The organism is Campylobacter sp. 110 (genome assembly GCF_002383965.1).
GTDB classification, from domain to species: Bacteria; Campylobacterota; Campylobacteria; order Campylobacterales; family Campylobacteraceae; genus Campylobacter_D; species Campylobacter_D coli.
This window is the reverse complement of record NZ_NXBD01000017.1, coordinates 1-99,134: the sequence shown is the minus strand read 5'-3', so window position 1 is coordinate 99,134 and position 99,134 is coordinate 1. Positions and strand designations below refer to the sequence as shown.

At 31.4% G+C, this 99,134-nt stretch carries 95 protein-coding genes, 1 tRNA gene and 6 pseudogenes; 67 read left to right on the top strand and 35 right to left on the bottom strand.

Annotated features, from left to right (window positions below):
- Positions 1 to 386 (top strand): tRNA 2-selenouridine synthase (locus BGS43_RS01935; protein WP_180753334.1); only part of this gene is annotated, 386 nt, incomplete at its 5' end.
- Positions 387 to 485: 99 nt separating this feature from the next.
- On the opposite strand, the gene BGS43_RS01930 is transcribed toward BGS43_RS01935, so the two are convergent.
- From BGS43_RS01930 to BGS43_RS01895, 8 genes are read right to left on the bottom strand one after another with little or no spacing between them, the layout of a single operon-like run.
- Positions 486 to 1,436 (bottom strand): SAM-dependent methyltransferase, encoded by a 951-nt coding sequence (locus BGS43_RS01930; RefSeq protein WP_002825250.1) that lies wholly within the window; start codon positions 1,434 to 1,436, stop codon positions 486 to 488.
- Entirely contained in the window at positions 1,433 to 2,254 is an 822-nt protein-coding gene (locus tag BGS43_RS01925; protein ID WP_096568588.1) for a M23 family metallopeptidase, read from the bottom strand. Before BGS43_RS01925 ends, BGS43_RS01930 begins: the two co-directional genes overlap by 4 nt.
- Positions 2,251 to 4,245, bottom strand: coding sequence for a glycine--tRNA ligase subunit beta (gene glyS / locus BGS43_RS01920; RefSeq protein ID WP_096568584.1), 1,995 nt, complete (start codon positions 4,243 to 4,245; stop codon positions 2,251 to 2,253). The genes BGS43_RS01925 and glyS overlap by 4 nt, the downstream gene beginning before the upstream one ends.
- Positions 4,246 to 4,298: 53 nt before the next feature.
- Positions 4,299 to 4,919, bottom strand: a complete 621-nt coding sequence (locus tag BGS43_RS01915; protein ID WP_025399114.1) for an HAD family hydrolase — start codon at positions 4,917 to 4,919, stop codon at positions 4,299 to 4,301.
- On the bottom strand, positions 4,912 to 5,244 hold the full coding sequence (locus BGS43_RS01910) for a hypothetical protein (RefSeq protein ID WP_002825254.1): 333 nt from the start codon (positions 5,242 to 5,244) through the stop codon (positions 4,912 to 4,914). Before BGS43_RS01910 ends, BGS43_RS01915 begins: the two co-directional genes overlap by 8 nt.
- A gap of 9 nt (positions 5,245 to 5,253) precedes the next feature.
- Complete coding sequence (locus BGS43_RS01905) at positions 5,254 to 6,876, bottom strand: cation:proton antiporter (protein WP_057040561.1); 1,623 nt, start codon at positions 6,874 to 6,876, stop codon at positions 5,254 to 5,256.
- A complete protein-coding gene (locus tag BGS43_RS01900) occupies positions 6,877 to 7,251 on the bottom strand; it encodes a heat shock protein transcriptional repressor HspR (RefSeq protein ID WP_002825256.1) in 375 nt (124 codons plus the stop codon).
- A gap of 16 nt (positions 7,252 to 7,267) precedes the next feature.
- Complete coding sequence (locus BGS43_RS01895; protein WP_002825257.1) at positions 7,268 to 8,167, bottom strand: DnaJ family protein; 900 nt, start codon at positions 8,165 to 8,167, stop codon at positions 7,268 to 7,270.
- Positions 8,168 to 8,372: 205 nt separating this feature from the next.
- Between BGS43_RS01895 and htrA the strand changes: the two genes are divergently transcribed.
- From htrA to BGS43_RS01855, 10 genes and pseudogenes are all read left to right on the top strand, one after another.
- A complete protein-coding gene (htrA, locus tag BGS43_RS01890) occupies positions 8,373 to 9,791 on the top strand; it encodes a serine protease HtrA (RefSeq protein WP_061474825.1) in 1,419 nt (472 codons plus the stop codon).
- A 75-nt stretch (positions 9,792 to 9,866) separates the two neighbouring features.
- Positions 9,867 to 10,541, top strand: a complete 675-nt coding sequence (locus BGS43_RS01885; protein ID WP_002777451.1) for a response regulator transcription factor — start codon at positions 9,867 to 9,869, stop codon at positions 10,539 to 10,541.
- Positions 10,538 to 11,788, top strand: coding sequence for an ArsS family sensor histidine kinase (locus tag BGS43_RS01880; protein ID WP_002825259.1), 1,251 nt, complete (start codon positions 10,538 to 10,540; stop codon positions 11,786 to 11,788). Before BGS43_RS01885 ends, BGS43_RS01880 begins: the two co-directional genes overlap by 4 nt.
- A 79-nt stretch (positions 11,789 to 11,867) precedes the next feature.
- Positions 11,868 to 11,942 (top strand) — tRNA-Asn (locus tag BGS43_RS01875).
- A 465-nt stretch (positions 11,943 to 12,407) separates the two neighbouring features.
- Positions 12,408 to 13,956, top strand: a pseudogene (locus tag BGS43_RS10015) (two-partner secretion domain-containing protein); the annotation flags it as partial.
- Between the two features lie 9 nt (positions 13,957 to 13,965).
- Complete coding sequence (locus tag BGS43_RS10185; RefSeq protein WP_042966506.1) at positions 13,966 to 15,645, top strand: hypothetical protein; 1,680 nt, start codon at positions 13,966 to 13,968, stop codon at positions 15,643 to 15,645.
- Between the two features lie 87 nt (positions 15,646 to 15,732).
- Entirely contained in the window at positions 15,733 to 17,328 is a 1,596-nt protein-coding gene (locus BGS43_RS10010; RefSeq protein ID WP_227562110.1) for a hypothetical protein, read from the top strand.
- Positions 17,325 to 18,305: a hypothetical protein gene (locus BGS43_RS10005; RefSeq protein ID WP_223207176.1), complete on the top strand. Its 981-nt coding sequence runs from the start codon at positions 17,325 to 17,327 to the stop codon at positions 18,303 to 18,305. Before BGS43_RS10010 ends, BGS43_RS10005 begins: the two co-directional genes overlap by 4 nt.
- Before the next feature lie 44 nt (positions 18,306 to 18,349).
- A complete protein-coding gene (locus BGS43_RS01860) occupies positions 18,350 to 18,682 on the top strand; it encodes a c-type cytochrome (RefSeq protein ID WP_025399111.1) in 333 nt (110 codons plus the stop codon).
- A gap of 22 nt (positions 18,683 to 18,704) precedes the next feature.
- Positions 18,705 to 20,467 (top strand): annotated as a pseudogene (locus tag BGS43_RS01855) (ShlB/FhaC/HecB family hemolysin secretion/activation protein).
- Positions 20,468 to 20,533: 66 nt separating this feature from the next.
- Here BGS43_RS01855 and BGS43_RS01850 read toward each other — a convergent pair.
- Together BGS43_RS01850 and BGS43_RS01845 are read right to left on the bottom strand one after the other, a co-directional pair.
- A complete protein-coding gene (locus BGS43_RS01850) occupies positions 20,534 to 20,749 on the bottom strand; it encodes a ribbon-helix-helix domain-containing protein (RefSeq protein WP_002825265.1) in 216 nt (71 codons plus the stop codon).
- Between the two features lie 46 nt (positions 20,750 to 20,795).
- Positions 20,796 to 21,394, bottom strand: a pseudogene (locus tag BGS43_RS01845) (bacteriohemerythrin).
- 134 nt (positions 21,395 to 21,528) lie between these two features.
- On the opposite strand from BGS43_RS01845, the gene dccR reads away from it, so the two are divergent.
- A complete protein-coding gene (gene dccR / locus BGS43_RS01840) occupies positions 21,529 to 22,194 on the top strand; it encodes a two-component system response regulator DccR (protein WP_002825268.1) in 666 nt (221 codons plus the stop codon).
- Complete coding sequence (gene dccS, locus BGS43_RS01835; RefSeq protein ID WP_002825269.1) at positions 22,187 to 23,392, top strand: two-component system sensor histidine kinase DccS; 1,206 nt, start codon at positions 22,187 to 22,189, stop codon at positions 23,390 to 23,392. Before dccR ends, dccS begins: the two co-directional genes overlap by 8 nt.
- 92 nt (positions 23,393 to 23,484) lie before the next feature.
- On the opposite strand, the gene groL is transcribed toward dccS, so the two are convergent.
- Together groL and groES are read right to left on the bottom strand one after the other, a co-directional pair.
- Positions 23,485 to 25,122 carry a chaperonin GroEL gene (gene groL / locus BGS43_RS01830; protein WP_002859291.1) on the bottom strand — a complete coding sequence of 546 codons (1,638 nt, stop codon included), beginning with the start codon at positions 25,120 to 25,122 and terminating at the stop codon, positions 23,485 to 23,487.
- 20 nt (positions 25,123 to 25,142) lie between these two features.
- Positions 25,143 to 25,403: a co-chaperone GroES gene (groES, locus tag BGS43_RS01825; protein ID WP_002825273.1), complete on the bottom strand. Its 261-nt coding sequence runs from the start codon at positions 25,401 to 25,403 to the stop codon at positions 25,143 to 25,145.
- A gap of 163 nt (positions 25,404 to 25,566) precedes the next feature.
- Between groES and BGS43_RS01820 the strand changes: the two genes are divergently transcribed.
- Genes BGS43_RS01820 through BGS43_RS01805 form a run of 4 tightly spaced genes read left to right on the top strand, consistent with a single transcriptional unit; the run spans position 25,567 to position 29,582 of the window.
- Positions 25,567 to 28,107 (top strand): hypothetical protein, encoded by a 2,541-nt coding sequence (locus tag BGS43_RS01820; RefSeq protein WP_096568581.1) that lies wholly within the window; start codon positions 25,567 to 25,569, stop codon positions 28,105 to 28,107.
- Positions 28,108 to 28,116: 9 nt separating this feature from the next.
- Positions 28,117 to 28,728, top strand: coding sequence for a riboflavin synthase (gene ribE, locus BGS43_RS01815; protein WP_096568578.1), 612 nt, complete (start codon positions 28,117 to 28,119; stop codon positions 28,726 to 28,728).
- Positions 28,692 to 29,372, top strand: coding sequence for a polyphenol oxidase family protein (locus BGS43_RS01810; RefSeq protein ID WP_096568575.1), 681 nt, complete (start codon positions 28,692 to 28,694; stop codon positions 29,370 to 29,372). Before ribE ends, BGS43_RS01810 begins: the two co-directional genes overlap by 37 nt.
- Before the next feature lie 3 nt (positions 29,373 to 29,375).
- Positions 29,376 to 29,582, top strand: a complete 207-nt coding sequence (locus BGS43_RS01805; RefSeq protein ID WP_002777395.1) for a hypothetical protein — start codon at positions 29,376 to 29,378, stop codon at positions 29,580 to 29,582.
- Here the strand turns inward: BGS43_RS01805 and BGS43_RS01800 are convergent.
- Complete coding sequence (locus BGS43_RS01800) at positions 29,579 to 30,739, bottom strand: M23 family metallopeptidase (RefSeq protein WP_025399106.1); 1,161 nt, start codon at positions 30,737 to 30,739, stop codon at positions 29,579 to 29,581. The two genes, BGS43_RS01805 and BGS43_RS01800, sit on opposite strands and share 4 nt — an antisense overlap.
- Positions 30,740 to 30,898: 159 nt before the next feature.
- On the opposite strand from BGS43_RS01800, the gene BGS43_RS01795 reads away from it, so the two are divergent.
- The 3 genes from BGS43_RS01795 to BGS43_RS01785 are packed head-to-tail and all read left to right on the top strand — an operon-like array spanning position 30,899 to position 33,788.
- Positions 30,899 to 31,591: a plasminogen-binding N-terminal domain-containing protein gene (locus BGS43_RS01795; RefSeq protein ID WP_096568590.1), complete on the top strand. Its 693-nt coding sequence runs from the start codon at positions 30,899 to 30,901 to the stop codon at positions 31,589 to 31,591.
- Entirely contained in the window at positions 31,588 to 32,970 is a 1,383-nt protein-coding gene (locus BGS43_RS01790; RefSeq protein WP_002794472.1) for an FAD-linked oxidase C-terminal domain-containing protein, read from the top strand. Before BGS43_RS01795 ends, BGS43_RS01790 begins: the two co-directional genes overlap by 4 nt.
- Before the next feature lie 11 nt (positions 32,971 to 32,981).
- Positions 32,982 to 33,788 (top strand): YihY/virulence factor BrkB family protein, encoded by an 807-nt coding sequence (locus tag BGS43_RS01785; protein WP_002794474.1) that lies wholly within the window; start codon positions 32,982 to 32,984, stop codon positions 33,786 to 33,788.
- Here the strand turns inward: BGS43_RS01785 and BGS43_RS01780 are convergent.
- The 4 genes from BGS43_RS01780 to BGS43_RS01765 are packed head-to-tail and all read right to left on the bottom strand — an operon-like array spanning position 33,732 to position 37,659.
- On the bottom strand, positions 33,732 to 34,991 hold the full coding sequence (locus tag BGS43_RS01780) for a ComEC/Rec2 family competence protein (protein WP_025399104.1): 1,260 nt from the start codon (positions 34,989 to 34,991) through the stop codon (positions 33,732 to 33,734). The two genes, BGS43_RS01785 and BGS43_RS01780, sit on opposite strands and share 57 nt — an antisense overlap.
- Positions 34,991 to 35,548, bottom strand: a complete 558-nt coding sequence (locus BGS43_RS01775) for a DedA family protein (protein ID WP_002781270.1) — start codon at positions 35,546 to 35,548, stop codon at positions 34,991 to 34,993. Before BGS43_RS01775 ends, BGS43_RS01780 begins: the two co-directional genes overlap by 1 nt.
- Positions 35,549 to 35,558: 10 nt before the next feature.
- Positions 35,559 to 37,112 (bottom strand): ribonuclease Y, encoded by a 1,554-nt coding sequence (gene rny / locus BGS43_RS01770; RefSeq protein WP_052784966.1) that lies wholly within the window; start codon positions 37,110 to 37,112, stop codon positions 35,559 to 35,561.
- Entirely contained in the window at positions 37,033 to 37,659 is a 627-nt protein-coding gene (locus BGS43_RS01765; protein WP_002825279.1) for a 5-formyltetrahydrofolate cyclo-ligase, read from the bottom strand. Before BGS43_RS01765 ends, rny begins: the two co-directional genes overlap by 80 nt.
- 81 nt (positions 37,660 to 37,740) lie before the next feature.
- Between BGS43_RS01765 and BGS43_RS01760 the strand changes: the two genes are divergently transcribed.
- Together BGS43_RS01760 and ftsY are read left to right on the top strand one after the other, a co-directional pair.
- A complete protein-coding gene (locus tag BGS43_RS01760; RefSeq protein WP_002825280.1) occupies positions 37,741 to 38,298 on the top strand; it encodes a TlpA family protein disulfide reductase in 558 nt (185 codons plus the stop codon).
- Complete coding sequence (gene ftsY, locus BGS43_RS01755) at positions 38,298 to 39,164, top strand: signal recognition particle-docking protein FtsY (RefSeq protein WP_025399103.1); 867 nt, start codon at positions 38,298 to 38,300, stop codon at positions 39,162 to 39,164. Before BGS43_RS01760 ends, ftsY begins: the two co-directional genes overlap by 1 nt.
- Here the strand turns inward: ftsY and BGS43_RS01750 are convergent.
- The 4 genes and pseudogenes from BGS43_RS01750 to BGS43_RS01735 form a co-directional block, all read right to left on the bottom strand.
- Positions 39,161 to 40,105 (bottom strand): annotated as a pseudogene (locus tag BGS43_RS01750) (CobW family GTP-binding protein). The gene ftsY and the pseudogene BGS43_RS01750 overlap by 4 nt on opposite strands.
- Positions 40,098 to 40,433: a hypothetical protein gene (locus tag BGS43_RS01745; RefSeq protein ID WP_002777373.1), complete on the bottom strand. Its 336-nt coding sequence runs from the start codon at positions 40,431 to 40,433 to the stop codon at positions 40,098 to 40,100. The pseudogene BGS43_RS01750 and the gene BGS43_RS01745 overlap by 8 nt, the downstream one beginning before the upstream one ends.
- Before the next feature lie 41 nt (positions 40,434 to 40,474).
- Positions 40,475 to 41,356 (bottom strand): annotated as a pseudogene (locus BGS43_RS01740) (polysaccharide deacetylase family protein).
- 2 nt (positions 41,357 to 41,358) lie between these two features.
- Positions 41,359 to 42,209 (bottom strand): annotated as a pseudogene (locus tag BGS43_RS01735) (carbon-nitrogen hydrolase family protein).
- Between the two features lie 135 nt (positions 42,210 to 42,344).
- On the opposite strand from BGS43_RS01735, the gene radA reads away from it, so the two are divergent.
- The 3 genes from radA to BGS43_RS01720 all read left to right on the top strand — a co-directional run bounded on the left by radA (position 42,345) and on the right by BGS43_RS01720 (position 44,714).
- Positions 42,345 to 43,685 (top strand): DNA repair protein RadA, encoded by a 1,341-nt coding sequence (radA, locus tag BGS43_RS01730; protein ID WP_002799208.1) that lies wholly within the window; start codon positions 42,345 to 42,347, stop codon positions 43,683 to 43,685.
- A gap of 151 nt (positions 43,686 to 43,836) precedes the next feature.
- Entirely contained in the window at positions 43,837 to 44,517 is a 681-nt protein-coding gene (locus tag BGS43_RS01725) for a F0F1 ATP synthase subunit A (protein ID WP_002777368.1), read from the top strand.
- Positions 44,514 to 44,714, top strand: a complete 201-nt coding sequence (locus BGS43_RS01720) for a hypothetical protein (RefSeq protein WP_002777366.1) — start codon at positions 44,514 to 44,516, stop codon at positions 44,712 to 44,714. The genes BGS43_RS01725 and BGS43_RS01720 overlap by 4 nt, the downstream gene beginning before the upstream one ends.
- 9 nt (positions 44,715 to 44,723) lie before the next feature.
- Here the strand turns inward: BGS43_RS01720 and metF are convergent, their stop codons facing one another.
- From metF to luxS, 5 genes are all read right to left on the bottom strand, one after another.
- Positions 44,724 to 45,572 carry a methylenetetrahydrofolate reductase [NAD(P)H] gene (gene metF, locus BGS43_RS01715; protein ID WP_096568572.1) on the bottom strand — a complete coding sequence of 283 codons (849 nt, stop codon included), beginning with the start codon at positions 45,570 to 45,572 and terminating at the stop codon, positions 44,724 to 44,726.
- Positions 45,573 to 45,581: 9 nt separating this feature from the next.
- Positions 45,582 to 47,846: a 5-methyltetrahydropteroyltriglutamate--homocysteine S-methyltransferase gene (gene metE / locus BGS43_RS01710; RefSeq protein ID WP_025399101.1), complete on the bottom strand. Its 2,265-nt coding sequence runs from the start codon at positions 47,844 to 47,846 to the stop codon at positions 45,582 to 45,584.
- Between the two features lie 22 nt (positions 47,847 to 47,868).
- Positions 47,869 to 48,639, bottom strand: a complete 771-nt coding sequence (locus tag BGS43_RS01705; protein ID WP_002801060.1) for a MetQ/NlpA family ABC transporter substrate-binding protein — start codon at positions 48,637 to 48,639, stop codon at positions 47,869 to 47,871.
- A 13-nt stretch (positions 48,640 to 48,652) separates the two neighbouring features.
- The gene (locus BGS43_RS01700; protein ID WP_052784131.1) at positions 48,653 to 49,645 is read right to left on the bottom strand and encodes an isopenicillin N synthase family dioxygenase; all 993 of its coding nucleotides are present in this window, start codon (positions 49,643 to 49,645) and stop codon (positions 48,653 to 48,655) included.
- 315 nt (positions 49,646 to 49,960) lie between these two features.
- Complete coding sequence (gene luxS, locus BGS43_RS01690) at positions 49,961 to 50,455, bottom strand: S-ribosylhomocysteine lyase (protein WP_002825290.1); 495 nt, start codon at positions 50,453 to 50,455, stop codon at positions 49,961 to 49,963.
- 114 nt (positions 50,456 to 50,569) lie between these two features.
- Between luxS and gatB the strand changes: the two genes are divergently transcribed.
- From gatB to BGS43_RS01675, 3 genes are read left to right on the top strand one after another with little or no spacing between them, the layout of a single operon-like run.
- Positions 50,570 to 51,988 carry an Asp-tRNA(Asn)/Glu-tRNA(Gln) amidotransferase subunit GatB gene (gene gatB / locus BGS43_RS01685; RefSeq protein ID WP_002825291.1) on the top strand — a complete coding sequence of 473 codons (1,419 nt, stop codon included), beginning with the start codon at positions 50,570 to 50,572 and terminating at the stop codon, positions 51,986 to 51,988.
- A complete protein-coding gene (locus BGS43_RS01680) occupies positions 51,988 to 52,887 on the top strand; it encodes an NAD(P)H-dependent glycerol-3-phosphate dehydrogenase (RefSeq protein WP_025399098.1) in 900 nt (299 codons plus the stop codon). The genes gatB and BGS43_RS01680 overlap by 1 nt, the downstream gene beginning before the upstream one ends.
- An 8-nt stretch (positions 52,888 to 52,895) precedes the next feature.
- Positions 52,896 to 54,077 carry a metal-dependent hydrolase gene (locus BGS43_RS01675; protein WP_057032403.1) on the top strand — a complete coding sequence of 394 codons (1,182 nt, stop codon included), beginning with the start codon at positions 52,896 to 52,898 and terminating at the stop codon, positions 54,075 to 54,077.
- Between the two features lie 2 nt (positions 54,078 to 54,079).
- Here the strand turns inward: BGS43_RS01675 and BGS43_RS01670 are convergent, their stop codons facing one another.
- Positions 54,080 to 55,606: an inorganic phosphate transporter gene (locus tag BGS43_RS01670; RefSeq protein WP_002825297.1), complete on the bottom strand. Its 1,527-nt coding sequence runs from the start codon at positions 55,604 to 55,606 to the stop codon at positions 54,080 to 54,082.
- A 147-nt stretch (positions 55,607 to 55,753) separates the two neighbouring features.
- Between BGS43_RS01670 and BGS43_RS01665 the strand changes: the two genes are divergently transcribed.
- A complete protein-coding gene (locus BGS43_RS01665; protein WP_002825301.1) occupies positions 55,754 to 56,557 on the top strand; it encodes an inverse autotransporter beta domain-containing protein in 804 nt (267 codons plus the stop codon).
- Here the strand turns inward: BGS43_RS01665 and BGS43_RS01660 are convergent.
- Positions 56,554 to 57,930, bottom strand: coding sequence for a cation:dicarboxylate symporter family transporter (locus BGS43_RS01660; protein ID WP_002825303.1), 1,377 nt, complete (start codon positions 57,928 to 57,930; stop codon positions 56,554 to 56,556). The genes BGS43_RS01665 and BGS43_RS01660 overlap by 4 nt on opposite strands.
- Before the next feature lie 268 nt (positions 57,931 to 58,198).
- On the opposite strand from BGS43_RS01660, the gene cetC reads away from it, so the two are divergent.
- From cetC to argS, 17 genes are all read left to right on the top strand, one after another.
- Positions 58,199 to 58,693, top strand: a complete 495-nt coding sequence (cetC, locus tag BGS43_RS01655) for an energy taxis response protein CetC (RefSeq protein ID WP_002825304.1) — start codon at positions 58,199 to 58,201, stop codon at positions 58,691 to 58,693.
- Between the two features lie 119 nt (positions 58,694 to 58,812).
- On the top strand, positions 58,813 to 60,192 hold the full coding sequence (gene cetA / locus BGS43_RS01650; protein WP_096568565.1) for a bipartate energy taxis response protein CetA: 1,380 nt from the start codon (positions 58,813 to 58,815) through the stop codon (positions 60,190 to 60,192).
- A gap of 17 nt (positions 60,193 to 60,209) precedes the next feature.
- On the top strand, positions 60,210 to 60,707 hold the full coding sequence (cetB, locus tag BGS43_RS01645; RefSeq protein ID WP_002834696.1) for a bipartate energy taxis response protein CetB: 498 nt from the start codon (positions 60,210 to 60,212) through the stop codon (positions 60,705 to 60,707).
- Between the two features lie 87 nt (positions 60,708 to 60,794).
- Complete coding sequence (gene mnmG / locus BGS43_RS01640) at positions 60,795 to 62,654, top strand: tRNA uridine-5-carboxymethylaminomethyl(34) synthesis enzyme MnmG (RefSeq protein ID WP_042963042.1); 1,860 nt, start codon at positions 60,795 to 60,797, stop codon at positions 62,652 to 62,654.
- A complete protein-coding gene (locus BGS43_RS01635; RefSeq protein WP_096568562.1) occupies positions 62,655 to 63,923 on the top strand; it encodes an arsenic transporter in 1,269 nt (422 codons plus the stop codon).
- A gap of 87 nt (positions 63,924 to 64,010) precedes the next feature.
- Positions 64,011 to 64,514, top strand: coding sequence for a ubiquinol-cytochrome c reductase iron-sulfur subunit (gene petA, locus BGS43_RS01630; RefSeq protein WP_002780564.1), 504 nt, complete (start codon positions 64,011 to 64,013; stop codon positions 64,512 to 64,514).
- A gap of 1 nt (position 64,515) precedes the next feature.
- On the top strand, positions 64,516 to 65,766 hold the full coding sequence (locus BGS43_RS01625) for a cytochrome b (protein ID WP_002800995.1): 1,251 nt from the start codon (positions 64,516 to 64,518) through the stop codon (positions 65,764 to 65,766).
- Positions 65,763 to 66,887 carry a c-type cytochrome gene (locus tag BGS43_RS01620; protein WP_044600691.1) on the top strand — a complete coding sequence of 375 codons (1,125 nt, stop codon included), beginning with the start codon at positions 65,763 to 65,765 and terminating at the stop codon, positions 66,885 to 66,887. The genes BGS43_RS01625 and BGS43_RS01620 overlap by 4 nt, the downstream gene beginning before the upstream one ends.
- A gap of 126 nt (positions 66,888 to 67,013) precedes the next feature.
- On the top strand, positions 67,014 to 68,177 hold the full coding sequence (locus BGS43_RS01615; RefSeq protein WP_002825313.1) for an SAM-dependent methyltransferase: 1,164 nt from the start codon (positions 67,014 to 67,016) through the stop codon (positions 68,175 to 68,177).
- 116 nt (positions 68,178 to 68,293) lie between these two features.
- Complete coding sequence (gene rpsB, locus BGS43_RS01610) at positions 68,294 to 69,085, top strand: 30S ribosomal protein S2 (RefSeq protein ID WP_042963598.1); 792 nt, start codon at positions 68,294 to 68,296, stop codon at positions 69,083 to 69,085.
- Positions 69,085 to 70,158 (top strand): translation elongation factor Ts, encoded by a 1,074-nt coding sequence (tsf, locus tag BGS43_RS01605; protein ID WP_042963599.1) that lies wholly within the window; start codon positions 69,085 to 69,087, stop codon positions 70,156 to 70,158. The genes rpsB and tsf overlap by 1 nt, the downstream gene beginning before the upstream one ends.
- A gap of 9 nt (positions 70,159 to 70,167) precedes the next feature.
- Positions 70,168 to 70,803 carry an ABC transporter ATP-binding protein gene (locus BGS43_RS01600; protein WP_002825316.1) on the top strand — a complete coding sequence of 212 codons (636 nt, stop codon included), beginning with the start codon at positions 70,168 to 70,170 and terminating at the stop codon, positions 70,801 to 70,803.
- On the top strand, positions 70,790 to 71,557 hold the full coding sequence (gene fliR / locus BGS43_RS01595; RefSeq protein WP_002825317.1) for a flagellar biosynthetic protein FliR: 768 nt from the start codon (positions 70,790 to 70,792) through the stop codon (positions 71,555 to 71,557). The genes BGS43_RS01600 and fliR overlap by 14 nt, the downstream gene beginning before the upstream one ends.
- A 55-nt stretch (positions 71,558 to 71,612) precedes the next feature.
- On the top strand, positions 71,613 to 73,169 hold the full coding sequence (locus BGS43_RS01590; protein WP_002825319.1) for a hypothetical protein: 1,557 nt from the start codon (positions 71,613 to 71,615) through the stop codon (positions 73,167 to 73,169).
- Positions 73,166 to 73,783, top strand: a complete 618-nt coding sequence (gene gmk, locus BGS43_RS01585) for a guanylate kinase (protein ID WP_002825320.1) — start codon at positions 73,166 to 73,168, stop codon at positions 73,781 to 73,783. The genes BGS43_RS01590 and gmk overlap by 4 nt, the downstream gene beginning before the upstream one ends.
- A 1-nt stretch (position 73,784) precedes the next feature.
- Positions 73,785 to 74,024 carry a Sec-independent protein translocase subunit TatA/TatB gene (locus BGS43_RS01580; RefSeq protein ID WP_002777313.1) on the top strand — a complete coding sequence of 80 codons (240 nt, stop codon included), beginning with the start codon at positions 73,785 to 73,787 and terminating at the stop codon, positions 74,022 to 74,024.
- Between the two features lie 10 nt (positions 74,025 to 74,034).
- A complete protein-coding gene (gene argS / locus BGS43_RS01575) occupies positions 74,035 to 75,627 on the top strand; it encodes an arginine--tRNA ligase (protein WP_042963601.1) in 1,593 nt (530 codons plus the stop codon).
- Between the two features lie 17 nt (positions 75,628 to 75,644).
- Here argS and BGS43_RS01570 read toward each other — a convergent pair whose 3' ends face one another.
- Both BGS43_RS01570 and BGS43_RS01565 read right to left on the bottom strand, forming a co-directional pair.
- Complete coding sequence (locus BGS43_RS01570; protein WP_002780599.1) at positions 75,645 to 75,953, bottom strand: DMT family transporter; 309 nt, start codon at positions 75,951 to 75,953, stop codon at positions 75,645 to 75,647.
- Entirely contained in the window at positions 75,953 to 76,327 is a 375-nt protein-coding gene (locus BGS43_RS01565) for a DMT family transporter (RefSeq protein ID WP_072212077.1), read from the bottom strand. Before BGS43_RS01565 ends, BGS43_RS01570 begins: the two co-directional genes overlap by 1 nt.
- Before the next feature lie 73 nt (positions 76,328 to 76,400).
- Between BGS43_RS01565 and BGS43_RS01560 the strand changes: the two genes are divergently transcribed.
- The 5 genes from BGS43_RS01560 to BGS43_RS01540 all read left to right on the top strand — a co-directional run bounded on the left by BGS43_RS01560 (position 76,401) and on the right by BGS43_RS01540 (position 80,139).
- Entirely contained in the window at positions 76,401 to 77,108 is a 708-nt protein-coding gene (locus BGS43_RS01560; protein WP_002780603.1) for a YebC/PmpR family DNA-binding transcriptional regulator, read from the top strand.
- 9 nt (positions 77,109 to 77,117) lie between these two features.
- Complete coding sequence (locus tag BGS43_RS01555) at positions 77,118 to 77,600, top strand: peptidylprolyl isomerase (RefSeq protein WP_002825322.1); 483 nt, start codon at positions 77,118 to 77,120, stop codon at positions 77,598 to 77,600.
- Positions 77,601 to 77,763: 163 nt separating this feature from the next.
- On the top strand, positions 77,764 to 79,215 hold the full coding sequence (omp50, locus tag BGS43_RS01550) for an outer membrane tyrosine kinase (RefSeq protein ID WP_042963602.1): 1,452 nt from the start codon (positions 77,764 to 77,766) through the stop codon (positions 79,213 to 79,215).
- A 10-nt stretch (positions 79,216 to 79,225) separates the two neighbouring features.
- The gene (locus BGS43_RS01545) at positions 79,226 to 79,453 is read left to right on the top strand and encodes a hypothetical protein (RefSeq protein ID WP_002822505.1); all 228 of its coding nucleotides are present in this window, start codon (positions 79,226 to 79,228) and stop codon (positions 79,451 to 79,453) included.
- Between the two features lie 80 nt (positions 79,454 to 79,533).
- Positions 79,534 to 80,139, top strand: a complete 606-nt coding sequence (locus BGS43_RS01540) for a DedA family protein (RefSeq protein WP_042963604.1) — start codon at positions 79,534 to 79,536, stop codon at positions 80,137 to 80,139.
- Here the strand turns inward: BGS43_RS01540 and BGS43_RS01535 are convergent.
- Complete coding sequence (locus BGS43_RS01535) at positions 80,136 to 81,059, bottom strand: lactate/malate family dehydrogenase (protein WP_096568559.1); 924 nt, start codon at positions 81,057 to 81,059, stop codon at positions 80,136 to 80,138. The two genes, BGS43_RS01540 and BGS43_RS01535, sit on opposite strands and share 4 nt — an antisense overlap.
- A 65-nt stretch (positions 81,060 to 81,124) precedes the next feature.
- Here BGS43_RS01535 and BGS43_RS01530 point away from each other — a divergent pair, with 65 nt between their 5' ends.
- The 6 genes from BGS43_RS01530 (at position 81,125) to BGS43_RS01505 (ending at position 86,052) form a co-directional block, all read left to right on the top strand.
- Positions 81,125 to 81,901: a threonine/serine exporter family protein gene (locus BGS43_RS01530; protein ID WP_002822510.1), complete on the top strand. Its 777-nt coding sequence runs from the start codon at positions 81,125 to 81,127 to the stop codon at positions 81,899 to 81,901.
- Complete coding sequence (locus BGS43_RS01525) at positions 81,898 to 82,392, top strand: threonine/serine exporter family protein (RefSeq protein WP_002780608.1); 495 nt, start codon at positions 81,898 to 81,900, stop codon at positions 82,390 to 82,392. The genes BGS43_RS01530 and BGS43_RS01525 overlap by 4 nt, the downstream gene beginning before the upstream one ends.
- Positions 82,393 to 82,450: 58 nt before the next feature.
- A complete protein-coding gene (locus BGS43_RS01520; protein WP_002777256.1) occupies positions 82,451 to 82,720 on the top strand; it encodes a TFIIB-type zinc ribbon-containing protein in 270 nt (89 codons plus the stop codon).
- A 74-nt stretch (positions 82,721 to 82,794) separates the two neighbouring features.
- Positions 82,795 to 83,736: a CDF family cation-efflux transporter CzcD gene (gene czcD / locus BGS43_RS01515; RefSeq protein WP_002783007.1), complete on the top strand. Its 942-nt coding sequence runs from the start codon at positions 82,795 to 82,797 to the stop codon at positions 83,734 to 83,736.
- Positions 83,726 to 83,929, top strand: coding sequence for a heavy-metal-associated domain-containing protein (locus tag BGS43_RS01510; protein ID WP_002777252.1), 204 nt, complete (start codon positions 83,726 to 83,728; stop codon positions 83,927 to 83,929). Before czcD ends, BGS43_RS01510 begins: the two co-directional genes overlap by 11 nt.
- Positions 83,929 to 86,052, top strand: a complete 2,124-nt coding sequence (locus BGS43_RS01505; RefSeq protein ID WP_025399088.1) for a heavy metal translocating P-type ATPase — start codon at positions 83,929 to 83,931, stop codon at positions 86,050 to 86,052. Before BGS43_RS01510 ends, BGS43_RS01505 begins: the two co-directional genes overlap by 1 nt.
- Before the next feature lie 11 nt (positions 86,053 to 86,063).
- Here the strand turns inward: BGS43_RS01505 and BGS43_RS01500 are convergent, their stop codons facing one another.
- Both BGS43_RS01500 and rho read right to left on the bottom strand, forming a co-directional pair.
- Complete coding sequence (locus BGS43_RS01500; RefSeq protein WP_044600823.1) at positions 86,064 to 87,620, bottom strand: DNA polymerase III subunit gamma/tau; 1,557 nt, start codon at positions 87,618 to 87,620, stop codon at positions 86,064 to 86,066.
- Positions 87,621 to 87,622: 2 nt separating this feature from the next.
- Positions 87,623 to 88,921 carry a transcription termination factor Rho gene (gene rho / locus BGS43_RS01495; RefSeq protein ID WP_002780613.1) on the bottom strand — a complete coding sequence of 433 codons (1,299 nt, stop codon included), beginning with the start codon at positions 88,919 to 88,921 and terminating at the stop codon, positions 87,623 to 87,625.
- Positions 88,922 to 89,033: 112 nt separating this feature from the next.
- Here rho and BGS43_RS01490 point away from each other — a divergent pair, with 112 nt between their 5' ends.
- Together BGS43_RS01490 and BGS43_RS01485 are read left to right on the top strand one after the other, a co-directional pair.
- On the top strand, positions 89,034 to 91,397 hold the full coding sequence (locus BGS43_RS01490; RefSeq protein ID WP_096568556.1) for a heavy metal translocating P-type ATPase: 2,364 nt from the start codon (positions 89,034 to 89,036) through the stop codon (positions 91,395 to 91,397).
- Positions 91,390 to 91,590 (top strand): cbb3-type cytochrome oxidase assembly protein, encoded by a 201-nt coding sequence (locus BGS43_RS01485; RefSeq protein WP_002777240.1) that lies wholly within the window; start codon positions 91,390 to 91,392, stop codon positions 91,588 to 91,590. Before BGS43_RS01490 ends, BGS43_RS01485 begins: the two co-directional genes overlap by 8 nt.
- Before the next feature lie 29 nt (positions 91,591 to 91,619).
- Here BGS43_RS01485 and BGS43_RS01480 read toward each other — a convergent pair whose 3' ends face one another.
- A complete protein-coding gene (locus BGS43_RS01480; protein WP_002777238.1) occupies positions 91,620 to 91,919 on the bottom strand; it encodes a c-type cytochrome in 300 nt (99 codons plus the stop codon).
- A 76-nt stretch (positions 91,920 to 91,995) separates the two neighbouring features.
- On the opposite strand from BGS43_RS01480, the gene BGS43_RS01475 reads away from it, so the two are divergent.
- The 5 genes from BGS43_RS01475 to BGS43_RS01455 are packed head-to-tail and all read left to right on the top strand — an operon-like array spanning position 91,996 to position 96,209.
- Entirely contained in the window at positions 91,996 to 92,556 is a 561-nt protein-coding gene (locus BGS43_RS01475) for a D-glycero-alpha-D-manno-heptose-1,7-bisphosphate 7-phosphatase (protein WP_058001366.1), read from the top strand.
- Positions 92,557 to 93,510 (top strand): ADP-glyceromanno-heptose 6-epimerase, encoded by a 954-nt coding sequence (rfaD, locus tag BGS43_RS01470; protein ID WP_044600825.1) that lies wholly within the window; start codon positions 92,557 to 92,559, stop codon positions 93,508 to 93,510.
- Positions 93,503 to 94,888, top strand: a complete 1,386-nt coding sequence (gene rfaE1, locus BGS43_RS01465) for a D-glycero-beta-D-manno-heptose-7-phosphate kinase (protein ID WP_096568554.1) — start codon at positions 93,503 to 93,505, stop codon at positions 94,886 to 94,888. Before rfaD ends, rfaE1 begins: the two co-directional genes overlap by 8 nt.
- Positions 94,885 to 95,445, top strand: a complete 561-nt coding sequence (gmhA, locus tag BGS43_RS01460; RefSeq protein WP_096568551.1) for a D-sedoheptulose 7-phosphate isomerase — start codon at positions 94,885 to 94,887, stop codon at positions 95,443 to 95,445. Before rfaE1 ends, gmhA begins: the two co-directional genes overlap by 4 nt.
- Positions 95,445 to 96,209, top strand: a complete 765-nt coding sequence (locus BGS43_RS01455) for a glycosyltransferase family 25 protein (protein WP_002825331.1) — start codon at positions 95,445 to 95,447, stop codon at positions 96,207 to 96,209. Before gmhA ends, BGS43_RS01455 begins: the two co-directional genes overlap by 1 nt.
- On the opposite strand, the gene waaF is transcribed toward BGS43_RS01455, so the two are convergent.
- The gene (waaF, locus tag BGS43_RS01450; protein ID WP_002825333.1) at positions 96,195 to 97,145 is read right to left on the bottom strand and encodes a lipopolysaccharide heptosyltransferase II; all 951 of its coding nucleotides are present in this window, start codon (positions 97,143 to 97,145) and stop codon (positions 96,195 to 96,197) included. The two genes, BGS43_RS01455 and waaF, sit on opposite strands and share 15 nt — an antisense overlap.
- Before the next feature lie 58 nt (positions 97,146 to 97,203).
- On the opposite strand from waaF, the gene BGS43_RS01445 reads away from it, so the two are divergent.
- The 3 genes from BGS43_RS01445 to BGS43_RS01435 all read left to right on the top strand — a co-directional run.
- Positions 97,204 to 98,013, top strand: coding sequence for a glycosyltransferase family 2 protein (locus tag BGS43_RS01445; protein WP_002825334.1), 810 nt, complete (start codon positions 97,204 to 97,206; stop codon positions 98,011 to 98,013).
- A 53-nt stretch (positions 98,014 to 98,066) separates the two neighbouring features.
- Complete coding sequence (locus tag BGS43_RS01440; RefSeq protein WP_096568548.1) at positions 98,067 to 98,957, top strand: glycosyltransferase; 891 nt, start codon at positions 98,067 to 98,069, stop codon at positions 98,955 to 98,957.
- Positions 98,950 to 99,134, top strand: a 185-nt coding sequence (locus tag BGS43_RS01435) for a glycosyltransferase family 2 protein (protein WP_141085289.1), incomplete at its 3' end; no start/stop codon positions are given. The genes BGS43_RS01440 and BGS43_RS01435, both read left to right, overlap by 8 nt.

Below are 99,134 nucleotides of genomic sequence, written 5' to 3'. Positions count from 1 at the left end.
TCCTTTCTAATGGTTGTAAATATTATCGTAATGATTATAATTATGATGTAAAAGACCCAGATTATGATTTTAACTTCGATGATAAACCCGAATTTGCATACTATGAAGATCAATTTAAAGCATATATGGGTGAAGAAAACTATAAAAAATTAAGACCTTATTTAGGTATGACAACTTATTATGTGTGTGAGGGTAAAAAATATCCTGTTGTTTTTGCTACCATGATAGATTATAAAGTAAAAAATTATGGATTATTTGGAGATGAAGGAAGAGGATTTAGCTTTTCAAGCATAAGTCGTAAAAGTGCAGGTGGAGGATCTTTTCATTATTTTACCAATGGTAAATTTATAAAAAGTGATGAAAAATATACAGGACAAAGTTACTGATGAATCCTAAAGAACTTATCTCTCAAATCAAAGACTATGCTAATATAGTAGATGCTAGTTATGCTATGCTTGATTTGAAAAATAAAGAAAACAATCGTACTAGAATTTAGCAAATTCAAAGAAGTGAAATTTTTCATCAAAATTAAAAAATAAAATTTTACTTTGTGAAAGAAAATTTTCATAAGTCTTAAGATTTTTATCTTTGGTGTATTTTAATAATTCTTCAAAACCAAAATCAATCAAGGCTTGGTTTTGTTTTTTTAGAGCTAAGAGTTTAAAATCATGTTTTTTTATAAGCTGTTGAATTTGAGTAAAATTAACATTATAAGTTAAATCGCTTTTACCAAAAAAATCTTTTAAAGTGATTTCAAAAGGATTAAAAACTTCATGTTTTTGATAAATTCTAATGCTAAATTGTTTGGGATTAAACACGCCATAATCAAAACTTGCAAAGATAAATTTTTTAGAAGCTTTATCCAAATCTTTAAAAAATTCTTCCAATTCTAGACTTAATTCACCTTTTTTTAAATTTAAAATTTCGCATTTTTCTTTTAATTTAGCCTCCATGGGTTCAAAAACAAGTTTAAAATCTTGCACAAAGGCCATTTTATCATCATCTATCAATTCACAAGCAAAACTATCAAAAAGCTCATTGCAAAAGAAAAAGGCATTTTCAAAATGACATTCTTTTAAGCTTCTCTTATGTGTAAATTCCACGCCTTCTAAGGTCTTTTTTTGCAAATTTCTTAATTTTTCATGAGGCTCTATGACGAAAAAAGAAATGTGAGAAAAAATTTCAGGTCTTAATTCAAGCAAAGCGGCTAAAAAATCACGACTTAAATATCCTTCATTAGCGCCTATTTCTACAAGTTCTAAAGGGAGTTGTAAAATTTTTTTATCTATTAAATTTAAAAAATGCTTGGCTAAAAGTGTGCCAAAAAGATTTCCCACGCTTACTGCGGTAAAAAAATCTCCATTTTTGCCTATACTAACAGCGTTTTTATAATAACTTTCATGCAGCCAAGTATGAAAAAATTCACTGAATTTCATTGAAAAAGTGTATTGAATTTAGAGATAAAATCCAAAGGATCTACTTGCTTGCCTCCAGCTAAAATACCAAAATGCAAGTGTGGTCCACTAACCCTTCCTGTAGCCCCACTCAGTCCTAAAAAATCACCTTTTTTAATTCTTTGCCCTACCTTGACTTCGATTTTAGAAAGATGATAATACTGCGAGTAAATTCCAAAACCATGATCAATGACTACGGATTTTCCTGCAAAATAACGATCTTTTGCTATTTTTACTATGCCTGAATTAGCCGCATAGATAGGAGTTCCCACAGCAGCTCTAAAGTCTGTTCCGCTGTGATAGCTTGCAACTTTTTCATTAAAGGTTCTTGCTTTGCCAAAATCACTTGTGATAAAAGAATCTAAAGGAGTATTAAAAGAGCCATCAAATAAAGCTTTTGGAGTGTAAGAGCTATAAATTGCATTAGCTTCTTTAAATTCTTTAGCAATGTGTTCTTTAACGGCTTTAGGTGGAAAAATTTTTTTATTTTCTACGCTTAATTTTTCACTTTTATAGTTGCCTTCTAAAGTTTTTATAAAAATTTCTTCTTTTTTGTTTTTATAAAGAGCGGTAAGCTTAGTATTTTGAGGAGGATTTTTATAAGACAGTGAAAATATAGCTAAAATTTTTTCTTGATTTTTAGGATGAGGAAAGGTGGCTAAAATTTTATCCTCATTTTTTAAAGAAATAAAATCTTTTTTATCCAGTTCCAAAAATAAAGCTTGTCCTTTGATAAGCTCGAAATTTTGAGCTCCAAAAAGCCAAAGAGCAAGGCTTAGAAAAAGCCAAAAAGCTTTCATAGGCTTAACTCTTTAAGATCAGCAATTTTTAGGAATTCTTCGTAAATTTCATAGATAAGTGCTTGGCGATTATTTTTAAGTTTTTCATCTTCAGCATTGATCATTACTTTATCGAAAAATTCATCTATAAAAGGTTTAAGCGAAAAGAGATTTTCAAGTTTTTCTTGTAAAGAGTGTGCTTGAATTTTTTCCTTAAAGGCTTTATAAAGTTTATTTTCTGCTTCTTCAACAAAGAGGTTTTCATCGACTTTGTGTGAAGTTTTATTAGCGATATTGGCCAGTCTTTTAAAGGTAGTGAAATTTTCTTGAAAATTAGCTTTTTTGCTTAATTCTATAAGGGCTTTTACACTTTGATTGATGTGGATAAGATCTGTATTTTTAGAACTTAAAACCGCTTTGATAAAAGAAGCATTAACGCTATAAAAGGTATAAAGTCTTTCAAAAATAAAATCTTTTAAAATTTGCATATCAAAGTTTTTATAATGGCTTGCTAGTTTTTCTAGTAGTGCTTGAATGTCAAATTCTTTGTTTAAATTTAGGGCAATTTTGATTATCCCATTAGCAGCACGCCTTAAGGCGTAAGGATCTTTTGTGCCACTTGGAATTTTACCTATGCTAAAGAGTCCTATGAGAGTATCAAGCTTGTTTGCAAGGGCGACTATGCTTGAAAATTCAGTGCTTGGAAGTGGAGCTTGTTCGGAATTTGGCAGGTATTGCTCCTTTATAGCAAGACAAATTTCATAATCTAGACCCATTTTTTGTGCATAATAGCTTCCCATAATCCCTTGCAAATCTGTAAATTCATAAACCATTTGCGTTGCTAAGTCAGCTTTTGCGTATTTGATCGCAGTGCTTATGTTTGCGATTTTATCATTGTTTAGTATTTGGCATAAAACTTCAGCGATTTTTATCTCTCTTAGACTTTTATCTTGCATTGTTCCTAAGCCTTCAAGATAAGTCATTTTAGCGAGTTTTTCAGGATTTAAGCCGCTTTGTAAATCGTTTTGATAGAAAAACATTGCATCACTAAGCCTTGCGCGCAAAACCCTTTCATTGCCATGAATGATTTTTGAGTAATCATCACACACCGCATTGCTTACCACGATAAAATGATTACTTAGGCCTTTTTCATTAAAGACTGCAAAATAGCGTTGATTTTCTCTCATGGAAGTAATGATAACTTCGCTAGGAATTTGAAGATATTCTTCTTCAAAACTTCCTAAAAGTGCATTAGGATATTCTGTGATAGCAATAACTTCAGCCAAAAGCTCTTCATCTTCGCCTATTTGGATATTGTTTTGGCTTTCTAGGAGTTTAAATTGCTTGAGTATTCTTTCTTTTCTTTGGAGCGGATCTAAGATGATATGATTTTTCTCTAAAAGGCTAAAATACTCTTTTGCGTTATTAAATTCTTGCAAGTCATAGCTTACACTTCTATGTACAAAAGTCTTTTTAGCACTCTTAACGCCATAGCTTTCAAATTTGACTAAATTATCATCTAGAATACAAACTATAGAGCGGATTGCACGGATAAATTCAAAAGAATTAGCACCCCAGCGCATACTTTTGCCAAAGTTAAGGTTTTTTAAGAATTGATGAATCATCTCTCCTAAAACTTCTTGACTTTGCAAACCTTTAATGGCTTTTTGATGATATAAGACTTCTTTACCCTTAATCTCTTTAAAAGAAAGCTCACTTTCGCTAATACCTGCTTTTTGTAAAAAGCTTTGCCCTGCGGCTGATAATTGCCCCTCTTTATAAGCGACATTTTTAGGTGCACCTATAAATTCAGCAAAGCTATCTTCTTGTTTGCTTGCGAAATTTTCATGAAAAATCACTAAACGACGCGGAGTGTAGTAAAATTTAAAATCACTCACCAAGCGATAATCTTCTAAAACATCTTTCCATTTTTTTTCTATATTGGCTAATTCTTTTAGTAAAGGAATAGCAGGTAGCTCTTCTGTTCCGATTTCTATTAATAATTCACTCATATATTACTCTTTTAAAAATTTATTTTATTTTAACTCAATTTTCATTAAAAAACTTATAAATATCTCTCTAAAAAGTTTTTAAGTTCGCTTGCATTGCTAAATTCATTTTCTTGTAAATCCTTTTGATACCATTTCGCATGAAAATAAGGTATATTCGCATTTTTTGCACATTCTCTATCTTTTTGACTATCGCCTATAAAAATACTTGTTTTATGGGGTGCTTCAGACTTTAAAAGATCTAGCATCATAGGATGGGGTTTGGGTTCTATACCAAGACTTACACCTAAAATTTTATCAAAATAAGGAATGATTTCATGTTTTTTAAGTATGCTAGAAAGCGAGCTTTGAGGCGCATTAGTGGCAATAGCTAAAAAACAATTTTGCTCTTTTAAAAATTCCAATATTTCTTTAACCCCTTCAAATAAAACCACGCTTTGCTCATAGTGTTTGATGAAATATTTTTCAAAACCATCTTTAAAGCTAGAATGATGGAAATTATCGATACTATAAAGCTCTTTCGCCCAGTCTACATTTGGGGTATTGATGGTTTGCATAATTTTTTCCCTAGAAAGTGGGCTTAAATTTAGTTCATTTCTTATCTCATTGACAGCGCAAGATATAGCATTTGCGCTGTCGATTAAGGTGCCATCCATATCAAAAAATACATTAATCATAATAATCCTTCAAATAAGTTTTATGTTTTTCTTTCTTTTCACCTTTTTTAAGTTTATCTAAAGCGTTTGCAAGGCTTAGAAGTTCTTCTTTTTGTTTTGAAAAATCAAGGCAATGATTTACAAAATTTTCTAAGCTTTTATTATAGCTTGAATTTAAATTTACCGCCTCGCATTTTTTAACTATTTTTTTATTTTTTTCCATTCTTTCTTGAAATTTCTCTTTATCAAAATTTTCTTTTTTTAAAGCCGAAATAGCTGCATTTGCAAATTTTTCCAAGGCTCTTAAATATTTAACCCTTAGAGTTTTTTCATCTATTTTTGCCAATACCATCCTTTAAGTATTTTTGTGAATTCTGCATTCTAGAGCCTCTTGGACTAAATTTCTTGCGATGACTTTTTCAGATCTTACAATGCGTATGTTTTCATCGATACTTGAAAAAAGCATCTTTTCAAGACTACCATTAACATGGATAATTGTATCAATAGGCTTTGGATAAGAAGCTAAGACTTGACAAATCATTTCGAGTTTAGCTTCGTTGGTTATGGTTACGATTGCTACTGCACATTCTGTTATGTTGGCTATTTTGAGTGTTTCTTCTTGAGCAGCATTAGCAAAAACGACATTTTCGCCCCGACTTATACCAAGCTCTACCAAATTTAAATCACTTTCTAAAACCAAATAAGGAACACCGGTATTTTTGATTTTTTGCACTATCTCTTGCCCTAAGCGTCCATATCCAAAGATTACAAGATGATTTTTTAGAGTGCTGTGAGTGCTTTGCTGAACGACATTGGTATTTAAAGTCATATCTTCTACTACATTGGCTATTTTTCTTATATTGTTTAATACAAAAGGAGTGATAATCATAGTTATAATAGAAACGACAATCAAAATTTGAGCAGTTTCAACATCTAACATGCTTTTTGCTTGCAAGAGCGAAAAGATCGCTAAGGCAAATTCTCCAACTTGGGCAATGGAAAAGGCAGTTTTTAATGCCACTCTTTTTTTGGTATATAAAAATAAAAAACCACACACTATGCCGAATTTTAAACCCATTATGAGCAGAGTTAAAACACAGATAATAAACCAATTTTGCGCTACGATGCTAGGTTGAATTTGCATTCCTACGGTTATAAAAAATAAACCTAAAAGCAAGTCTCTAAAAGGGATTAAATCTGCTTCGATTTTGTGTTTGTATTTAGTTTCTGCTATCAAGGCTCCTGCAGTAAACGCCCCTAAAGAATAAGAAAAACCAAAATAATGCGCCAAAAAGCTTGCCCCAATCACCATAAAAAGTATAGTGCTGATAAAAATTTCTTGTGAGGAGGCGCGTATGATGAGCCTAAATATCATATCGACTAAGTATTTACCTATAAAGAAAAGTAAAGCGATTAAAATAACTGCTGAAAGAAGAGTTGTAAGGAGTAATTGTCCTATGTTTTGATTATTTGAAGAGAAAATATCTACAAGCAATAACAAAGGAATCACAGCTATGTCTTGAAAAAGTAAAATCCCTAAGGCTTTTCTTCCGTATTGCTCATTAATATCGCCATTATCATTTAAAATTTTAAGCACCACTGCAGTTGAAGAAAGAGCTAGAGCAAAACCTACTATGGTTGCGCTTTTATCACCAAGTCCTAAAATTCCTATAGCTAGCAACATAAAAACAAAGCCGCAAGTAAGCATTTGTAAAGAGCCATTTAAAAATACCTCTTGTTTCATGGCTATTAAATGCTTAAAAGAAAATTCAAGCCCTATGGTAAACATTAAAAATACTATACCAAATTCAGCAATATGTGTAATCTCACCCTTGCCACTTAGATGATAAATTTCAGAAATAATCTCTCCTGCAGCAATGTAACCGATAATAGTAGGAATTTCAAATTTCTTGAAAATAACATTAAGAACGATAGCTAGAGCAGCTGTAATTAAAAAAATTTCTAAAAAATTATCCATCTATTTTTTTTCATAAAAAATTAAATCAAAACTATTTTTATGTTTGACAACTGCTTTTGAGCTTGCATTTGGATTTTGTTGTTTGCTAAGCTCTAAGCGTAGCTCATCGATTAAATTTTCAAATTCATGAAGTTGATTTTTAAGCTTTAAAATCACATCTACTCCTGCCAAATTTACCCCCATATCGCGCGTTAAACGCAAGATAAGCTTGATACGATCGATATCCCTTTGAGAATAGAGCCTTATTTTTCCATCAGTTCTACTAGGTTCTATCAAACCTTCTCTTTCATATTGTCTTAGGGTTTGTGGATGTATGCTTAATACTTTTGCTACGACACTTATTAAATATACGGGTTCATCATAATGGTGTTCCATGACTTTACTCCTTTTTTTATGATAGTTTTTCTTTTAGCATTTCGATTAATTTCTCATCTAAGGTTTCAGTGTTTGGTAAAACAACATTTAATACCAAATACATATCTCCATAGATGTCACTTTTGCGATTTTGCACCCCATAGCCTTTAAGGCGAATTTTTTGTCCGTTTTTAGAATTTGCAGGTATGGTTATGGTGGCTTCTTTTTTGTTTTCCTTAAGAGTATTAATGGTGACTTTTCCACCAAATAGGGCAGTTTTTAAAGAGATATCAACTTTTTGATATAAATCATCATCTTCTCTTTGATATATTTCACTTTCTCCTAATTTAACTTTAACAATCAAATCCCCGCGTGTTCCATTGCGGCCATTTTTACCCTTGTTACGAATTCTAAGTTTTTCTCCTTGTTTGATCCCATGTGGAATCTTAAATTTGATCGTTTCTCCTTGAAGATTAAAGCTATATTCTCCACCTACCACTGCTTTTTCAAAAGGAATGCTAAGTTCTATAGTAGAATCCAAATCCTCTTCTTCAAATCCGCCAAAACCTCCAAAGCCGGTGTTAAAGCCTTTTGATGAAAAACCATTAAAACGACTTCCTCTAGAAGAGCCTCCACCAAAGCCTCCACCAAAGAGATCTTTTAAGATATCATCTAAATTGACCCCACCTGTATTTTTTGAGAAATCGTGAAAACTTTGTCCTCCAAACATGGAGTCTCCGTATTGATCGTATTGTGCGCGTTTTTTTTCATCACTTAAAATTTCATAAGCGGCATTGATTTCTTTAAATTTTTCTTCAGCGCCTTTTTCTTTATTGATATCAGGATGATATTGTCTTGCTAAACGACGATAGGCTTTTTTTATTTCATCTGCACTCGCATTTTTAGATACTCCAAGTGTTTCATATAAGCTATTCATGTTATTCCTTAAAAAATATATAATTGTTTTATTTAATAGAAATTATATCAAAAACTTTAGCCTAAGTCAATCAAGTTTTATAAATTTTTATCACTCAAGCTTTCATTTACAATTTTGTAAATTTTCGGTTTTATACTTATGAAATGCGTAAAATATTTTACAAATTATATGTTTTAAGAATAATATAAATAAAAAAGGAAGCAAAATGAAAAAGCTTATTTTATCATTGAGTTTAGCAAGTGCTTTATTTGCTGCAAATATCAATTTTAATGAAACAAGTATAACAAGCAATCGTGTCAATCCTGCGGCTGGAGATGTAGTTCTTTCTTATCATAATTCGATAAAAGATGCTAAAAAATCTGTTGTAAATATCTCTACTTCAAAAACCATTACAAGAGTCAATCGTCCAAGTCCTTTAGATGATTTTTTTAACGACCCTTATTTTAAACAATTTTTTGATTTTGATTTTCCTCAAAGAAAAGGAAAAAATGATAAAGAAGTGGTGAGTTCTTTGGGATCAGGGGTGATTATTTCAAAAGATGGTTATATAGTAACAAATAATCACGTTGTAGATGATGCTGATACGATTACAGTGAATTTACCAGGAAGCGACATAGAATATAAAGCCAAGCTTATAGGTAAAGATCCAAAAACAGATTTGGCTGTTATAAAAATAGAGGCTAATAATCTTTGGGCTATTACTTTTACAAATTCAGATGATTTAATGGAAGGAGATGTTGTTTTTGCCTTAGGAAATCCTTTTGGTGTTGGTTTTAGTGTTACAAGCGGGATAATTTCTGCTTTAAATAAAGACAATATAGGCTTAAACCAATATGAAAATTTCATCCAAACAGATGCTTCTATCAATCCTGGAAATTCAGGCGGTGCTTTAGTTGATAGTCGCGGATTTTTAGTAGGAATAAATTCAGCCATTCTTTCTCGTGGGGGTGGAAATAACGGCATAGGTTTTGCCATACCTTCAAATATGGTTAAAGATATAGCTAAAAAACTTATTGAAAAAGGCAAGATTGATAGAGGATTTTTAGGTGTGACTATTTTAGCTTTGCAAGGTGATACTAAAAAAGCTTACAAAAATCAAGAAGGAGCTTTAATCACTGATGTTCAAAAAGGTTCAAGTGCTGATGAAGCAGGGCTTAAGCGTGGAGATTTAGTTACTAAAGTTAATGATAAGGTTATAAAAAGTCCTATTGATCTTAAAAATTATATAGGAACTTTAGAGATTGGTCAAAAAATTTCATTAAGTTACGAAAGAGATGGAGAAAATAAGCAAACAAGTTTTATTCTTAAAGGTGAAAAAGAAAATCCTAAAGGCGTACAAAGCGATTTGATTGATGGTTTGAGTTTGAGAAATTTAGATTCAAGACTTAAGGATCGTTTGCAAATTCCAAAAGATGTAAATGGGGTTTTTGTAGAAAGTGTTAAAGATAAGAGTAGGGCTAAGGATTCAGGATTTAAAGAGGGTGATATCATTATAGGCGTAGGACAAAGTGAAATTAAAAATTTAAAAGATTTAGAACAAGCCTTAAGACAAGTAAAGAAAAAAGAATTTACTAAAATTTGGGTTTATCGCAATGGTTTTGCAACTTTGCTTGTGCTTAAATAAAAATAACGGAAGGATTTTCCTTTCGTTATAAATTTTAGTTTAAAATTAAAATTAAGTTTAAAATAAAGGAAAACTATGACAAATATTCTTATGATAGAAGATGATTTAGAATTAGCAGAAATTACAGCTGAATATTTGGAAAAATTTGATATGAAAGTTGATATCGCACATGAGCCTTATATAGGTCTTTCTAAGCTAGCCTTAAAAGAATATCAGCTTATCATTTTAGACCTTTCTTTGCCAGGACTTGATGGGCTTGAAGTATGTGAAGAAATTCGTAAAAAGTATGATACGCCTATTATTATCTCAAGTGCTAGACATGATATTACAGATAAGGTTAATGCTTTAGAATTGGGCGCGGATGATTATTTGCCAAAGCCTTATAATCCTAAAGAACTTCAAGCGCGCATCAAAAGTCACTTAAGACGCATTTCAAATACAAAAAGTGCCATAGCAAAAAGCGTTAAAGATCTTGTTTATGATCAATACAAGCACATTATCACAATGAAGGGTCAAGAGCTTACTTTAACCAATGCAGAATTTGACATTTTAAGCTATTTGATCAAAAAAGAAGGCGGTGTTGTCAGTCGTGAAGAGCTTGTTTATAATTGTTCTTCAATCAGTGAAGATTCGAGCAATAAAAGTATCGATGTAATCATTAGCCGCATTCGTCAAAAAATGGGTGATGATCCAAAAACTCCAAAATATATCCATTCTATCAGAGGTATAGGCTATAAGCTTACTCAATGAATCGTTCATCTATTTTTTATACCATAACTTTTATTTTTATTTTTGCTGGCGTTAGTGTTATTCTTGGCTTTTTATGGCTCATAGAATATGATCAGCAAAATTACACTAGAGAATTAAACACCAAGTATTCTTTAATAGCTAACGCAAGGCTTTTAAATTTCGCAGGGATAATTAGCGAAAAAGAATTTGAAGAGCAAACAAAAAACTATAACAAAATGGAGTCTGTTGTAGAGGTTAGGCAAATTCGTAGAATTCTTTTTGGCGGGGAAGTGTTAGCTAGAGTCGAGGTCAATAATGGCTTGATTGAAATCATCTCTTATGATAGACAAGTGTATTTAAATATTATTTTTGATGGCAAGGTAAATCTTTATAAAGATCAAGATTATCAAACTTATAGATATTTTATCATTAAAGCTATAGCCGTAGCTGTTATTTGTATACTTGTATTGCTTTATATTTATATATTTAAAAAATTAAAACCTTTAAAAGCTTTAAAGAGGCAAATTGATAAATTTGCTCAAGGAAAACTTAATGATATAGAAGACGTAAGCACGGGAGTGGATGAAATTTCTCAAGTAAGTGAAGCTTTTTATCAAGCAATCGTTCAAATTCGTAAGCTCAATCAATCGCGTCAATTTTTCTTAAGAAATATTATGCACGAGCTTAAAACCCCGATTACTAAAGGACTTATCACTCTTGAAATGTTAGAGGATAACAAATACAAAGAAAGATTAGGAAGCATATTTAATCGTCTTGAAATTCTCATCAATGAATTTGCAGCCATAGAACAAATTACTTCCGGAGCAGCATTTATCAACCGCAAAAAATATAATATTTTAGATGTTTTAGATGAGGCCAAAGAAATCGCTATGCGAGATGATAATAACATACGCATTTTTATGGATGAGAGCTTTTTTGTAAATGTAGATTTCAAGCTTTTTACCACTGCGATTAAAAATATGATTGATAATGGTATTAAGCATTCTGAAAATGGCTTTATACAAATTGATATAATGGATGATTATATTTGTTTTAAAAATAGAGGTCCTGAATTAAACAATACTTTAGAGTATTACACTCAAGCTTTTACTCAAGGAGGCTCAAAGCAAAAATCAAGCTTTGGACTTGGACTTTATATAGTTAATACCATTTTAGAATCTCATGGAATGAAGCTTGATTATGATTATGAAGAGGGTGTGAATTTGTTTTATTTTAGAAATTTAAAAAGTATTATTGTTAAAGAATGAATTTTTTTGCATTTTTTTGAAAAAATACTTGACAAAGTTTTAAAAATCAAATATAATTACATTTTACTTTTTAAGATATTCCGGATTAGCTCAGCGGTAGAGTAGTCGGCTGTTAACCGATTGGTCGTAGGTTCGAATCCTACATCCGGAGCCACTTCTAACTCTCTATAAAATCATATTTTATTTTTTAATAAATCCAAATATTAAGTTATGGAATTAAGTATATTTTATCATACCAAAACCCAATGTTATAATCATATCAGTTTTTTAATTTATTTTTTATCTTTTAAATAGCAAATTTTGATATAAATTCTTAGTATTTGAAATATGAAATTTATTTATTTTATGTTTGTATTTTCATTATGGAGCATGGTGTAAATTTTTGCGTGTGATGCTTGAATTATAAGTATTATAAAATACTTAAATTTTAAGATATTATAGAATTTTAAATATAAAGATATTATTTAGGAGTAATTTTGTATTAAAATTTCACTCAGAACATCTCATTTTTATTTTTTTTAATAAAACAATAAGTATAATCCGAACCATAAAAAAGAAGGGGAATATAATGTTAAAAAGTCTTGATCGTATATTGTGTATTAAAAAAAACGGGGGGGGGATGAACATAACTAATCTTTCAAACATGAAACATTTTTTAAATACTTCATTATACTTTACTAATCATCTTAGCAAATCTTTAAGAGTTATTGTAAATATTTCTGTAATTATAAGCTTGGTTTTAGCTCAAAGCTTAACAGCATCAAATTTACCTAGCGGAGGTAAGTTTATCAATGGAACTGGAAGTATTGCTACAAATGGCAATATAATGAATATCACAGGAGATAAAACACACAATGTGATTGCTTGGGGCGGTGGATTTAATATCGGAAAAGACAATACTGTTAATTTCACTACAAATAGCAAAAACTATTTAAATCTAGATTATATTAACAAAGCTTCTCAAATTCTAGGAACTTTAAATGGTGGAACTAATAATGTTTATATTGTAAATCCTAGTGGGGTATTAGTAGGCGAAGGAGCTACAATCAATGCCAATAAATTTGGAGTTTCTACAACTCCAATGGGTATAGATGCAATCAATACTTTTTCAGTCGATGGTTCTTTTTCTCCAGTTTTTAATGCCAATAAAGGCGATGTGGTTAATATGGGAACTATCAAAGCCAATGAAATTGTTTTAGTAGGAAACAAGGTAGAAAATATAAAAGGAACACTTCAAGCAGATAAAGTAGATATCAAGGAGATAAGGTTTATTTAGAAGATTTTGGAATCAACTCTACTCATTTAAAAGCAGAAATTGGGAGTGAAGGCTTTTTTAAATATGAGGTAAAAGATGTATATGATGCCTATAAAGATGATTCAAATTTAGTTGATAATTATGAATTTACTGGTACTGCTACTACTAATGGAAATTTTAAAGAATACCTTTACATTGGATCTCAAAGTGCAAGCAATGAAGAGATGATTAATTCTTGGAAAGGATTTGCAAAATTAGTTAATGAGGGGATATTTGGAGAATTAAAATTTAAAGATGTATATTTAAGCAAAGATATTGATTTTGCAGGTGCTGGCGTAATTGATCCTGTGGGGTTTAGTAATGGTTTTGTAGGTAATTTTACGGTAGTAATTATACGCTTTCTAATATACAAATTGATGTTGCTGATAAAACTTATGTAGGATTATTTGGTTATATTAAGAGTGGGAGTGTGCAAAATTTAACTATTGATGGATTGCAATTTCCCAAATATGCCTTTTCTTATAAATACCTAGGAGGACTTGCAGGGTATATAGAAAATGGAACTTTTTCTAATATTACTCTAAGAGATATAAAAGGAGAAAATTATTCTTCAAATATTGTTGGTGCGGGTGGTTTCGCAGGAGAGATAAATTCTGGAACTTTTAATAATATCAGTTTAAAAAATCTAGGCAACATTGGAGTTGCGAAATATGCAGGTGGCTTTGCTGGTCAAATTAACGGTGGAGATTTTTCAAGTATTATTTTAAGTAATATAGAAAGTATTTATGGTAAGAATAATGGTGGGGGTTTTGTAGGATATACAACGGGCAATACAACTTTTGATGGCATCAGTTTAAAAGATATAAGATTTATTAAATCTGGGGCTTTTACAGGTGGTTTTGCGGGAATGACACAAGGCAATGTGATATTTGAGAATATTGTTCTAAATGATTTAGAAGAGATTAGTGGTAGTCATGCAGGTGGCTTTGTGGGAGGTGTTCTTAATAATGAGAATGGTATAGCGAGCTTATCAAATATCGTTTTAAACAATATTGAAAGTATTAAAGGTATTGGTTTTACAGGTGGCTTTACAGGATATGCAGGCGCTGGAACTTATAAAAATATTATTTTAAATAACATAGGAGAAATTAGCGCCAATGGTACCGCTAGTCTGGATGAAAAATCTATTTATGCAGGTGGATTTGCGGGGAGAATAAAAAGTGATGGTATAAATTTTTCAAATATTGTTTTAAACGACATAGATAAAATTAGTGCTAGTATTGCTGCAGGTGGATTTGTTGGAAATATAGAGAATGGTAGTAACATTGCCAATTCTAATATTTACTTCTATGGGTTATTAAATTCATCGTCGAACAAGAATTATATTACCCACAATGAAAATATCCTAAATCTATCAAATACAACTGATTTTCAAACTCTTATTAATCAAAGCAAAATTGCAGGTTTGGAGTATCTTACAAATACTTCCACTAGCAACTCCCATCTTCATATGATAAATGGTGGTAAAATAGGAAATGAGAAATCCAAAATCACCTTCGATAAGGATAATTTTACTTACAATACTCCAAAAATATCAGAGGTAGATCCCGACAGATCAGGATCAAGCTCTTCACCTACAGCTCCAAACGAAGGAGAGCTTTCAAGTATTACTCTTGAACAGAGTGATTTTGAAGATGAAATTTTAAAAACCATCATCGATGAAATTTTAAATGAGGATTATGTGTTAAATATAGATTCTATCGATTTTAACAAATTCAATGAAGGTGATGTGGCTATTCTTTTATATCTATTAAAAAATACAAGCGATAAAAAGCTAAAAGAATCTTTAAAACAATCCTTAGAATTCTATACTGAATTTAACAAAGGAGGATTAAAAACAGAATTTGAAAAATGGTATGGAAGTGATGAAAGTACTTACAAAACCTCTATGGGTAAATACAATTATATCATTGAGAGTCTTGCCAATCTAAAAGAGTATGTAAACACTACTTTAAAACCTGAATTAGAAAGTATTAAAAACAATCTCAATCGATTGGAATTTTTAAAAGCTGAAATAAAAAGATTAGAAAGAGTCTATCAAGAAGCTATGCAAAATGATTTACTTCCTTATGATCAGTTAGAAGTTGTCTATAAAAACACACAAGAAAAAATCGATGCTTACTATGCTGAAGCACAGGGTTTATTGGATATTCTTAAAAACAAAAATAAACCTTTTTTAGACGATTTAATTACTAAAGAATATTCATTTGAAGATAAATATACTGATATTCAAGGGACATTTGCTATCGCAGGAAGTAGTATTGATGCTAATGCCATCGAAAATTTGGCAGATAAACCTATTTTATCTCTTCCAGAAAATGAGAATTCAGGAGATAGCCAAACTACAAACAACACAGATAGCACAGATATAGTTAATACTTTTTCTAAACAAGTAAAACTTACCTCTACAGAGTCTATTCTTATTCTTCCTGCAGAAGAAACACAAAGTCATATCAAAGAAGACGAAAGAGAACGAGGAAGAGTTTGCATCACAAGTGACAATGCAAAAACTAATAATCCTTGTATAGCAATCACATTTTAATCACAAAGAAAGTAAAAGCTTTCTTTGTGAGATAAATAAGATTTTAATCAAATATAATTTCAATTTATTAAGTTGAGGGGGAAAATAATGCAGGTGAAATTTTTTCTAAAAAATAGAATATTTTTAGCTTTGATATTTAATAGTGTATCGTATGCAGCAAGTCAAGCTATATCTATAGGCGATAAAAGATTTCAAACTCCAAGGCATAGTTTTTCTAATGAGGAGGTTTGGGATTTTGATGACAAAACCTTTAAGCAAATCAATGGCACTAATTATTATGGTGTATTTAAACAAGGACTTGTAAGCGACATCACTTTAGAAGTTTTTAACCCTAAGCAGTCTTTACAAGGCGCTAAGCTTGAAATTTTAACTCCTAATCATTCCTCAGAAGAAATCTTGGAAGTGCAAAGTATGCATGCTGCTAACCCTATGGATAAAAACTTGCATCCTATAAAAATCCTTCCTTTTTTAGTGGCTGGGAGTTCTCTAAAGGGAGATTCTATCAACAATAAACTTCTTATTAAAGAGGCAGAATTAAGCTCTGCGGTTTTTCTAGAGCCAAGCAACACAAAAACAAAAAATCCTCCAAAAAAAGAAGAGAAAGATAAAATAAATTATGTTATTAGTGGTGGGCTTGCTAGAGAAGGAAATGTGAAAAATAATACCTTAGAACTTCTTGATGGAAGTTATATAAATATGGGAGTAGAAAATATTTATAATCTTAAATTAAACGGAGCTGCTTATGCTATAGGAGGGCTTGCTATCTTTGGTGATGCGATAGGAAATTCTTTGCTTGCCCAAAAAGGCTCTAAAGTAGATATTCACACTGCCTCTTTTTATAGAGATATGGTAGGGGAAATTATTCTTGATGAAAGGATAACCCATCTTGTTGGAGGATTAGCCTATAATGGAAAGGTTGAAAAAAATAAACTTAATCTTAATGGGGTGGAATTCAACATCCATGCTCCAAGCGGTTTGTATTCTTCTTTTGCTCCTGTTCATATCGCGGGAGCTTTTGTTGATGGGAATGGTAAAAAAGCTTATGATGCAACCAAAAACACCCTTGTTATAGATAATTTTCTTTTAAATTTAAAAGCGGATGGAAAAACTCCCATTTTTTATAACGCTATTTTTTTAGCAAATTTCTTTGGAGGAAAGACAAATAAAGGGGATGCAAATGCAAACTCCATTGTCTTAAAAGATGTTCCTGCGCTAAAAAGAATAAGTAAAAAAGTGAAAGTACAAGGGATTTATGATTTCTTTAGCGGATACACACTTGATGGGGAGGCTAATTTTAATACCTTAGATATCGAGTTAAAGTCCCCTTTACAAGTGAGTAATTCTTATTTGAGACACAGCGGTTTTGGGTTTTATGGTGCTTTTGCAAGCAAGGGTGCAAGCAATAATACCATTAAGATTAGAAATAACCTCACAGTAATCAATGGCACACAAAATCCTAGTGATAGGATCAATATCATTGCAGGAAGAACTTTAGCAGGAGAGGCTAATTTTAATGTGATTGATTTTAAAGATTCTCAAGCTTCTCTACCACTTTTTATTTATGCAACCACACAAGAAAACTTTGAAGGATCTATCCATTATCCAGAGTATGCAAAACACAATAAGATTAGCTTAAATAATGTCTTTGGAAGAAAGGATATCCGCTCTGGAGTGAGGCTATGAATGTAGAAAACAATCAAGTCTTCTATCGCAATGTAGAAGTACAAGCTTCTGGAGAGGGAGTTAATAGAGAAAGCAGTGTGTATATTAGAGCAGCCAATTTTGCAAAGAATAATCTCTTTAAAGCAAGCAATTATTGGGCGACTTCTATGCTTAATATTTATGGTATTCGTGGGGTGGAAGAATCTAAAAATAATCAAGTTATTTTTAATAATGTAGGCTTTAATACTGATAGAATTTCTGAAGGTTCGGAATTGATTTTAATAGGTGGAGTTGGCAAGAGAGTACATCACAATCTTTTAAGTATTCAAGATTTAGAAATTGGAGCTTATGATAAAGAAAAAGATTTTATCTATATTGCAGCAAGTGCAATTCCTGATGCCAATAGCAATCTAGCACTCTCTTATGGCAATACACTCTATATTGGTGGAGATGTTTCTATCCATGAGCGATCGCTTTTAAATGTGCTAAGTGGGAGTGTGATTAGAATTCCAAACTATACAAATAATAAAGCCGATGATATCACACTGCCTGCACCTTCTTTGGCACAGCTTACAAAAGATAACCATTTGATTTTAGAGCAAGCTCTGAGGGCTAGAGTAGTTAATAACTTTGAACATTATAGTTTAATTTATCATTCTAATAATCAAGATAAACCTTTTATTGAAAGTTTAGAGACTCCTATTAATCTCTCTGAAGAATCCCAAATCACTCTACTTTTAAAAAAGGGAGAAAAAGCTCCTGAAAAAGGAAGTAAAATTGCATTAATTTCAAGTCAAAATGGTTTTAGTGGTATTAATGGCAATGCGATGAATAAAAGCCAATTAAATCAACTCTTAGGGAGGATTTCTAAAAATCCAAAAACACTTAATTATAAAAAGATTCCTCAACTCCAACAAGAAAACCTAAGGGTTGTTCCTTTAATTTTATCTTTAGATAATAAAGGAAAAGTGATTTATGGAGAAATCCAAAGTGATTAAAAATCAATAACTTAACAAAGAAAATTTTAAAAGAAGGACAAAAAATGAAAAAAATATTAGTGGGTTTAAAATTGTGTGTAGGAGTATGTATAGCGAATGATGTCCTAATCAAAAAGGGAGAGAATCTTTATAAAAAATGTATTGCTTGTCATGGCGTAAATGGAGATAAAATAGCTCCTGGAAGCAAGGGTAATATCAAAATCGGAGGATTAAATAAAGCCTATCTCATAAAACAGCTTCAAGGCTATGCTGCAGGGAAAGCAGATAATGGGGGAGCAAAAGTTATCATGTATGCTAATATGAAAAATTGGAAATTTACCACTTCCGATATTGAAGCAGTGAGTGCTTATATCGCCCAATTGCCTAAAGCAAAATAAAAAATACAAAGCAAGGAAATTTATGGAAAAACCTTTTTTAAAGAGTATCATTCTAGCTTCTTGTCTTTCAACAAGAGCACTTTCGCAACAAAACAAAGAAAATGCAGAAGCTTTAGAGCAAATGATAGAGATTTCCCCTTATAAAAATGTCCCTCAAAACGAAAACATTCAAAATACTCTAAAAAGTAAACAATCCCCTTTAGATATTAAAATGGATAAACAAGATTCTTTACAACAGGATACTAAGAAAGTCTTAGATAAAGAGGGATTAGTAGCACCAAGCCCTGAAGAATTTCGCTTTAAATATAAATTCTTTGTGGATACCAAAGAGGATGGAAAAACACTCACTTTAGAAGATCTTGGAATCAATGAAGTATGGCTTAGAGAATCTATTATTGCTCTAAAAAGATCGGATTTAAATGTAGAAACCTTGCAAGAAATTGTCAATATCGTTTCTTATTATTTTCAATACCATGGTTATCCATCGGCAACTGCCTATATTCCTCAACAAGAGATCACAGATTCAATCCAAATTAATATTATGCTAGGAAAACTTGGAGAATATCAAGTTAAAAATTATTCTAAGCACCTAAAAGAGAGTGCTATTAGCTCTAAGCTAAAAGAATCACTCCAAGGAAAAATTTTAAGAACTAAAGCATTGGAAGATGCGATTTATAAAATCAATGAAATGTCAGGAATTAAAGCAAGCGGAAGTTTAGTTGCTGGGAGTGAGTACGAAATTACAGATGTGATTATTACAATAGAAGATTCCAAAAAAGCAAATGCGATGCTTTTCTTTGATAATTATGGAAGCAAGGGCTCTGGTGTTTATAGAGCTGGTGTGAGTGGCGCTTTAAATAATCTCTTAGGATATGGAGATTCTCTTCATTACTTTGCACAACTTTCTGATGAAATGCAAAAAAGTTATGGATTTACTTATAATTTTTTCTTAGGAAATCTCAAAGTTTCTCCTAGAGTGAATAAAAGCAATTATGAATTAGGAGAAGAATACGAAAGTTTAGGTGCTTATGGAAGTTCTTTAGATTTAGGGGTGGATTTATCTTATCCACTCTTTATCAACACAACTAATTCTCTATATCTTACTGGAGGTTATGTTTATAGAAAGCTTGAAGATATTTATGGAAGCTTTGGAATTGATTTTAACAAAGAAAGCAATGCCTTTTATTTAGGAACTGAAGGAACTATAGGTTTAATTCCTAATAACATTCTTAGCTATAACACACAACTTACTTATGGGGATATAAAGCCAAAAAGTATATTTTTAGAAAATAGTCCTGCCATGGGAGAATTTTGGAAATTTAATGCAGCTTTGAATAATACTTATTATTTTAATAATAAAATTTCACACATTCTTAATATTAGCTATCAAAAAACTATCGGAGATTATCAGCTAGATTCTAGTGAGACTGCGACTTTGGGAGGAGCTTACGGCGTTAGAGCTTATCCTAATAGATTTGGAGAGGCAGATAGTATGATTTTAACAACAATTGGACTAAGATTTAATATATTTAGTCCTGATTTTTACATTACCCCTTTTTATGAATTTGCCCATGGATGGAATGAAGATTATTTAGATAATGATATCAATATGGCGGGTAGAGAAGGAAAAAATGATATTTTTGTGGATGCAGTGGGGTTGGAATTGCTTTATATTAAACCCAATGGATTTTATATTAAACTAGATTTAGCAAAGGCAGCTCATAAATACGAAGCAGATGGAAAAAGAAGAGATAGACTCTTACAAGTATGGGATTTTATTTTTAAGGCTTTTAAATCAATTTTACAGCCAAGAAACTTTATCGCATTGTGATAAAGTTTCTATAAAAGTTTTTATTCAGGTTTTTTGAGGTTTTTAACGATTTTATCTATCTTTTTACTCGCTTTTGAATAATCTCCGTCTTTTAATTCTTCTAAGGCATTGACTGCAAAAGAAAAATCTTCAATTTCGTTAAGATAGGCTTCTAAGGCTTCTCTAACTATACTTGATTTAGGCTTGGAAAGATTTTTACTCAAATTATCTAAGCGTTCTTTAAGTTCTAAAGGCATTCTAAGGGAATAATTTCTAGTTTCTTGTTTCGTTAACTTAACCTTTCTAGGAATGTTTTTGAAAAAATGTAATTGCTTGCTTACAGATTTTGCAAGTGAATTTGTGCCCTTGTAATTCAATTTTTTGATGGATACCATAAGGGACATCATGTACTTTACCTGGGCAATTGCATTTATAAAGATAAAATTGCGGCTTGTCATCATCACTATCATCTGCTGCTTCAAAGCTGACATCTTTACATTCATCTGTTGCTAAAGAAGAGCTTCTCCATTTTTCTACTTTCATGTCTTCATAGAGTATGTGTTCTAAAAGCCATTTTTTCGCTATGATGTAAAGTTTTTCCTTAAGATCATTTGTAGATTTGATATCTTTAATAAGATTAATCATAGTTTGTATGATTTCTTTATGAATTTTTTTATGTTCTTCAAATGCTGGATAAGCAATGAGTTGCATATATTTTTCTTCATCATTAAAATAATCTTTCATGTAATTGAAAAATTCAGCCAAAAGCTCTTTTACTTCATTTTTGCTTACCGATCTATCAGAAACAATTTCAACCTTTGCTGCAAGCTCAAAAATTTTTTATGCTGATCATCAATTTTGGCATTGTGCACACTAAAACTGCTATCCCATTTTGGAAGCATTTTGACTCCTTGAAAAATTTATTTGCATTAAAGATTATAACATAAAAATAAGTTAAATATAAATTAATTTGTATTAAACCATTTTTTCAATATTTTTTGATACAATTTCAAGAAATATCAAAGAAAGGTGTCTTGTGGCAGCTAGAATTCTGCTTTTAGAAGATGATTTAAGTTTAAGTGAGATTATAGAAGAATTTTTAATCGATGAGGGTTATGAAGTTTATTTATGCACCAATGCTAAAGAAGCTTTAGGACTTGCTTATGAAAAACATTTTGATTTGTGGATACTAGATGTTAAGGTTCCTTTGGGTGATGGATTTTCTTTATTAAAAGAATTAAGAGCTTGTGGAAAACAAACTCCAGCTATTTTTATGACTTCTTTAAATACGACAGAAGATTTGAAAGAGGGTTATAATGCAGGTTGTGATGATTATATACGCAAGCCTTTTGAGCTTGCAGAACTTTCAATTCGTATTCAAGCTTTGTTAAAGAGAGCTTTTTCTCATAAAAATGAAGATTATGAAGATTTGGGGAATGGGTTTAAATTCAGCTTTACCTCACAAATTCTTTATCATTTTGATAAGGCTTTAACTCTACCCAGTAAAGAGATCAAGCTATTATCTTTGCTTTTAAAAAATAAAAATAATTTTTTAAGTACAGAAAGAATCTTTGAAGAGCTTTGGGAGTATGATGAAGAACCTAGCGAGCTTAGTTTAAGAGCATATATTAAAAATTTACGCAAAATATTAGGAAAAGAAAAAATTATCAATCAAAGGGGTAGAGGATATTGCTATGGCTAAAAAAGTCATTAGGCAAATTTTATTGATTTATTTAACTACTACGGGTATTTTTTTAGCAATCTTTTTTACCTTATGGTATCAAAAATTATATGAAGAATTAGTGGTTGTAAAAGGTACTTCTTTAAGAGAAAATCATAGAAATATCATTATAAATATCCTAAATTCTCGTTTTGTTCCTATGAATGAAAGTGCTAGCAATATTGCTCAAAGTACTGGACTTAAATTTGCTATTTTTGATAAAAAACAAGCTATTTTTGATAATTTGGATTTTGATTTTAGAAAAGCAAAGGTTGAACTTAAGGGCAGGGGAATTTACGATGGAAAAGTATTTTTTCTTGATCGTATGAATACAGATAATTATTTTTTAAAACATACAAATGAAGATAATGCAAATACTGAAAGTGGATTGAAAATTTTAATTCAAGGTGAGGATGTTAAAAAGGATCTTATTTGGATTAGAATAAAGGTTTTTTCTTTTGCTATTATGGCTTTTTGCATATTGGGTTTGATAGCTTATATTTTAGTAAAAATTGCCCTAAAGCCACTAGAGGATAAGATTATCACTCTTAATCGGTTTATCAAAGATTCAACCCATGAGCTTAACACCCCTTTAAGTGTAATTTTGATGAGTATAGAACAACTTGAAAATCAAAAACTAGAGCATAATACCAAATTCACAAGGATAAAATTAGCTGCAAAAAGTTTATCTCAAGTGTATTCAGATCTTGTTTTTTATAATTTTCCCAATACCTTAGAGCTTAACAAACAAGAACTTGACCTAAAAGCATTGATTGAAGAAAGGCTAGAATATTTTAAAATATTTTTTGAGCAAAAGAAAATCAGTCTAAAGCTTAATTTGCATCAAGCAAGTATTTTCGCTTCTAAAAACCAAATTTCTAAACTCATAGATAATCTTTTAAGTAATGCAATCAAATACAACAAAAAAGGTGGGGAAATTTCGATAGAGTTAAAAACAGGTTTTTTAAGTATCGCAGACACAGGTTGTGGAATTTCAAAACCAAATCTTAAGCATATTTTTGATAGATATGCGAGATTTAATACCGATCAAGGAGGTTTTGGCATAGGGCTTTCTTTGGTGAAAAAGATTTGCGATGATAATGATATTAAAATCATTTGCGAATCAGTAGAAAATGAAGGTAGTATTTTTAAATTGACTTGGAATAAAAATAAAATTTGAAAATAGATAAAAACTAAATGATTTTTTGCAGAATTTGAAGTTTTTAAAAAATAGTCAGCAAAGACTGCTGACTATTGATGGCAAAGAAGGGCTTACATCATTCCTCCCATGCCACCCATTCCTCCCATACCGCTCATATCTGGCATAGCAGGTTTATCTTCTTTAATTTCGCTAATTGTTGCTTCTGTGGTTAAAAGCATACTAGCTACAGAAACTGCATTGAGTAAAGCTACTCTTTCTACTTTAACAGGGTCGATAATTCCACTTTCAAGCATATTAACATATTCGCCTTTTGCAGCATCAAATCCTGTGTTTTCATCTTTAGCATTTTCTACGCTATTTACAACTACACCTGCATCAAATCCTGCATTTTCAGCAATTTGTCTTAAAGGTGCTCTTAAAGCTCTTTCAACGATAGCTGCGCCGATTGCTTCATCACCTTGTAGATCAAGTTTGATTTTAGCTTTTGCTTTGATAAGCGCTGCACCACCACCGATTACTATACCTTCTTCAACTGCTGCTTTAGTAGCGCTTAAAGCATCATCAACACGATCTTTTTTCTCTTTCATTTCAGTTTCAGTTGCTGCACCTACTTTAATAACTGCAACACCACCGCTTAATTTTGCAAGTCTTTCTTGTAATTTTTCTCTGTCATAATCTGAGGTTGTTTCAGCAATTTGTGCTTTGATTTGGTTTACTCTTGCATCGATATTTGCTTTTTCACCTGCGCCATTTACTATGGTTGTATTGTCCTTATCAATGATTACACTAGAAGCTTGTCCAAGATCTTGTATGGTCGCACTTTCAAGAGTTCTTCCAAGTTCTTCAGAAATCACTTCTCCGCCTGTTAAAATCGCTATATCTTCAAGCATAGCTTTTCTTCTATCGCCAAAACCTGGAGCTTTTACTGCTGAAATATTAAGAACACCGCGAAGTTTATTTACAACCAAAGTTGCAAGCGCTTCGCCTTCAATATCTTCAGCGATAATTAAAAGTGGTTTGCCTGTTTTTTGAATTTGTTCTAAAACCGGCAATAAATCTTTTAAATTTGCAATTTTTTTATCAAAAAGCAGGATATAAGGGCTTGAAAGCTCTACTGTCATTTTTTCTGCATTAGTGATAAAATAAGGGCTTAAATAACCTCTGTCAAATTGCATACCTTCAACTACATTTAATTCATCATTGATTGATTTTGCCTCTTCAACAGTGATAACACCATCTTTGCCTACTTTTTCCATAGCATCAGCAATTAAATTTCCGATTTTTTCATCAGAGTTGGCTGAAATTGTAGCAACTTGTGCAATTTCTTTTTTATCTTTTACTTCGCGAGAAAGTTTTTTAAGTTCTGCTACTATAGCTTCGCAAGCCTTATCCATACCGCGTTTTACTTCGATAGGATTTGCACCTGCTGTGATATTTCTTAAACCTTCTTTGAAAATTGCATGAGCTAAAACCGTTGCAGTAGTTGTTCCATCGCCTGCTTGATCAGCTGTTTTACTCGCTACTTCTCTTACGAGTGAAGCACCCATATTTTCAAGACTATCTTTAAGTTCTACTTCTTTAGCAACACTTACGCCATCTTTAGTAATGCTTGGAGCACCAAAGCTTTTTTGGATTAAAACATTGCGTCCTCTTGGCCCCATAGTTACTTTTACTGCGTCATTAAGTTTTTTAACGCCCTCGTAAAGTTTATTTCTTGCTTCATCTGAAAAAATAATTTCTTTTGCCATTTTTTATCCTTTTTTATAAATTATTTTAAAATTCCTAAGATATCATCTAAATTTAAAACTAAATATTCATTATTATCAAGTTTAATTTCTGTTCCACCGTATTTAGCAAACACGATTTTATCACCATTTGCAATATCAGTGATTTCTTTACTTACTGCTACTACTTCACCCATTAAAGGCTTTTCTTTAGCATTATCTGGTATAATTATGCCTGAGGCTGTTGTTTTAGTTTCTTCTACGCGTTTTACTAAAACACGCTTTCCTAAAGGTTGAAAATTCATTTTGTCCATCCTTAAAAATATTGATTTTTAGCACTCTTTAATTTTGAGTGATAATATCATACTATAAAAAATGAATTTTGTCAATACTTTGAGTAAAAATATTTATAAAACTTTAGTTAATAAGACTAAAGATAATTAATTAAAAAAACTAAAGGATGTTTAAATGAAGAAAATTCTTTATGGAATAGTGGTTTTTATTGTAGTGCTTTTGATAGCATTTTATACTCTGCTTTTTACTAGCTTTGGTAATAATATAGTCGCAAATTTTATCCAAGATAAAATCAAGCAAAGTACAGGTCTTGATGCCAATATCACTCAGTTTACTCTGCGTTTTTCAAGTCTTGATATTGAGGCAAATTTGGCTAATATGGCTGATTTAAAACTAGAAGGAAATTTGAGTCTTTTTAAGCTCGGTTTTGATCTTGATTATATCATCAATTTAGATAAAAATTATGCTAAAAATTTAGGTTTAAATTTGAATCAAAATTTGGCTTTTTCAGGGAAGATTAATGGAAAATCGAGTGATTTTATGATCAATGGCAAGGGGTATTTGTTTGGCTCTAATGTGCTTTTAGATGCAAGAGTTTATAATTATTTTCCTATTGCTTTAAATTTAAGCGCTAACGATCTTCAAATTTCTGAATTGCTCGCACTTTTTGGACGAGGAAATTTGGCTAAAGGAACCATAGATATAGCAAGTAAAATTTCCGCTAAAGATTTAAAACCTGATGGAAATGCTATCATTAAACTTGATAATACTTATATAAATTATGCAGAAATCAAAAAAGAATTTAATATAGATTTACCTGAAAATTCCAATCTTAAAGCTGAAATTTTAGCAAATATTAAAGATGATACAGTCCACACAGTGAGTAAAATTTATAATAGTTATTTAACTTTACAAACTCAAAAAACCCTTTATAATCTTATTCAAAATACCCTAAATACGGATTTTGATCTATCAGTCCCTAATCTTGCAAAACTTGAAAAGCTTACAAAAACAAAGCTAAATGGATCTTTAGGAGTAAAGGGTGATACGAGTGTGGCTAATAATGCTTTAACTGGTTTAAATGCTAATGTTATAGGGCTTGGCGGAGAAGTGAAGGCAAATTTAAAAAACAATCAATTAAATCTTAATGCAAGCAATGCTAGCTTGGAAAAAATACTAGCTCTTATAGGTTATGGTGGCATTGTTTCTGGAAATTTAAATGCAAATCTTGTAAGCGAGGGATTGGATTTTGCAAATTTTGATGCAGATGTAAAAATCAATAATGCAAAATTAAATAGTGCTGAAATTAAAAAAATAGCCAAGCTCGATCTTCCAAATACAAATTTTAGTCTTGATGCCAAAGCTAAAGCTAAAAATGGCAATATATCTTATAATGCGCTTTTAGCGTCTAATTTGCTCAATATTAAAAAACTTGATGGAACTTACAATCTTAAAAATGCAGAATTAAACACAGACTTAAATGTTTTTATTGATGATTTATCTCAATTTAATGCTATAGCTGGGCAAAATTTACAAGGCAAGGCAGAACTTAACGCAAAAGCGCATATTATAGGCGCTCAAATTCAGAATTTAAATGCTAATGCAAATATAGCAGGTGGATTAATCAAGGCAAATTCTAATGGAAAAAAATTAGACTTAGATATAAACAAGCTTGATCTTTCCAAGGTTTTTACTATTGTAGGTATGCCAAATTATGCAAGCGGGATAGTTAATGCTAAAGCGCGTTTAGATGATATAAATTTTAACAATCTTAATGGCAAGATAAATGCAGAAGCTAAAGGTATTTTAAATGCTGTAGTTTTAAGTCAGATAATGGATAAAAAATTTCCAAGCAATACAAATTATGATTTAAATATCAAAGCAGATTTAAAAAATAATATCGCTGATTTTGAGGGTGTTTTAAATTCTTCTTTGGCTAATCTTAGTAATTTTAAAGGAAAATTTGTCATTAACAAAATGGTGTTAAATTCGGATTATGTTTTAGATATTGCTGATTTTTCAAAGCTAGGTTTTTTACTCGATAAAAAACTCAAAGGAAAGGCGAGTTTTAATGGAAAAATTGGTTTTGATAAAACTTTAAATTTTACTGCATTGAGTAAAAATTTATTTGAAGGAAAACTTGATAGTACTTTGAAAAATAATATTTTAAATGCAAAGTTAGAGGGAGTGGATTTAAGTACTTTGGCAAGTGGACTTGATTTTATAGATATATATCAAGGCAAGGCAAATTTAGAAGTTAAGTATAATCTTATAAGCGAGCAAGGAGAGGTTAATGCAGATATGAAAGAGGGTAAGCTTAAACCTAATGCTATCACTGCAGCTCTTAAGCTTATTACCTTAAAAGATATCACTACTGATGTTTTTCATACTGCCAATGCTAAAGCGCTTATTAACAAAGAAAATATCAAGCTTGATTTAAATATGCAAGCGGATCGTTCTTATGTCCTTGTTTCTTCAGGTATGCTGAATTCTAAAAGCGGAAGCTTGAATTTGCCTTTTGATATCAAGATAGATAGAGCCAATTTTAAAGGCAATATAACAGGAACAACACAAAAGCCCCAAGTTAAACTTGAAGCGGGTAGTGTAGTAAATTCCATTAAAAATATTGTAGGCGATAAAGCCCAAGATGGAGTTCAAAAAGCAGGAGAAAAAGTGGATGAGGGTATCAATAAATTATTGAATAAAATTTTTTAAGGTTAAATAATGTTTAACGGACTTATAAGAGAGATTGCTAAGGTTAAATCTTATCAAAATAATGTTTTGAATTTAAAGGCAAGTTATCGCCCTAATTTGGGCGATAGTGTAGCTGTTAATGGAGCTTGTTTGAGCGTGACTAAACTTCATAGTGATGGTTTTGAACTCGAACTTTCACACGAGAGTCGCAAGCACATAGCTGTGCAGAATTTAAAAGATAAGGTGCATATAGAACCTGCTTTAAGGTATGGAGATAGGATAGATGGACATTTGATGCAAGGACATATCGATTTTATCGGGAAGCTTGAAAAGATTGAAAAAGATGAAAATGGAATTGATTTTTATGTAAGCTTGCCTAAAGAAGCAATGAAATTTATGGCAAGAAAAGGCAGTATAGGTATAGATGGGGTTAGTCTTACGATCAATGAAATTATAGAAAATGGCGTTAGATTAACCATTATACCTATTACTTTTAAGGAAACACTTTTTAAAGAATATAAAATAGGCCGAGAAATCAATATAGAAAGCGATTTGCTTGCTCGTTATATTTATGCACAAATGCAAGATAAGGATAAGGGACTATCATGGGAAGAAGTGGAGAGAATTACTTATCTTTACTAGATAATCAAAAAGTCAGTGTTTTTTGCGCTTATAATAAAGACTATAATATCTTTAGAGCTAAAGTTCATAAAGAAAATTTATTTTCTCATTTGGGTTTTAAGGATATTGAAAAATGTGTTTTTATGGATCAAATTCATTCCAGTAAAGTTGAAATTTATGATGAGAATTTAAAAAATCTAAGTTGCGATGGTTTGATAAGTATAGAGAAAAATACCGCACTTTGTGTTTTAAGTGCTGATTGTTTGCCTTTGATTTTATGGCATGAAAGTGGCACTATAGCAGCACTTCATTCAGGAAGAAAAGGGAGTTTTGAAAATATTTTAAAAGAGTGTGTGGATAAAATTTATACAAAAAATCCTAATTTAGACATGCAGAAATTTCATCTTTTTATCTTGCCTAGTATTTGTGCTAAAAACTATGAAATAGATGGAGAAATTTTAGAATTTGCAAGAGTAGAATTTAAAGATTTTTTAGATGAAAGAAAACTTGATTTAAAAGCTTTGGTAAAATTTCAGGCTCAAAATTTAGGTATTAAAAATATTATCGACAGTAATATTTGTAGTTTTGACGATAAGACATTTTACTCTTATCGTCGCGATAAGACTTTAAAACGCTTTGTGAGTGTGGTTTATCTAAAGGGTTGATTGATGTATGAAAAAAAAGATTTAAGAGTATTAAAAATTATTCAAAAAGCTAGAGAGTTTGGGGATGGGGATTTGCTTAATGAAGCTTTAGTAAATCAGCTTGTTAATGCTGAATTTAAAGAGATAGAAAGCAAAGAAAGAGAAGAGCTTATAGCTCTTCTTAATTCCTTGATAGAAGCTAAAGATAAGGCTTTGCTTAGCAATCCTTAAAATTCTATATAATTTTCAAAATCTTCTTCTTTAGGAGGATTTGGCTTATTAGCAGCTAAGGCTTCGTTTATAATTCCTTCATATTTTGCTATAGTGCTTTTAAATTCTTCTTTGGCTTTTCCGCTTAGCTCTGATTTAGCGATTTTAACTACTGAAGCAGGATTGATAGCTTTATTGTTTAGATAAACACCAAAATGTAAATGTGGGCCTGTACTCATGCCTGTTGAACCTACATAGCCAATGAGTTGACCTTGATTTACTTTTTGGCCCTTCTTAATTTTTGCAAAACGACTTAAATGAGCATATAAAGTCATATAGCCTGAATCATGCTTTACTTGTATGACATTTCCATATCCTCCTTTAGTGCCTACAAAAGTGATTGTCCCTTTGCCTGCACTTTTTACAGGTGTTCCAGTAGGCGCTGCATAGTCTATACCAAGGTGTGCACGATAGCGTTTGAGTATAGGATGATATCTTGCAGTACTAAAAGTTGATGATATTCTTGTATAATTTACAGGTTTGGTTAATAAAAAAGCTTCCACTTCTTTTCCATCGCGATTGTAAAAAATATCATTAAAAGCAAATACTTCTTGTGCATTTTTGTTAATTTCTACTACAGCCATTTTTATAGCAATATCCCCCCAAAGTTTTCCCATGCGTCTTTTTTGCTCATAATAAAGAGTAACCTTATCGCCTTTTTGGATATTGCGAAAGTTAACACTTCCTCGAAAGGAGCGCACCATAGCACGAGCTAGAGTACTGCTACCGCTTTCTTCATAAACATCTTGATAGGCTGAACTTTTGATTGTCAAATGTAAAATTCTATCTTCTTTTTGATAAGAAATAGGAGAAAAGGCAAGGGTGTATTGATTGTTTTTATCTTTATAAATATGAATTTGTAAATCATCACTGATAGGGATTAAAACTTGTTCTATATTATTATTTTCATCTTTTAAAACTTGGTATTTTACTTTATAAGCTATATCAGAGGCAAGTTCTTGATCTTCTCTATCAAGCCCATAATAAAGCGATATAGGGATAGAATTTCTTTGCAAGAATTTAAGCAAAGTATCGCCATTATCCCAAGTAAGTTCTTCAACGCTAAGTGCGGCAAAACTTTGAATAACAAATGCAAATAAGAGTAAGAGTTTTTTCATATAAAGACCTTATTTTTTCGAGGATTTTTAAATTTTTAAAAGCTATATTTTACTTTATAATTCTTACAATTGCTTAACAAAAAAGGATTATAATACATTAAATTGATTTTTTAAGGAGTTAGTTTGCTTAAATTTCTAGCATTTATTTTAAGCTTAAGTATGAGTCTTTTTGCAATAGATTTAAATTTAAAGCCTGTAAAAATGGAACTTTTAAAGGTTGAAGATATTTATGGTTATGTTAAAGATAGTCCTGATATAAAATTAAATTCAAGCGGTGTTGTTATACAGCGTTTTCAAACTTCAAAAAGCATTATAGCAAGAGCTAGTGTTATAGCTAAAGAAAAGGGTTTGGCAAAATTAAAATTCAGTGTTTTTGCTGATCTTGAGCAAGATGCCTTACCTTTGCCAAATGTTGTACCACAAAAGGGTGATGAGGTGGTTTTAAATTTTCTTTATGATAGAGGTTTAGCGATTGCTCCAGATGAACAAACTTATAATGAGCTTGTATCTAGCTTTCCAGAAATTTATTTTACTCATATTGATATGCTAGGAGCACAACTTATCCGCTCTTCATCTCTTGCCCCAAAGCGTAGTGATTTTAGAAAATTTTGTGCCGATAATGCTGTGGGAATTTTGATTTTTGCTTTAGAGGATAAGGCAAAGATAGTTGATTGTCAAGATTTTAGTGAGCTTTATGAATTAACTATACCTAAACCAAGCACTATACAGCTTCCTTTTTATTCTCGTATAGGTGGTTATAAAAGTAATTTTTTTGATTTTAATTCCCAAGAAGTGGGTAATTATTATAGATATTATGATGCTTTAATTAATATTCCTAAGGTAAGCCAATGAAAAAAGAATTTGAACAATATTTTATAAAACTTCTAGGTAGTGAAAATGCTTATTTTGATGATATTCATAAGCGTGCTTATAGTTATGATGCTACAAAAAAGCATTATTTGCCCGATGGGGTGCTGTTTCCAAGAAACGAGGAGGATATTTCTAAAATATTAAAATTTTGTAATGAAAATAATATCATTATCATTCCTCGTGGGGCGGGTTCGGGTTTTACAGGAGGAGCTTTGGCTGTTAATGGAGGTTTGATTTTAAGCTTTGAAAAACATATGAATAAAATTCTAGAAATCGATCTTGAAAATTTAGTCGCAGTAGTGCAACCAGGTGTGATTAATATACATTTACAAAGAGAAGTGGCCAAGCATGGACTTTTTTATCCGCCTGATCCTGCTAGCATGGAGTATTCTAGCTTAGGAGGCAATGTAAGTGAAAATGCTGGAGGTATGAGAGCTGCAAAGTATGGCATTACTAAAGATTATGTTATGGCTTTAAGAGCTGTTTTGCCAAGTGGAGAAATCATTCGTGCGGGTAAGCGCACCATCAAAGATGTTGCAGGATATAATCTCGCAGGCATTTTGATCGCAAGTGAGGGTTCTTTAGCGGTTTTAAGTGAGCTTACCTTAAAGCTTATTGCCTTGCCTAAATTCAAGAAAACAGCTTTTGGAATTTTTCCAAGTGTAAAAAGCGCTATGAATGCAGTTTATAAGAGTCTTGCAAGTGGGGTTAATCCTGTATCTATGGAATTTTTAGATAATCTTAGCATTAGAGCAGTAGAAAGTAAATTTAGCAAAGGTTTGCCTGTGGATGCAGGGGCTATTTTGATTGCTGATGTAGATGGCAATGTAAAAGAAGCTATTGATGAAGATTTGAAAATTTTAGGAGAGCATTTTTTAGACGCAGGAGCAAGTCAGTTTAAAATAGCCAAAGATGAGCAAGAAGCAGCAGATATTTGGTTTGCTAGAAGAAATTGTTCTCAAAGTATAGCTATGTATGGGACTTTAAAATTAAATGAAGATATTACTGTCCCAAGGTCAAAACTTCCCGCTTTACTTGAAGGTATAGATGAAATTTCTAAAAAATACGGTTTTAAAATTCCTTGTTTTGGTCATACTGGTGATGGAAATGTGCATACTAATGTTATGGTTCCTGATAAAAATGATGAAGAACAAGTAAAAAAAGGCTATGAAGCAGTAGAAGAGGTATTTAAGCTTACTGTGGAGCTTGGAGGAACTCTAAGTGGAGAGCATGGAATAGGACTTTCTAAGGCTCCTTTTATGAAATTAGCTTTTTCTGATGTCGAAATGAATTTAATGAGAAATATTAAAAAAGCTTTTGACCCAAATAATATTCTCAATCCTTTTAAAATGGGGCTTTAAAAAGGAAAAGATTGAAGAGAATTTTTGCTATTTTATCCAATTTGCGAGATAAAGAAATTTTAAATTATGCCGCAGCGCTTAGTTTTTATACTATTTTATCTTTGATACCGATTTTGTTTGTGTGTTTTTCTGTTTTTACACAAATTTCAAGTTTTAAGGCTTATTATGAAAAAGCCAAGCAAATCATTTTTGCTTTTTTAATACCTGCACAGCAAGATATAGTTGCTGCTTATCTTGACACATTTTTAAATAATAGTGTAAATTTGGGTATAGTGGGTCTTATAGCGATGACTTTTACTTCTTTGGCTTTTTTTTCAGGCTATGATTTTGTAATCAATCGCATTACAAAAAGCGAGCCAAAAGGACTTTGGCAAAGTATTAGTTCTTACTGGACGCTTTTAACTCTTGTCCCACTAGGCTTAGGACTTAGTTTTTATATATCGGGTTTGATTCAGCAAGCTTTGGATGATTATAAAATAGGTTTTAATTTTTTTGAAATTTTGCCTTTTGTGATCATTTGGGGTTTGTTTTTTATATCTTATTCAAGTTCTATTCAAAAAGGAACTCTTAAAAGCTTGATATTCGTTTCTTTTGCGGCGGGAGCTATTTGGTATATAGGAAAGAATTTGTTTGTGTATTATATAGTTTATAATAAAACTTATGCCAGTGTTTATGGTTCTTTTTCTACTATACTTTTTTTCTTTATTTGGATTTATATTTCTTGGATTGTTTATCTTTTTGGGATTAAAATTTATTATTTTTTAAATCACAATCATGATAAAGGGGATAAAATTCGCAAAAATACAAAAAAGAGCTAAAATTCTATAACGCATAGCTATGAAAGAAAGTATGAGATAGGATATTAAAGCCCAAGTTGGTATTTTAATATTTAAAGCATAAAATTTAAGATTAAAAAAGTCAATCAATACAGGATCTAAAAGATTTCCATGTGCTATAAAATGCAAACATAAAACCAAAGGATAAAAGACTATAAAAATTCCACTCAAAATAATGGCTAGGAATTGCTGATAGCTGATAAGAGGAAAGAAATAAAGCACAGGAGTAATCATACAAAAAAATGTCCATATATTCACTAAGATGATATTTAAGAAATTGTTAAATAATTTTGAAAAATGGTGCAAATATAAAAAAATATAAAAAACTCCTAGGCAAGAAAAGAAAAATCCTATACTCAATAAAAGCCTAGGATAAAGGACTATACAAAGATATATACTTATAAAAAGGGTAAAAAAGCTTAGAATTTTGATATTTTTACAAAGCAGATAAAAACCCCAAAGAGCCATGATTAAAGAACGAACATAAGAAGGCACAAAGCCTATAAGATAAGCATAAGCAAAAAGCAAGATAAAAATAAAAATGCTTAAATCAAAGCGTAAGCTTCTATAGGGAAAATATCTTTTTTGAAAAAAACTATACAAGGGTGCGAGTATAAAAAATACCAAAGTAAAAAGTAAACCTATATGATAACCACTGATTGCTATTAAATGAGCAACACCATAATGATTAACATCGTTTCTAAGTTCTGAGGAGATGGGTAGGGCAAAAAATAAAGCTCCGTAAAATTCTTGTATTTTTTCATTTGTATGTTGGTTTAAAAAATAAGAAATGAGAGCATTGTTTTTAAGATATCCTAATACTTCAAAACCATAGCTAGGAGCATAAAAGCTTTTTCCAAGATAATCCTTAAAGGAAATATTATTTGTGATTATTTTTAAATTCAAAAGCTGATTTTTGCTTAAATTTAAATCCTTAAAGCTTGTAGTATAAAGGATAAAATCCTTTGTTTTAAGTTTTAAAACCCAGTATTTTTTATTGTTTTTATTATGTTTTGGATAATACTGTAAAAGCAAGGCATTTTCTACTAGATAATGTTTCTTTTCTTTAAGGTTTAAAAAATGATTATATTCTAAAAATATATTAAAAACAAAAACAATAAAGCCAAATAAAAATAAATAACGGAATTCTTTAAGGTTTAGATATAAAGAATTCCAAAAAGACATTATTTTTTAGAAAATTTAGCCAAATAAAACCAAATAATTCCAACCAATACGATTAAAAATAAAGGTGCAATATAAGGATAAGAGCTTAACTTATTAAAAATTGCTTCTATGGCAAAACCAAATGCATAAGCGCTATATCCTAAAAGCACTGCCCAAAGTAAACTAGCAAAAGTATTGATGATGAAAAAATTAATAAATTTATATTTTGCTATGCCTGCAGCTATGGGGATAAAGGTTTTTAAACCATAGACAAATTTTTGAGTTATAAGTAAAACAACCCCATGTTGTTTAGTTTTCATCATGGCAAGTGCAAGTTTTCGGCGATGGTTTTTAAAATAAGGCATAATATCTTTTTTGTAGTATTTTCCAAGTATAAAAAGCAAGGTAGAACCCAAAGTATTAGCCACAAAAGCTATGCTTATACATAAAGCCAAATCCATTTTTCCTTGAGAGCTTAAAACTCCAGCGGCTAAAATTCCTACCATTCCACCACCTAAAGAATAGAAAAATAAAACTATATAGCCGTATTTTAGTAAGGTATCTATCATATCTTGCATATTAGCTCTCTTATTTGGCGTATTCTATGGCTCTTAGTTCGCGTATGACATTTACCTTGATTTCTCCAGGGTATTGCATTTTTTCTTGAATTTCAGCAGCTATTTCTTTGGCTAAAAGCACGCTTTCATCATCATTTACAAGTTTTGCATTTGCAATGACACGAATTTCTCTTCCCGCATTAATCGCATAAGCATTTTTAATACCTTCTTTGCTTTTAGCAATCTCTTCAAGCTCGCTTACTCTTCTTAAGAAAGCTTCTAAGACTTCGCGTCTAGCACCCGGTCTTGCAGCACTGAGCGTATCGGCTGCGCAAACGGCTGCTGATTCTATGCTTGTAGCTTCTTCATGTCCATGGTGAGCATAAATAGCATTAATAACCACAGGATGTTCTTTATAGCGTTTGCAAAGTTCTGCTCCTAAGTCTACATGAGAGCCTTCAAAATCATGCGTTAAAGCTTTGCCTATGTCGTGTAAAATTCCTGCGCGTCGTGCTAAATTTTCATCCCCTCCACACTCAGCAGCGATGATTCCTGCCAAATGAGCTACTTCTAAAGAATGTGCTAAAGCATTTTGTCCATAGCTTGCGCGGTATTTAAGCTTTCCTATAAGTTTGGTGATTTCTGGATGGACCTTAGAAAGCCCTAAGTCCATCAGTATAGTTTCACCTTCTTCTAAAATAGCATTATCAAATTCTTTGCATACTTTTTCGTGAATTTCTTCTATGCGAGCAGGCTGAATTCTTCCATCTTCTACTAAAAGTTCAATCACCTTAGTTGCAATAGCACGGCGATAAAGATTAAAGCAACTTACTATGATAGCTCCAGGTGTATCATCGATGATGATATCTACTCCTAAAACCATTTCTAAGGTTTTAACATTGCGTCCTTCTTTGCCTATGATACGCCCTTTTAACTCATCGTTTTTGATGTTGACAACATTAATAAGTCTTTCAGCAGCAAATTCTCCTGCAAAACGAGAGGTTGCTTGTGCTATGATGTAATTTGCCTTTCTTTTAGCCTCATTTCTAGCCTCTTCTTCATATCTCCTAACGATATGAGCAATTTCATTGCGTGAGTTTTCTTCTACTTTTTCAAGAATGATATTTTTTGCTTCATCTTGAGTGAGCCCTGCTGAATGTTCTAAAATATTTAAAACATCATTGAGTTTTGTTTGGTATTGTTTTTTAAGCTTGTCAGCATCTGATTCTAAATCAAGCATTTGTTTTTTAGAGCGTAATAATTCTTCTTGATTTTCTTTTAAGCTTTCTTCTTGAAGTTGAAGTTTTTGCTCTTTTTTGGATAGTTCATCAAATTTTTGATTGAATTCTTTTTGAATTTTGTGAGTTTTATCCTCGTATTTTTTTTTCACTTCAAGTTCGGCATTAAGGATTGAATTTTTGGCATCTTTTAAAATCAGTTCAGCTTCGTATTCTATAGCTTTTGCTTTCGCTTTTGCTTGCTCAACAAAAATTTCATATTTAGCATCATTGATTTTTTTTGCAACTAAATATCCTATTCCAAGACCGACTATAGCGGTTATAAGTGCGATAAGTGATTCTATCATATTTGTTGTCTTTCTTGTAGTATTTTTTATAAGGGTTGATATAAAATTCACCCGCAATATCATGCTCTTGGGTTAATTTTTTTTCACTTATAGCATTGATACTTTGAGCAAAAATTACAAGAGGTTTATAGTTTAAATTTTCAAAAAATCTATCATAAAAACCTTGCCCATGTCCTATTCTTTTTAATTCTCTATCTACTCCTATCACGGGTATGATAGCTATATCAATTTTAGTTTTCAAAAAGGAGTCCATGGGTTCTAATACCCTAAACCTTTTTTTAACAAAAGGTAATCTTAATTTTACAATTTTTAAACTTTTATCTTGCATAAATGGGACAAAAAGTTTATGATTTTTACTAAAAATATGTCTAAATTTGAGTAAATTTGGCTCATATCCTAAAGGAATGAAAATTAGAATATTTTTCGCTTTTGTTTTTTTAATCAAGTTAAAACATTCCTTAAACACTATGAAATCTTGTTTGAATTTAAGTTTTTTGTGTTGCGCGAGACGGTTTTTTTGCAAAGCTCTAAAAGATGTTTTTTGCATTGTGTGCCTTTTTAAAAATTATTATCTTAACTATGATATAATTTTAACATTTTTTACGAAGATACTAAGGAAAATGATAGAATGAAAATTAAAAAAGTATTTACATTAGCTCTACTCTTGGGTTTTTTTGTTGCTTGTAGCAATGATAAAGAAAAAGATCAAAGTGATATGAATGCAAGCGTTCAATCAAGCTTAAGTCAAAGTGAGAACTTGAGATTTAATCTCAATTTAATAGACGGAAATTCAATTTTTATAAAAAAAGATAATGAAAATTTAAATTTTGCTGATGGGGATAAAGCAACTTTGTTTGTGTTTTTTACTACTTGGTGTTCCCCTTGTATTGCAGAGATTCCGCATCTTAATAAGCTTCAAGAAAAATATGAAGAGCAGTTTAATATAGTGGGTGTTTTACTTGAAGATAAGAGTGATGAGGAGCTTAGAGCTTTTGCTCAAAAAAATCAGATTTTATATAAAATAGCCAATGGTGAAAATAATTATCTTTTAGCTAAAATTTTAGGCGGAGTTAATGGAATTCCTACTATGTTTTTATATGATAAAAACTCTCAGCTTGTAAATCAATACTTAGGATTGATTCCAGAAGAAATGTTAGAAATTGATATACAAAAGGCGATACTTTAATGTTTGATTTTTTTAAAAAAGGACTTGCAAAAACCCTTGAAAGTATAGTGGGTGTTAAAGGTGAAAATAAAAAAATTACTAAAGATTTACTAGAGGAAATTTTACTTGAAGCAGATGTGGCATATGAGATCGTAGAAGAAATCATTTATTATTTACCACCCAGTGATGAGGTTAAAAAAGAAGATTTAAAGCGTGTGATGGGTTCTTATTTTCTTTATGAAAATAAAGAATTTTTAGATGAAAAGCCTTTTGTGGAGCTTATTTTAGGGGTAAATGGCGCGGGTAAAACCACGAGTATAGCTAAGCTTGCTAATTTATACAAAAGCCAAGGTCAAAAAGTGATTTTAGGCGCTTGTGATACTTTTAGGGCAGGGGCGATAGAGCAGCTAAGACTTTGGTCTGAAAAAGTAGGGGTGGATATAGTTTTAACCCAACAAGGTCATGATCCTTCGGCGGTTGCTTTTGATACTATTAGCAAGGCTAGAGCTAAGGGTTTTGATAAGGTTATCATCGACACAGCGGGTCGTTTGCAAAATCAAAAAAATTTAGCCAATGAGCTAGAGAAAATCGTTAGAATTTCGGCTAAAGCTATGCCTCATGCCCCGCATAGAAAAATTTTAGTACTTGATGGTACTCAAGGCAATGCCGGCATTTTACAAACTAAGGCTTTTAATGAACTTGTTCAGCTTGATGGAGTTATTATTACTAAACTTGATGGCACAGCAAAGGGTGGAGCACTTTTTAGTATAGCGCGTGAATTAGAACTTCCTATTTTGTATATAGGGGTGGGTGAAAAAATGCAAGATTTGATAGAGTTTAATGCACAAAATTTCTTAGACACACTTTTAGAGGGTGTTTTTGATTAATTTAATTGTTCAAGCCTTAAAAAATTTCTAAAGATTCCTTAATCCTATCTAGCTTTAAATTTTTCGCTATAAATACCAATTGCGAAGGATGATTAAGGCTTGAAATTTTAGTATGCGTAGGATGATAAATCAGATGTCCTACTCCATTAATGTTGGTTAGATAAGATTCCTCTGTATTGATAAGCCCTTTTACTCTTAGAATTTTTGATCCGTGTTCATGTAAAAGCATGCTAAGCCAAATGCTAAAAATATTCCAATTTATAGCCTTGTCAAAAATAAGAGTTATAGAACTTATATCATCTTTATGGCTTTTTATTTCTATATTTTTAATTTCTCTTTGAATTTTATGATGACTAGAAAGCATATCGAAATTAAAATTTTCTTTGCTTATGATTTGTATATTAGGATATAAAGTGTTTATCTTTTCTTCTAAGCTTTGGGTATGAGGATTAAGATCTTTTTTTGTAAGTATTAAAAAATCAGAGCTTAATATTTGATTGCAAGCTTCTTCATTTTGTAAGTGATTAAGCCCTTCAAAAGCGTCAATACAAGTGATAATATTGGCTAATTCAAAATGGTTAGCTAAAAACACATCACTCTGAAAAGTAAAGATAATAGGTGCAGGATTTGCTAAGCCTGAGGTTTCTAGTATGACTCTTTGAGGTTTTTTACCTTTGTTTTCAAAATTGTCAAGCAATTCTTTAAATTTCTTTTGCAAATCTTCTCTTTTATTGCAGCAAGCACAACCTGCATTTAAAAATAAAGTTTGTTCCTCGATAAAATCTGTTTGTATAAGTTTATGATCTAAAGAAACTTCCCCTAGTTCGTTGATTTACAAGAGCGATATCGTTAAGAGCTTGATCGGTTAATATTTCTTTTAAAAAGGTTGTTTTTCCACTTCCTAAAAAACCGGTAACAACATGAACAGGAATTTTAGCCATGTTTAGCTCTTAAAAAATGAAGTAGATTTTCATCTAATACATCAAATGATTTTTTTTCAAGCTCGCTAGCCTTAATCCACAAATCGCCCAAATCATTAACGATAATATCACGCCCTTTTTTATTGCTTAGTATGTATTTTGAATTTTGCCATTCTTTAAGTTTTAATCCATAAAATTCTAAAATTTCATTTAAAATTTTGACTTTTTTAAGTCTTATCCTTAATCTTTCTTTTTGTTCTTCACCTACGCTAAGTTCGTGTTTTTCTTCTTTAAAATTTAATTCACTCCAATGTAAAGTGCTTATCATCTCACCACATAAAATACACATTTTTATCCTTTTGAATTCACAAGGCTAAAAGCCTTGCAAATTTATTTTTTTCTTGGAAAGCGTTTTGAAAAATCATCCGCCATATCGTTTAAATTTACCCATTTTACACCTTCGTGTTTATTGATATGTTCAATAATTCTTTCATGCATGAGTAAAACTTGAGGTCTAGCGCTTACATCAGGATGTATAGTCATAGGAAAAATAGCATAATCCATTTCTCTATAAACCCAATCAAACTGATCTATCCACATTTGGCCTATATCTCTTGGAGAGACAAAACCAAAGCTATTTGGAGATTTTTTAATAAACATCATTGGAGGAAGATCGTCTAAATACCAATTTGCAGGAATTTCTATCAAATCCGTTTCTTGTCCGCGCACCAAAGGTTTCATCCATTCTTTGGCATCTTTGCTATAATCAATTTTAGTCCATTTATCCCCAACGCGCACATAATAAGGTGTGAAGTCATTGTGCATTAAAGAGTGATCGTATTTGATGCCATGTTTAAGCAAAAGTTCATTGGTGATATTTGAAAATTCTCACCAAGGTGCTACGTATCCGCTCGGTTTTTTACCACTGATTTTTTCTATAAGTTCTATACTTTTAAGCAAAACATCTTCTTCTTGTTTAGCACTCATTGCAATAGGATTTTCATGTGAATACCCGTGAGCACCTATTTCATGTCCTGCATCTACTATCATTTTCATTTGTTCAGGAAAGGTTTCTATAGAATGTCCTGGAGCAAACCAAGTTGCAGGAATATTATATTTTTTAAAGAGTTTTAAAAGTCTAGGAATACCCACTTCACCCGCAAAAAGCCCTCTTGAAATATCATCAGGAGAATCCTCACCTCCATAGCTTCCTAGCCATCCTGCTACCGCATCAATATCCACGCCATAAGCAACTAGAATTTCTTTTGCCATTTTTACTCCTTTGTATTAAGATGGATGCTTGTTAATATTTCTTGATTTAATTTGAGATTTAAATCTTTAAGATAAGGTAAATTTTGTCTTTGAATTTGAACTTCTTCAAGATCAAGCTCGGCTACGATAAAACCTTCTTCTTCTAAGATCTCTTTTATAATTTCTCCTTTAGGATTGATGATTTTTGATTTTCCAGCAAAGGTTAAAGTTTTATTATTTATCTTAGAAATTTCACTTCCAGATCGGTTAGCAGCTAAGACAAAAACACCATTTTCTAAGGCTCTAGCTCTACTTGCTAGATCCCAAACATAAGTTCTTGCTTTTCCAAAAGCTGAAGGAAAGCAAATGATTTTAGCTCCTTGAAGCGCTAAAAATCTAGATCCTTCGCTAAAGCCTATTTCATAACAAATTTGCAAACCTAATTTGAGTTTAAAATTTTCAAATTCAAGTTCAAAAATAGGATATTTATCCCCTCTTGCAAATCTTTCTTTTTCATTACCCCAAAGATAAATTTTTCTATAAACACCTAAAAGACCTTTATGATTAATGATATAAGCACTATCATAAAGTTGGGTATCTTTTTCTATAGAACATGCTACGATATAAGCTTGATAGTTTTTGGCTAATTTTTGTAATGCATCAAGTTAGGATGTGCTTGATGTAAATTTAAGCTAAATTTTTCATCTTGATCTTCCACGCAACAAGCACTATCGTAAAGTTCAGGCAAAACTATCAGCCTAGCACCTTGCTCTAATGCAAGATGGGCAAGCTTTAAGGCTTTATCGAGATTGTTTTGAACCTCGTAAGATTTTGCAGCAAATTGGATTAGGGCGACTTTTAGTAATTTTTGCATACTCTAGCCTTTTTTATTTTATTTATATTATAATCATATAAAACTTAATTTTATTTGACTTTTTGTTAAATTTTAATTTAATTTTTGTTATAATGTGAAAAATTATTGCAATAAATATTCTTTAAAGAAAGTATCATGGCTAAAAATAAAATTCTTTTTGAATGTCAAGCTTGCGGAAATCAGCAAAGCAAATGGCTTGGAAAATGTCCTGAGTGTGGTTCTTGGGATAGTTTTATAGAATTAAAATCTGAACAAATTAAAGTTTTAAAAGAAATCGCACAAGCAAGTACAAAAGCAAGCGAGGCTATCTGTATAGAAGATGTGGAGCTCGAGCATTTTTCAAGGTGTAGCACTGATGATGATGAGCTGGATTTGGTTTTAGGTGGAGGGCTTGTTGAGGGTTCTTTGGTACTTATAGGTGGTAGCCCTGGGGTGGGCAAATCTACACTTTTACTAAAGATTGCTTCTAATTTGGCTAAAAAAAATAAAAAAGTTCTTTATGTAAGTGGAGAAGAAAGTAAGGCGCAAATCAAATTAAGAGCCGATCGTCTTGAGGCTAATACTCCTAATTTATTTTTACTTACAGAGCTTTGTCTTGAAAATATTTTAGAAGAATTGCATAAGAAAAATTATGAAATTCTTATCATCGACTCCATACAAACCTTATATTCAAACAAAATTGCTTCAGCGGCTGGAAGTATCACTCAAGTGCGCGAGATCACTTTTGAACTTATGCGAGTAAGCAAAACTTACAATATCAGCACTTTTATAATAGGACATATCACCAAAGAAGGAGCCATAGCAGGCCCTAGGGTTTTAGAACATATGGTCGATGTGGTGCTTTATTTTGAAGGGGATGCAACTAAAGAAATCAGGCTTTTAAGGGGTTTTAAAAATCGCTTTGGTGGCACAAGCGAGGTGGGAATTTTTGAAATGACTTTTAAGGGTTTAATTAGTGCAAAAGATTTAGCCAATCGTTTTTTTACGCGAGGTAAAGCTACTTCAGGCAGTGCTTTAGGTGTTGTAATGGAGGGTTCTCGTGCTTTGGTTTTAGAGGTGCAAGCTCTAGTGTGCGAGAGTTCTTATCCTAAACGCAGTGCCACAGGCTATGAAAAAAATCGTCTTGATATGCTTTTGGCTTTACTTGAAAGAAAATTAGAAATTCCTCTTGGTCATTATGATGTTTTTGTAAATATTAGCGGTGGAGTAAGGGTAAATGAAACTGCGGCTGATTTGGCTGTGGTTGCGGCTATTATTTCTAGTTTTAAAAATCGCCCTTTGAGTAAGGATTGTGTTTTTATAGGGGAATTGAGTTTAAATGGAGAAATAAGAGAAGTTTTTAGTCTTGATACCCGTTTAAAAGAAGCTAAAATGCAAAAATTTAAAAATGCTATTATTCCATCTAAACCTTTAGAAGATGTAGGGCTTAAATGCTTTGTAGCCAAAGAGCTTGCCCAAGTTTTAGAATGGATGTGATATTGCTATAAAGCCTTATATTTTTTGTTTTAACATTAACAAATTTAGAGCTATTTTTTTATTAAATTAGGAGTAAATATTTTGTTAGTTTTCATTAAAATATAAGCAAGATGATAATATAATTAGAGTTTAAAAAAATAGCGAGGAAATTATGAAAGATTTATTTTTATTCAGTTCTTTACTTGACTCAAGTCATACTTTTTCTTATTTTTTTCATTTAGGTTTGGTAGCTTTGATTGCTGTCATTTGTGCTTCAATGGCTACTCGTTCTATGCAACTTGTTCCACGCGGTATGCAAAATTTAGGTGAAGCGTTTTTAGAGGGTGTTTTGTCAATGGGACGCGACACTATGGGAGATGAAAAAGGTGCGAGAAAATATCTTCCTCTTGTAGCAACCTTGGGAATTATAGTTTTCTTTAGTAATATCATCGGTATTATACCAGGCTTTCATGCTCCAACAGCAAGTTTAAATTTAACACTTTCTTTGGCTATTATTGTATTTGTTTATTATCATTTTGAAGGAATTCGTACTCAAGGTTTTATAAAATATTTTGCTCATTTTATGGGTCCTATTAAATTCCTTGCTCCTTTGATGTTTCCTATCGAAGTAGTATCTCACCTTTCTCGCGTTGTTTCTTTATCTTTTCGTCTTTTTGGAAATATTAAGGGTGATGATTTATTCTTAATGGTAATTTTGGCTCTTGTGCCTTATATTGCACCGCTTCCTGCATATGTTCTTTTAACTTTTATGGCATTTTTACAAGCATTCATTTTTATGATTTTGACTTATGTTTATCTAGCAGGTGCAACGATAGTTGAGGAAGGTCATTGATTTATATCTTAGAATTCTTCAAAGGTGCGTCCTTAGCTTTAATGCTTTTTGGCGCACTTTTTTTCTTTTTTAAATTTCATTCTTTTTTATATTTTTTCTTAGGACTTCTTCCGGGTTTGCTTTTATCTTTAGTTTTTGTTTGTCTTATAGAAAATTATGAATTAAAACTTAAAATCAATCAAGATAAAAGCAAGTAAGTTTTATTTTTAAGCGTGAAGTTCTTCTTTTAATAAATATTTTACGGCTTCATAAATTTTTATAGCTGCTTTAGATTTATTCATGGTATAAAGATGAATTCCATCTACCCCGCTAGTAATCAAATCTACAATTTGATCTATGGCATAAGCAATTCCAGCATCTTCTAAGGCTAAAGTATTGTTTTCGTATTTTTCTAAAATTTTGGCAAATTTAGGTGGAATTTTAGCTCCGCAAAGCTGCGAAATTTTTAATACTTGTTTTTTGTTTGTAATAGGCATAATTCCTGCATAGATAGGAATATTAATACCCGCTAAAGCACAATTTTGCTTAAAAGTGTAAAAATCTTCATTATCGTAGAAAAGTTGAGTGATGAGTTTGTCTGTGCCTGCATCAACTTTATTTTTAAGATGGTGTATATCTTCTATAAAATTTCGAGATTCGTTGTGTTTTTCAGGATAACAAGCCGCATAAATTTCAAATTCTCCTTGCTTTCGGATAAAAGAGATCAAATCACTTGCATAAGAAAAATCTTTACTTTTTTCCAAATCATTACATACATCCCCTCTTAAAGCAAGAAATTTATCAAGTTGTCTTTCTTTGCATTCTTGAAGTATGCTTATAATTTTTTCCTTACTAGAATGAATGCAAGGTAGGTGCACTATACTAGGAATTTTATGTTCTTCTTGAATTAAGCTTGCTGTTTCTAGGGTATTTTTTGAATTTATAGAGCCGCCAGCACCAAAAGTTACGCTGATGAAGTTAGGACTTAATTGTCCTAAATCATCTAAAATTGCATTAAGATTCTTAATATTTTCATCTCTTCTTGGTGGAAAAATTTCAAAAGAAAAGCTACACATAAAACCCCCTTATAATTTCTCTCTTATTTTTTGTGTGGCGATAACTAAATTTTTAAGAGCAGCTACAACTTCTTCATAACCCCTTGTTTTAAGTCCGCAGTCTGGATTGATCCAAATTTGCTCTTTAGGCAATTTGTTAAGAATTTTTTCTATGGTTGAGCTTATTTCTTCCACGCTAGGCACCCTAGGGCTATGTATATCATAAACTCCTGGTCCAACTTCGGTTTGAAAGTTAACAGCTTTTAGGGTATCTAAAAGATTGAGATTTGATCTTGAAGCTTCAAAAGATATTACATCTGCATCCATTGCATCAATTTCTTTTAAGATATCGCTAAATTCGCTATAACACATATGAGTATGAATTTGTGTTTTGGTTTTTACTCCGCTATGTACAAGATTGAAAGCAGGAATCGCCCAATCTAAATATTCACTATGCCAATCGCTTTTTCTTAGAGGTAGTTTTTCTCTTAGAGCCGCTTCATCAATTTGTATGATTTTAATGCCTGCATTTTCAAGATCTAAAACTTCATCTCTTAAAGCTAAAGCTATTTGTTCAGTACTTTCTTTTAGGCTGATGTCTTCTCTTGGGAAAGACCAATTGAGTATAGTCACAGGACCTGTTAGCATACCTTTTACGATTTTTTTACTCAAGCTTTGAGCAAATTTAGACCATGCTAGAGTGATAGGTTTTGTGCGTGATACATCGCCCCAAATTACAGGTGGTTTTACGCATCTTGTTCCATAGCTTTGAACCCAGCCATTTTGAGTAAATAAAAAGCCTTTTAAATTTTCTCCAAAATATTCCACCATATCATTTCTTTCAAATTCCCCATGCACTAAAACATCAAGTCCTATTTCTTCTTGAATTTGGATACATTCTTTAATTTTTTGTTGATTGAATTCAGTATAGTTTTGTGCTGAAATTTTTTCTTGTTTAAAAGCAAGACGATTAGAGCGTACATCAGCACTTTGAGGAAATGATCCTATGGTTGTGGTTGGTAAAACAGGAAGTTCTAAAAATTCTTTTTGAATTTGGATACGCTCTTTAAATTCAGGCTTTCTTACAAAGTCTTCTTTTTTTAGAGTTTGAAGTCTAGCTTTTACTTTTTCATCTAAACGATTAGGAATATTTTTAAAGAGTTCTTGATTGGCTTTAAAAAGAGGGTTTTCTTCATTGCTATTTATGATAGCTTTTAAGTCTTGCAATTCTTTAAGTTTTTCTTTTGCAAAAGAGAAAAGTTTAAGATAACTTGAATCTAATTTAGTTTCAAATTCTGTGCTATAAGGAACATGCAAGAGCGAACACGAGGTATTTAAAACTATATTTTGAGCGTATTTTTGAAGCTCTTTAATGAGTTTTAAGCTTTTTGCGTAATCATTAGCATAGATATTTTTACCATTTACTATACCTGCAAAAAGTATTTTGTCGTTAGCAAAACCATGTTTTTGGATTAAATTTAAACTTTCTTTGCCTTCTACAAAATCAAGCCCCAAAGCATCAAAATCACTTTCTAAAAGTTTAGTATAAATATCTCTTAAATCTCCAAAATAGCTTTGAAGCAAGATTTTAACTTCCCCTTTGTGTTTTAAAAGTTCTTTGTAAAATTCTTCAAATAAAGCAATATCTTCTTGATTTAAATCATAAACTAAATAAGGTTCATCAAGTTCTAACCATGCTACCCCTAATGAATTAAGCTTTTTAAGAAGTTCAATGTATGCTTGTAAAAGCTTGTCTTTAGCGAGTTGTTTAGTATTTTCATCTTTGAAGGCTATGAGTTTAAAGAGGGTAAAAATTCCTACTAAAACAGGTTTTGTTTCTATGCCAAGCTCTTTTGCTTCAAGGTATTCTTTAAAAATTTTATCCCCACTTAAAGCTATAATACTTGCATCATCACACTCAGGTACTAAATAATGATAGTTTGTATTAAACCATTTTTTCATTGCTAGAGCTATGGTATCTCCATTTTTTCCTTGATAACCACGACTTTGTGCAAAATACTCATCTAAAGGATCTAAATTTAAATCTTTATAGCGTTTTGGAGTGATATTAAAAAGCACAGCCGCATCTAGTACATTATCATACAACGAAAAATCATTGCTAGGAATGAAATCAATCCCCGCATTTTGGATATCTTTCCAATGTCTAGCTCTTAAATTTTTAGCAGTTTCTAAAAGCTCTTCTTTAGAACTTTGAGCTTTAAAATATTTTTCAATAGCAAATTTTAATTCCCTATTTGCACCTATTCTTGGGTAAGAAATGATTGAATTTTTCATATTGTTCTCCTTTGTTGTTAAATTAAAAAGTAGGGATTAAAGCACCCTGATATTTTTCTTCTATAAAATTTTTAACTTCATCACTTTGTAAAGCTTTGACTAAAGCTTTGATTTTATCAAGCTCTTCATTTCCTGCTTTAACGGCGATGATATTGCCATATTCGCTATATTTATTTTCTGTATAAAGCCCATCTTTTATAGGATTTAAGCCCGATAAAATTGCAAAATTACTATTGATAAGAGAGTAATCTACATCATCTAAACTTCTTGTAAGTTGGGCATCTTTTAATTCTACAAATTTAAGATTTTTAGGATTTTTTACGATATCCAAAGGCGTAACAAGTTCGCTATCTTTAATCTCGATTAATCCCGCACTTGCTACTATGCGTAAAGCACGACTTTCATTTGTAGGATTGTTAGGTATTGATATACTTGCCCCTGTTTTAGGTTGAAATTCTTTATGTTTTTTAGAATATACCGCCATAGGTTCGATATGAATACTAGCAACTTTTACAAGATGAGTGCCTTGTCTTTGATTAAATTCTTTCAAATAAGGTTCATGCTGAAAATAATTTGCATCAAGTTCGCCATTTTCCACCATAATATTAGGAATCACCCCATCATTAAATTCGTAAATTTTTAAATCATAACCTTGCTTTTGAAGAGTAGGTTTGATAAACTTTAAAATGTCTGCATGTGGGACAACTGAAGAACCTACTTTAAGTTCTTTATTAGCCCAGGCAAAGCTCGTAAAAAGAGTTGCTATGCAAAAAGCTTTTACAAATATAGTCATCATTCCCTCCTTTTTATGCGAAACTGAATTTTTCTATTAAATCACTGTGATAAATGCGTGCTACATCAGGATGTGAGCGTATCATTCTTTTAAAATAGTTGCTAGCAACATTTCTTAAAAGTGGATTTTTTGGATCTGTATCTACGCCCTTGCTTTCTTGGGCAAGTTCAGGATTTAATGGAAAAATAGGAATATCTTTATCAAGCTGCACTCCAAGGAAATAAGCTATACTAAAGCGCTCTTTAGGGCTTAAATTTACTCGGTGTATAGTAGCTTTTAGATAACCATTAGTGGCTAATTCTAAAAATTCTCCTATATTAACCACAACACTACCTTCAAGTGGAGGAACACTAATCCATTGATCGTCTATGAAAGCCTCAAGTCCGTTTTGCTCTTCTTGAAAAACAAAGGTAATAAGTCCACCATCTTTGTGTGGTCCTACTCCTTGAGAGGCATCTTTGGAGCTTTTTGGATAGTGTATGATTTTACAATGTTCATAAGAATTTTCACCATAGAGTTTGCCAAAGGCATCGCTAGGCAGATCAAGAGCTTCGGCAAATGCTTGTAAAATTTTTAAACAAGCGTTTCTTGTTTGTTCGTGCCAAGCTAAAAATATTTCTTTAAGTTCAGGAATTTCATCAGGCCATAAATTTGGACCTTCTAATCTTTGCCATAGAGGCGAATTTAAATCCCATTTTAAAGCTTTTCTTTCTGTGCCTATGTCAATTTGTTCTCTATAATCTTTTTCTCCAGCAGTATATTCAAAGCCTTCGCTTGTATAACCTCTAAATTGAGGCGAATGCACCATGGAAATAAGTTCTTTAGAGCTTCTAGGAAGATTGAAAAAATCTTTACTAAGTTTAAATAATTTTTCATTTAAATTTTTATCGATACCGTGATTGATAAGATAAAAAAAACCTACATTTGAAGTAACTTCTCTTAGATTTTTAAGAAAGGCACTTTTGTCTTTTTCATAAATCTTTAAATCAAGTACAGGTAAATTCATTTTCTCTCCTTAAAATTATATTTAAGGATAAGAAGATATCTTAATGTTTAGATTTTGTTTTGTAAGATTTAACTGAAAATTAGGATTTTAAGTTGTGTTTTGAAAAAATAAACTTTTTGACTTTTCTACACATTATATCTCCTTATCCACCTTTTTGGACCTTTGGAAACATAACGTAAAGCCAAAGGACGCACTAGATACTACACATCTGGCACATCAGTTTCATTCTTTCTCCTTGGAAAAATTGATTTTTAAGAATTGTAAAGAAAAATATATTAAAAAAAGCTTAATCCTTGAAAATTCAAGGATTAATTCTTAAATATTTTCAAGTTTTAATTCTCCATTATTCATCACACCTATACTAGAATTTAAAACTTTTTGTGCAATTTCTTTTGCTTCATTTAAGGAATGCATAGCACAAGTTCCGCATTGATAGATATTAAGTTCAGGAATTTTGTTTTGATCGCTTACATTTAAAACATCTTTCATTGAGGCTTCCCAAGCTTTAGCAACACTTTTTTCATCCGGTGTTCCAATTAAGCTCATATAAAAACCCGTACGACAGCCCATAGGTGAAATATCAATGATTTCAACCGAATCTGAATTAAGATGATCCCTCATAAAACCCGCAAATAAGTGCTCTAAGGTATGTGTGCCTTTTTCACTCATGATGTCTTTATTGGGTATGCAAAAACGCAAGTCAAATACGCTAATATCATCGCCTTTTGGTGTCTTCATTGTTTTAGCTAAACGCACAGCAGGTGCTGGCATTTTGGTATGATCTACTTTAAAACTATCAAGTAATGGCATTTTAACTCCTTTGTATATAAATTATTTTATAGATTATAACATTTAAAAATAATATTTAAAGCCTTTCTAAAAGAAAAAAGGATAAAATAAAGCATTAAAATTCAAGGAAAATCAATGTTTGAAGTAGTTATAGGACTTGAAGTACATACTCAACTAAATACCAAAACAAAAATATTTTGCTCATGTGCAACTTCTTTTGGAGAAGCTCCAAATACAAATGTTTGCCCTACTTGTCTGGCTTTACCTGGGGCTTTACCGGTTTTAAATGAAGAAGCAGTAAAAAAGGCCATCGCTTTTGGGAAAGCGGTAAATGCCACTATAAACAAAAAAAGTGTTTTTAATAGAAAAAATTATTTTTATCCTGATTTGCCCAAAGCTTATCAAATTTCACAATTTGATATTCCTATAGTAGAAAAAGGTGAGCTTTTTATCAATATAAATGGCGAAAATAAACGCATAGGTATTACAAGAGCGCATTTAGAAGAAGATGCGGGTAAAAATATCCACGAAAATAATTATTCTAAAGTAGATTTAAACCGCGCAGGAACTCCTTTGCTTGAAATTGTAAGCGAACCTGAACTTAGAAGCAGTGATGAAGCAGTAGCATATCTTAAAAAGCTTCATTCTATCATACGCTTTTTAGATATTTCTGATGCAAATATGCAAGAGGGAAGTTTTAGATGCGATGCTAATGTAAGTATAAGACCAAAGGGTGATACTAAGCTTTATACTAGAGTAGAGATTAAAAATCTTAATTCTTTCCGTTTTATCCAAAAAGCTATAGAATATGAGGTAAAAAGACAAAGTGAAGCATGGGAAGATGGTGTTTACGATAAAGAAGTCGTGCAAGAAACAAGACTTTTTGATACGGTAAATTTAGTTACAAGAAGTATGCGTGGCAAGGAAGAAGCAGCAGAGTATCGTTATTTTCCAGATCCTGATTTGTTACCTGTTTTGTTAAAAGATGAATTTTTAGATACTCAAATTCCTGAACTTCCTGACGAGAAAAAAATGCGTTATATAAACGAACTAGGCATTAAAGAAAGTGATGCAGAGGTGCTTATAGGATCGCTTGAATTGAGTCGCTTTTTTGAAAGTTTGATTGCTTTAAATTTAAATCCTAAGCTTTGTGTAAATTGGTTAAATACTGAACTTATGGGACTTTTAAAAGGGGAATTAACTATAGAAAATTCTCCTGTAGATGCGATTAAGCTTGGCACTTTAATCAAACGCATAGAAGAGGGTGTTATCAGTGCAAAAGCAGCAAAGGATGTTTTAGCCCATGTTTTTGAAAATCCAGATATGGATATTGATGAGGCGATTGAAAAATTAGGGCTTAAGCAAGTTAGCGATGATTCGGCTATTGAAGCAGTAATTGATCAAATTTTAAATGCAAATGCCGATAAGGTCGCAGAATATAAAAGTGGAAAAGATAAGCTTTTTGGTTTCTTTGTGGGGCAGACTATGAAAGAAGGTAAGGGAGCCTTTAATCCTAACAAGGTCAATGAAATTTTAAAAGCAAAGTTGGGCTGATGAGCAAAATTGCAATCATCGGCGCAGGAAAATGGGGCAGTGCTTTATACAGTGCTTTAAGCATTAATAATACTTGTTTGATGACTTCTCGCACGCAGCGAGATTTGCCTTATTTTGTGAGTTTAGAACAGGCATTAGATTGTGAATATTTAGTCTTTGCTTTAAGTTCTCAAGGAATTCATTCTTGGCTTAAACAAAATTTTATTAACAAGGGTCAAAAAATTCTTATCGCTTCTAAGGGTATAGATACTTCAACTTGTAAGTTTTTAGATGAAATTTTTAGCGAATTTGTAGATAGGGATAAGCTTTGCGTTTTAAGTGGTCCTTCTTTTGCAGCCGAAGTAATGCAAAATCTTCCTTGTGCTTTAGTTGTGAGTGGGATAAAAGAAAAATTATGTAAAGAATTCGCAAGTTTTTTTCCAGATTTTATCAAAGTATACACAGATAATGATGTGCGTGGAGCTGAAATTTGTGGTGCTTATAAAAATGTTTTAGCTATTGCTAGCGGTATAAGTGATGGTTTGGGGCTTGGAAACAATGCAAGAGCTTCTTTGATTTCTAGAGGTCTTATTGAAATGCATCGTTTTGGTAAATTTTTTGGAGCCAAAGAAGAAACTTTCCTAGGGCTTGGGGGCGCAGGAGATTTGTTTTTAACTGCAACTAGCGTATTATCAAGAAATTACCGCGTAGGTTTGGCTTTGGCAAAAGAAAAAAAACTTGATGATATTTTACAAGAATTAGGCGAAGTAGCTGAAGGAGTGAAAACAGCCTATGCTATAGAAAAGATTTCAAAAGATAAAAAAATTTATACCCCTATCGTAAATGAAATAGTGCAAATTTTACAAGGAAAAAATGTTAAACAAGCAGTACAAAATTTATTGAAGACAAAGGATAATTAGGAGTTTCAATGCTAATTAAAAATGCTAAAATTTATGGTGAAAACTTACAAGATCTTTTAATTAAAGGTGGAAAGATAGTAAAAATAGGCGCAAATTTAGACGATAACGATGAAGTATTAGATGCTCAAGGAATGACTTTATTGCCATCCTTTGTAGATTTATGTGTAAATTTAAAAAATGATAAATTTTCCCTAAACAATTTAGAACTCTTAGAAAAAGAGTGTTTAAGAGGAGGGGTTGGTGCTATAATGCTGCGTGATTGTATGGATTTTGATGAAGAAAGTTTTTCACTTTTTTTGCAAAATTTAAAATCCAGAAAAGTTCAAATTTTTCCTAGTGCGTGTGCTTTAGATAAACAAGGCAAACTTAAAAATTTAGCCACACTTTTAAATAAAGGCGCATACGCTTTAGAGCTTAAGAGTTCGAGTAATGCAAATATTTTGCGTGTAGGTATGCAATATGCTTTAACGAAAGAAAAAAGCCTTTTTGTAAAATGTTATGATGAGAATTTTGATGATAATGGCGTAATGAATGATTGTGAAATGAGTTTTGAATTAGGCCTTGCGGGCATGAGTGCAGTAGCAGAGAGTAGTGAAGTAGCAAAGATTAAAGAAATAGCTAAATTTTATGGCGTTAAAGTGATTTTTGACTTACTCAGTCTTAAGCGTTCTATGGAGCTTTTAGGGGATGAAAATTTAAAACTTATCAGTATACATCATTTAATCAAAGATGACAGCGCCTGCGCTGGATTTAATACAGCAGCAAAACTCAATCCACCTCTAAGAAGTAAAGAAGATAAAGAAAGTTTGAAACAAGCTTTAAAGCAAGAAAAGATAGATTTTTTAAGTTCGCTTCATAGTGCGAAGTCTATTTCTTTAAAAGATCTAGCCTTTGATGAAGCGGCTTTTGGAATTCATAGCATATGTGAATTTATGAGTCTTTGTTATACTTTTCTTATCAAAGAAGGTCTTTTAACTTGGCAAAATCTTTGTAAAGTAACAAGTCAAAATCCAAGTGAATTTTTAGGTTTAAATAGTGGAATTATAGAAGTTGGAAAGGAAGCAAATTTAGTTCTTTTTGATGAAAACGAAGAAATTTCTGCTCCAAAAAGTTCACTTTATGCAAATGACAAACTTTTTGGAAAGGTTAAATTACATCTTGTAAAGGGTGAAAAAATAATTTTAAATTAAGCTTAAAGTCCTAAGCTTAATTTAAACCCTAGGAATACAAGTGCTGCCATTATCCCAGCGGCTGGCAAAGTAATAATCCAAGCTAAACCTATAGGCTTCATCATAATCCAATTTGCATTTTTATTATATACCCCTATACCCAAAACTGCACCGATTAAAATATGTGTTGAACTTACTGGAATTCCAAATTGGGTTGCTAAAAGTATAACTATACTTGCTCCAAGTTCTGCACTAAATCCTGTAGTAGGGCGTATGGAAGCTAGTTTAGAACCTACAGTGGTAATCACTTCTTTACCTAAAAACCAAAGTCCTATAACCAAAGCAACTCCAAACATAGCTAGAGCGGCAAAAGGCACAGGAGAATTTGCATTTATGGTGCCATTTTTAAGAACATCTAAGATTGCAGCAAAAGGACCAATAGCATTAGCTATATCATTAGCCCCATGAGAGAAAGCAAAACTAGAAGCGGTAAAAATTTGAAACCAAGCAAAAAGTCTATCGGTCGTTTTGTTTAATTCGGTTTTTTTAACAATCTTTACTATGGCAAAGGTTACAACATAGCTTATGGTTCCTACAATTCCTATAATCCAAAAATTTTGCAAAATATCTAAAGTACTAATATTATTTAAACCTTTAAATAAAAACATAGCAGCAATTATAGCAGCTCCAATGCAAGCAATAATAGGCATATGTGTTTTTAAAACAGAATAAATATCTATATTTTTTTCTTTTTCTTTAAATTCTTTGATTTGATTTTTATAGAAGCTATTTTCTTGTCCTTCATCCTCTAAGGCTATGGCTGAGAGTTCTTTGATTTGCTCTTCCATACTTTTGGTTTTAAGATTTAAAAAATAATTTTCTTTAAATTTCTTTCTTTCTTTTTTTAAATTTTTTAATTCTTCGCCAAGTTTCTCTGAGGGTTTGAGTATTTTTTTATCTATATAAGAGTAGATGATATAAGCTACAAGTCCTCCTAAAAGAGGTGAAATCACCCAAGATACAGCAATCCTTACTATTTCGCTCCATTTAACCATGGATAAGGTTTGTGATCCATCAAATTTTAAAAGCCCCATCATGATACTAGCTCCAACTATACCACCAATGATACTATGTGTAGTAGATACAGGCAAGCCTTTTTTTGTGGCGATAAAAATCCAAACACCCGAGCTTAAAAGAGCAGCTAGCATGATAGCAACAAAAAGCATAGGATCAAATTGTTCAGGAAATATAACTATTCCACTGCGTATAGTTTTGGTTACTTCAGCCCCTGCAAAAATAGCACCGCTGAGTTCAAAAACAGCTGCTATGATCAAAGCTTGTTTTATGGTTACGGTTTTAGCTCCCACACTAGTACCAAAAGAATTTGCTACATCGTTTCCGCCTATGTTAAATGCCATAAATATGCCAAAAATGGAAGCGAGTATAAAGAGTATGAGTTGGTGCTGGGAGATATAGCCAAATCCCCAAATGATAAATGCGATTACGCTAATGGTAAAGATGGTAAATGCGATAAGATTATCTTTTTGCATAAAGTTAAGCCTTTTTTAACTTTAATTATACCCTTATAATCCTGAATTTGCAAATTTTAGAGCTCTTATTCTCTGTAGCTAATTTTTATTTATTTTAATTTTTTATAATGAAAAATAAATAAATAAATTATAATTTTAGGAAAAGTGATGAAAAGTATTTTATATATGCTTATACTTTTTTTCTCTTTGCTAAATGCCGATGAGTTAGATAATGCCTTAAAAAATAATCAAAATAAATGGCAAAAATTTAATTATCAAGCTACCCAAAAAGCACCGACAATAAAGGAAGAAAATATTGATTTTAAAAGTGCTTTAAATGGTATATTATCTAATGTATTAGAAAATAAAAATGGTATTGATAAAACGGATGGAAATTTAGATTTTCAAAATGAAAATGTGCAAATTAAAAATTTAAACTCGCTTTATGAGGGGGAGAATAATTCTTTGCTTTTTCAAAAAGAATTTTATGCTACACAAGATAGTTATAATTATTCAGGTGGTTTAATCAATCGTTATGAGAAAGATGGTTTTTTATTGGGTATAAATGGCTTTATTGATGGGCAAAAAGAGCAAAAAAAAAGTAAAAGCTTTGGAGCTGAATTGGGTTATTATCAATTTGTAAAAGCTTATGGTAATTATTATGTTCCAAATGAAGCAGATGAAAATTTGCAGTTTGGAGTAAGTTTTACTATACCATCTTATAGTGCTTTTATCTTTGATATCAGCAAGGATAGTGAGAAGATAAATTATCAAGTGTCGTATTCGCCCTATAGTGTTTTGAGTTTAAAAATATTACGCCGTGATTTTAGTGCAAATGAAGCTATTGACGATACTGTTTTGCAGGTGGGTTTTAGTTTCAATTTTGACGAGAGCTTTGTGAAGCAACTTAGAAAAAAGGATAATGCCTTGCAAGAAGTTAATCGTTATGACTTCTTGCAAAGGGTGCGTTAATGCATACCAGCATTATGGAATTTTTCTGGATTATCCATAGCATAGCGGAATTTTTCCCAATCAATTTGTTTATCCCAGATGGCAACGATTAAAGCTGCTACTGAATTTCCACAAAGATTTCCAACTGCCCTCATTTCAGACATAAATTTGTCAACACCTAAAAGAATACCTATAGCAGCTACTGGTAGAACTTGTGCTAAGGTTGCATTTGCTTCTGAAATTTCCATATTTCCTAGAGCCGCAAGCGTACTTCCAAGCACTATAAAACCTGATCCAGTTACACCTACTGCACCTTTTGAAGCTATCATTAATACTATTAAAATACTGATTTCGTGTGCTAAACTTAAATTTACATTGAAAGCTTGTGCTAGAAAGATTAAGCTCATAGCTAGATAAATATTTGTACAATCAAGATTAAAACTATATCCCGTTGGTAAAACAAGTCCGACTGTTGCTTTAGAAAGTCCTGCTTTTTCTAGTTTTCTCATTAAAGGAGCAAGTGCAGACTCGCTTGAACTGGTTGCAAAAACGATCAATATTTCTCTTGAGATAAATCTCATAAATTTGAAGATATTTACTTTTGCAAAATAACAAATCAGACCTAAGATTCCAAATATAAAAACAAGACATGAAATCAGCATTACTAAAAGTAAATATGCCAAGTTGACCAAAGAGCCAATTCCGTATTGAGCTATGAGTACAGCCATTGCTGAAAAGGCGGCAATAGGACTAAAATACATAATGATTTGTAGAATTTTAAAAACAAAATTTTGTACCACTTCAAAAACTCTTTGAATTGCCTGTTTGTCTTCTATTCTCATTAAAGAAATAATCAAAGCAGTAATTATAGCAATAACTAAAACTTGTATGGTTTTTCCTTCTGTAAAAGGTGTGATAATATCAGTAGGCATAGCATCTTTTAAAATATGCATAATTTCAGAGCTCGCACTTACTTCTGTGGTTTGAGAAATGTATTTTTGAACGCTTTTTGTATCAAGTTGACTTGGATCAAGATTCATTCCATGACCTGGTTGCATAACATTTGCCATAAAAATACCTATGGCAAGTGCTAAAGTACTTACAACTTCAAAGTAAATAACCGCTTTAGCGCCAATACTACCTACTTTTTTTAAACTTTCAAGACTAATGATGCCCAAAACCAAAGTAACAAAAATAATAGGGCCTATAAGAACCTTTAAAGCACCTATAAAATAATCAACTCCCGGTTTACTAGCAATGGCTAATTCTTTATCTGTATAGCCAAGTGCAATACCTGCAATAATGCCTATAATCACCCAAAATCCAAGACTTTTGATAATACGTTTATGTAAAGGTGGTTTTCTTTCAGCTAAAGTTTGACTTAAAGTTTCCAAGTTTATTCACTCCTTTTGATCTTTGTAAAATATAATTTTAACAATGCGTATTGTAAATTTTAACAAAAAAACAAATCTAGAAATAATTTCTTTTATATGATATGACAATTTTTTATATAAATGTTACAAAATTTCTCATTATTTGTATTATAAAATTTAAAATATTTTTGAAAATTTTATAATTTTGTAATTCAGTCTACTTTTTGTTATTTATTATTGGTAATAATTCTATTTTTGATTTATTTGTTTTATTGGGATGTTTTAAATTATGAAAGAAATAGTTTTGTCTGAAAATGCTTTAATTACTTCTAAAACAGATCTTAAAGGGAATATCATTTATGCCAATAATGACTTTTTAAAATACGCAGGTTATAAAGTCGATGAACTTTTGTATAAATCTCATAATATAGTGAGACATGAAGATATGCCACGCACTGTATTTAAATGTCTTTGGGATTATATTCAAAAAGGAGATGAAATTTTTGCATTTGTGAAAAATAAAGCCAAAGATGGTAATTTTTACTGGGTTTTTGCAAATGTAAGTGCTTCATTTGATGCTAATGGAAATATCATCAATTATTATTCTGTTCGTCGTGCGCCTAATAGAAAATCTCTTCCTATAATTGAAGAAGTTTATAAAATTTTACTTGAAAAAGAGCAAAAATCAGGCATTAATGCTGGAGTTTCAGCTTTAATGGATATTGTAAATTCTTATAAAATGACTTATAATGAACTTATTTTTAACTTACAAGAAAATAACTAAATAAGATATATTTAATCTTTTTTATTGTATAATTTTCGCCTAAAAATTAAAGTAATATATTATTAAAGTATTGCTTTAATTTATGATTTCAAAAAATTTTCAATAAAAGGCGTAAATTTATGGTGAAAAACGGATTATTATCAACTATTTTTCTAAGCATTATTGGTATTTTAGGTGCTATTTTTTTTCATATTTATGTTGGAGTGATGATTTTTATTTTAATCGCTGTTTTAATGATTTATTTGTTTAGACAACATAAAGATGAGCAAATAATGATAGATAAACTTTTGGTTCTTTGTAGAGAGTTAAAAGAGGGTAATTTCGACAATAGAATTATCTATATAAAAACAAAAAGCAAAAAATTAGCCGAAATAGCAGATAATCTTAACAATACTATTGATGGGCTAGAAGCTTACTTAAGGGAAATTAATACTTCTATTTCATGTTCTCAAAAAGGTGAATTTTATCGTAAGGCTTTGCCTGAAGGTTTAAAAGGAATTTTTGCTCATAATATCGAATTTATAAATAAAGCTTTAGCAAACATAGAAGTGACAGCAAGATCTACTTTTAAAAATGCTTTATCAAGAACTTTAATGGATTTAAGCCTTGGAAATCAAAATAAAGATATGTCTCAAATTTCTAACTCATTAAATCAAGATATTAGTATGATGAAAAATGTATATGATACAGTGGATGCCATTTCTCATACAGCTACAGAAAATGGCTCAGAAGTGGATTCTTTACAAAGTGCTATGGGTTCTTTAATGGATGTTGTAAATTCAAGCAAGGAAACAGTGCAAACTTTTGTGGCTAATTCTCAAAATATCACTTCAGTGGTTGAAGTAATACGCGATATAGCTGATCAAACCAATCTTCTAGCTTTAAATGCCGCTATTGAGGCAGCACGTGCAGGAGAACATGGTAGAGGCTTTGCGGTTGTGGCTGATGAAGTAAGAAAGTTAGCAGAAAGAACTCAAAGATCTACAAGTGAAATTTCTATTGCAATTCAGACTATGCAACAAGATTTTGTAAATATCCAAAGTGGCAGTGAGCAAGTTTTTAACATTGTTAGTGAATCTGAAGAAAGAATTAATAAATTTTCTCAAGCTTTTAAACGTCTAGAAGAAAATAGTAGTGCTCTTGGTGTTAATTTTGGATCCTTTGCAAAGAGATTGATTTTGTCTGTGGTTAAAATCGATCATATTCTTTATAAATCAAATATATATTTAAATTTAAATGGGGCTCAAAATTTCAATCTTGAAAGTGTAGATCCAATTTCTAATCTTTGTCAAGATGAGAGAGCTCAAGGTGTTATTAATGAGCTTAGTTCTGAAACTGAGTTAAATTTAGCTAAAGAATTTATAAAAGATAATGCTAAAAAAGCAATAGAAGAATCAAGTCAAGATTATATCGATCAAAAAGCTTATGATGCGATTGTAAATGATATTAAATCACTAGAGCAAAGAAGTGCTGAAATCTTAGCAAAATTAAAAATATAAATTAAGAGGGTGGGAAAATGTCAAGAGAAATTTTTTTGCAAGAAGATAGTTTAATTACTTCTAAAACAGATTTAAAAGGTAGAATAGTTTATGCAAATGATGATTTTTTAAAATATGCAGGTTATACCATGGGTGAAGTTTTAAATAAACCTCATAACATAGTAAGACATGAAGAGATGCCAAAAACTGTTTTTAAATATTTATGGGATTATATGAGAGAGGGTAAGGAAATTTTTGCTTACGTAAAAAACAAAACCAAAGATAATAATTACTATTGGGTTTTTGCAAATGTAACCCCATCAATAGATGTTAATAATAATATCATAGGCTATTATTCCGTTCGTCGTATGCCAAATAAAAGCGCTATTTCTACAATAGAAAGTCTTTATAGCGATCTTTTAAGAGCAGAACAGCAACAAGGCTTAAATAAGGGTGTTGAGATGCTTAAAAATTTCTGCAAAGATGCAGATAAAACTTATAATGAGCTAATCTTTTCTCTTCAAGAAGCTAAATAAATTTTTGTTAGACTTAAAACGAGTTTGTTTTAAGTCTAAATATTATATAATCTTTCTTTTAAAAATTCACATTTTTCAAGGCAAAATATGTTTGATGTCATTGTTATAGGTGGTGGACATGCAGGTGTTGAAGCAAGTGCTGCTGCTGCTAGAATGGGTAAAAAAACCTTACTTTTAACTACATTGATTGAGCAAATAGGAGCGGCAAGTTGTAATCCAGCCATAGGTGGACTTGCTAAAGGGCATTTGGTAAAAGAACTTGATGCCATGGGTGGTCTTATGGGTGAAATCACTGATGAAGCAGGGATACAATTTCGCATTTTAAATGAAAGTAAGGGTGTAGCCGTTCAAGGAAGTAGGGCACAAATTGATATGGATAAATACCGTATCATTACACGTAATAAACTTTTAAAACTTTCAAATTTAGAAATTTCTCAAGAACAAGCGAGTGCTTTAATTGTAGAAAATGATGAAGTTAAAGGCGTAAAAACAAATTTAGAAAACACATATTTTGCCAAAAAAGTGATACTTACAACAGGAACTTTTTTAAATGGACTTATTCATGTAGGTGAAAACAAACTTCAAGCAGGTAGGGTAGGGGAGCTTGCTTCGGTAAATTTAGGCAATTATCTACAAACTTTGGGTTTAAAAATGGGACGTTTAAAAACAGGAACTTGCCCAAGAGTAGATGCAAAAAGCATTGATTTTAGTGTGCTTGAAATTCAAGATGGTGATGTAAATCCTAAAGCTTTTAGTTTTCGTTCAAGAAATTTTAATCCTACTCAACTTCCTTGTTATATCGCACGCACTAATACAACTACACATGAGATTATTAAGAATAATTTTTATCGTGCTCCACTTTTTACAGGACAGATTGAAGGTGTGGGGCCAAGATATTGTCCTTCTATAGAAGATAAAATCAATCGTTTTAGCGACAAAGAAAGTCATCATCTTTTTATAGAGCCTCAAACTATTGATGCGACGGAGTATTATATTAACGGTTTTTCTACTTCTTTACCTTATGAAGTACAAACTCAAATGTTGCGTTCTGTAAAAGGTTTTGAAAATGCTAAAATAACCCGTTTTGGTTATGCTATAGAATATGATTACATAGAGCCAACTGAACTTAAGCATACTTTAGAACTTAAAAAGATTAAAAATCTTTATTGTGCAGGACAGATTAATGGAACTACAGGTTATGAAGAGGCTGCAGCACAAGGCTTTATGGCAGGAATCAATGCAAGTTTAAGCATAGATATGAAAGAGCCTTTGATTTTAAGGCGTGATGAAGCTTATATAGGAGTTTTAATCGATGATTTAGTAATAAAAGGTACAAAAGAACCTTATAGAATGTTTACTTCAAGAGCGGAATTTAGACTGCTTTTAAGGGAAGAAAATGCTATACTTAGACTTGGAAAATATGGCTATGATTTAGGGCTTTTAAGCGAGCAAGATTTTACTTATATACAAAATATCGCAAACAATCTTCAAAAAGGACTTGAATTTTTACTTTCTAAAGAATTCACACCTAACAACCAAAATAATGCTTTTTTAGAGAGTTTGGGAGAAGATAAAATTTCTTCTATAGTCAATCTTCAAAAAATTGTTGCAAGGGCAAGTTTTGATATGGAAAAATTAAAAAAACTTGACCCTATATTTGAAACTATGGATCATTACTCCTTAAGAGAGATTTTAAATGAGGCAAAGTATTATCATTACATTAGTATGCAAAAAGCTCAAGTAGAAAAAATGAAAAATCTTAGTGAGCTTAAAATTCCTGAAAATTTTGATTTTAAAAGTGTAAGTGGTTTGAGTAATGAGGTTGTAGAAAAGCTTAATCATCATAAACCTCCAACCATTTTTGCTGCAAGTCAAATCAGTGGAATCACTCCTGCAGCGTTGGATATTTTGCAAATTTATATCAAAATGCAAAAGAAAAAAGCTTAAATGCTTGCTTTTTTTATTTTTTTATCTACTTTAGTTTTACTTTTTTGGCGTCTATGGAATTTGCCTTTATGGTTGATTGCCATTTTTGGGGCTTTATTTGCATTTATTTTTAAGCTGGTTAATTTAGAGGACGCTTTTTTTGTTTTTGATCTTGTTTGGGATAGCTCCTTAACACTTGTGGGCTTGATTATACTTTCCTTTAGCTTGGAAGTGTTAGGGTTTTTTAGCTTTATAGCTATAAGAATTTTGCGCCTTTCAAAACTTAAAAATTCTCATGCAATTCATACTAAAAAATTAATGCTTTTTATGCTCGCTTTTGTTTTTTGTCTTTCGGCTTTATTTGGAAATGATGGAGCTATTTTAATCATTACGCCTATTGTGTTTGCGCTTTTTTCAACTCTTAAAAATTATAAAGAAAGCGCTATCTTAAGTGTATTTTTATTGAGTGTTTCTTTTTTATGTGATGCAAGTTCAAATGCTTTAATTATCTCAAATTTGACAAATATTATTACAGCTAATTATTTTGATCTTGACTTTTTAGAATTTGCTAAGACTATGTTTTTGCCTAATTTATTTGTGTTATTTTCTACTATTATAATGGTATTTTTGATTTTTGTAAAAATATTACCTAAGGAGCTTGAAATCAATATTTTATCAAATGATTGTATTTCGGTAAAGCTTTTTATTTTTTGTGTTATTTATTTAATATTTTTTGTATCAAGTTTTTTTATAGGAGAAATTTATAACTTAAATGCTAGTTTTTTTGCTGTAAGCGGCGCTTTACTCTTTTGGTTTTTTGTTTGTTTTTTAAAAAAAAGAGAGGCATTGAAAATTATTAAAAATGTACCCTGGGGTATTTTTGCTTTTAGTTTTGGACTCTATATGGTAGTTTTTGCCTTACATAAGGTTGGAATCAGCGATATTTTAATTTCTATCTATGATGTTTTAGTTCAAAATAAAATTACTGCTATTTTTGGAACAGGGTTTATCTCGGCTTTTCTTTCTTCTATATTCAATAATCTACCTATGACTTTGATTGGTGATTTAGCCTTGAAAAATTTTCCTCAAAGTATGGTTTATGCACACCTTTTAGGAGTCAATATAGGACCAAAACTTACTCCCATAGGCTCTTTAGCTACTTTACTTTGGCTGGGACTTTTGACAAAAAAAGGTGTAGAAATTTCTTTTTGGAAGTATTGTAAATTTGGTTTTTTAATCACTTTTCCAGTGCTCATTTGTTCGCTTTTTGCACTTGTTTTGCAATATTAAAATAAAACTTAGTAAACAAAGAAAAAATTTATTTTATTTTAGATACACTAATGATTTGGTTAAAATAAAAAACGAAAGGACGAAGTTATGGCTACATCTGAAAGTAGACGAAGCTTTATGGGTTTTGCATTTGGAACAGTAGCTGCTGTAGGTGGTGTTTTTTCACTCGTTGCAGTGAAAAAAACTTGGGATCCGCTTCCAAGTGTTAAAGCTGCGGGTTTTACTACAGTAGATTTATCGGGAATGCAAGATGGAGAGCTTAGAACTATAGAATGGCGTAAAAAGCCTATTTTTATCTTAAAAAAAGATCCAAATATGGAAAAGGATACAAAGCGAGATGTTGTGGTAGATAATGCTGCATATACTGTTGTTATAGGACTTTGTACTCATTTGGGTTGTATTCCTGCTTATCACGCAAGTGAGCAACTTTTTAAATGTGCCTGTCATGGTGGGGAATTTGATACAAGTGGAAAAAATACCTTTGGGCCTCCTCCAAGACCTCTTGATATACCTCCTTTTAAAATAGATGGAACCAAACTTGTTCTAGGTGAAGAAGGTCCAGAATACAAAAAAATGACGGAGGAAGCTTAATATGGCGCATATTAGAAAGGCTAATGGGCTAGTGGATTGGCTTGATCAAAGACTAGCAGTACATAAATTACTTGATGTTTTAATGGTAAAATATTGGATTCCAAAGCAAATCAATTTTCTTTGGGCAATGGGAGTTATTTTAACTACTCTTTTTACTGTGCTTTTTATTACAGGACTTTTGCTTGTTATGTATTATAAGCCAGATACTGCTCTTGCTTTTGATAGTGTAAATAAAACTATCATGCAAGAAGTGGAGTATGGTTGGCTTTGGCGTCATATGCATGGTGTTGCTGCTTCGGTTATTTTCTTAATCATCTATATTCATATGCTAACAGGAATTTATTATGGTTCTTATAAGCGCGGTAGAGAGATGATTTGGGTGAGCGGTATGCTACTTTTTGTAGTATTTTCTGCTGAAGCTTTTAGTGGATACATGCTTCCTTGGGGACAAATGAGTTATTGGGCAGCTCAAGTTATTACTAATCTTTTTGGTGGAATTCCGCTTATTGGACCTGAGCTTGTTATTTGGATTCGTGGTGATTATGCAGTTTCTGATCCAACTTTGACAAGATTTTTTATGCTTCATGTATGTTTACTTCCTATAGTAATCATTGCTATCATAGCATTCCACTTTTATTCTTTAAGAATTCCTCATGTAAATAATGAAATCGCTGAAGAATTAGATTTTGATTTAGAAGCTGAAAAATACATGGCAGGTGATACAAAAGGTTCTAAAGTAATTCCTTTTTGGCCAGGATTTTTATCTAAAGACTTTATGTATATTTGTCTTTTTATGATTTTCTTTTTCTATTTGGTAAGTTTTAAATTTGGTTTTGCAATGGATCCTATCAACTTTGATCCAGCTAATGCACTTAAAACCCCAGCACATATTTATCCTGAGTGGTATTTCTTGTGGAGTTATGAAGTTTTAAGAGGATTTTTCTTTGATATTGCAGGTATTAAAGCTTTTGATATAGGTTTGGCTGCTTTTGGTATCGCACAAGTTATTTTCTTCTTGCTTCCTTGGCTTGATAGAAGTGATGTAGTTAAACCTGCTCATGAACGACCTTTATTTTTTATTTGGTTTTGGGTATTACTTATAGATCTCATCGTTTTAACTATTTATGGAAAATTACCTCCAACAGGTGTAAATGCTTGGGTTGGTTTTTATGCTTCTATAATATTTTTACTTTTATTTATAGTCGTTTTACCTGTAATAACTATCATGGAAAGAAAAGGAGCTAAGCAATGAGAGAGCTAAAAATATTTTTAGTAGTGGTAGTTTTTACTGCTCTTGTTTATTGGGGAGTTGAGCCTTATGCGCACTCTGTAATGAAACCCCATGTTGCTCCTGCTAATTTTGATTATGCAGCAGAAGATACAGCTTATGCTAAAGGTATTATAGCAGAAAAAGAAATAGCTTTAGAAGATGCGAAAAAATCAAATGACGCAAAAAGAATAGAAAGTGCTCAAAAAGATCTAGATAAGGCTAAAGAAAATTTAGCTAAAGTAGAAGAGCTTTGGGCAGATGTTGCAAAAATTGATTTTACTAAAGGAAACGCCGCAAAAGGCAAGGAGTTCTTTAATAATAATTGTTTTGCATGTCATGGCATTAAAGAAGATGATATAGCAGCAAATATTACAGATTCTTCTTTGGGTGTAATTCCACCAGATCTTAGCTCAGCAGGTGTTATTTTTGATGAGAAGTTTTTAGCTGCTTTAATCATGAATCCTGCTCTTGCTTTAAAAGTAGATCATAAATTTGGCGATGCTTTTATCATGACTGCTTACAATAGTGAAACTTCAGGAGATAGTGAAGAGCTTGTAAATGCAAATATAGCCGATGTTATTGCTTATTTAAAAGAAGTAGGTCTTAAATTTGAAGCTAAGGAAAATGCTACAATTAAACAAGAGGCAGAGCTTAAGTACTCAAAAATTGAAGACGCTAACGAGAAATCAGCTTTAGTTGAAAAAGAAATTGCTTTTGCTAAAGATAGAAGTACTTTTATAGAAGCTTGTGGTCGTTGTCATGATATTAAGTATGATAATTTCTTTACCCCATCTAACCATAATGACTTGGCAAATTATTTAGGTTCAGTTCCACCTGATCTTTCTATGATGATTAGATCTCGCGGGGAGCAATACTTGCATGATTTTATCAATAATACTCAAAAACTTCTTCCAGGAACTGCTATGCCAAGAGTAGGTTTAACAGAAGATGCACAAGTTAAAGTTGTATCTTATCTTGAAAAAGTGGGCGATAGCAAAAAAGAAGAAAGAGAAAGCACAGGAATTTATATAATGATATTCTTTGTAATTCTAAGTATTTTTGCTATAGGCTGGAAGCGTTCTGTTTGGTCTAAACTACATTAATATTATAAAATTTTTGCCACTATTTTACATCTGTGGCAAAAATCCTTCTTTTCTTCGATTTTATTAAATTTTAAACATAATTAAGAGATACTATCAAATAATAATTTTTATTAATTGGAGTATATCATGCTTGAAAAACAAATGATTAAATTTATTCTTTCAAAATGGAATTATGGAAATTTTAGAATTGTATTTTGGGATCAAGAAGAATTTTATGTGGGCAATCAACCTGCTAAATTTTCTTTAATTTTCAAAGAAAAAATACCTTTGTTAGAATTATTTAGTGATACGAGTTTAGTTTTTGCAAAACATTATATGGAATCCAAGTTAGAAATAGAGGGTGATTATGATGAAATAGCTAAAGTTTTGTATTATTTTTCCAATAAACGTTTTTTAAAAAATAAAGAAGATATCTTGAGTAAAATAGCCCAAAAAGAAGAAAGTAAAAACATCAAAAGTCATTATGATATAGGCAATGATTTTTATAGACTTTGGCTTGATGATACGATGAGTTATTCTTGCGCTTATTTTAAGACTTCTAGCGATACTCTTTATGAAGCTCAAATCAATAAAATAGAGCATACTCTTAAAAAACTCGATTTAAAACCTAACGAAAAGCTTTTGGATATAGGTTGTGGTTGGGGTTGGCTTTCTATTATGGCGGCACAAAAATATGGAGTTAAGGTTGTTGGAATTACTATTTCAGAAGAACAATGCAAGAAAGCCCAAGAAAGAGTAAAAGAGCTTAAGCTTGAGGATAGAGTAGAGATAAGACTTCAAAACTATCAAGATTTGGAATTTGAGGATTATTTTGATAAAGTTGTTTCAGTGGGAATGTTTGAACATGTAGGCAAAGAAAATTTAGGACTTTATTTTATGAAAGCAAAACAAGTATTAAAACCAGGGGGTTCTATGCTTTTGCATTCAATTTTGGCAATGTTTGAAGGAAAAACTAATGCTTGGATAGATAAATATATTTTTCCAGGAGGCTATTTGCCATCATTAAGAGAGGTTGTAAGTGCTATGAGTGAATGGGATTTTCACCTTCTTTTAGCAGAAAGCTTGAGAATACACTATGCAAAAACTTTAGATATGTGGAGTAATAATTTTAATCAAGTATTACCTCAAGTAAGAAAAAAATACGATGAAGAATTTATAAGAATGTGGGATTTATATCTTCGCTCTTGTGCTTCTGCGTTTCGCGTTGGAAGTGTAGATTTGTTTCAATTTTTAATTACAAAAGAAATCAATAACAATCTTAGTCTTACTAAAGAGTATATTTATAAGTAAATACTAAACTTAAATTTGATATAATCTTAGCTTCATTTCGCACGCATCAAGTCCTTTTAGCTTGTTTTATAGATAAGGGATGCGGAGGAATAAAGCTAAATTATAAGGAGAAACTCATGGTAAGTATGAGAGATTTATTGGAATGTGGTGTACATTTTGGACATCAAACAAGACGCTGGAATCCAAAGATGAAAAAATTCATTTTTGGCGAGAGAAAAGGTATTTATGTAATTGATTTGCAAAAAACTTTAAGATATTTTAGATATACCTATAATATCGTTCGTGATGCTGCCGCTGAAGGAAAAACTATACTTTTTGTTGGTACAAAAAAGCAAGCTGGTGGAGCGATTAAAGAATACGCTGAAAAATGCGGTATGCCTTATGTAAATCATAGATGGCTTGGCGGTATGATGACAAATTTTGGTACTATTCGCCAATCAATTAGAAAATTAGAAGTAATTGAAAAAATGGAAGAAGATGGAAGTATTAAGCTTTTAACTAAAAAAGAGGCTTTAATGCTTACAAGAAAAAAAGAAAAATTATTAGCTTATTTAGGTGGAATTCGTTATATGAAAACTCAACCTGATATGATTTTCGTTATAGATACAGTAAAAGAAAAAATTGCAGTTCAAGAAGCAAATAGATTAAGAATTCCTGTTGTAGCTCCACTAGATACAAACTGCGATCCTGATTTGGTAACTTATCCTATTCCAGGAAATGATGATGCAATCCGCTCAGTGCAACTTTTCTGCCAAGAAATGGCTGAAGCGATTAATGAAGGAAAAGCTTTAAGAGAACAAGATGGTGAAGCTTTGGCAAATGAAGAAAAAGAAATCACAGAAGAAGAGAAAAAAGAAGTTTTAGATGAAGTGATGAGCGAAGAAGACTTCGGTGAGGAGCAAGAATAATGGCTGAAATTACTGCTGCAATGGTAAAAGAACTCCGCGAAAGTACAGGCGCGGGGATGATGGATTGTAAAAATGCTTTGAGTGAAACAAATGGAGACTTTGACAAAGCAGTTCAACTTTTAAGAGAAAAAGGTTTAGGTAAGGCTGCTAAAAAAGCAGATAGACTTGCTGCAGAAGGTTTAGTAAGTGTAAAAGTAAGTGATGATTTTACAAGTGCAACGGTAAGTGAGATTAATTCCGAAACAGATTTTGTGGCAAAAAATGATCAGTTTATTGCTTTAACAAAAGACACTACAGCTCATATTCAAAGCAATAGCTTGCAAAGTGTAGAAGAACTTCATTCTAGTACAATCAATGGCATAAAATTTGAAGAATATTTAAAAAGTCAAATTGCAACTATCGGTGAAAACTTAGTTGTAAGAAGATTTGCTAGTTTAAAAGCAGGTGCAAATGGTGTAGTAAATGGGTATATCCATACCAATGGTCGTGTGGGTGTTATCATCGCTGCAGCTTGTGATAATGCTGAAGTAGCAAATAAATCAAGAGATTTCTTAAAACAACTTTGCATGCATATAGCTGCTATGAAACCAAGCTATTTAAGTTATGAAGATTTGGATATGACTTTTGTTGAAAATGAATACAAAGCTTTGGTTGCTGAACTTGAAAAAGAAAATGAAGAAAGACGCAGACTGAAAGATCCAAATAAACCTGAACATAAAATTCCTCAATTTGCAAGTCGCAAACAATTAAGCGATGCAATTTTAAAAGAAGCTGAAGAAAAAATCAAAGAAGAACTTAAAGCTCAAGGCAAACCTGAGAAAATTTGGGACAATATTATCCCTGGTAAAATGAATAGCTTTATAGCGGATAATTCTCAACTTGATAGCAAACTTACTTTAATGGGTCAATTTTATGTAATGGATGATAAAAAAACTATTGAACAAGTGATTGCTGAAAAAGAAAAAGAATTAGGCGGAAAAATCAAAATAGTTGAATTCATTCGTTTTGAAGTAGGAGAAGGTTTAGAAAAGAAAACCGAAGATTTTGCTGCTGAAGTTGCTGCACAGCTTTAAAGTATTAAAATGGAATTATTAAGAGCGGAAAATTTAGGTCATAGCTTTGATTATCCGCTCTTTGAAAATTTAAATTTTTCTTTAAATCAAAAAGATTGTATTGCTATACAAGGCAGTAGTGGCTGCGGAAAATCCACTCTTTTGCATATAATTTCTTCTTTATTAAAGCCAAACAAGGGCGAAGTTTTTTTTAAGGGTCAAAATCTTTACAAGATAAGTGAAAATGAAAGACTGAAAATTCGTCGTTATGACTTGGGCATCATTTTTCAAACCCATTATCTTTTTAAAGGTTTTTCAGCTTTAGAAAATATAGAACTTGCTAGTGTTTTATCAAACCAAGATTTAGATGAAAAAATCTTAAAAAAACTAGGTATTCATGAGCTTTTGAAACAAAAAATAGGTAAATTAAGCGGAGGTCAGCAACAACGCGTAAGCATAGCTAGAGTGCTTTGCAAAAAACCAAAAATTATTTTTGCCGATGAGGCTACGGGAAATTTGGATTTTGATAATGCTAAAAATGTTATAGAGCTTTTGGTTTCTTATGTCAAAGAAAATGATGCCGCTTTATTTTTTGTTACTCATGATTCTAAACTTGCTCAATTTTGTGATAAGACTTATATTTTAAATACCAATGGAATTTGTTAATTATTTAGGAGATAAAAATGTAGCCACCTTTATGTTGCTCTTTGCTAGAATGAGTGGACTTGTAGTATTTTTTCCTTTTTTTTCTCATAATTCTATCCCTATGATTATCAAAACTACTTTTGCATTATTTTTAACAATGTATTTATTCCCTTTAGCAAAACTTGAAATTTTGCATTTAGATAGTTTTTTTATTATACAGCTTTTAAGTGAAATTGTTTTTGGAATGATAGCAGGGCTTATGCTGCAGATTGTTTTTGCTATTGTTATGATGGCGGGCGAGCAGATAGCTTTTACTATGGGATTTACTATGGCAAGCGTTTTAGATCCAAGTTCTGGAACAAATATGCCTATTACTTCTCAAATTTTGCATTTGATTGCTTTATTATTTTTTCTTGCTTTTGATGGTCATCATTTAATGCTTTTATTTCTAAGTCATTCTTTGGGTTATATAAATCTTGGCGGTTTTTATCCTCATGAAAATTTAATGCATTATCTAAATATGGGGATGTTGAATATTTTCATTATAGGTTTTACGATGAGTTTTCCAATACTTGGAATTTCTCTTTTGGCAGATACTATTTTTGGGCTTTTAATGAAAACTATGCCACAATTTAATCTTTTAGTAATTGGTTATCCTATCAAGATAGCTTTAGGATTTGTAGTTCTAATAGCTATTTTGCTTGTGATGATGCAATATTTTAAAGATTTGATTTTGGAGGTTTTTACTCATATGCAAACTCTGTTTTTCGCCTAAGCAAAGGATAAATGAAAATGTTATAGAATAGCAATTATTTTTAAGGATTAAAGTGATGAAAATTTTACTTTTGAATGAAAACCCTGTTGTATCAAGACTTATAAGCTTGAGTGCAAAAAAAATGTCTTATGATTTTGAGGAAATTAATGCCTATGATGAAAATTTAGGTCATTATGATGTGATTATAGTTGACAGTGATACACCTGCTCCTTTGAAAATTCTTAAAGAAAAATGCGATAAATTAATTTTTTTAGCGCCGCGTAATCAAAGTGCGGATATTGATGCCTTAATTTTGCATAAACCATTTTTACCTACAGACTTTTTAAATTTACTCAATCAAGAAAATCTTAAAATCGCAGATGACACTATTTTGCCAATCGAAGAAGCTGAAAATCCTTACGCTAATATCAGTTTAGATTTAGATGGTTTAAATTTAGATGACTTGCCTGATGAAAATACTGAAGATACGCAAGAAAATAAGCTTTCTATGGAAGAAAATTTAGAATCTTTAGCTTTAGATGACATGGAAGAAGAAACAAACCAGAAAGAAATTGCTAGTGAAAATACCGATAAAGAATTAAATTTAGATGATTTAAGTCTTGATGAAGATCAAGAAGAGAATGAAGCGTCAGAACAAACCACAGCTAATCATATAGAGGAAAAAAATGAAGATGAGCAAGCTTTGGAAGTAGCATTTCAAGATGATATTTTAGATGATAAAACTAGCGAAGAAAATAAAGAAGAATTTGAAATTCAAGAGCAAGATACACAAGAACAAGATGCAAACCAAGATGAACAAGATAAAATAGAAGATACTCAAGAACTTGAAGATCAAGTTGATAATTTAAATGATGACTTAGTGCAAGATAATGAAAACTCTGAAGCTCAAGAAGCAATTGTAAATAATAATTTAGATACAAAAGAAGAAGCAGAATTTGAAGTGTCAGGAAAAGAGGAAAAACTTGAGAAAACCCAATCGCAAGATTTTATTACAGATGATTTTCCTATCGTTGAAGAGCAAGAAAGAAAAATCGATTTTGATGATATTCCAGAAGATGCTGAATTTTTAGGTCAAAGAAAAGAAGAGGATGAAGCTGTAGAGGATTTCTTGCCTGTTGTAGAAGATCAAGAAAATTTAAATGAACATGATGAATTTGAAGAAATGAGTAGCTTAAGCACTCAAGATCAAATCAAAGAAGAGTTAGCACAACTTGATGAGCTTGAATACGATATTGATAGCGATGATAGTATTAAGGTTTTAGAGGATTTTAAAGAAGAGCCTATTTTAGACGATAAAGATTTGCCAAATAATGATGAGGAAATCGTTGTTCCAAAATTAGAAATCAATGATTTTGATAGTTTAAAAGAAAGCGATATACAAGAAGCTTTAGGCGAAGAAATATCTACTTTAGAAGATAATAAAAGCGAGAAATTAAAAATCAAAGAAGATCAACTAGCAAGTGAAGCAAGTGAAGAAATTGTTAATGAATTAAGCCAAAGTATAGCAGGGGCTATTACTTCAAGCATTAAAGATGATACCTTAAAAGCAGCACTTAAGGGTATGAATATGAATATAAATATTAGCATTAGTTTTAATGAGGATAAAAATTGAGTGCTTTTATATTGTTGGTTTCAGGGCCAAGCGGAGCAGGAAAATCTACTCTTTTAAAAAGACTTTTTAATGAATTTCAAGAAGAGCTTTATTTTTCTATTTCTTCAACAACACGCTTGCCAAGAGAAGGTGAGCAGCATGGAGTGGATTATTATTTTATCACACATGATGAATTTCAACAAGGTATAGATAAGGAGCAATTTTTAGAATGGGCTAAAGTGCATGAAAATTTTTATGGCACTTCGCTTGAACATACACAAAATGCTTTAAATGATGGAAAAATAGTTGTTTTTGATATAGATGTACAAGGTTTTAAGATAGTCAAAAAGAAAATGGCTGAAAAAATCATTTCTGTTTTTATCACTACAAAAAATAAAGATGAATTAAAAAAAAGACTTATTAAGCGAAATACTGATACAATATTGCAACTAGAGAAGAGATTGCAAAATGCAAGTGATGAAATGAAAGAGCTTAATGAGTATGATTATTTTATCATTAACGATAAGCTAGAGGAAAGTTACGAAGCATTAAGAGCAATTTTAATTGCCCATAAGTTTAAGACTAAAGGGCAAAATCTAGAGCAAATTCAAAATATTTGGAACAAAGGAGAATAAAATGGGTGGTTGGTCAAGTCCAAGTCATTGGTTAATTATTTTATTAATTGTTGTATTACTTTTTGGAGCCAAAAAGATACCAGAGCTTGCAAAAGGCTTGGGTAAGGGTATTAAGACTTTTAAAGATGAAATGAGCAATGAGGATGAAGCAGCAAAAAATGCGCATAAAATCGAAGAAAAGCAAAATACAACCAATCATGCAAATACTGATGCAAATATAGATGAAGTAAAAAAATCTTAAGGCTTAGTTTTTGAAAAATATTATTTTTAATGAAGTTAAAAAAATTTTAGAGTGCGATTTTGCACTTGAAAATCCAAAGGATAAAAATCTAGCTCATTTTGCCACCCCTTTGGCTTTTTCTTTAGCTAAAGAATTAAGAAAATCGCCTATTTCTATAGCAAATGAACTAGCTGCTAAATTTCAAGAACATAGCTATTTTGATAAGGTTGAAGCACTCAATGGATATTTGAATTTTAGATTATCAAAAACCTTTTTAAATGAGCTTGCAAATAAAGCCTTACAAAATCCAAATGAATTTTCCAAAGGAGAGGATAAAACTGAAAGTTTTTTGCTTGAATATGTCAGTGCTAATCCTACAGGCCCTTTACATATAGGGCATGCAAGAGGTGCGGTTTTTGGTGATACTTTGGCACGCGTTGCAAAACACTTAGGATATAAATTTGACACAGAATATTATGTCAATGATGCGGGTAATCAAATTTATTTACTAGGACTTTCTATTTTCTTAAGCATTAAAGAAAGCATTTTAAAAGAGGAAGTGGAATATCCTGAGCAGTATTATAAGGGTGATTATATCACAGATCTTGCAAAGGAAGCCTATGAACACTTTTCTCAAGATTTTTTCAGCGAAGAAAATATCCCTAGTTTGGCTGATTGGGCAAAAGATAAAATGCTTGTTTTGATTAAACAAAATTTAGAACAAGCAAAGATTAAAATTGACAACTATGTAAGCGAAAGATCGTATTATGATGCTTTAAATGCAACTTTAGAATCTTTAAAAGAGCATAAAGGAATTTACGAGCAAGAAGGTAAAATTTGGCTTGCTTCGTCTTTAAAAGGAGATGAAAAAGATCGTGTTATTATCCGTGAAGATGGCCGTGGGACTTATTTAGCAGCGGATATAGTTTATCATAAGGATAAAATGAGTAGAGGCTATGATAAATGTATCAATATTTGGGGAGCAGATCATCATGGTTATATCCCTAGAATGAAAGCTGCGATGGAATTTTTGGGATTTGACTCTAATAATCTTGAGATTATTTTAGCACAAATGGTTTCCCTACTTAAAGATGGAGAACCTTATAAAATGAGTAAAAGAGCAGGAAATTTTATCTTGATGAGCGATGTGGTTGATGAGATAGGAAGTGATGCTTTGCGTTATATCTTTTTGAGCAAAAAATGCGATACGCATTTGGAATTTGATATTAGTGATTTGCAAAAAGAAGATAGTTCTAATCCTGTGTATTATATCAACTATGCTCATGCTAGAATTCATCAAGTTTTTGGCAAAGCGTGTAAAAAAATTGATGATGTGATTGATGCAGATTTACAAAGCCTAAATCAAGATGGAGTAAATTTGCTTTTTGAAGCTTTGAATTTAAAAGCTGTTTTAAGCGATGCTTTTGAAGCGCGCGCTTTGCAAAAAATTCCTGATTATCTTAAAAATTTAGCTGCAAATTTTCATAAATTCTACAATGAAAATAAAGTTGTAGGCTCTGCAAATGAAAATGATTTGCTTAAATTATTTTCTTTGGTTGCTCTTAGTATTAAAACCGCATTTTCTTTAATGGGTATTGAAGCGAAAAACAAAATGGAACATTAAAACAGCATTTTGCTGTTTTAATAATTTAGCAAAAATACTGCTATTATTACGATAATGATACCTAAAATTCCTATTTTGTTTAATTTTTCTTTATATAAAATCCATCCACCAAGACAAGTTCCTATGATGCCTATAGCACCCCAAGTTGAGTAAGCTATGCTTAAAGGAACATATTTTAAAGAAAAAGAAAGTAGAAAAAAAGCAAGTATAGCATTGACAATCGCAGCCAAGCCCCAAATTTTATGTTTAAAACCATCTGATTTTTTTAGTAATAAATTTGCTACGATATCTAACAATGCCGATAGAACAATGATAAAAATATACATTATTCTTTAACCTCGCCTATATTAATCAAGATGATTCCGATGATAGAAAGGGCGATGCCTAGCATTTGAGTTGAAGTTAGGCTTTCTTTAAAAAGTATAAAAGAAACTAAAAGTATAAGAATAATACCCAAAAGTTCCCACACAGCATAGGCAATTCCTACTTGAATTTTTTTAATTGCTTTTCCCATAAAGAAATAAGAAAAAGCTATAAAAATAGCCATAAAGCTATAGGCTAAAATAGGATTGTTCATTTTTAAAAAACTCGTACCTAAAACTTCAAAAACAATTGCACTAATAAGAAAGAACCAAGCTATAAAAAGTTCTTTTTTTATTAAATTCAAGAAAGCCCTCCTAAAAATAAATGGTAAAATCATATCATTTAAAGCTTTAATTAGCCTTTTTGTTTTATACTTTTAACTTTAGAAATCTTAAAGAAAGTGAGAATTTATGGGACGAGCGTTTGAATACCGAAGAGCTTCTAAAGAGGCTAGATGGGATAAAATGAGTAAGCTTTTTCCTAAGCTTGCTAAAGCCATACAAGTAGCTGCTAAAGAAGGTGGCACTGATCCTGATATGAATCCAAAATTAAGAAGTGCTATAGCCACAGCAAAAGCAAATAATATGCCAAAAGATAATATAGATGCGGCTATTAAGCGTGCAAGTGGAAAAGATAGCGCAGATATTAAAAACATTCATTATGAAGGAAAAGCTGCACATGGAGCTTTGGTTATAGTTGAATGTATGAGCGATAACCCTACACGCACCGTGGCTAATGTAAAAGCTATTTTTAGTAAAAATGGAGGAGAAGTTTTACAAAATGGATCTTTAGGCTTTATGTTTACTAGAAAAGCGGTTTTTCATCTTGAAAAATTTGCAGGAGATTTAGAAGAATTAGAGCTTGATTTGATCGATGCAGGGCTTGAAGAATTAGAGCAAAATGAAGAAGAGTTAGTAATTAGCGGTGATTATACTGCCTTTGGTGAGCTAAGTTCTGCTATAGAAGCTAAGGGTTTAGTTCTTAAAAAAGCAGGGCTTGAGTATATACCAAACAATCCTGTAAGCTTTAGCGAAGAACAGCTTAGCGATATAGAAAAACTTTTAGATAAGTTAGAAGATGATGATGATGTTCAAGCTGTTTATACAAATATAGATTAAGGAGAAATAATGATAAAAACAATCGACACAAGCAAAGTAAATGAATACAAATTTGCTCTTATAGAAACTGAAAAAGGCACAATGAAATTAAAACTTTTTGGTAATGAGGCTCCGCAAACGGTTTGTAATTTTGCTACTTTGGCTAATGAAGGGTTTTATAAAGATTTAAATTTTCATCGTGTGATCCCAAATTTTGTCATACAAGGAGGTTGTCCACACGGCAATGGTGTAGGTGGGCCTGGATATGAAATCATTTGCGAATGTGATGATCAAGAGCATAAACATGAGCGTGGAACTTTATCTATGGCACACGCAGGACGCGATACGGGTGGTTCTCAATTTTTCATTTGTCACAGCCCTCAAGCTCATTTAGATGGGGTTCATACTGTTTTTGGGCAAATTGATCCAAAAGATGAAGAAAGTTTAGAAGTTTTAGACTCTATACGCCAAGGAGATAAAATTTTAGACATAAAAATTTGCGATAAAATTTAAAAATTTAAAATTTTAAAACTTTTTTGAAACTACAATATTTACAAAGCTAGTCATAAGTTTGACTAGCTAAAAATGATTAATGTATAATTTTTTTTTAAACTTTTTTTTCTATAATCACAATTTTAATTTGCTAAATGTAACAAAATTACAAGGAGTTATGATTATGAAAACTAAGTTTTCACTTATTTTAAGTGCTTGTCTTCTTTCATCTTCACTTTTTGCTAAAAATACAGATGATGAGATAACCAAGCTTCAAAAACAGCTTGCACAAATTCAAGCTGAACTTGCACAAATCAGAAAAGAAAGGGAAGCTCAAGCTAAGCAAAATGAAGCTGTAAAAGCTGAACTTGCTGATCTTAATGATAGAGCCGATGAAACAGAATTCCAAGCTGCTTTGAGCAAGGTTAAATTTGGACTTGAGTTTTCAACAGCAGTTTCAAATACAAACTATAAAGTTAGCGGACAAGATTATAGTGCTAATAACAAATGGATGAATGAGCTTCATTTAAATATGAATGCTGATATTAATGATAAAACCAAATTCTATGGTCGTTTATCTATGGCTAAAAATTGGTCTCAAATGGGTTGGAGTGGTACTCCTTATGACTTAGATGCAGGAAGAAACACAAGATCAAGCGGGCCTGTACTTTATGTAGATAGAGCTTATCTTGACTACTACATCACACCTGAATGGATTGCAACCGTAGGAAGACAACCAGGAACCGATGGCCCAGGAAGTAATCTTAGAAACAATGCTTTAAGACAATCAACTTATCCAGCCTTAGCGATTAATGCTCTAGGTGATGCAGCAGTGATCACTTATAAACCTGAAAGTTTGCAAGATCATAAAGTAGCTATCCGTGCAGCTTATGGTAAAACTTATCAATGGGATGAAGAAGGCAAGGTAAGAGACTGGATGAGCGATCAAAAAGATGCTGATGCAAATCTTTACTATGCTGCAGTAGAAGGAGAGCTTCCTATAGAAGGTATGGGAGATAATTTAATATTATTTAATATTGCATATTTAAGCGATTTTGCTTTGCCACTTAACAATGGTCCAATTGCTTTACCTGGTACTGGTAGCGGTGCTACTACTATTCTTGATGATGATGGTGTGGTAAATTTAGGAGATTTAACTATAGCAAATCTTCATTTTGAAAATTATAAAGCTTTTGGAACAAATTTTAATTATTTTCTATCTTTAGGTTATTCTCACGGGAACAACAATCAATTAAGCCCTACATTAAGTGCAATTATTAAAGGGCAAGGTTATGGTAATGGTAAATTTAATGAAGAAGATGGTTATGCTGTGCATGTAGGCGGACGCTATGATTTTACCAAGGCTTTAAAAGTAGGGTATGAGTTCTTCTGGGGAAGTAGATACTGGTATACTATGAGCCGTCCAAGTATCAACGATCCACTTAATATAAGAATGACAAGAGGAACAGCACATGATTTTTATGTGATTTATCAACTTGATAGATATCAATTCTTACGCTTAAGTTATACTAATATCCAAAATATTTGGGGTAATCGTGGCTTGCCATTTGGTGGAGCGAAAAAAGATAAAGCAAGAGCTGATAATATCATGTTAATGTATAATGTAAAATTCTAAGGAGCAAAAGATGAGAAAAATACTTTTTGCAAGTTTATTACCTATCATTGCTTTGGCTGATTGTGCAAGTTTGATGGCAAAATACGAAGCTCCAGAGCCAGAGTCAAAAACAATGAAACAAGTTGAACGCTGGATTAATAAAAAAGTTAGCGATCCAGCTGATGCTGCCGTTTTAAAAGAGTGCATGATCGCTCGTGCAGCGGACAATCCAAATCAAGTTTCGGTTGCAGGTAAATAAAAAAAGCGGTGCAAAACCGCTTTTTACTGTTTAATCTTTTAAGCTACAATTTTTTAAAATTTTCTTCAAATAAGGCTAATATGCAAGAAATCATTTCTTTTATTGTTGAGACGGCTAGTGCTTGGGGGTATTTGGGTATTATTATCCTAATGACCTTAGAGAGTTGTTTTATACCTTTTCCAAGTGAAGTTGTTATGATACCTGCTGGATATTTGGCACATAAAGGTGATCTTGATATCACTCTTTGCATACTTAGCGGGACTTTAGGTTCTGTTTTAGGAGCTTTGATTAATTATTATATTTGCTTTTTTTGGGGTAAAAAATTCGTACTTAAATGGGGTAAATATTTTGGTATCAATGAAGCTAAATTTGCCAAATTTGAAGAATTTTTTAATAAACACGGAGAATTTTCCACCTTTACTTGTAGGCTTTTGCCAGGAATTCGTCAGTATATTTCCATGCCTGCAGGTTTGGTAAGAATGAAACTTATAAATTTTATACTTTTTACTGCACTTGGTAGTGCTATTTGGGTGGCTATACTTGTATTTTTGGGTTATTATATAGGAGAAAATGAAGAATTGATTAAAGCCTACTTGACTCAAATTCTTATTGCTATAGTTATTTTTATAATTTTAGCAAGTTTAATTTATATCAAAATCAAAAAGCCTTTTGCTAAAAAGGCTTAAATTTTATCGTTCACACTTTGTATAGCATTTTTAATTTGCAGTTTTGAATTTTCTAGCTTGATTTTTTCTCTTTCGTTAAAATCTAGTTCAAAGATTTTTTCTACCCCATTTTTTCCTATGATAGCAGGCAATGAAAATGCTAAATCATCAAAAACCACGCTTACGGGATACAAGCTTTTTCTATCTTCTAAAACAGCTTTAGCTAAATTTGCACAAGAAGTTCCTATGCCAAATTCGGTTCTTCCTTTGCGCTTATAGATAAAATATCCCTCATCAACAACTGCTTTTTCGATATTTTCTATATCTAATTTTTTACCCATCTTATCGCAAAATGTTAGTAAATTTTGCCCTAAAACACTAGCCGTAGAAAGGGCGGCAAATTGCGAATCCCCATGTTCTCCTATCATATAAGCGGTGATATCTTTAGGATTAAGATCTAAATCTTTGGCTAGAATTTTTTTAAGTCTAGAGCTATCAAGATTGGTTCCACTTCCAAAAACATGATTTTTAGGTAAAGAGCTTAGAATTTGAGTATAATAAGTAATCGTATCATTTGGATTTGTAGCAACGATATATTTACCCTTAAAATTTGCATGTTTTAAATTTAAAACAATATCCTTAAGCTCGGTGATATTGTTTTGAAGCTCAACTAAACGACTGGATAATTCTTTTAAATTTTCTTTTCTGAAAGCTAGGATGATAATATCACAACTTGCTAGTTGTTCTAAATTTGTAGCATGAATTATTCTCGTATAAGAAGAATGAATCGCAGACATATCTTCTAAATCTCTTGCGTGTGCTAAGGCTAAGTCTTGCTTGATATCATATAAATAAAGTTCGGAGCAAATATTTTGCACAACAATATTATAAGCACTTGCTGCACCCACAAAACCCAAACCCACAATACCGATTTTTGACATTTTATTTCCTTTGCTTTGAAATTTTGTTATAATTATATAAATTTGATTTTAAAGAAATTATAAATATGCAAAAGCCTGATATTCAAAGTTTAACAAATTTTCTAATCGACTATACCAAAACACTTTTAAGCGCAGGAACTTACACAGCTAGAGTTGCTAAATGCGTTGGCAGGATAGCTCAAGTTTATGGATACGAGATCAATATTAATTTCTTTTTTCACCATATCACTTTAAATATTGTAGATATTGAAGATAATTCCATACAAAGAACCTATGTAATACCCAATCATCATGCTCATATTAATTTTAAACTTATTTTTGAATTAAGTGCTTTAAGTTGGGCCATATACGATCACAAATACGAACTTGAAAAAGCAAAATCAGCCTTTAATGCTATAAGTATTCAAAAAAAACATTCTTATATCTTAAATCTTTTATTTGTTTCTATAGCTAATTCAGGTTTTTGTAGACTTTTTGGCGGGGATTTTGGCGCAGGGGTTTTGGTATTTTTTGCGACTTTTTTAGGACTGCTTTTAAGATTTGCCCTTACTAAGATAAAAATAGATTTAAGAATTCAATACATTCTTTGCTCTTTTGTTTCTTCTTGGTTTGTATTTTTGGGTTTAGATATGGGCTATACAAATACTTCTGATGCAGCACTTGGTTCTAGCATCTTATATCTTATACCGGGGGTATTTTTTATCAATTCTATAATCGATATATTAAAAGATCATATTTTAATGGGTTTAAGTCGTATTATCAGCGTAGCTATTTTAATTTGCTGTATCGCTCTTGGAATTTATATGACTCTTAGTATTTCAAAATTTGGGATTTTACAATGATTGAATTTATCTTAAAAGATATGTTTTTTGCTGCTATGGCTGGGTTTGGTTTCGCATATGCTTGTAATCCTCCTTTAAAAACTCTTATTTTATCTGCACTCTTAGCGGCCATTGCTCACGGACTTCGCTTTACTTTGATAGAATATTTTCATTTTGAAACTTTGGCAATTGCAACTTTTGTAGCTTCTTTTTGCGTGGGTTGTTTGGGTATTGCTTTGGCTAAGATTATTAAAACCCCTGCTGAGGTTATTGCTTTTCCTGCGCTTATTCCTATGATACCTGGTATTTATGCTTATAAGGCTATTTTATATCTTATCTCTTTTATACGCAGTGATGATTTAAAGGCTAAGTCTGAATTTTTGGTGCAGTTTTTTGATTATTTTTTTACCACACTTTCGGTAACTTTGGCTTTGGCTATAGGGGTAAGCGTTACCTTGCTTATATTCTTTGAGCAAAGTTTTATGATGACAAGGCATGCTAAAAAGCATTGATTTTTGTTTAATCTTTCTTATTATAATTTTGAAAATTTTATAAAAAAAGGAAAAATACATGTTGTGTCCTGTTTGTAATGTTGATTTGGTAATGAGCGATAGAAGCGGAGTTGAGATTGATTATTGTCCAAAGTGTCGCGGTGTTTGGCTTGATCGTGGAGAACTTGATAAAATCATAGAACGCAGCACTCCTAATACGGCAAGTTTTAACCAAGCTCCAAGACAAGAGCCTAGATATAATGATCATTCTTATAGTCACCAAAGCCACGATCATTATTACAAAAAGAAAAAAAGAGAAAGCTGGCTAGGCGAACTTTTTGATTTTTAATTTTTATGAAAAATATAAATCTTTATATCCTTTTTAGTTTAATATCTTAAAATATCAAGCAAAAAGGATATAAAATGTATGAATTTTTACTACACGAACCCTTAGCGAATAAATCTAAACATAACCACGAAGATCACTCTCATGAACATCATCATGCTGATGCAAGGAGTGTGGATAAAAAAATATTGAAAATTTCTCTTTTGATGACTTTTTCAATGATGCTGGTTCAATTTATATACTCTTTACTTTCTAATTCTCTTGCGCTTTTAAGTGATACTTTGCATATGTTTTCAGATGTTTTTGCTCTAACACTTAGTTTTTTAGCTATTATCGCTATAGAAAAATGGCAGGATCATCAAAAGACTTTTGGTTATTTTCGCTTAGAAATTTTGGTCGCATTTATCAATGCTTTAACCATCATTTTATCTGCGATTTTTATTATCTATGAAGCCATAGAAAAACTTATAAATCCAAGCAGTATTGATGCTAAAACTATGATAATTGTAGCTGTTTTAGGTTTTTTGGTAAATGCTATAAATGCTTTTATGATGTTTAGAGGTGCAAATTTAGAAAATGTCAATATGAAATCAGCCTTTTTGCATATGATGAGCGATTTGTTGGGTTCTTTGGTGGTGATTATAGGTGGTATTGCTGTATATTTTAGTGGCATAGTTTATATAGATACGATTTTAGCTATTATTTTATCGCTCTTACTTTTAAGATGGTCTGTAACACTTCTTAAGCAAAGTGTAAATGTTTTACTTGAAACCTCTCCTGTGGATATAGAAGAGGTAAAACAAGCTTTGCTTTTAAATTCTAAAGTAGAAGAGGTGATTGATTTGCATATCACACAAATTACCAATAAAATGTTAGTAGCTTCTATGCATTTACGAGTTAATATCGATGATTTAAAAGAATTTGAACAATTATCTTATGATTTGTCGCATGATTTGTTACACCGATTTGAAATAGGGCATATTACCATTCAACCTTTAAGGAGTAAAAATGAAATTTAAAGTCGCAAATATCAATTGTCAAAATTGTGCAAATTTGATTAAAAATTCTTTAGAAGATATTTTTGGAGAGATCAAAATAGATCTTGATGCAAATCCCCGCACGCTAAGTTTGAATTTAGATAGCTCAAGAGAAGAAGAATTTAAAAAAGAACTTGGCGAACTTGGTTTTGAAGTTTTAGAAAAGATTGAATAATGCAAGAATTTCGTGTAAAAATAGGCAAAATGACTTGCGTAAATTGCTCTAATGCCATAGAGCGTGCTTGTAAGAAAATACAAGGAGTGAGTGATGCAAGTGTTTCTTATGTGAATTCTAGTGGGGTATTTTTACTCGAAGATGAGGCAAGGAGTCAAGATGTGATTGAAAAAATTCAAAGTCTTGGCTTTGAGATTTTAGAAAATGAGCAAAATTTGGAAGAATACCGTAAAAAAGAACTCATCTCCTTGCGTAAAAATTTGCTTTTAAGTATAGTTTTAAGTGCTTTGATCATGTATTTTGAAATGTTTGACACAAGTTTTTTAAGTCAAAATATGCAAATGCTTCTAAGCTTTTTTGTGATTTTTTATTGCGGTAGGACTTTTTTTTCTCATGCGATTAAGGGTTTAAAAAATTGGAATTTAGATATGAATACCTTAATCGCTTTAGGCTGTATCAGTGCCTTTGCTTACTCTTTTTGTATATATTTAAATCTTTTTGAAGATGAAAAGCACCTTTATTTTAGTGGTGCGGCCATGATTATAAGTTTTGTGCTTTTGGGTAAATTTTTAGAGACAAATGCTAAATTTAAGGCTTTGAATTATCAAAAAAGACTCAATGAAATTGATATAAAAAAGGCTAAAATTTTAAATGAAGCAGGGGAGCTTAATGAAATTTTAAGTGCTTTTGTTAAAAATGGAGATATTATAGTAGTAAGAGAGGGTGAAAGCGTAGCAGTTGATGGGGTAGTGATCCAAGGTAAGGCCGAGATTGATACGAGTTTTTTAAGCGGAGAATTTTTGCCTAGCAGTGTAAGAGTTGATGATGAGATAAAGGCAGGCTCTATACTTTTAAATGGAAATTTACATATAAAAGCAAGTAAAAAGGCTATGGATAGCACTTTAGAACAGATCAAAGATCTTGTCTTTAAAGCAGGAAATGTCAAAACTCCTTTGGAAAATTCAGTCGATAGAATTTCTAGATATTTTGTCATCACAATAATCGCTTTTGCCTTGGCAGTTTTTGTATTTTGGAGCTTTAAAGCAGGCGTAAGTGAAGCTTTTTTACACGCTTGTGCAGTCCTTTTAATCTCTTGCCCTTGCGCCTTAGGGCTTGCAACTCCTATCGCTTTAATTACCGCTCAAGGTGCGGCGATGAAAAATTTTATCCTAATCAAAAACCCTGCCGCTTTAGAAAATTTAAATAAAATCAAGACAGCTTTTTTTGATAAAACAGGCACTTTAACGCAAAACAATCTAGAACTTTTTAGGCACAATTTAAATGCCAAAGATTTTCAAATGCTAGCCTTAATCGAAAGTTCAAGTTCTCATCCTATCGCTAAGGCTATCTTTAAAGCTTCTAAGATAAAAGCTCAAATTCTAAAAGGAAGTAGTGAAATTTTTATAGGCAAGGGTGTAAAATACATAGAAGAAAATGAAGAATACTTGCTAGGAAATTTAAAATTTATGCAAGAGAGTGGAGTAAAAAATTTAGAAAAGGCAGATGAATTTTTACAGAGTTTAAAAGAAGAAGCTTTAATTTGTGTGTATTTTGCTAAAAATGGTGAGTGCTTAGGGGTGCTTACTCTAAAAAATACCTTAAAAGAAGGGGCTAAAGAGCTTATAGAGGATTTTAAAAAGCAAAAAATTCAAAGCATTATTTTAAGTGGAGATAATGAAAAAAGCGTACAAAGTATCGCAAATTTATTGGGTATTGCTGATTTTAAGGCAGGATTGTTGCCTGAAGAAAAATTGCAAATCATTAAAGAGCATAAGCAAAATTCACTTTTTGTAGGAGATGGGATTAATGATGCAGCTGCTTTAAATTTAGCAAGTGTGAGTATGAGTTTTAAAGAAGGAAGTGATTTAGCTAAAAATGCTGGAGATTTTATACTTATGAAAGATGATTTAAGGCTTATTTCTTGGTGTTTTAAGCTTGCTAAAAAGACAAAAAATATTATTAAGCTCAATCTTTTTTGGGCGTTTTTTTATAATATTCTTTGTATTCCCATAGCCGCAGGCTTTGTGCCTTTCATCACTTTAAGTCCTCATTTAGCAGCACTTGCAATGTGTTTTAGCTCACTTTGTGTAGTGCTTAATTCTCTAAGACTTAGAAAAGTCTAAGCTTTAGAGACTTAGTTTTCTATTTTGGGTTCGCCAAAATATTCTCTTAAAGCTTCTTTTGTATCCTCTTGAGGATCAAATTTCTTTGCTCCTTGTTTTAGCTCATTAAAAGAAGAGTGAAGATCTATTTTTTTAGGAGCTTGTGCTTCATTATTTTGTTGAGGCAGTTCTTGGGTTAGGGATTGTAATTTGCTCTCATCTATAATGATTGCTTTTTGCACGACAATTTTAGCATTAGAGCCAAAATGATTTCTAAAAAGTTCTTGAATGAGTTTAAAGCCCTTATTTAGCTTATCGCGGTTACTTCCTTGCGCATTTGAACTAATGGTCAAAATTTCATTTTCATAACTTATAAATTGAGTGCTTTGTTTAAAGCATTCTCCAAGTTCATAATCTCTATCGTAGATTTTTTCAAGTAAAATTTCGTATGCATTTTTAATCGTTGAAGATTTTTGAATTTCTACTGCTATAGGGGTTTTTATTTCTTGTTTTTCTAGATTAGAATTTGTATTTGTAAGGTTTTTTTGAATTTCATTAATTTGCGTATCGATTTCTTTTAAATGACTTGCTTCCATCATCATAAAAGCCATCACACAAAGCGTAAAGCCATCATCATCACAGATGAGATTTTTTGCCCTTGCTAGGATACGGAAAAATCTTTCATAAATGAGAGTTGAAAATTCACTGCTTTTTGCAAAAAAACTTTCTTTTAGATAAAAAAGCATTTCATCGATCACGCTTGAGGCTTCATAGTCTTTAAGCTCTTCTAAAAAATCAAAAACCCTATCCTTGTTTTTGGTTAAAATGGCATGGTAAAATTCTTTGATTTTAGCAGGATCTAAAAAACCCAACATATCAGTAATCTTACTCGTGCTTATATCGTTTTGGCAAAAGATAATAGCTTGATCAAGCAAGGTAAGAGTATCTCTTAAAGAGCCATTTCCACTTCTTGCGACAAATTTCAAGGCTTCTTCTTCAAATTTGACATTTTCTTTGTTTAAAATTTCTTTTAAATGATTTAAAATTTCATTTTGCGGAATTTGCTTGAAGCGAAAATGTTGTGTCCTTGAAAGCACGGTAGCGGGCAATTTCAAAGGATCGGTGGTCGCTAGGATAAATTTCACATAGCCTGGAGGTTCTTCTAGTGTTTTTAAAAGTGCATTAGCAGCTTGAGGTGTTAGCATATGCACTTCATCGATGATAAAGATTTTAAATCTTGCCATAGAAGGGGTATATTTAGTTTGTTCAATAAGAGCTTGTATGTCTTCTAGCCCGCGATTGCTAGCGGCGTCCATTTCTATGATGTCTATATGTTTACCTTCAAGTGCGGCAAGGCATTGTTTGCAAGTTCCACAAGGAGTATCACTTGGGCCATTATCACAAACCAGAGCTCTAGAAAAAATTCTGGCACTTGAAGTTTTACCGCTTCCGCGTAAGCCTGAAAAGAGATAAGCATGAGCTAGGCGATTGTGATTTAATGCATATTTTAAGCTTGTGCTGACTGTTTTTTGTCCTATGAGTTCATCAAAGGTTTTAGGTCTGTATTTAATCGCTAAGGCTTGAAGCATTTTTACTCATTCATAATAGATAAAAGTTCTACATTGTCTTTAGTTTTTAGCATTTTTGAATAAAGGAATTTAAGCGCTTCGATATCATCCATTTGAGAAATTGCCGAGCGAATAGCCCAAATTTTTTGTAGCTCTGCTACTCCTTGTAAAAGTTCTTCTTTTCGAGTTCCAGATTTGATGATATTAATCGCAGGATAAATTCTTCTATCTGAAATATTTCTATCTAAGACTATTTCGCTATTACCCGTTCCTTTAAATTCTTCAAAGATCACATCATCCATTCTTGAACCTGTGTCGATAAGTGCAGTTGCTACTATGGTCAAAGATCCGCCATTTTCTATATTTCTTGCTGCACCAAAAAAGCGTTTAGGTTTATGAAGTGCATTAGCATCCACCCCACCACTTAATACCTTTCCACTGCTTGGAGTTGCGGTGTTATAAGCTCTAGCAAGCCTTGTGATACTATCTAGTAAAATGATAACATCTTTGCCTGTTTCTACCATTCTTTTTGCTTTTTCGATAACTAGTTCTGCTACGCGAACATGATTATAAGCAGGTAAATCAAAAGTAGAGCTAAACACTTCACCCTTTACACATCTTTGCATATCAGTAACCTCTTCAGGTCTTTCATCGACTAAAAGAACGATTAAATGCATTTCGGGGTGATTTTTAGCAATCGCACTTGCTAGCTCTTTCATAAGTTCTGTTTTACCCGTTCTTGGCGGTGCTACGATGAGTCCGCGTTGTCCTTTACCTATAGGGGTAAAAAGATCTAAAATTCTTCCAGTTAATTTCATAGCATCGTATTCGAGTTTGATTTTTTCTGTTGGAAAAATAGGAGTGAGGTTGTCAAATAAAGGTCTTTCTTTAGCTTCTTGCAAAGGCAAATAATTAATCGCTTCTATTTTCAAAAGAGCATAGTATTTTTCTTGATCCTTAGGCTCTCTAACTTGTCCAGTTACTATATCGCCTACGCGCAGGGCAAATTTGCGAATTTGTGAGTTTGAAACATAAGCGTCATTGACACTATCGCTTAAATTTGAATCCATACCCCTTAAAAAGCCATAACCTTCTGAAGAAATTTCTAAAATTCCTGTGAAGAGGATAAAGCCACCCTTTTTGGTTTGAGCTTTTAAAATTTCAAAAATAAGTTCTTGACGACGAAATTCTCTAGGATTTTCTATCTCGCATTCATTAGCTATTTTAACTAGATTTTCTAAGTCAAGTAGTTTTAAGTCTTCAATTTTATAACCCTCCACTGGAATGTGGGTTCTTTGATGTTGTTTTTTTTCTTTTTCCATAAGTCCTCGCAAGAAAGCAGTAATTTTGTAGCAAATTAAAACCGTGATTTTAGTAAAAAAATATACTTTTTGTCAAATTTGTCTATAATTATAAAAAATATTTTTTTAAAGAATGATTATGAAATGTGAACATTGTAGACTAGATTATCAAAAATCTCAAATGATAGAAGCTAAGGGTAAATTTTTTTGCTGTAGGGGCTGTTTGAGCGTTTGGGAAATTTTACATGAAAGTGGCTTAGATGAATTTTACGAAAGATTGGGCAATAACGCACTAAAGCCGGTTAGCTTGGAATTTTCTAACAAAAATTATGATGAGTTTATCACCAAAACCAAAGAGGGTTTTAGCGAAATTTATCTCATGATACACGGTATAGAATGCTCTGCTTGTGTTTGGCTTAATGAGAGAGTTTTAACCAAACAAGAAGGAATTTTGGAATTAGATATCAATCACCTTTCGCATAAAGCACGCATTGTTTTTGATGAGCAAAGCGTTTCTTTGGCACAAATTTTAAATCTTATTGAAAGCATAGGATACAAAGCCAGTGCTTATGATCCGTCTAAAAATTCCAAAAAGGCGGATTTGATCAAGCGCGAATTTTATTCTAAACTCATAGTTGCCATTGCTTGTGTGATGAATATCATGTGGATAGCAGTAGCAAAATACGCGGGATTTTTTAGCGGTATGGATAGAGATATTAAAGATATTTTAAATTTTGCTGAATTTATCCTTTGCTCTCCTGTGCTTTTTTATACGGGTTCGAATTTTTATAAAAGCGCTTTTAAAGCCCTAAAAATGCGTAGTTTAAATATGGATAGTTTGGTTATAAGCGGAGCAAGCTTGGCTTATGGATATTCTTTATGGGCGATGTTTTTTAGAGTGGGTGAGGTGTATTTTGATTCTGTGGCTATGATTATTTGTTTTGTTTTTATAGGCAAGTATCTTGAAATGTTTAGCAAAAAACGCGCTTTGGATACAGTAGATGGCTTAAATGATTTTTTACAAAATGAAGTTTTGGTTTTCAATGGCAAAGATTTTGAGCCTAAAGATGTTCAAAAGGTCAATATCGGAGATAGGATTTTACTTAAAAGTGGGGATAAAATTCTCATAGATGGAATTTGCAAAAAGGGTGAAGCAAGTATCGATACTTCTTCTTTAAGTGGCGAAAATGAGCCTTGCTTTGTGGGCGTGGGTAGTGTTGTAAATTCAGCTTGTATTGTGCTAGATGGAAGTATAGAATATGAAGCAAATAAGCTTTATAAGGATTCTAAATTAAATCAAATCATAAGGCTTTTGGAATTTGCTAGCACCAAAAAAGCTAGACTTGAAAGCTTGGTTTCTCAAATTTCTGCTTATTTTTCTCGTACCATTTTAACTCTTGCCTTGCTTTGTTTTTTCTTTTGGCTGTTTTATCATCAAGAAAGTGTTGAAATTTCACTTGTTCATGCGATTTCTGTTTTAATCATTGCCTGTCCTTGCGCTCTTGCTCTAGCTACTCCAGTAAGCAATCTTATCGCTTTGGGTCAGGCTTTAAAAAGAGCGATTTTATTTAAGGATTCAAGCGTGGTTGAAAAACTTTCAAAATGCGATATAGCAGTATTTGATAAAACAGGAGTTCTTACTCAAACCCAATTAAAAATAGCTGAAGTTTTTTTAGATGAAAGGCTAAATTTAAATGAGTTTTATAGCTTTGTATCGCTTTCAAATCATCCTATTGCTAAAAGTGTAGCGCAGTTTTTACAAGATAAAAATGCAAAGCTTTTAAATTTGGATTTTAAGGGTTTGAGCAATATTCAAGCAAAGGGCATTAAAGCTTGTCTTGATAATGCTTTATTTTTGGGCGGAAGTTCGAAATTTTTAGAAGATAATGGGATAAAATGTAAAAAAGAATTTAACAATTCTCATTTTATCTTTGTGCGTGATAATGAAATTCTTGCTTATTTTGAATTTTCAAGCGTATTAAGAGAAGGTGCTAAAGAGCTTATATCTTATCTTAAACAAGCTAAGATTGATACGATGATTTTAAGTGGAGATAATGAAAGAGCGGTTGAAAAAATTGCCAAAGAATTAGGAATTACTTCTTTTTATGCTTCCTGCTTGCCTCAAGATAAAATGCAAGCAATTGAAAATTTAAGTCATAAGAAAAAAGTTTTATTTGTAGGCGATGGAGTCAATGATGCCTTGGCTTTAAAATATGCTGCTGTGGCAATATCTTTGCGAGAAGGGAGTGATTTGGCGATTGAAAATAGTGATATTTTACTTTTAAAAAATGATTTGCTTTCTTTAAAATACGCCATTAAGCTTTCTAAGGATACTTATAAAATTATCAAGCAAAATTTAATCCTTTCTTTAGCTTACAATGCTTTTACCATACCTTTGGCATTTTTAGGTTTAATTAATCCTTTAATCGCAGCGCTTTCTATGTCTTTTAGTAGTATAATGGTGATTTTAAATGCTTTAAGGATAAAAAATGAATAGTGTAATCATGATGATGATAGGGGTTTCAATACTGGGTTTTTTTATTATACTGGCTACCTTGCTTTGGGGGATAAGGACTAAACAATTTGATGATGATTATAAATTCACTACTCTAAATGATGATGAGGATGCTTTGCGTGATGCTATAGAATTAGAAAAAAGAAAAAAAGAAGCTTTAGAAAAGAGAAAATAAAGGCTTTCTAAATTTTGAAAGCCTTGAAATTATAAAGTTTCGATATAAGCTTCGATAGCTTTGAAATCTTCTTCAGTTAAACCTTTAAGGTTGATTTTCATGATAGCGCCTTGTCCATAAGCATTTCTTTTACCTTCTGAGTATTCTTTCATATATTGAAGTCTTTCAGCTGAAGAGATGCTTTTTAATGCTGGAACTTTGTTTAGATAAACTTTATCTGCTTTTGCACCATGGCATACTGCACATTTTTTAAAAAGTGTAGCACCATCTGCAGCAAAAGCAGAAACGCCAAGACATGCCAAAGCAGAAACTACTAATAATTTTTTCATTATATTCTCCTTGAAAAGTTTTAATACATAATAATTATATATTTTTAACTTTAACATTTTTCTTAAAAATATCAAAATGTTTATTTTCTTTAATTTGAATTATATTATAATATATTCTATGAAAAGAAAAGCATTATTTTTAGATAGAGATGGCATTATAAATATAGATAAAAAATATGTCTATAAAATTCAGGATTTTGAGTTTTGTGATGGAATTTTTGAGCTTTGTAGATATTTTTTAGCGCAAAAATACTTGCTTTTTGTAGCCACAAACCAATCAGGCATTGCAAGAGGATATTACACCCAAGAAGACTTTTTTAAGCTTTGTGATTATATGCTTAAAGAATTTACTAAACAAGGTATAAAAATTGATAAAATTTATCATTGTCCTCATTTGGAGGGTTGTGAGTGTCGCAAGCCTAAGGCAGGGATGCTTTTAAAAGCTAGGGAAGAATTTGATATAGATATGGGTAATTCTATTTTTATAGGGGATAATCTTAGCGATATGCAAGCAGGGTTAAATGCTGATATTGGCACTTTGATTTTAGTAAATGAAGAAAAAAAAGAAGGCGATTTTTTTAGACAATTTAAAAATTTAAAAGAAATTTTGAGTTTTTTTAAAGAAAAGGACATTTAAATGAGAGTAGCAATCACAGGTGGTGCAGGATTTATAGGTTCGCAACTGGCTTTAAATTTGCAAGAAAAACATGAAATTTTAATCATTGATAAAATGCGTAGCAGTGCGATTTTTGAAAATGGAAATTTACAAAGTTTTGGACATTTTAAAAATTTACTTGAATTTGATGGAGAACTTTTTGCAGGCGATATTAACGATGAAAAAGTTTTAAAAAAGATTGAAGATTTTAAGCCAGAGATTATTTTTCATCAAGCAGCAATTTCAGACACTACAGTTTTTGATCAAACTAAGGTTTTGCAAACCAATTTAAATACTTTTAAAGATTTTATAGAACTTAGCATAGATCTTAATGCAAAGCTTATTTATGCAAGTTCAGCTTCGGTTTATGGTGATGCAAAAAGTCCACAAACTGTAGGTAAGGATGAAGAACCAAAAAATCCTTATGCTTTTTCAAAATTGATGATGGATAAGTTAGCGAAAAAATATTACGATAAAGCTCATTTGGTAGGACTTAGATATTTTAATGTTTATGGAAAAGGCGAATTTTATAAAAACAAAACCGCTTCTATGGTTTTGCAATTTGGCCATCAAATTTTAGCAGGAAAAAATCCACGATTGTTTGAAGGAAGTGATCAAATTTATAGAGATTTTACTTATATTAAAGATGTTATTAGTGCTAATTTAATCGCCCTTGATTCAAAATGTGGGGTTTATAATGTAGGCAGTGGTAAAGCAAGAACCTTTCAAGATATAGTTGATATTTTGCAAAAAGAGTTAAAGACTGATTTGCCTTGTGAATATATCCCAAATCCTTATGTAAAATCTTATCAATTCCATACTGAAGCAAAACTAGATCAAACTTGGGATTATCAGCCAAAATTTAGTCTTGAAGAGGGGATTAAAGATTATTTAGATGAGATAAAAAGACTTTTTGAAAAGGAAGTAAATGCTTGAGTTTTTAAGCCAGCAAAAACCTAAAATTTTAATTATAGGGGATTTTATGGTGGATAATTACACTTGGTGTGATTGTTCGCGTATCAGTCCTGAAGCCCCTGTTTTAGTAGCTAAAACTCTTAAGGAGGATAAAAGATTAGGCGGGGCTGCGAATGTTTATGCAAATTTAAAAAGTTTAGGGGCTGATGTTTTTGCGCTTGGTGTTGTGGGTGATGATAAGAGTGGGAAATTTTTACAAGAAAATTTAAAAGGAGAATTTTTGATCCAAAAAGGACGCAAAACCCCTTTTAAAAATCGCATTATGGCGCACAATCAGCAGGTTTTAAGACTAGATGAAGAAGATACAAGTGAGATTTTGCTTGAAAATGAGCTTATTGCTTTGTTTGATGAAAAGATTAAAGATTTTAAAGCTGTGGTTTTAAGCGATTATGCTAAGGGTATTTTAACGCCTAAGGTTTGTAAGGCTGTGATAAAAAAGGCTAAGGCTTTAAATATCCCTGTTTTAGTTGATCCTAAAGGCAGTGATTTTAGTAAATATAGCGGTGCAACCTTGCTCACGCCTAATAAAAAAGAAGCTTTAGAAGCTTTGAAATTTGAAAATTTAGAGGGTGAAAATTTAGAAAAAGGCATCAAAAAATTAAAAGAAGATTTTTCTTTGCGTTATTCTATCATCACTCTTTCAGAAGCTGGAATTGCACTTTTTGATGAGGGTTTAAAAATCGCACCTGCTAAAGCCTTAGAAGTTTATGATGTAACAGGAGCGGGCGATAGTGTGATTGCCGTTTTGGCTTTTTGTTTGGCAAATGGGATTGAAATTTTTAAAGCTTGTGAACTTGCCAATGAAGCTGCAGCCGTTGTGGTAAGTAAAATAGGTAGTGTGAGTGTGAGTTTTGATGAGATTAGAAGTTTTAAAAGTATGAGTTTTGAGAAAAAGATCAAAAGCAAAGAAGAGCTTATAACGCTTTTAAAACAAAATGATAAAAAGATTGTTTTTACAAATGGTTGTTTTGATATAGTGCATTTTGGACATATAAAATATCTTGAGAAAGCTAAAAGATTAGGCGATATTTTGATTGTAGGTTTGAACTCAGATGCGAGTGTGAAAAGACTCAAAGGCGAGAGTCGTCCTGTAAATTCAGAGTTTCAAAGAGCTTGTATGTTGGCAGCTTTTTATTTTGTAGATTTTGTAGTGATTTTTGATGAAAACACACCTTTAGAACTTATAAGCTTTTTAAAGCCTGATATTTTGGTTAAAGGAGCTGATTATAAAGATAAACTTGTTGTAGGTTCAAATTTGGTTTCAAGAGTTGAATTAATCGATTTTGAAGAAGGATTTAGCACAAGCAAGATCATAGAAAAAATAAAGGATAAAAAATGATAAATTTAGTAGAAAAAGAATGGCAAGAGCATCAAAAAATCGTTCAAGAAAGTGAAATTTTAAAAGGACAAATCGCTAAAGTAGGTGAGCTTTTATGTGAATGTTTTAAAAAAGGTGGTAAAATTTTAATCTGCGGAAATGGTGGGAGTGCAGCTGATGCCCAGCATTTTGCAGCTGAACTTAGTGGGCGTTATAAAAAAGAACGCAAGGCTTTAGCAGGTATAGCGCTTACAACCGATACTTCAGCACTTAGTGCTATAGGAAATGACTATGGTTTTGAGTTTGTTTTTTCAAGACAAGTGGAAGCTTTAGGAAATGAAAATGATGTTTTAATCGGTATTTCAACGAGCGGAAAAAGCCCTAATGTTTTAGAAGCTTTTAAGAAAGCAAAAGAACTTAATATGCTTTGTTTAGGGCTTAGTGGAAAGGGTGGTGGAATGATGAATAAGCTTTGTGATCATAATCTTGTTGTGCCAAGCGATGATACGGCTAGAATTCAAGAAATGCACATTTTAATCATACACACACTTTGTCAGATCATAGATGAGAGTTTTTAATGAAAGTTTTTATCATCAATTTAGAGCGTTCTTTGGATAGAAAAGAGCATATGAAAAAACAAATTCAAAAGCTTTTTGAAAAAAATCCTAGTTTAAAAAATAAATTAGAATTTATTTTCTTTAAAGCTATTGATGCTAAAAATAAAGAACATTTGGAATTTAAAGATCATTTTCCTTGGTGGGCTTCTTGGGTGCTGGGAAGAGAGCTTTCTGATGGGGAAAAGGCTTGTTTTGCTAGTCATTATAAACTTTGGCAAGAATGTGTGAAGCTTGATGAACCTATAATCATCCTAGAAGATGATGTGGAATTTAGTGATGAATTTTTAAATAATGGAGTAGAATATATAGATGAGCTATTAAAGAGCAAATATGAATATATAAGACTTTGTTATTTGTTCGATAAAAGATTGTATTTTTTGAACGAGGGTGGATATTATTTAAGTTTTGAAAAGCTTGCTGGAACTCAAGGTTATGTACTGCAAGTAAGTGCTGCAATGAAATTTCTTAAATATGCTAAAAATTGGATCTATGCCGTAGATGATTATATGGATATGTTTTATAAACATAATGTGTTAAATATAGTTAAAAAGCCTTTATTATTAAAACATGATTGTAGAATAGAAAGTTCAATTTCTCAAGCTGGACGTTTATTTTTGAAGGCTAAATTTTACAGAAAAATTATTAGAGAAATTTTTAGACTTTATAGAAATATTTTAAAACTATCTTGTGCTTTTTACATTAAGAAAAAATTAGATATTAATTAAATTTTGAATCGCTTTTACAATCACTTCAGGCTTTAAATCTTTCATGCATTTGTGGTGTTTTAAAGGGCAGGTTTTTTGCATACAAGGCATACAAGCTAGATCTAAATGCACTAATGTTGCATTTTCGTTTTGCCAAGGTGAAGTTTGAGTAAATTTCGTAGGACCAAAAATAGCCACGGTTTTTATCTTATAGACCGCACTTATGTGCATAGGGCCGCTATCGTTTGTGATGAAAAGATCGCAAAAAGCGATATTTTGACAAAGGGTTTTGATGGTGGTTTTATTGCAAAGATTTTTTACTTTTATGTTTTGTTCTTTTAAAATTTGATAAATTTCATTACAAAGTTCTTGTTCGGCTTTTCCTGTGCCAAAGATTAAAATCTCATGACTTTGGCTGAAATTTAAAGCCACTTTAGCAAAATAACTCGCATCCCATCTTTTTGCACTTCCAAAGCTTGCACCAGGGTTGAGTCCTAGAATTTTTTTACCATTTTTTAAGACAAGAGGGTTTTGAAATTTTAGCTTAAAGGGAAGCTTTAAGTCTTTAAAATGAGCTTTTATACTAAGTGAGTTTTCTATAAAATAAAGGTATTTTAAAACTTGATGTTCTTCTTTGTGCTTGTTTTTGTCAAAAAAATATCTTTGCTTTGTTTTAAGAATATGTAAGATAATCTTAGAAGAAAACGCAGACCTAAAAGCAAAGCTAAAATCGATTTTGCCAAGTTCTTTGCGTAAAGATAGGGCTTGTTTATAGCGAGATTGTTTATTTTCTATGATGATTTTAGAATTAGAAAATTCTTTAAAAAGTGCTGTGGAAACCAAAGATCCATAAAGGATAAACTGAGCATTTTTAAAATGTTCTTTTATAGCGTATAAAGCAGGCGAAGCCATCACTGCATCGCCTAGCCAAGTGGGAAGGTGTATAAAAATTTTCATAAATTTCCTAAACTTTGATAGAATTGTTTTTATTATTTTAACAAAATTTAGGAAAAATATGCCACAACTTTCGATCATAATCCCGCTTTTTAATTCTTGTGATTTTATCTTAAGAGCTTTACAAAGTTGTATAAATCAGACTTTAAAAGATATTGAAATTTTGATTATCGATGATAAAGGTAAAGATAATAGTTTAAATATAGTTTTAGAATTTGCTAAAAAAGATCCAAGGATAAAAATCTTTCAAAATGAGGAAAATTTAGGCACTTTTGCAAGTAGAAATATAGGAGTTTTGCATTCTAGTTCTGATTTTATAATGTTTTTAGATAGTGATGATTTTTTGACACCTGGTGCTTGTGAAATAGCGTTTAAAGAGATGAAAAAAGGTTTTGATTTGCTTTGTTTTGATGCCTTTGTACATAGGGTAAAAACCAAACAATTTTATCGTTTTAAACAAGATGGAGTTTTTAATCAAAAAGAATTTTTAGAATTCTTAAGCAAACAAAGGCATTTTTGCTGGTCGGTTTGGGCGAAGTGCTTTAAAAAAGATATCATCTTAAAAAGTTTTGAAAAAATTAAAATAGATGAGCGTTTAAGTTATGGCGAAGATGTGCTTTTTTGTTATATTTATTTTATGTTTTGTGAGAAAATAGCTGTTTTTAAAACTTGCATTTATCATTATGAATTTAATCCAAATGGAAGATATGAAAACAAAAATAAAGAAATTTTAAATCAAAATTATCAAGATAAAAAGAAAAGCAATGAACTTATAAGAAAGCTTTCTTTAGACTTTGAAAATGATACCTTTCATCAAAAGCTATTTGAGGTTTTAAAGAAAGAAGAGATGGATTTAAAAAATAGAATTTAAGATTAGATTTTATATAATTAAGTTTTTATATTTTTAATATTAAAAGGCTAACAATGACTGAAATTTCAAGTTTTTGGTATACTCCTAAAGGCTATAAGGGTATAGGTTTAATGGAAATTCTTACGATTAAATCTTGGCTTGATCATGGGTATAAATTCCATCTATATACTTATAATTTAGAAGATAAAATTTTTTTAAAATTCCAAGAGCTGTTTGATAATTTTATACTTAAAGATGCAAATGAAATCATACCTTTTGAAGAATATTTTAGCGATGATAGGGGAGCTGGAGTAGCTGCTTTTTCGGATTTTTTTAGATTTAATCTACTTTATCTCAGGGGGGGGGTATGGGTGGATCTTGATATGGTGTGTTTAAACCATTATGATTATGATAAAAAAGAATATATTTTTTCTAAGGAAATTGATAATGATCTAAGCAAAGCTAGAATCACAACTTCACTCCTTAAATTTCCAAAACAAAGTGAATTTGGAAAATTAATTATAGATGAAGCAAAAAAGATTATAAATAATAAAAAAACTATTTCTTGGGGAGTCATAGGACCTTGGTTTTTGGCTAAATGGGTTAAAGAATATGATTTAGAAAAATATGCCTTAGATTATAAGGATACTTGTCAAATTCCATGGAAAAATGCTAGAGATTTTATAGATAAGAAAAAAACTTTTGATGAAAATAGACTTTGTTTGCATTTATTTTCTGAAAGGTGGAGGGTTAATGAAATGAATAAAAATCATTTTTATAAATCGTGTATCTATGGATTTTTACTTCAAAAGCACAATATCCTTGATTTATGTCTTAAATTAAATTATAATCTTAGTTTTTGCGATAAACATTATGATAAATTCCTTCCTTTTATTAATATAAAAAATAAAATAAGATTATATTTTCGCCACCCAAAAAAGATTTTTAAGAAAAACAATGCCTAAAATTTCAATCATCTTGCCAACTTTTAATGTAGAAAAATATATAGCCAAAGCTTTAGAAAGTTGTATCAATCAAAGTTTTAAAGATATAGAAATAATTGTAGTGGATGATTGTGGGAGTGATAAAAGTATAGATATAGCTAAAGAATATGCCAAAAAAGATGAAAGAATAAAAATAAT

What these genes read in the sequence shown, in the direction of transcription:
- rho (WP_002780613.1), bottom strand. Translation starts at nt 88,921, where the DNA reads ATGGAAAAAGAAAAAAAACAACATCAAAGAACCCACATTCCAGTGGAG.
- rpsB (WP_042963598.1), top strand. Translation starts at nt 68,294, where the DNA reads ATGGTAAGTATGAGAGATTTATTGGAATGTGGTGTACATTTTGGACAT.
- BGS43_RS01570 (WP_002780599.1), bottom strand. Translation starts at nt 75,953, where the DNA reads ATGTATATTTTTATCATTGTTCTATCGGCATTGTTAGATATCGTAGCA.
- BGS43_RS01540 (WP_042963604.1), top strand. Translation starts at nt 79,534, where the DNA reads ATGCAAGAAATCATTTCTTTTATTGTTGAGACGGCTAGTGCTTGGGGG.
- BGS43_RS01440 (WP_096568548.1), top strand. Translation starts at nt 98,067, where the DNA reads ATGACTGAAATTTCAAGTTTTTGGTATACTCCTAAAGGCTATAAGGGT.
- BGS43_RS01860 (WP_025399111.1), top strand. Translation starts at nt 18,350, where the DNA reads ATGAAAAAAATATTAGTGGGTTTAAAATTGTGTGTAGGAGTATGTATA.
- BGS43_RS01795 (WP_096568590.1), top strand. Translation starts at nt 30,899, where the DNA reads ATGAGTCTTTTTGCAATAGATTTAAATTTAAAGCCTGTAAAAATGGAA.
- BGS43_RS01475 (WP_058001366.1), top strand. Translation starts at nt 91,996, where the DNA reads ATGTTTATTTTCTTTAATTTGAATTATATTATAATATATTCTATGAAA.
- BGS43_RS01790 (WP_002794472.1), top strand. Translation starts at nt 31,588, where the DNA reads ATGAAAAAAGAATTTGAACAATATTTTATAAAACTTCTAGGTAGTGAA.
- gmhA (WP_096568551.1), top strand. Translation starts at nt 94,885, where the DNA reads ATGATAAATTTAGTAGAAAAAGAATGGCAAGAGCATCAAAAAATCGTT.
- BGS43_RS01670 (WP_002825297.1), bottom strand. Translation starts at nt 55,606, where the DNA reads ATGCAAAAAGATAATCTTATCGCATTTACCATCTTTACCATTAGCGTA.
- BGS43_RS10010 (WP_227562110.1), top strand. Translation starts at nt 15,733, where the DNA reads ATGCAGGTGAAATTTTTTCTAAAAAATAGAATATTTTTAGCTTTGATA.
- tsf (WP_042963599.1), top strand. Translation starts at nt 69,085, where the DNA reads ATGGCTGAAATTACTGCTGCAATGGTAAAAGAACTCCGCGAAAGTACA.
- BGS43_RS01800 (WP_025399106.1), bottom strand. Translation starts at nt 30,739, where the DNA reads ATGAAAAAACTCTTACTCTTATTTGCATTTGTTATTCAAAGTTTTGCC.
- BGS43_RS01635 (WP_096568562.1), top strand. Translation starts at nt 62,655, where the DNA reads ATGCTTGCTTTTTTTATTTTTTTATCTACTTTAGTTTTACTTTTTTGG.
- BGS43_RS01680 (WP_025399098.1), top strand. Translation starts at nt 51,988, where the DNA reads ATGAGCAAAATTGCAATCATCGGCGCAGGAAAATGGGGCAGTGCTTTA.
- BGS43_RS01580 (WP_002777313.1), top strand. Translation starts at nt 73,785, where the DNA reads ATGGGTGGTTGGTCAAGTCCAAGTCATTGGTTAATTATTTTATTAATT.
- fliR (WP_002825317.1), top strand. Translation starts at nt 70,790, where the DNA reads ATGGAATTTGTTAATTATTTAGGAGATAAAAATGTAGCCACCTTTATG.
- mnmG (WP_042963042.1), top strand. Translation starts at nt 60,795, where the DNA reads ATGTTTGATGTCATTGTTATAGGTGGTGGACATGCAGGTGTTGAAGCA.
- BGS43_RS01895 (WP_002825257.1), bottom strand. Translation starts at nt 8,167, where the DNA reads ATGAATAGCTTATATGAAACACTTGGAGTATCTAAAAATGCGAGTGCA.
- rfaD (WP_044600825.1), top strand. Translation starts at nt 92,557, where the DNA reads ATGAGAGTAGCAATCACAGGTGGTGCAGGATTTATAGGTTCGCAACTG.
- groL (WP_002859291.1), bottom strand. Translation starts at nt 25,122, where the DNA reads ATGGCAAAAGAAATTATTTTTTCAGATGAAGCAAGAAATAAACTTTAC.
- BGS43_RS01545 (WP_002822505.1), top strand. Translation starts at nt 79,226, where the DNA reads ATGAGAAAAATACTTTTTGCAAGTTTATTACCTATCATTGCTTTGGCT.
- BGS43_RS01675 (WP_057032403.1), top strand. Translation starts at nt 52,896, where the DNA reads ATGCTAATTAAAAATGCTAAAATTTATGGTGAAAACTTACAAGATCTT.
- groES (WP_002825273.1), bottom strand. Translation starts at nt 25,403, where the DNA reads ATGAATTTTCAACCTTTAGGAAAGCGTGTTTTAGTAAAACGCGTAGAA.
- BGS43_RS01510 (WP_002777252.1), top strand. Translation starts at nt 83,726, where the DNA reads ATGAAATTTAAAGTCGCAAATATCAATTGTCAAAATTGTGCAAATTTG.
- BGS43_RS01600 (WP_002825316.1), top strand. Translation starts at nt 70,168, where the DNA reads ATGGAATTATTAAGAGCGGAAAATTTAGGTCATAGCTTTGATTATCCG.
- BGS43_RS01820 (WP_096568581.1), top strand. Translation starts at nt 25,567, where the DNA reads ATGAAGAAAATTCTTTATGGAATAGTGGTTTTTATTGTAGTGCTTTTG.
- BGS43_RS01520 (WP_002777256.1), top strand. Translation starts at nt 82,451, where the DNA reads ATGTTGTGTCCTGTTTGTAATGTTGATTTGGTAATGAGCGATAGAAGC.
- ftsY (WP_025399103.1), top strand. Translation starts at nt 38,298, where the DNA reads ATGTTTGATTTTTTTAAAAAAGGACTTGCAAAAACCCTTGAAAGTATA.
- BGS43_RS01885 (WP_002777451.1), top strand. Translation starts at nt 9,867, where the DNA reads ATGACAAATATTCTTATGATAGAAGATGATTTAGAATTAGCAGAAATT.
- petA (WP_002780564.1), top strand. Translation starts at nt 64,011, where the DNA reads ATGGCTACATCTGAAAGTAGACGAAGCTTTATGGGTTTTGCATTTGGA.
- BGS43_RS01535 (WP_096568559.1), bottom strand. Translation starts at nt 81,059, where the DNA reads ATGTCAAAAATCGGTATTGTGGGTTTGGGTTTTGTGGGTGCAGCAAGT.
- BGS43_RS01775 (WP_002781270.1), bottom strand. Translation starts at nt 35,548, where the DNA reads ATGCAAGATATGATAGATACCTTACTAAAATACGGCTATATAGTTTTA.
- BGS43_RS01705 (WP_002801060.1), bottom strand. Translation starts at nt 48,639, where the DNA reads ATGACTATATTTGTAAAAGCTTTTTGCATAGCAACTCTTTTTACGAGC.
- BGS43_RS01455 (WP_002825331.1), top strand. Translation starts at nt 95,445, where the DNA reads ATGAAAGTTTTTATCATCAATTTAGAGCGTTCTTTGGATAGAAAAGAG.
- rny (WP_052784966.1), bottom strand. Translation starts at nt 37,112, where the DNA reads ATGATAGAATCACTTATCGCACTTATAACCGCTATAGTCGGTCTTGGA.
- rfaE1 (WP_096568554.1), top strand. Translation starts at nt 93,503, where the DNA reads ATGCTTGAGTTTTTAAGCCAGCAAAAACCTAAAATTTTAATTATAGGG.
- BGS43_RS01590 (WP_002825319.1), top strand. Translation starts at nt 71,613, where the DNA reads ATGAAAATTTTACTTTTGAATGAAAACCCTGTTGTATCAAGACTTATA.
- BGS43_RS01765 (WP_002825279.1), bottom strand. Translation starts at nt 37,659, where the DNA reads ATGCAAAAAACATCTTTTAGAGCTTTGCAAAAAAACCGTCTCGCGCAA.
- cetA (WP_096568565.1), top strand. Translation starts at nt 58,813, where the DNA reads ATGGTGAAAAACGGATTATTATCAACTATTTTTCTAAGCATTATTGGT.
- BGS43_RS01905 (WP_057040561.1), bottom strand. Translation starts at nt 6,876, where the DNA reads ATGGATAATTTTTTAGAAATTTTTTTAATTACAGCTGCTCTAGCTATC.
- BGS43_RS01500 (WP_044600823.1), bottom strand. Translation starts at nt 87,620, where the DNA reads ATGCTTCAAGCCTTAGCGATTAAATACAGACCTAAAACCTTTGATGAA.
- BGS43_RS01555 (WP_002825322.1), top strand. Translation starts at nt 77,118, where the DNA reads ATGATAAAAACAATCGACACAAGCAAAGTAAATGAATACAAATTTGCT.
- htrA (WP_061474825.1), top strand. Translation starts at nt 8,373, where the DNA reads ATGAAAAAGCTTATTTTATCATTGAGTTTAGCAAGTGCTTTATTTGCT.
- BGS43_RS01525 (WP_002780608.1), top strand. Translation starts at nt 81,898, where the DNA reads ATGATTGAATTTATCTTAAAAGATATGTTTTTTGCTGCTATGGCTGGG.
- BGS43_RS01810 (WP_096568575.1), top strand. Translation starts at nt 28,692, where the DNA reads ATGGGAAGAAGTGGAGAGAATTACTTATCTTTACTAGATAATCAAAAA.
- BGS43_RS01615 (WP_002825313.1), top strand. Translation starts at nt 67,014, where the DNA reads ATGCTTGAAAAACAAATGATTAAATTTATTCTTTCAAAATGGAATTAT.
- BGS43_RS01565 (WP_072212077.1), bottom strand. Translation starts at nt 76,327, where the DNA reads ATGATTTTACCATTTATTTTTAGGAGGGCTTTCTTGAATTTAATAAAA.
- waaF (WP_002825333.1), bottom strand. Translation starts at nt 97,145, where the DNA reads ATGAAAATTTTTATACACCTTCCCACTTGGCTAGGCGATGCAGTGATG.
- BGS43_RS01665 (WP_002825301.1), top strand. Translation starts at nt 55,754, where the DNA reads ATGAAAAGTATTTTATATATGCTTATACTTTTTTTCTCTTTGCTAAAT.
- BGS43_RS01900 (WP_002825256.1), bottom strand. Translation starts at nt 7,251, where the DNA reads ATGGAACACCATTATGATGAACCCGTATATTTAATAAGTGTCGTAGCA.
- luxS (WP_002825290.1), bottom strand. Translation starts at nt 50,455, where the DNA reads ATGCCATTACTTGATAGTTTTAAAGTAGATCATACCAAAATGCCAGCA.
- BGS43_RS01485 (WP_002777240.1), top strand. Translation starts at nt 91,390, where the DNA reads ATGAATAGTGTAATCATGATGATGATAGGGGTTTCAATACTGGGTTTT.
- BGS43_RS01625 (WP_002800995.1), top strand. Translation starts at nt 64,516, where the DNA reads ATGGCGCATATTAGAAAGGCTAATGGGCTAGTGGATTGGCTTGATCAA.
- ribE (WP_096568578.1), top strand. Translation starts at nt 28,117, where the DNA reads ATGTTTAACGGACTTATAAGAGAGATTGCTAAGGTTAAATCTTATCAA.
- BGS43_RS01850 (WP_002825265.1), bottom strand. Translation starts at nt 20,749, where the DNA reads ATGCCTTTAGAACTTAAAGAACGCTTAGATAATTTGAGTAAAAATCTT.
- BGS43_RS10005 (WP_223207176.1), top strand. Translation starts at nt 17,325, where the DNA reads ATGAATGTAGAAAACAATCAAGTCTTCTATCGCAATGTAGAAGTACAA.
- cetC (WP_002825304.1), top strand. Translation starts at nt 58,199, where the DNA reads ATGAAAGAAATAGTTTTGTCTGAAAATGCTTTAATTACTTCTAAAACA.
- BGS43_RS01745 (WP_002777373.1), bottom strand. Translation starts at nt 40,433, where the DNA reads ATGTGTATTTTATGTGGTGAGATGATAAGCACTTTACATTGGAGTGAA.
- gatB (WP_002825291.1), top strand. Translation starts at nt 50,570, where the DNA reads ATGTTTGAAGTAGTTATAGGACTTGAAGTACATACTCAACTAAATACC.
- BGS43_RS01700 (WP_052784131.1), bottom strand. Translation starts at nt 49,645, where the DNA reads ATGAATTTACCTGTACTTGATTTAAAGATTTATGAAAAAGACAAAAGT.
- dccS (WP_002825269.1), top strand. Translation starts at nt 22,187, where the DNA reads ATGGCTAAAAAAGTCATTAGGCAAATTTTATTGATTTATTTAACTACT.
- cetB (WP_002834696.1), top strand. Translation starts at nt 60,210, where the DNA reads ATGTCAAGAGAAATTTTTTTGCAAGAAGATAGTTTAATTACTTCTAAA.
- BGS43_RS01620 (WP_044600691.1), top strand. Translation starts at nt 65,763, where the DNA reads ATGAGAGAGCTAAAAATATTTTTAGTAGTGGTAGTTTTTACTGCTCTT.
- BGS43_RS01760 (WP_002825280.1), top strand. Translation starts at nt 37,741, where the DNA reads ATGAAAATTAAAAAAGTATTTACATTAGCTCTACTCTTGGGTTTTTTT.
- BGS43_RS01445 (WP_002825334.1), top strand. Translation starts at nt 97,204, where the DNA reads ATGCCACAACTTTCGATCATAATCCCGCTTTTTAATTCTTGTGATTTT.
- BGS43_RS01480 (WP_002777238.1), bottom strand. Translation starts at nt 91,919, where the DNA reads ATGAAAAAATTATTAGTAGTTTCTGCTTTGGCATGTCTTGGCGTTTCT.
- radA (WP_002799208.1), top strand. Translation starts at nt 42,345, where the DNA reads ATGGCTAAAAATAAAATTCTTTTTGAATGTCAAGCTTGCGGAAATCAG.
- czcD (WP_002783007.1), top strand. Translation starts at nt 82,795, where the DNA reads ATGTATGAATTTTTACTACACGAACCCTTAGCGAATAAATCTAAACAT.
- BGS43_RS01925 (WP_096568588.1), bottom strand. Translation starts at nt 2,254, where the DNA reads ATGAAAGCTTTTTGGCTTTTTCTAAGCCTTGCTCTTTGGCTTTTTGGA.
- BGS43_RS01725 (WP_002777368.1), top strand. Translation starts at nt 43,837, where the DNA reads ATGAAAGATTTATTTTTATTCAGTTCTTTACTTGACTCAAGTCATACT.
- BGS43_RS01880 (WP_002825259.1), top strand. Translation starts at nt 10,538, where the DNA reads ATGAATCGTTCATCTATTTTTTATACCATAACTTTTATTTTTATTTTT.
- BGS43_RS01530 (WP_002822510.1), top strand. Translation starts at nt 81,125, where the DNA reads ATGCAAAAGCCTGATATTCAAAGTTTAACAAATTTTCTAATCGACTAT.
- omp50 (WP_042963602.1), top strand. Translation starts at nt 77,764, where the DNA reads ATGAAAACTAAGTTTTCACTTATTTTAAGTGCTTGTCTTCTTTCATCT.
- metE (WP_025399101.1), bottom strand. Translation starts at nt 47,846, where the DNA reads ATGAAAAATTCAATCATTTCTTACCCAAGAATAGGTGCAAATAGGGAA.
- BGS43_RS01805 (WP_002777395.1), top strand. Translation starts at nt 29,376, where the DNA reads ATGTATGAAAAAAAAGATTTAAGAGTATTAAAAATTATTCAAAAAGCT.
- glyS (WP_096568584.1), bottom strand. Translation starts at nt 4,245, where the DNA reads ATGAGTGAATTATTAATAGAAATCGGAACAGAAGAGCTACCTGCTATT.
- BGS43_RS01505 (WP_025399088.1), top strand. Translation starts at nt 83,929, where the DNA reads ATGCAAGAATTTCGTGTAAAAATAGGCAAAATGACTTGCGTAAATTGC.
- BGS43_RS01490 (WP_096568556.1), top strand. Translation starts at nt 89,034, where the DNA reads ATGATTATGAAATGTGAACATTGTAGACTAGATTATCAAAAATCTCAA.
- metF (WP_096568572.1), bottom strand. Translation starts at nt 45,572, where the DNA reads ATGTGTAGCTTTTCTTTTGAAATTTTTCCACCAAGAAGAGATGAAAAT.
- BGS43_RS01915 (WP_025399114.1), bottom strand. Translation starts at nt 4,919, where the DNA reads ATGATTAATGTATTTTTTGATATGGATGGCACCTTAATCGACAGCGCA.
- BGS43_RS01930 (WP_002825250.1), bottom strand. Translation starts at nt 1,436, where the DNA reads ATGAAATTCAGTGAATTTTTTCATACTTGGCTGCATGAAAGTTATTAT.
- BGS43_RS01560 (WP_002780603.1), top strand. Translation starts at nt 76,401, where the DNA reads ATGGGACGAGCGTTTGAATACCGAAGAGCTTCTAAAGAGGCTAGATGG.
- BGS43_RS01780 (WP_025399104.1), bottom strand. Translation starts at nt 34,991, where the DNA reads ATGTCTTTTTGGAATTCTTTATATCTAAACCTTAAAGAATTCCGTTAT.